Genomic DNA, 110,790 nt, shown 5'->3' with positions numbered 1-110,790 from the left:
GGGCCGCAACCCCAACTCCGACGGTGTCGAATACGGCCTCCTGCCCTACCGGCCGGGCCTGCTGACACTGCAGCGCTGACCGGTGTGACACCGATCCGGCTCAGACGTTCCTGACGTCCACCGCGAAGGCGTGTGCCGAACCGGGTGAGCGTGCGATCGGCAACAGATGGAGTTGGAGCGGGCGGGCTCGGCGCACGGCCGAGCCCGCCCGTGTCACGTGGAGAGCCCAGATCGTCCCGTCGCCCGAGCGAGAGGGGTCGCCTCGGCGATCGCGACGCGGTACGTCGCCGAGTGGGACGCGTCATCCACCGAAGGGATGCCTCCCGGCGACCCGGCTCCCGTGGCGAGACGTCAGGGAGTGATCCGGTAGATGTGATGGGAGTACTCGGCGGCGAAGGAGTCGGTGAACCTGCCCTGGGCGTCGACGGGGACCGTCCGGTTCTCGAAGAGGACCTCGGCGCGTACGGCCCGCATCCCGCGCGGCAGGGCGAACGTGCGCCTGCCGGGGGCCGCGCCCGCGGCGGGCATCGCGAAGACGTAGTACGAGCCCTGATGGTGTTTCAGCATGGTGTCGAGGCCGGGGCCGAAGCGGTGCGCGTACGACTGGGTGTTCAGCACAGGCGCCAGTTGCCCGATGCGCCGGTTGACCTCGGCCACCGCGGGTCTGACCTTCTTCCCGCACTCCTCGCGCAGGACGTGCTGGGAGTGGCACGGCCCGCCGAAGTTGTGGTTGAAGTAGATGATGCCCCGGGCCTCGTGGATCAGCGAGCTCATGACCGCGCCCGTCACCTGCTGCGGCTGGATGGCCCGAGTGTCGTTCTCGGCCGGCCAGCCGACCTCGACGAAACCGTAGATCGGCTGGCGACGGCCGTCCAGCGCGTCCAGCTCGCGCTGGCGGTCGAGGACGGCGCCGTAGTTGGCGGCCCTGCGGCACCGGGAGGCCGGCAGGGACAGGAAGTTCTTCCCGTCCAGGCAGACGCTCGCGCTGGTGTACCAGTAGACGTCGGACGAGACGACGTCGGTGAAGCGGTTGACGAACGTGGCGGCGTCCGCGTCCCGCTCCCACATCATCACGCCCTTGCCGTAGTTGGCGTAGTGCAGCCTGCCGTCGCCCTTCGGGACCCTTTCCTTTCGGGTGCGCATCACGGTGAAACCGCACCCCTTGTCCTCGGGGACGCACAGGGGGCCCTCGCCGGGGTGGTTTCCGGTCCATCCGGCGTCTCCGGCCTTCGCCCACATGTCGGCCTCGTCGTTGAGCAGCCAGCCCACCGTCTCCCCGCCGTGGCCGGGCAGCGGGACGCTCGTCAGCGCCGACATGCCGTTCTTCCGCACCAGCGCCATGTCGCTGGTCTCGGTCAGCTCCACGTAGGTGTTGATCCCGGCGGCCCGGTCCTTGTCCGCGTCGGACTGGGTGATCACCGACTCGAACCAGACGCCCACCGGGAAGAACGACGGGTTCGTCCAGCCCGCCGCCGCCGGCGCGGCGAACCGCCCGTAGTAGGCGGGGCCGCCCTCCCACGGCACCCGCGCGGCCGTCGCGGGAGGACCCGCGGCCGGCCACGCGCCGGCCGCCCCCGGGAGGGCGCCCGCCGACGCCCGGTCCCGGCTCTCGGGCGCGTCGATCCAGGAGAGCCCGAGCACCGCCACCGCCACCGAGACGGCTCCGCCCCCGACCAGCATCGGCAACGGCCGCCTGGTCCGGCGTCCTGTCGTCTGCCCCTGGTCCTCGGATCTCATGATCACGTCCTCCTCATCGCGGGCCCGGTGACAGCTCGGCGAGCGCCATCAGCTGCGCGGCACGCGACGACCAGGAGGCACCGAGCACGGATCCCCGAATGGTCTCGGCGGGCTGCAGACCTCCGTCGCGCAACGTCTCACGAACAGCGTCCAGGAAAAGGTCGCCGCCGGCGGCGATCCGCACGCGATCGGCATAGTTCGCGAGTTCCTGGAAATCGGTGCTGACCACCGGCAGGCCCAGCGCGAGATACTCCTTGAGCTTGATCGGATTCGAATGCCTGATCCACGGATTGTCCAGCCACGGCATGATCGCGACATCGAATCCCGATCCGTACGCGGGGATGTCCTCGTACGGCCTGAATCCGAGCCAGTGCACGTTCGGATGGCGGGTGAGCCGCTCCATCGGGACGGTCGCGTCGCCGATCAGGACCAGCGAGACGCCGGGCAGCTCGACGGCGATCCGTTCGAGAAGGTCGAAGTCGACGAGATAGTCGTCCAGCGCGCCGAAGAAACCCACCCTCGGGCCGGGGATCGCGCGGAGGTCGGCGGGCTGCTCGCTCTCCGGACGGCGCCGGAAGTGGTCGGTGTCCACACCGTGGTCGAGGAAGTGCGCCCGGTCCCCGGTCACGCCGCTCTCCTCGCCCATCAGTGCGGTGCTGACGTAGACCACGTGGTCGGAACGTTCGAGCAGGCCGCGTTCCAGTGCCTCGATGGTCGGCCGGTCGGACTCGGGGAACGACGAGTGCCGGTCGGAGCGGTTGAACACCAGCGCCCGCCTGCGCATCGGCCGCACCACGTCCCACGCCGTGGGGATGGTCACCATGATCACGGGATGGCGCAGTCCCAGTGCCCGCGAGACGGCCAGCACCTGGGCCCGGACCAGCAGCGCGTTCACCCGCCTGGCCAGCGGCGACCCGTAGAAGGGCAGCGGCAGCGGGGACATCACGTAGAAGCCGGGCAGCTCCCGCAGCGGCCTCCTGACGAGCATCGCGACGCTGCGCAGCTTGCGCCCGACGCGCCGAAGCACCTGCGTGGACCTTCCCGGCATCGGCATGCGCATCCCGATGCTGTTGACCACGAGGACCTTCCTGTGCGCGGCGACCGAGCGCATGAGCTGGAAGTCCGAGTGCGCCCGGTTGTGGTACCACCAGTCCTGCGCCGAGAAGCAGACGTAACCGGGAGAGGCCGCCGTCTCCCGGGCCCGGGAGTCCTCCGTGGTCCGGGAGACGGCGGCCTCCGTGGTCCGGGCCGGGGACGTTCCCTCCTCGCCGGGCAGGAGCGGCCACTCGCGCAGGGGGACCAGCTGGCGCAGGGCGGCCCGGTGCCGCCTCCCGCCCGCCCCGCCCCTGGCGACCGCGCGGACCAGCTCGTTGAGCCCGACGGCCAGCCGCATCAGCTGCCCGCGCGGGCGGCCGTACCGTTCCCGGTGCATCCGGACCCGGTTGGCCGACGACAGCGCCCACAGCCGGCTCGACGTGGACTGCTCGCCACCGAGGTGAACGGCCACGGCACGGGGCTCGTACCGGACGGCGAAGCCCGCCGCCCCCGCCCTGAGCATGTACTCGGTCTCCTCCGAGTACAGGAAGTAGCGCTCGTCGAGGGGGTCCAGGGCGTCCAGGCACGCGCGGGAGATCAACCAGGCCGCGCCGGCCACCCAGTCGACCGTCTGCGGCCTGTCGTAGGCGGCCGGGTCCACGACCAGCTCGCCGAGCGCCGGGATCCGTCCGGCTCTGTGCCCGCCCAGCAGCGCCTCCCCGAGCGCCCTCGTCACGGTGGGGCGCCTGCGCAGGGAGAGGTGGAGCGTCCCCGTCTCGCCGGTGAGGCGGGGTGCGGCAATCCCGGTTCCCGGCAGGGCGAGCGCCTGCCGGAGCAGGAGCACGGAGCCGGGTGCGAGCCGGATGTCGGGGTTCAGCACCAGCACGTCGCAGCCGTCCGCGGCGGCGATGCCCGCGTTCACCCCGGCGGCGAAGCCGGCGTTGCGCCCGTTCTGGATCACCTCGGCCTCGGGCGCGACCTCGCGCACCCGCTCGACGGTGTCGTCGGCCGAGGCGTTGTCCACCACGACGACCCGTGCCGGACCGGCACCGGCCAGTGCCGCGTCGAGCGAGCGCAGGCAGCCCTCGACGACCTTGCCGCTCGAATACGTGACGATCACTACGGCCAGCGGGGGCCGGTCTGGAACAGCCATGTCGGAGCCGTTTCTCGTGAGAGAGGACCGTGGCGGGAAGGTGGTCACGCCGGAGGACGGGGGATCGGCGGCCACCCGGAGCGCCTCGATCCCGGACTCGGGGTCGGCGGTCAGGTGGAGCGCGTCGGACTCGGACGCGGGATCGGCGGCCACGCCCGGTGGCTCGGATTCGGGGTCGGCGGTCACGTGCGGCGCCTCGATGTCAGGCGGGTGCGCAGGGCGCCCGCGAGGAGGGCGACCGCGAACGGCGCGTCGTCGCGCAGGTAGCGGCGGGCCAGGCGGCGCGGTTCCAGGGCGAGCCGGTACAGCCACTCGGCGCCCACCCGCTGGACCGGCCCCGGGGCGCGGCTGAACCGCCCGGCCGCCATGGGGATCCCGGCTCCGCAGCCGAGGTACCAGGCGTCGGGCAGTTTCTCCCTGAGAGCCTCGATGACCCTTTCCTGCTTGGGGAAGCCCAGCCCGACGAGGACGAGGTCGGGTGCGGCGGCGGCCACCCCCTCGACCACCTCGCGGACCCCGTCCGGCGTGCTCTCGAACCCGAAGGGAGGCGAGCAGGTGCCCGCCACGCGCAGCCCCGGGCAGCGTCCGGCGAGGACCCGCGCCGCGTCCTCCGGCACGCCGGGCTCCCCTCCGAGCAGGTAGATCGAGCGGTTCTCGCGCGCGGCCCGTCCGGTCAGGGAGTGCACGAGCGCGGCACCGGTGATCCTGCAGGGGACCGCCGGCCCGGCGAGCCTCGACGCCCAGACCACCGGCATACCGTCGGCGACCACGATCTCGGAGCGGGTGACGAGGTCCGCCAGGGCGGGATCGCGCGTGGCGGCGCGGACGATGTCGACGTTCGCGGTGACGATCGCGCCGCCGCGCCCCCTTCGCCACTCGGCCGCCACGTGGTCGAGAAGCTCCGCCTCGCTGACCGCCATGACCTCGACGGCCCCGACCCGGACGCGCGCGAACCTCGCCCCGGACCTCTCCGGCGGCACCGTACGCACCACCGGCGGGGACGGCCGGTCCGCGGAAGGGACGTCCTCCGGGGTACGCGGACCGGCACCGTTTCCCGCTTCTCCACGGCAGGGAGGCTCCGTACGCCGGCCGGCGCCGTTTCCCGTTTCCCCATGGCCGGGAGGTGCGGGAGTCGTAAAGATGGGCTCATGAGAGTCGAACGCGCCGAGATCGACGATGTCCTGCTCTTCGTCCCCACCCTGCACAGGGACGACCGCGGGCTGTTCACCCGCACCTTCGACGCGGCGCTCGCCGCCGCCCACGGGCTGCGGCCCGAGGCGTTCGTCCAGGACAGCCAGTCGCGGTCCCGGCTGGGGACGGTCAGGGCCCTGCACGGCCGGGGCGGACGGGGGGAGGCCAAGCTCGTCCGGTGCGCCCGCGGGGCCGTGCACGACGTGCTCGTCGACGCCCGGCCGGACTCGCCGACCTTCGGCCGCCAGATGTCGGTGATTCTGGACGATGAGACGTTCGTTCACCTCTACGTTCCTCCTGGCTTGTTGCACGGCTATCAGGCACTGACCGATCAGGCCGACGTCTGCTACCGGATCGACCGGGAGCACGATCCCGCCGAGGACCTCGCCGTCCGCTACGACGACCCCGATCTCGGCATCCGGTGGCCGCTGCCGGTCACCGCGATCAGCGAGCGGGATCTGGCCGCGGGCTCCTGGGCGGATCTGCGCGCCCGGCCGGCCGGGTGACCTTCCCAACGGCCTCGACGGCCTTCTCGCCGACCTCCTCATCGGTCTCCTTCCCGAACTCCCCGGGCTCCCGGGGAGCCCCGGGATCCCCGCCGGACCTCACCGGCGGCCGGATGGCCTGAGCCCTCGGCTGCCGGGTGGCGCGCAGCAGCGAGCCGGCGGCTCCGATGATCAGGAATGACAGGCCCGTCACGGTCGCGAACGAGCGCAGGTCGAACGTGGCCGCCCCGACCAGGGGGACGACCAGGCACGCGGCCAGGGTCAGCCCCAGGTCCCGTACGGCGGGGTCGGAGCTGAGGCGGCGGACGCGCAACGCCGCCCAGATACCGGTCAGGAAGATCCCGGAGAAGGCGGCCAGGCCGATGACCCCGGTCTCCACCAGCGACAGGATGTACTGGTTGTCGAAGATCAGATGCTTGGGCGCGTACCAGGTGCCCAGCCCCCTGCCGACCCAGAAGTGGTTCCCGATCTCGGTGGCCGCCACCGCGTAGTCGTGGGTCCTGTACTGGATGCTCGAATCGCTGGACAGGCTGGTGAACAGCCCGAGAAAGACGCTGATCAGGCCGGGTACGGCCACCTTCATCGCCACCAGGAAACCCACGCCGCCAAGCGCCGCCCACAGCCTCCTGCGCGCAGGCCACCCGGCGACCAGCACCACGCCGACGACGGCGAGCCCGAGGACCGCCGACCGCGACACGGAGAACATCAGCCCGGTGCCGATCAGCGCGCAGCACACCCACCACCGCAGGGAGGGCTCCCCCCGGTCGCGGGCGCCGAACGCGTAGTGCAGCGAGAGAGGAGTGATCATCGCGCAGACGACGCCGAGCTCGATGGGATGTCCCGTGGTGGCCGCGACCCGGCGCAGGGTGTTCCGTTCGAGGATCGCCGGCAGATCCGAGGTGAACCGGAAACCGGGAAAGGCCAGATACTTCGTCAGGTCGAATTCGAGCACGAACTGGAGCGCCGCGATGACCCCGACGGCCGCGCCGGAGATCACGAGACACCTCAGGACGAAGTCCAGCCGCTCCCGGCCCCGGATGCCGTCGCACGCCCCGAGACCGATGCCCACCGTCGCCACGACGAGGACGATGCTGTGGTCGGCCATGTCGAGCTCGTCGGGCGGGAGGTAGGCGGCGCTGGCGTACCCGTAGGTGGCCAGCATCGCCGCGGTGTACACGAACAGCGCGGTGCGTACGGGATTGGGGCCCTTGGCCGCGCCGAGCGTGGTCGTGAGCTGCGCGCAGAACCACCACAGCGCGGCGAAGAGGCCGACCGCGTCGGCGGGCGTGAGCGAGAAGGGCAGGCCGCGGAAGACCAGCCGCGCCGGAGACAGCATCAGGACCACCGCGAACGCGGCGGCGAGGGTGGCCCCGTCGGCACCGCGGAGACCGGGGCGGTCCAGGGAGGCGACGGACACGGGGGCCGGATCCCCGGTGGGGACCTCGGCGCGGACCGTGCCGGAGACCGTGGGTGCCGTACGGGTCACGAGGATTCTCACCGCCGCAGGAGGGAGGGTTCGGCGGGCAGCCCGGGCGCCGGCACGGGCCTCCCGCGTCTCCGCTTCCGGGCGTCCAGGAAGCTCTCCAGGGAGAACACCGCGGCGAGGCTGGCGAGTATCCCGAGAAGCAGTGCGGCGGCGGCCCCGCGCGTCTTCCCCCCGCGCTGGGGTTGCGGCTCCGTCGGCGGCACCATCTCGTCCATCGTGATGTAGGTGGCCAGGGGCGCGTTGAGCTGCCTCTGGCGACCGGCCAGCTCGATCCTCGCGCGGTCCCTGACCCGCGTCACGATGTCCCGCGCCCCGGCCGGCGACCTGCTCGTGCCCTCGATGTACACGAACGGCCCGCCGTCCAGCGCCTCCGGATTGGTGCTGCCGTTGGTGGCCGTGAAGGTGGTGTCACCCTCGGGCCGCACGCCGAGCGACTCCGCCGTCTCCGGCGCGCTGATCACCTGAATGAGGATCGAGGCGGACATGCTCAGGCCCCAGTCGAAGTTCAGCAGGGGGTTGGTCAGCCCGTTGGGACGCTCGGGGTCGCTCGGCAGGCTCCCCCCGGTCGGCGGGATGGTCAGCACGAGCACCGCGTTCGAGACGTAGAGCGTGGGGATCGACGAGTAGACGCCCAGCGCGGCGCCGATGGACAGCAGGAACGCCGGCAGGGCGACGTACCAGCGCCGTAACACGATGAGTACGGTCCCCCAGAAGTCCACGCGTTTCCTCTCGTCTGCCTGTCGCGGTCGCCTGCTCGTCGCCGTCTACTTGTCGTCGTCCACTTGTCGTCCTCGTCCAGGTGTCGCCGAGGGCGCCGGGGACATCGCCTCCACCGGGTACACGGTGATCGGCGGCTCGGTGGCGTCCCTGCCGTCACGGCCTCCACGCCCCCTGCCACCCGCGCGGCTCTTACCGCCCCCGCCGCCCTTACCGTCCTTGCCGGTCACGGGCTCCCCGCCTTCCTCGCCGTCCTCGCCGTCCTCGTGTCCCCGGCCTTTTTCCGGAAGGGCATCAGGATGCGCCTCGTCGGAACGGCCTGCCGAGGGCGTGGCCGTGTCCGTGGCCGTGTCCGTGGCCGCTTCCGTGTCCGGCCGGGGCTCGACGGGTCGCCCGCCACCGGACCTCCGCCGGAACACCCTCCGGCGCTCCACGGCGTACACCGCGCCGAGGCCGAGCAGGACGACGGCGAACGCCGCCCCGCCCGCGGCCTGCCACGTGCCGCTCCGGTCCATCGCGGGGTAGCCGGCGGGCACCACCTCGACGAACCCGATGAAGGTGGAGCGGGGGGCGCCGAGCACCTCCTGCCTGCGGACCAGCTCGGTCCTGAGGCGGAACTGGGTCCTGGCCATGACGGCACGGGTGACCTCGGCGGAGTCGCTCTCCACCTCCAGGTACACGAACGGGCCGTTCATGAGGATGCCCAGCATGCTGGGGTTGGTGCGCCCGTCGTTGATCGTGACCTCGACGGGGCCGTCCTTCACGATGCCCAGTTCCGTCGCGACCGCCTCGGTGTTCATGGACAGGATGAGGATGCCGGCCGTGGTCCTGAGGCCGTCGCTGAACTGCAGCAGCGGGTTGGTCCGCCCCGGCTTCTTGGCCGGGTCCGTCGTTCCTCCCGCGGGGGGCGTGGTCAGCACCATGGAGGCGCTCGACACGTAGCGCGGGGGCACCAGGGAGAAGACGACCACGGCGGCGAGGAGCGCCAGGCCGAACAGCGGAAACCCGACCCGCTTCCTTCTGGCGAGGTCGAGGATGGTCTTCCAGAACTCCACTACGTCGTCCCCGCTCCCCCGAGCGCGCCAGACGCCCAGGACACGATGCGTATTGGTCGCAGCACACGAACTCCTTGTCACTACGGACGTCACCGCAGGCGTCACCACGGACGTCACGGCGTCACGGCGTCACGGCGTCACCCGGTGTGGCGGTGGCCGGGTGCCCGCCGCTCACCCGGCCCCGGTCAGGGCCTCCGCCTCGTACTCCAGCGCCAGCTCCTCCGGCATCGGGTCGAGGTCGGAGGAGCGGACGAAGTCGCGCAGGGTGGTGCCGGTGCACTCCGCGTCCACGTTGCGGGCGCCGCGGCGGGTGCGCACGTCGTCGATGTGCACCGTGCGGAAGTCGATGCTGAAGCGGGTCCTGCCCGAGGTGTTGGGCACCGTGGAGTGCAGCTGGGCGCCGGAGAACACCATGACGCCCCCCGGCTCCGGCACCACCCGCACCTGCGGGTCGAGCACGACGGCCTCCTCGGGGCGGGGCTGGTCCCTGGTGTCGCCGCGCACGTGCTGGGCCGCGGTGAGCCGGCTGGTCCTGTTCCACTCCGCGTAGTCGTAGCGGGCGCTGCCGTTGCGCACCGGGCTGCCGAAGTACTGGGGATGGAAGGCCATCACGTTCTCCGGGACCACCTCGTAGACGGGGATCCACCAGTTGAGCTGGTTGAACGGGGCCGAGTACCAGCAGTCGCGATGCGGATGGAAGGCGTAGGAGATGCCGGAGGTGAGGTAGTCGTGGGAGGTGGAGGTGCGCAGCCGGGGCACGTCGAAGTAGGTGCGGTCCAGGTCGCAGCCCAGTTCCGCGAGCACCGCGGGCAGCAGCTCCTTGCACCGGGGATGATGGATGAACCGGGGCTTGAGCCGGGCGAGCAGGTCGGCGAACTCCTCGACCGGCATGTCGAACTGGGCGGTCTCCGGGTCGCGCTCGCCGAACGCCTCGGCGATCAGTTCCCTGGCGAAGGCGGCCAGCTGGGCGGAGGCGGGCGTCGCCGAGTAGACGAAGACCTGCCCCTGGTAGAGCTGCTCCCTGCGCGTGTCGTCGTCCACCACGCTGTTGGAGAAGACGGTGGTCACGGGGTTCTCCTTTCTGAAATCACTGGTCTTGGGTCGACGGACATCTCTCCCCGCCCACCGGGGACGAGCCCCGAGGCGATGAGCGCGAGCCTGCGGCCCCGGCGGGCCGCGGTGAGCCGCTGGCGGCGCGCGTACATGCCGAGGACGGCCGCGCGGGCACGGCGGCGCTGGTCGGCGGTGAGGTCGGCCTCCCGCAGCCAGCGGAACAGCTCCCCGCACTGCAGAACGCCGGCGCAGCGGGCCCGCCAGGGCGGCACGTCGAGGCGGCGGGCGATCGCCGGCAGGGTGTCGTGCTTCCAGTTGCGGTGGGCGAGGACCTCGGGGACGTGTCCCCACGGCCCGGCCAGCGCGAGCTTCGCCGCGAACACCTCGTCCTCGCGCAGCATGTTGCGCCGCGGGATCCTCGCCAGGGGGTCGCGCCGCAGCGTGCCGTACAGCGGGTCGATGAGCAGGTGGCTCTCGTTGAGCAGCCGCAGCATCTCGGCGAACCGCTCGACCGGGTCGTCCGAGGCCAGCCCGGAGCCGTCGAGGGGGGCGGTGGTGACGGTCCCGTCGGGTTCGGTGTAGGCGACCTGCGTGGTGACCAGGACGAGCCGGTCGTCCTCCGCGAACGCCTGGAGGGACCGGGAGACGCACGCGGGCTCCAGCCGGTCGTCGTCGCCGACCCAGCGGAAGAACGTGCCCGCGACCAGTTCGGTGCTACGGACGAAGTTGTCGAACAGGCCCACGTTCTCCGGGTGCCTGCGGTAGACGATCCGGTGGTCGGTCGCGGCCAGGTCGCGGCAGATCTCCTCGGTGCCGTCCGTGGACGCGTTGTCGGAGATCACCAGCTGGAGGCGCTCGTGATCCTGGCCGAGCACCGAGCGGATCGCGCCCTCGATCCGCCCGGCCCCGTTGCGTACGGGAAGCACGATGGACACCAGCGTGTCGGAGTTCTCCATCCGGTCTCTCCTCTCGCAGATCTCGTAGATCTCTTGAATCTCTTGAATCTCTTGAATCTCGTGGGTCTGACGGGTCTTGCGGGTTCTGTGGACGGTCAGCGGGCGCGGGCCGGGACCACCCGCGCGCCGAGCTGTCTGAGCCGCGCCGCGGGTACGGCGATCAGGAGGTACGCGAGCAGTCCCCCGCCACCGGCCACGCAGAGCTGGACGAGCGCGGAGCCCGCGGTCACCCCGCCCGGCGCGCCACCGACGATCGCCCCACCCGTCAGGCCGCTCGTCAGGCCGGCGAGCGTCACCGTGACGACCGTCGCGACCGCGGCCCCCAGCAGCGGGCGGACGAGGGCGGGCAGGACGGGTGCCAGGCGCACCCCCGCGCGGCTCAGCACCAGGGCCGCCACCGGCAGGGCGACCAGGACACCGGCCAGCGCGTGCCCGATCGCCGCGCCGCGGATGCCGTACCAGTGCGTGCCCGCCCACAGCGCGGGCACCAGCGCCACGGCCCAGCCGAGGTTCATCCACACGGTGGCCCTGGTGGCGCCCGCCGAGGTGAGGATGTCGAAGGCGAGGGAGGTGAGCATCCGCACGACCATCAGGACCGCCAGCAGCGCCAGGACCCCGGCGGCCGGGGCCCACTTCTCGCCGTAGAGGAACGCCACGATCGCCGGGGCCAGCGTGGCGGTCACCACGGCGACCGGCAGGACGAACGCGACCAGCAACGGCACCGAGCGCTGCACCCCCAGCGACAGCGCCTGGGGCCGCTGCTCGGCCAGCCGCGAGAAACTGGGCACGGTGACGTACCGCAGGGCGGTGCCGATCACGCTGGGCACCCAGCTGGAGACGTTGAACGCCAGCAGGTAGAAGCCGAGGGCAACGGGGCCGAGCACGGCGCCGACGATGACGTAGTCGGCGTTCATCAGCACCGCCTCGATGCCGAGCCCCAGGGCCAGCGGCGCCCCGAACCGCAGGAGCCTGACCGCCACCTCCCGGTCGAAGCCGAGGCGGAACGGCAGCCCGGCCCAGGCGAACACCAGCGCGCCGGTGACCGTGTTGGCCGCCACCTGCCCGACGGCGAAGCTGTAGGCGCCCGCGCCGTTCGCGGCGAGCGTGACGGCCACCCCCGCGTTGACCAGCGAACCCGCGATGTTGGCCTTGGTCAGCCTGTCGTGCCCGAACCCGCGCATCAGCGAGCCCGCCCGCACGGCGGTGACGCCGTCGATGAGGATGACCGCGGTGAGCAGCCGGACCACCGGGGTGGCCTCCGCGCTGCCCGCCAGCTCCGCGAAGTACGGGGCCACCACCCAGAAGATCCCGTACATCCCGGTGCTGAACGCCACGGCCATGACCGTCGCCGTCGGCGCCATGTCCTCGACCCTGCCCCGCCACTGCACGGTGGCGGCGATGATGCCGACGTCGTTGACGTGCATGACGAAGGTGGTCGCGGCGAGCGCGATGGCGTAGAGGCCGAAGTCCTCGGGCACGAGCAGCCGGGCGAGCACCAGTCCCATGACGAAGGTGGTCGCCTTCGTCCCCAGGTTGCCCAGAAGACTCCAGCGCAGCCCGCGACCGGCCTTCCTGCCGATCGTCCCGACCTGCTCACCGGCCGTGCCGGTCACACCGGTCGCACCGGCCGAACCGGTTCCGTCGCCCGTCTCGTGGGGCGGCCCGCTCAACGGGGCTCCTCGACGCGTTCGAGCCAGATCTCCCGCCAGAACGGGACGAACTCGCGCGGGCAGCTGACGTTGTACGCGCCCGCGCAGACGACGCCCTCCAGGACGATGCAGGGGTTCTTCATCCGCAGCATCCGGCCGGTCTTCTCGTCCAGGCACCTCTCGACGCGGGCGCTCACCCGCGCGACGTGGCCGCAGTAGCGCGACATCTCCTCCTCGAACCCCATGCCGCGGTTGAGCAGGCCGTCGTTGAGCGTCTTGAGGATCTCCTCCTTGGACTTGACCCTGACGAGCTCTCCCGGCCGCAGGTCCAGGGTGAGCGTCGGGGTGGTGGGCCCGGCCTCGCCCCTGACGAACCCCCAGCGCAGCCCGCCCCTGACCCACAGCCACCTGGGCAGGACGCGCCTGCTCGCCTGCTGGAAGCGGTTGAACAGCCCGACGAGGAACGAGCGCAGCATCCAGGTCACGCCCACGTTCCCGGTGCGCACGTCGGCGACGTACTGCCCGACGTCCTTGAACGGCAGGCAGGTCGGCGCGGCGCGCAGCAGCTCGGTCGCCTGGCAGGAGAAGCGTTCCTCCCCGTCGGGGCCCGGCTCCTTCCTGGTGGCGGCCTGCAGGATCGGCAGCAGGGGCCTGCCCGCGGCGAGACCGTTCTCCGCGGGGGGAGCGGCGGGAGAGGCCGGGTCCACCCGCTTGAGCCAGGACTCCTTCCAGTAGAACTGGCAGGCCGTCTGGCAGCCGCCGTGCGCCTGCCCGTCGCAGCGGGCCCCGGTCAGGTGGACGGCGCGCTCCATCCGCCGCATGCCGCTGCTGCTGATCGTGTCGCAGAGCTTGTGCGCCACCTTGTGCACCGTGAGCCGCCGCCCGCAGAAGGCCAGCATCTCCGGCATGAAGGGCAGCTCGTCCAGCTCCCCCCTCTCGTCCAGCGTGGCCATGATCTCGGCCTCGCCGAGCACCTCCACCGTCTCGCCGACCCGGAGGTTGAGCGCCCCGCCCGCCCTGGAGCCCGCCCGGGAGCCCGTCACGACCTGGAACCGCGTCACAGCGAACACTCCTTGAGAAGTCCCGAACCGCGAAGGGCCCGTGCCGCCTCCGCCACGGCACCGAAGGGAAGATCGGACCGTTCCGCGATGTCCAGGAGGCTGTGCCTCCCGTCGGAGAGGTTCAGCACCCACAACATCGCCATCTGGGCCTCCCTCGCGTCGCTGCGCCCGCCCAGCGACCCGTACAGGCCCCGCCTGCCCAGCTGCGGTTCCCCGTACGGGCTGAGGTTGAGGTAGGCGCGGTTGTCCTCCAGCACCCGGGTGACCTCCCAGCAGGTCTCCAGGGTGTCGGCCATCGCCTCGGGGGAGACGAAGTCCGGGTCGTCGGCGGAGGTGTGATACTCCGGGTAGCCCGCGTACGGGGTCCTGGTGAGCGAGCCGACGGGCAGGTCGAAGCCGGGCGAGCAGAACTGCCGCTCGTCGTAGCCGTACGGGGAGAAGTCCACGACCGTGTGGGGGCGCCCCGAGCTGCGCAGGACGTGCCGCACCGCCCTGTCGATCTCGGCGTCGCCCCGCCTGCTGCGCTTGTACGTCAGCGGGCCGCGGTCTCCCGCGCAGGCCAGCACCAGGCCGTGCCTGATCCGCCCGGCGCGCTCCCGGTTGCGCGCCAGCCAGGTGATCGCGCCGATGGTGCCCGGCGCGAACAGGAAGCGGTAGGTGTACCACGGGTCGGCCCCGGCCAGCCGCCGGGCGAGCCGGACCGCCACCGCGACGCCCGCCAGGTTGTCGTTGGCCAGCGAGGGGTGGCACACGTGGCAGGAGACGAGCACCTCCTCGGCGACCCTGCCGGGCACCACGTGCTCGCCGTAGGTCAGGTGCCCGTCGGCGAGCGTCGAGTCGATCATGACCTCGTACGGCCCGTCGGGGAGACCCTCCAGGGTGTCGTGGGCCAGGCAGAAGCCCCACGTCTCCGCGTAGTAGCTCGTGCGGTACGGGACCAGGGCGGGCTGCTCGGGAAGCGTGTGCAGGTGCCCGCGCAGCTCGTCCAGGGTCATGGTGGCCGACACCGGGACGCTGTAGCCGACCACGTGCAGGTTCGACGCGGCGAAGTCGACGACCCTGGCCCCCGAGGCGTCCTTGACGTACGCGTCGCGGATGTTCCACTCCCTGGGGACCGTCCAGTCGAGGACCTGGGTGCCCGTCGGCACCTCGCGGACCTGCAGGCGGAGGGACTCTCCGACGATCTCCAGGGTGCGGCGCACGCCGTCGCCGGTGATGCTCCTGCAGAGCGGGTAGAGCCGCTCCACGAGGTCCCGCATCTCGCGCGCCTCGTCACCGCTCCCCGCCCCCGGCGCCTCGCCGCCGTCTCCCGCTCCCGGTGCCTCACCGCCGTTCACCGTGCCCGGCGCCTCGTCACCGTTTCCCGCTTCCCGCGCCTCGCCGCCGGTGTCACCCGTCACCGCGCACCGCCCCGCGTGGCCGCAGCGCCCCGTCGACGGTTCCGGCCTCGCGACGGGCCGACAGCCACGCCAGCCTGGTGAAGTGGCGCCGGAAGCCGTCCTCGGTCAGGCCGAACCGCCCGTACGCCTCGGCCAGCTCGACCGCGCCCGCCTTCACCGTCCACAGCGCCCGGTAGCCGGGGAGCGCGTCCCGAATCCGGGAGAAGTCGACCCGGTAGGAGCGCGGGTCGGCCCCGGTCTCCCCGGTGATCACGACCCGGGAGCCGGGCACCGCCTCGGCGACCTCGGCGGCGATCTCCGCCACCGTCACGTTGTTCTCCTCGGTGCCGACGTTGAAGGCCCTGGCGTGGACGGCGTCGCGCGGGGCGGCCAGCGCCATGGCGAAGGCGTTCGCGATGTCGGCGGCGTGCACCAGCGGGCGCCACGGGGTGCCGTCGGACAGCACCCTGACCTCGCCGGACAGGAGCGCGTGGCCGACGAGGTTGTTCAGCACGATGTCCGCGCGCAGCCTGGGCGAGAACCCGAACGCGGTGGCGTTGCGCAGGAACACCGGGCTGAAGTCGTCGTCGGCCAGCTTGAGCAGGTCGTTCTCCACCCGGACCTTGGAGTCGGCGTACGGGGTGACCGGGCGCAGCGGCGCGTCCTCGTCGACCAGGTCCGAGCCGGAGGCGCCGTAGACCGAGCAGGTGGAGGCGTACAGGAACCGGCGCACGCCCGCGTCGCGGGCCAGCCGGGCCAGCCGCACCGAGGCGCGGTGGTTGATGTCGTAGGTCAGCTCGGGCGCCAGCGCGCCCAGCGGGTCGTTGGACAGGGCGGCGAGGTGCACCACCGCGTCCACCCCCGCCAGGACCTCGGGCGTGACGTCCCGCAGGTCGACGGCGTGTCCGGGCGGGTCGTCGGGCGCGGGGCCCAGGACGCATCCGGCGAAGAGCCCGGAGTCGAGCCCGGTCACCTCGTGGCCCGCGGCGGCGAGCACCGGGACCATCACACTCCCCAGGTAGCCCTGGTGCCCGGTCAGCAGCACGCGCATCCGGTTCAGCCTCCAGCCAGGTCGAAGATCAGCTTGTTGACGTGGAACGCCTCGGCGTAGCGGGCGTGGCACTCGATCCCGCGGATGCGGGCCAGCCCCAGGAACGCCTCGCGGTCGAACCAGGAGCGGTGACGCTGGGAGGGGTAGTGGCGGTGCAGCAGGCCCGCCTTCGCCTCGGCCACCTCGGGCGTGAGCGGCTGGTAGGCCGAGGGCCGCCCGAGGTCGCCGTCCCACTTGGCGATCTCGTAGCCGAGCACCTGGTGGTCGCGGAAGGCCGTGGGCACCAGCCTGGCCAGGCCCCGGTGGTCCTGGTGGGCGTCGGCGGGGTTCGGCGCGAGCAGCAGGTCGGGGTCGGTGCGCGCCCGCAGCTCCTCCACCGCCTCCTTCGCCTCCTCCCAGCGCGCGGGCAGCCGCCCGTCGGGCAGTTTGAGCACGGTGAGCCGCAGGTCGGCGCCGGGACAGAACGCGGCCAGCGCGGCACGTTCCTCGTCCTCCCGCTCGGTCCCGCCGCCGGAGAGCACCAGGGCGTCCACCTGGACGCCGGGGCGCGCGGAGCAGAGGGTGAGCAGGCTGCCGCCCGCCCCGATGGCGAGGTCGTCGCAGTGCGCGGCGAGCAGCGCGATCCGGCCCGTTCCGGCCGGCCGGAACCGGATCACGTGACCGTCACCGCCGCGGGCCCGTACCCGGGCGCCGCCTCGCGCTCCGGGACCGTCACGGATCCGGGTACGGGCACCGGCGCCCGCTCGCGCTCCCACAGCGCCCAGGGGCGGTCGCCGCGCGAGTAGGCCTCGTCGAGGGCCACCCGTTCCTTGACCGTGTCGGTCGGCCGCCAGTAGCCGCGGTGCGGGTAGGCGAGCAGCCTGCCGCGCTTGGCCAGCTCGGCGCAGCCGTCCGCGACCAGGTCGCCGCCCTCCGGGATGTGGTCGAAGATCTCCTGGCGGAGCACGAAGTATCCGCCGTTGACCCAGAGCGGCATCTCGCTGACCGGCGTGATCCCGCCGACCGTGCCGCGCTCCCCCAGCTCGATGCAGTGGAAGGTGTCGGCGGGCGGCACCACCATCATCGACGCGCCCGCGCCCGACCGGGTGAAGCGGTCGACGATCTCCGGCAGCGGCGCGTCGGTGAGCACGTCGGCGTAGTTGGCCAGGAAGATCTCCTCGCCGTCCAGGTGGTCGCGGACCCGGCGCAGCCGCTCGCCAATCGGCGACGCGATCCCGGTCTGCACGAACGAGATCGACCACTCGGAGATGTCGGTGGACAACAGCTCGATCCTGCCCCCGCGCAGGACGAAGTCGTTGGACGTCGTCTCCTGGTAGTTCAGGAAGAAGTCCTTGATGTGGTGCGCGCCGTACCCCAGGCAGAGGACGAACTCGGTGTGCCCGAAGTGCGCGTAGTAGCGCATCACATGCCAGATGAGCGGCCGGGGCCCCACGAGTTGCATGGGCTTGGGCACGTCACCGGGGGTGCCGGTGCGCATCCTGGTGCCGTATCCGCCGCAGAAGAGGACGACCTTCACGGGTTCACCTCGACGATCTCCAGGTCGGGGATGGGGAAGACCAGCCGGCCTCCCCAGGCGTGCACGAAGGACAGCTGGCCGACGAGTTCCTCGCGGAGGTTCCACGGCAGGACCAGCACGTAGTCGGGCCGCTCCTCGGCGAGCCGCTCGGGCGGCAGGATCGGCACGCGCGTGCCGGGGGTGAACCTGCCGTGCTTGTACGGGTTGCGGTCGACGGTGAAGGGGAGCAGGTCGGGCCGGATGCCGCAGTGGTTGAGCAGGGTGTTGCCCTTGCCCGGCGCCCCGTAGCCCGCGACGGTCCTGCCCTCGCGGGCGGCGTCGAGCAGGAAGCCCAGCAGGTCCCGCCGCACCCGCGCCACCCGCTCGCCGAACTCGGCGTACCCGGACAGCTCGTGCAGGCCGGCGGCCTTCTCCGCGGCGAGCAGCGCGGCCACCCGCTCGCCCGGCTCGCCGAGCTCGCCGACGATCTCCAGCGGCCTGGCCCACAGCCGGATCGAGCCCCCGTGCGTGGGCAGCGACTCGACGTCCACGAGGGCGAGCCCGCCGGCGGCCAGGGCGCGCCGGGCGGAGGCGACCGTGTAGTACTGGAAGTGCTCGTGGTAGATCGTGTCGTACTGGTTGTGCTCCATCAGGGTGAGCAGGTGCTGGACCTCGATGGAGACCCAGCCGTCGTCGGCCACCAGGGCGCGCAGCCCCCGGGTGAACCCGATGACGTCCGGGATGTGGGCGTAGACGTTGTTGGCCACCACCAGGTCGGCGGGCCCGTGCTCCGCGCGCACCGAGGCGCCGGTCTCCGGGCCGAGGAACGCGGTGAGGGTCGCCACCCCGGCGTCCCTGGCCGCCCGGCCGACGTTCTCCGACGGCTCGATCCCCAGGCACCGGATGCCCCGCTCGACGACGTGCCGCAGCAGGTACCCGTCGTTGCTGGCCACCTCGACCACGAACGACCCGGCCCCCAGCCCGAGCCGGTCGGCCGCCCCGCGCACGAACTCCCGCGCGTGCTCCACCCACGAGGTGGAGTACGAGGAGAAGTAGGCGTACTCGGTGAAGGTCTCCTCCGGCGTGATCATCGGTGGGATCTGCGCCAGCCAGCAGCCGGTGCAGACCCGCAGGTGCAGCGGGTAGGTGACCTCGGGCTCCTCCAGCTGCCGCTCGGTGAGGAACCGCTCGCAGGGCGGTGTCGCCCCGAGGTCGACGACGCTGGCGAGGCTCGTCGAGCCGCACAGCCTGCAGGTTGTCATGAATGCGCTCCCTCGCCGCGTGACGCGGTCCGACGGTTCTCCGACTGGGTCGTTCTCGTGCCGCTAACCCGCCACGAGCACACGGGACTCCCTCAGCGCCTCTCGCCAGTGCCGCATCGGCGGCAGCCCGGCCGCGCGCCGGCCGTCGTCCCCGAGCACGCTGTACGCGGGCCGGGACGCGAGGCGTGGGAAGTCCTTGGAGGAGACCTCGGTCACCCGGGCGGGATCGGCGCCGAGCAGCGCGAAGACCTCCCTGGCCAGGCCGTACCAGCTCGTGTGGCCCGAGTTGGTGGCGTGGTAGACGCCGGGTGGCGCCCCGCTCCCGGCCAGGCCGACGATCCTGGCGGCCAGGTCCCCGGCCCAGGTGGGCTGGCCGAACTGGTCGCCGACGACGTCGGGGGCCGCCCCCTCCCTCTCCAGGCGGGCCATCGTGCGGACGAAGTTGTGGCCGGTCGCCGCGTACAGCCAGGCGGTGCGCACCACGTAGCCGCCGCGCGGCAGCACCTCCAGCACGGCGCGCTCGCCCGCCAGCTTGGTCCTGCCGTACGCGTTGACCGGGCAGGGCCGCGCGTCCTCGGGGTAGGGGTCCGGCGCGGTGCCGTCGAAGACGTAGTCGCTGGAGGGCTGGATCATCCGCGCGCCGGCGCGCCCGCACGCCTCGGCGAGCGCGCGCACCCCGGTGCCGTTGACCGCGAGCGCCTCGTCCTCCCGCGTCTCCGCCTCGTCGACGGCGTTCCACGCGGCGCAGTTCACCACGACGTCGGGGCCGTGGGAGGTGACCAGGCGGCGTACGGCGGACGTGTCGCGAAGGTCCAGCTCCTGCCTGCCGAACGCGAGGACGGGCCGCCCCTCGGCGCGCAGGCGGGCCGTCAGTTCGGTCCCGAGCATGCCGGAGGCACCGATGATCATCCAGCGGGTCATCCGTTCTTCCCTCCCCGCCGCCCGCCCGCCGCACCGGCCGGGCCCCCCGCGTTCACCGCGCCCGCCGGACCGGACGGGCCGGCCGCACCGGGCGGGCCGTCATCCGTCTCCTCCACGGCGGCCTCCCACCAGCCGGGGTTGTCCTCGTACCAGCGGACCGTCTCCGCCAGGCCCTGCTCGAACGACACGGACGGCCGGTAGCCGAGCGCGCGGAGCCGGGAGTCGTCCAGGGAGTAACGGCGGTCGTGCCCCTTGCGGTCGGGGACGCGCTCGACCATGTCCCACCCGGCGCCGCAGGCCTCGAGGAGCCGGGCGGTGAGCTCGAGGTTGCTCAGCTCCGCCGTACCGCCGATGTGGTAGACCTCCCCGCACTCGCCGCGCTCGGCGACGAGGCGGATGCCCGCGCAGTGGTCGTCGACGTGGACCCAGTCGCGGACGTTGCCGCCGTCGCCGTAGAGCGGGACCCTGCGACCTCGCAGGAGGTGGGTGACGAAGCGCGGGATCAGCTTCTCCGGATGCTGGCGAGGACCGTAGTTGTTGCCGCAGCGCGTGATGGAGACCGGCAGTCCGTGGGTGACCGCGTACGCCTGGGCGACCATGTCGCCGCTCGCCTTGGCCGCGGAGTAGGGCGAGCGCGGGCTGAGCGGCGAGCTCTCGTCCCAGGAACCACTCTCGATCGACCCGTACACCTCGTCGGTCGAGACCTGCACCACCCGCGGGGTGCCCGCGTCCAGGCAGGCCTGCATCAGTGCCTGCGTGCCGAGGACGTTGGTCCGTACGAAGTCGGCGGCACCGTCGATCGACCGGTCGACGTGGGACTCGGCGGCGAAGTTGACGACGAGGTCGTGCCCGGGGACCAGGCCGGCCAGGAGCTCGCCGTCGCAGACGTCGCCGTACACGAAGTCGTGGGGTGTCCCCTCCAGGTTGGCCGGGTTTCCCGCGTAGGTGAGCTTGTCGAGGACCGTCACGGCGGTCCCGCTCGCGGCGAGCACACGGGCGAAGTGGGAGCCGATGAACCCGGCACCCCCGGTGACCAGGACCTTCGATGGGGTGGGGGTCGTCCCCCGGTCGGCTGCTGTCATGAGCTGATCTGGACCTTGCTGTGATCGCCCAGCACGAGACGGTGGGCTCTGGGGGTGGTGGGGGCGGGGGTGACCTCGACGTCGTGGCCGATGAGGGACGCCTCGATCCGCGAGACTCCGGCGATCGATGATCTGGGCAGGACGATCGAGTACTCGATCTCGCTGCCGCTGATCGCGCAGCCTGCCGCGATCGAGGTGAAGGGGCCGATGTAGCTGTCCCGGATCCGGGCGCCGGAGCCGATGATCGCGGGCCCGACGACGCGGGACCGCTCGATCGTGGCGCCCTTCTCGACGACCACCCGGCCGATCAGCTGGCTGGCGTCGTCGACCAGGCCGTCCACCCGGGGCTCCAGGGACTCCAGCACCAGCCGGTTGACCTCCAGCATGTCGGTGACGTTGCCGGTGTCCTTCCAGTAGCCGGAGATGACGGAGGACTCGACCCGCCGCCCGTCGGCGATCAGCCAGTGGACGGCGTCGGTGATCTCCAGCTCTCCGCGCCACGAGGGCTTGAGCTCGGCCACCGCCTCGTGGATCGCGGCGGTGAACAGGTAGACACCGACCAGGGCGAGGTCGCTCTTGGGGACGGGCGGCTTCTCCTCCAGCCCGATCACCCGGCCGGCGGCGTCGAGTTCGGCGACTCCGAACTGCCGGGGGTCCCCGACCCTGGTGAGCATGATGTGGGCGGCGGGCCGCTCGCGGGTGAAGCGTTCGACGACGTCGTCGATGCCGCCGACGATGAAGTTGTCGCCGAGATACATGACGAAGTCGTCGTCGCCGAGGTAGTCGCGGGCGACGAGCACCGCGTGGGCCAGGCCCAGCGGCGCCCGCTGGCGGATGTAGGTGACCTCCAGGCCGAACGCGCGGCCGTCGCCGACGGCCGCCTCGATCTCGGCGTGCGTGTCGCCCACGACGATCCCGATCTCTCGGACGCCCGCGGCGGCGATGTCCTCCAGCCCGTAGAAGAGGATGGGCTTGTTGGCGACGGGTACGAGTTGCTTGGCGGAGGTGTGGGTGATCGGCCGCAGCCGGGTGCCCAGCCCTCCGGCGAGCACGAGTGCTTTCACTAGTAGGCCCCTTCTCCGCCGGTCACGGCGCTCCAGGTCTTCCAGAGGATCTGCAGGTCCAGGAAGAGCGACCAGTTCTCGACGTATCGGAGATCCAGGCGGACCGACTCCTCCCAGGTCAGGTCCGAGCGCCCGCTGACCTGCCACAGGCCGGTCATGCCGGGTTTCACGACCAGGCGGCGGCGCACGTCCGCGCCGTACTGCCTGACCTCGTCGGGGAGGGGCGGTCGCGGGCCGACGAGGGACATCTCTCCGCGCAGCACGTTGAGCAGCTGGGGCAGCTCGTCGACGGAGTATCGGCGCAGGAAGGCGCCCACTCGGGTGATTCTTGGATCGTTCCTAATCTTGAACAGGACGCCGTCGAACTCGTTCTCCCGCTCCAGGTCGATCTTGAGGTGCTCCGCGCCGACCACCATCGTGCGAAATTTCACGACGTGGAACTCCACTCCCCCCTTACCTACCCTGACCTGGCGGAAGAGGGCGGGTCCCGGGCTCGTCGCGCGGATCAGCGCGGCGATCACCAGCATCGGCGCGCCCAGTGCCAGGAGGGCCAGGCCCGCCCCCGTCCGGTCGAACAGGCTCTTGGCCAGCCGCCGGGCGCCGCGGAAGTCGGGGTGCTCGACGTGCAGGAGCGGCATGCCGGCGACCGGGCTGATGCTGATGCGCGGGCCGGCCACGTCCATGAGGGCGGGCGCCACGAACAGGTCGGTGCGGGCGTCCTCCAGGCCCCAGGCGAGCCTGCGCAGCGCCGCGCCGTCCAGTTCCGGGCAGGCCAGAACGGCGACGGCGTCGGCGTTGACCTCGGCCACCACCGCGGGGACGTCGGAGAAGCCGCCGAGGACCGGAACCCCGTCGACCTCCACCAGGTCGGGGCCCGCGGGCAGGCACGCGGCGACGACGGTCATGCCGTGGTGCGGCTGCCTGCGCAGCTGCATCACCAGGTCGAGCACCGACTCCCGGTGGCCGACGGCGACCATGTGGCGCATGTAGTCGCCGCGCGAGCGCCTGCGGTGCAGCCGCTTGCGCATCCGGTAACGGAAGAAGAGGGTGAGGGCGAAAGCGAGCGGGAACATCGCCATGACAAAGCTGCGGGCGATCGGAGTTTGCGTGATGTACGCACCGATCGCGACCGCCGCCGTCAGGCCGGCGGCGCCATTGAAAACCGCTCTGAATTCATCCGTTCCCTCACCGTGCGTGCGCTTGCGATAGGCACCACCCGACGCCAGGGCCAGCGGCCAGATCAGGGCGAGGCCCAGCCCGAGCAGGGCCTCCGTCGTGGGGATGAAAGCGCCGAACCACAGCCGGATCCCCAGAACGGTCTCGCAGGCGACCACGGAACACGCGACGTCTCCGGCAAGCAGAATACGGACATAAGAGCGCGTCCAAATGCTTGGAGCAGTGCGTGCAGGACCTTTGAGAAGCCCGAGGACGAGCTCCTCGGTTTCCACTCTCATACCACCCCGTCCCACCCAAGATGCCCGAACGCGACCGGCTAAGGGGCCGCGCGTCTCATTCAATGGTTGACAGAATTCCCTTATGCATCAGGAGCGTGGATACCCAGGGAAATCCTAGTGATCACCAATGAGTAGGGGAATACCGGTTACTGTCCACTATTGGCCGAAGTACGGCAGAGACGGCATCTTGACGGAACGATCCAAACGTGTAAGTTTGACCGCTGCATTTGGAAATAATTAGAAATTAGTCGTATTCGAAATCCGGCAGGGCCGACGGCGGTTCGGGGCTGCGCCACACGACGACGTAATCGTCGCGCGCGGACTCCACCGCCGCACCGAGCCGGTCGAGATCGAAATCCGGGAGATACCGGAGACGGGCGAGGAAGGTCGCGTCGGTCGCCGAGTGGGGCACCACGCACCCCTGGCCCTGCCGATCGAGAAGGATGTACAGGATGTCCGAGTCCGTGTCGCCCACTACCCGCACCTCGACGACGTCCTCCCACGCGAGGGCGTCAACGCTGCCGTCCGCGTAGTGACGGGTCACGCCTTCTTCGGTGACATATACGTAGGAGTCCGGCACTGAGTTGCCGTGCATGGGCGCGATTGTGACGACTTCAGGGCTCCGCGTGCAATAGAGCCATGCAAGTCGGTGCCTAATGATCGCCCCAGCTGTGATCGAGGTGCGCGGCGACCGCCTCCCTGGCGGCCTCCCCGGGACCCCGGCCGATCGCGTCGAGCAGGTCCCGGTGCTCGGCGACCAGCACGTGCCGGTCGGAGTAGACCGCGCGCAGCCTGACCAGGCCGAGCCTGGTCTCGGCGGCCAGCATGCCGTAGAGCCGCTCCAGGCGGGGGCTGCCCACCGCGACGACCAGCGCCTGGTGCAGGGCCATGTGCTCGGCCACCATCTCCGACCAGGGGGCGTCGGCGGGCAGCGCGGCCATCCGCGCCAGCGCCGCGTCGGCCTCCCCGACCCGCCGCCCCGCCAGCGAGGTGGCCGTCAGTTCCTCCAGCGGGCGCCGGACGAACATCAGGTCGTCCAGGTCGGCCACGCTCACCTCGGCCACCTGGGCGCTGCGGTGGCGCTCGCGCCTGAGCAGGCCCTCGTGCACGAGCACGGCGAGCGCCTCGCGGACGGTCGGGCGGGCCACCCCGTACAGGGCCGAGAGCTCCTGCTCCGGCAGCGTGGTGCCCGGCGGGATCTCGCCGGACAACACCCGCCGGCGCAGGGCGTCGGCGAGCGCGCCGACGGCGGAGACGGGATGAAGCGGGAGGGTCACGCCGACGACCCTATTGCCCTCCGGTCCCGGCCTCCCCGATGGACGCGCTCGGGCAGGGAGACCGCGACCAGGCTGGCACCGAGCAGGACGAGCCCGGCGACCGAGGCGGGCGCGAGCCGCTCGCCGAGCACGACGACGCCGAGCAGGGCCGCCACCGCGGGCTCGGCCAGGGCGAGGGTGGCGGCGGTCGCGACCGGGGTCGTGCGCAGCCCCCTGCCGTACAGGAAGTAGGCCAGCGCGGTGGTGGCACAGCCCAGGTAGAGGGCGGTGAGCAGGCCGCGCGGCTCGGCCAGCCAGCCGGTGCCCGTCCACAGCAGGACGGGCGCCATGACGACGGCGGCCCCGCCGAACATCAGCCCCATCACCGCGTCGGAGGGCGCTCCCGCGCCGATCGCCCGCGCCGCGGTGACCGCGTAGAACGCGTACAGCAGGCCGCCGAGCAGCGCGAGCAGGACACCGTCGGCCCGCACCTCGCCTCCCCCGCCGGTGAGCACGGCACAGCCGGCGATCGCCACCGCGGTCGCCCCCGCCCAGCGGCGGCCGGGCCACGCGCGGTCGAGCAGCCAGGACAGCAGCCCGGTGAAGACGGGACCGCTGCCGATGGCGACCACGGTGCCGACGGCCACCCCGGTCCTGCCGACCGCGGCGAAGTAGCACAGCTGGTACGCGGCCACGGCCATCGCCGCCGCCGCGAGCGGGCCCAGACGCGTCCCGAGACCGCGCCCCCGTTCCCGTTCCCGCCCTCCGGGAGAGCCCGCGAGAGAGCCCTCGGGGGAGCCTGCGGAAGAGCTCCCGGGGGAGCCCGTGAGGGAGCCTCCGGGCAGGAGCAGGAGCCGCGCCGCGGGAGCGGTGACGGCCGCGAGGACCAGTCCGCCGATCACCAGGCGGGCGGAGGCCAGGGATACGGGATCGACCCCGCTGACGAGCAGGCCCGCGGTTCCCGCGGTCCCCCAGAGCACGGCGGCTCCGATCACAGCGATTTTCATGGGTCGATTGTAGGCGGATTGTATGACAACTAGACAATTAGGTAAGGAGTGTCCGGCCAGGGGAGAGCGACGAAGACACGCCCGGCACCCCGTTTTCACGGGTTGGCGCGCGGGTAGTTCGGCGAGGTGAGATGTCCGAGTGGCAGCGCGAACCAGCAGTTCAGGGGGCACGGCCGATGGTGATCCAGGATGTCGCCCGCGAGAACGACCGCACGGGCGCCCGCGGCGTGCCCACCGGCGGCGGCCGGAGGCGAGGATGACCACGGTCTCCAGGGGAACGTTCCGCGAGGAGGCGGCCCGCGAGGTCGAGTCCATGATCGGGTCCGCCACGCCGCACCGGCTGGACGGTGTGAAGATCACCACTTCGGCCGAGGCGATGGACGCGATCGCCGAGGCCCTCGACCTGCCCGACCGTTTCGGGCACAACCTCGACGCGCTCTACGACGTGCTGACCGACCTGTCGTGGTTGCCGCCGGGCGAGCACCTGCTGATCTGGTCGGAGCCGTCGGCGCTCCGGGCCGGGGACCGGCCGGCCTACGACGCGATCCGGACCGTTCTCGCCGAGGCGGTCGCCGACGGCGCGACCGGAGGGTCCTTTTTGTCCGTCCTGATCCTGACCGACTGAGCCGTCGCCACGCAGTGGGCGCAGAAGACGCCGTTCCTGCCCTCGGGGCAGCTGCAGTGCCAGTGGAGGGTCCCGTCGACGAGCCGGAACTCGACACACGCGGCGCCGTCGTCGACCTCGGCGGTCACCCGCGGCGGGCCGAACCGGACCAGCTGCACCGCCCCCGCCCTCGCCAGTTCGCCACCGCGAACCAGCGCCGCCTGGTCGGCGCGCTCAGCCTCGGTTCCGATCAGGTCCGCGATCTTCTGCATCGTCGACCCCCCTTCTCTCTAAGAGACGCACGCGAGGAGCCGACGGTTCCGAACGGACAGATCGCGATAAATAGTCTCAATGTGTATCACGTGCACGTCTGGTCCCACGTGACCCACATTGCTATGTTTGGCCATTGTTAACCACGCATCTCAAGGTGTGCGAGGTATTATGGCCAGCCGAAAATACTCAATCAGGGTAAAGATTTTTACCTTACTCCTGGTACCTATTATATCCCTTGTAGTGATTTGGGTATTTGCGGCCAACATCACGGTCCAAGATGGGCAGGAGCTACTCAAGATCCGTGGCGGTTACGAGCAGGTGGTCGTGCCCGCCAGAAAGGTGACCACGGCGCTCCAGCACGAGCGGATGCTGTCGCTGTCCGTCCTGGGAGACGTCGGCGTCTCACGGAGGGAGCTGGACGCCCAGCGCCTGCGGACGAACGGCGCCAGAGCCGAGCTGGAACGGCTGGCCACCGAGGCCCGCCCCGACATCGCCCCCGCCACCTGGGGACGCCTGAGCCGGCTCCTCGCCTCGCTGGACCGGCTCACCGAGATCCGCAGCGGGGTCGACACCCGTACCGAGACCCGGCTGCGGACCCTCGACGCCTACAGCGGGATCATCGCGGCCGCCTTCGACGCCTACGAGAAGATCCGGATATCCGCCGACGTCGAGCTGAGCGATCAGACGCGAGCCGTCGTCATGGTCGGGCGGAGCCGCGAGATGCTCAGCCAGCAGGCCGCGCTGATATCCGGAGCCGTCGTCGAGGGGGCGATGAGCCCCGCGGAGCGCGCGAGGTTCGGCCAGCTGGTCACCGGCCGCAGGCTCCTGTACTCCCTGGGCTTCGACCAGCTCGACACCGAGTTCCAGTCCCTTTACACCCCCCTGCGCGACTCCTCCGGCTACTCCTCGTTCGAGAGGATCGAGGACGCCGTCTCCGCCTCGGCCGTGCCCGAGCCCTCCTGGGCCGGGATCGCCACGCGGCTCTCCGACGACTTCGACAGACGCGCCGGGGACGTCAGCAGGCGCATCAGCGAGCGGTCCATGTCCCTCGCCGGCGACATCATGGTCCGGATCGGCCTGGCCGCGGGGCTCGGCCTGGTCGCGATCGGGCTGTCCGTCTTCGTCTCGGTACGGTTCGGCCGCAGGCTCGCCGGCGAGCTGGTCGGCCTCCAGCAGGCGGCCCTCGACCTCGCGGGCAGGCGGCTGCCGGACGTGGTCCGGCGGCTCCGCCGGGGCGAGGACGTCTGCTCGGAGGCCCCCGAGATCAAGGTCGGCAGCACCGTCGAGGTCGCCGGGGTCGCCGAGGCGTTCTCCTCCGTGCAGCGGACCGCGGTCGAGGCGGCCGTCGGCCAGGCCCGGATGCGCAAGGGCGTCAACAAGGTCTTCGTGAACCTGGCCAGGCGCAGCCAGTCCCTGCTGTACCGGCAACTGGCCATGCTGGAGGCCATGCAGAGGCGGGCCAGCGACCCGGCGACCCTTGAGGACCTCTTCGGCCTGGACCACCTGACCACCCGGATGCGCCGGCACTCCGAGGGCCTGATCATCCTGTCCGGCGCCGCTCCCGGCCGGGGGTGGCGGAACCCGGTCACGATCTACGACGTGGTCCGCGCCGCGGTCGAGGAGGTCGAGGACTACCCGCGCGTGACGATCGGCGTCCCGCACGGCCCGTCCGTGATCGGCGCGGTCGCCACCGACGTGATCCACCTGGTCGCCGAACTGGTCGAGAACGCCGCCATGTTCTCTCCCCCCCACACCTCCGTACGCGTCCACGGCGACCTGGTCGCCAAGGGCTACGCCATCGAGGTCGAGGACAGGGGGCTCGGCATCCCCGCCGAGGAGACGGCGCGGCTCAACGCGCTGCTGGCCGACCCGCCGGAGTTCGACCTGGCCGACAGCGACCGGCTCGGCCTGTTCGTCGTCGCGCAGCTCGCCGCCCGGCACGGCATCCGCGTCTCCCTGCGGCCCTCCCCCTTCGGCGGCACCACGGCGATCGTGATGCTCCCGGGCGAACTGGTGGTCGAACCGGTCGATCCCCGGTTCACCTACTCGGTCGAGGTCGAACGGTTGCCCCCGGACGGCGACCTGCCCAAGCGGGTGCGCCAGACCGTACCCGCCGAGCGGACCGCCGCCGGAGTCCCGGGCGCGGGGACCCGGGAGACCCGCGAGGGCGCCGTCCCGAGCGGCGCGTCCAGGACGCCCCGCGACGGACGGCGGCGCGCCGGGCAGGAGGGTGGACCGTGACAGCGGAGCGTTCGCCCGACCGGTCCGACCGGTTCGATCAGGAGGCCGGCCCGATCGTCCGCCCCTACACGGTGACCCGCGGCCGGACCAGGCCCACGGGAGACCATTTCGACCTGATGGCCGTGGTGGTGGCGGTCAGGGCCCCCCGCCGGGAGCTGCAGCCCGAGCACCTGTCGATCCTGGACGCCTGCCGCGCGCCGATCCCGGTCGTCGAGCTGGCCGCGCGGACCGGCCTGGCGGTCGGGGTGCTCCGGGTGCTCCTCGGCGACCTGCGCGGCAGCGGCCTGATCACCGTACGGCCCCCCGCGCCCCCGTCGGCGGTTCCCCGCGAGAGCCTGCTCCGCGACCTGCTCGCCGGGCTCAGAACCCTCTGATCCCCTACCGCTCAGTCGGTGGCCAGGCGGGCGTGCCGCTCCACGTCGTAGCGGACGCCCTGGTGGCTCAGCTTGGCCCGCTCGATTCCCTCGGACAGGAATCCGGCCCTGGTGGCCACCGCGCAGGAGGCCTCGTTGCCGACCCGATGCCCCAGCTCCAGGCGGAACAGCCCTCGTTCCCCGAACGCCCACCCGGCCATCATCCTGACGGCGGCCACGGCCACGCCCCGTCCCCTGGCGCGCGGGAGCGTCCAGTAGGAGACCCAGCCGGTGCCGTGCGCGTCGATGTTGCTCACCGCGACGTTGCCCACGACCTCGCCGTTGGACACCACGGCGAACGCCCGCGCGTCGTCGCGGAACCCCCAGACCCCCATCCACTCCAGCGCCGCCTGGGCGGTGTCGATGGGCCGGGCCGCCTGCTCCGCCATGTCCGGGGAGCTGAACGCGTCGAGCACGACCGACGTGTCGTCGGGCCGCCATCCGCGCAACTCCACTTCCGTCATCCGTGCAGGGTAACGCCCGGCGACCGGCCCGTGAAGTGCGCCGACGCCGGACCGCTCACCTTCCCCGGCCGGAGAACGGACCGGACAGCGCCGCCCACTGCAGCAGCATGATGGTCTTCGCGTCGGCGATCTCCCCCGAGGCGATCATGCCCAGGGCCTTCGCGAAGGGCAGTTCCACCACCTCGATGTCCTCACCGTCGTCGGCCAGCCCCCCGCCGTCGGAGGTCCGCCGGTCCGCGCTGTACGGGGCGGCGAAGAAGTGGACGCGCTCGGTCACCGAGCCGGGGCTCATGTAGACGTCGAAGACGTGCTCCACCTCCCCGATGTCGTAGCCGGTCTCCTCCGCGGCCTCCCTGCGGATCGCGGTCTCCGGGTCGTCGTCGTCGAGCAGACCCGCCGCCGTCTCCAGCAGGAGCCCGTCGGGGTGGCCGTTCACGTAGACCGGGTAGCGGAACTGCCTGGTCAGCAGCACGGTCGCCCGCTCGGCGTCGTAGAGGAGCACCGTCGCGCCGTTGCCGCGGTCGTAGGTCTCCCGCTGCTCGGTGCTCCAGCCGCCGTCCCTGCGCCGGTAGTCGAACGTCGTTTTGCGCAGCACGTACCAGCTGGACGAGAGCAGCCGCACCTCCCGCACCCGGACCCGGGGGTTGCCGGTCAGATCCAGCCCCTCCCTGTCCAGTCCCGTACGACCCCGCCCATCCGGGACATCCACCCCAGGCACCCCACCCGACACCGGCTCCCCACCCTTCTCTCGACACCGCGCCGGTACGGCCCGCGCGGCCGGGCCGCCGCCCCGGAGGGCGGCGGTCACCCGAGGGACAAGTCTGCACCAGTGGGTGAGAAGGACCGCGAACCGTCACGCGTACGGAAGGTGGAGCGGGAGGTGCGACGGACGCGACGGCGGACGGAGAGGAAAGGCCTCGCCTCACCCCGGGTCGGCGGGAGGCGACGCGTCCGGGGCGGACGGAGACACCGCCGGAGGCTTCGCGTCCGGAACGGAGGCGGCCACGGCCCGCAGCGACGCGGGGACATCGGGGTCGAGGGAGAACGCGCCCGCGAGGCCGGTGATCGTCAGGATCCGTTCCAGGACCCCGTGGACACCGGCCAGTCGCAGGCAGCCCCCCGCCGCGCCCGCGCGCCGCTGGAGTTCCAGCATGGTCCACAGGCCGGTGGAATCGCAGAATCTCAGGCGGGCGACATCGAGGACGAGGTGAAGCGCCCCGTCGTCCAGCTGCGTGACCATGACGTCACGCAGCCGAGGGCTGGACAGCCTGTCCAACTCACCGGCGAGCGCGATCACCGAGACGCCTTCGTGCCTGCGGACCGAGAGATCAAGCCGCGTCGTCATCCTCCACAATCCTTACGCCGGTTGCACCGAGGCTATTTTAAAGATCTTGGTGAGAAGGCGCTCTCCGACCAACCGCAACACGCCCGTAAGCGAATCGCGCCCTGGACATGGGAACCGCCCTGGATCCGGCTCGCGGCTCCCCGATGGGAAGGCTCTCACGTCGGGAAATCGTCCACATCGGATCGGAAGTCACAGATAGATCTAGAACCTGCGGGGCACTCAGCAGCTATGAGCGACGATTCGGAGAGCCGCGACTTCACCGTGAAGGGGTTCGGAGACGAACTTTCGGGACGGCCCAAGACAATGGGAGAGATAGCCGTGAATCTGGCGGTCAGCGAATCACTCGCCAATCACGGCCACCACGCGCTGGTCAACGCCCACGAGGCGGCGGCGAGCAGCCACCAGCTCATGGCCGAGGCGGGTGTGGGCGATGTGGACGAGCATCTGGATCTGGCGCGATGGCACCGCTGGTGCGCCATCGTCGAGGATCAGCTGGCCGACGAGGCGGACCAGCGAACCCCCGCCAGACGGAACAAGCACGACTGAACCCGGCGAGCACATCGGGAAACGGGGACGGGGCGTACCCCCGCACCCCGTATCGGCGGGAGGCGCGGTCACGGTGAGGGTGACCGCGCCTTCCGCCCGCGTGGGAACAGTCGCGGGGAACGTCCGGGAGACGTTCGCGGGAACGTCCGGGAGACGTTCGCGGGAACGTCCGGGAGACGTTCGCGGGAAGGACCGGGAGACGTTCGCGGGAAGGACCGGGGAGAGGCTCGCGGGAAGGCACGGCGGGGCGAAGTGCCGGGTGGGCCACCGGCACCGGGGCCGGGGCCGCGAAGATCGGCCGTCCTGGCTACGCGGCGTTCCGGTTCACGTCCCGCAGCCACCCGCCGTGGGAGGAGCAGACGCCCTGGAGCCCGCCCGACATGCTCACCTTGCCGTCGAAGCACATGACCAGGTGGCCCCTCCCGTTGGGGAAGTTCTCGATGCAGGTGAAAACCTGGCAGGCGCCGTCCGCGGGCGGGTACACCCTGCTCCCCGCGGGACAGAACGTGAATCCGTAGGCGTTGGAAGGCGCGTCGCAGAGCGGGCCGGTCGGGATCACGGAGGGTGACGGCGAAAGGGACGGCGGGGGAGGCGACGGGGGAACCCGCGTAAGTGTCGGCGTGGGCGTGGGCGTGGCGGTGACTGTGGCGGTCGCGGTGACGGTCGCCGTCGCGGTGGCCGTCACGGTCGCGGTGGTGGTCACGGTGGTGGTCACGGTCTCGGTCACCGTGATCGTGGTGGTCACGGCCGGGGTGGTGGGCCGCACGGTGACGGTCACCCGGGGTGCGGGGGTCGTCCGCGCCGGCACTGTCGTCACGGAAACGGAGGAGCTGCCGCTCTTCTTGTAGATGCCGGTACCGAGATACGTTTCGTGCCAGGCCGTCCGCCCGGCACTCACCGACAGGCCGGTGATCACCGTCCGGCACTTCTTCTTCACGCAGACACGTTGTTTCACGGAGAACCGCTTGGCGGTCCCGTATCCGTTCGTCACCTGCACCCTGAGGTAGGACTTGCCGCCGGCCCTCGTCACGGAGGTCCTGACCACCTGCTTGGCCGGCGTCGCGGGAGCGGCGTTCACCCCGCCGTTCACCAACGTGGAAGCGCCGCTCGCCCCCTTGCCCGCCTCCAGGAAGCCTCTGATCGCCTCCCTGCCCGCACTCGCGGTGGGACCTGTGGCGGAGCTCACGGCCGAGGCGGAGAAGGTGTCCCGGACGTCGATGGCCCCCAGCCAGCCGATGACGGCGATCAGGGTGCCAACGGCCGCCACGGACAATATAAAAACTCTCATACCACCACAAATGTCCCGTATGTCAGAATTACTGCAGATAAATAATTTATCAGCACTTATATCACTTCCCTCCGTTGATTTCAGGCGAACGAGATCGTCCCGACGGCACGCCTTTCATCGTGGGAAGGCGCCGGCCGGACACCCGCGAACGGCGCCCGGCGTACGGTCACCTTCGCGGGTGTGACCTGCCGGACGCCACGACGGGCCTCGCGTCAAGGAAGCAACAACCCCCAGTAGAGGGCCCACGGAACGAACATCGCCCCACCGGCGAGCAGGAGGCCGAGCCGTACCCCCTCCTCCCGCGGCACCGAGGCTCGGGCGCGACGCCAGGCCAGCCCGGTGAGGACCGCCGCGACCACGCAGACCACCGCGCAGGCCTGCAGCACCAGCCAGAGCACCGGGCGCCCCGCCAGCACGGGCCCGGGAGCGGCCAGCTTGCCGCCGGTCATCACCAGGTAGAACAGGTAGAGGAACGATCCGAGGACCGCCGCGAGCCCCGAGGCGCCGAGCAGCCGCGCGGCCCCGGTCACCGGAGGTCGCGACCGGCCGCGAAGGCGCCGCACCAGCGCGATCACCGGGTAGGCGGTGAAGGCGACCAGGATCAGCAGCAGGACCGCGAGCTGGACCGGCGCCGACTCCCACGGGGCGGGAGGATCCACCGGCACGGTCCGCGAGGCCTGCACGGGAGCGGGCCCGGACGTTCCCGCCGCCGGCGGCCTGCCCGCCGTGACGTCGCCGACCCAGGAGCCGACGAGGTCCGCGTAGCCGGGGGCGAGTTCGGGCGACCGGGTGACGCCGCCGTCGGGACTCTGGTGGGCGGCATGGTCCGCACCGGGGAGGAAGCGGAACGTGTAGTGCTCGTTGCCCCCCTTCTCCAGCGCCCTGGCGAAGATCGGCGGGCTCTCCTCGGGCGGGGTCAGCAGGTCGTGGGTGCCCCAGATGCCGAGCACCGGCTGGCGTACCGCGGCGATCGTCGGCTCGGGGTCGTAGTACGGCTCGGGGAACATGCCGCCGTCGGCGATCGTCCGGTACAGGTTGAACTCGGCCCGGTCGATCAGCGATCCCGAGACCCCCGCCTTGCGCAGCCCGGCCGCCACGGCCCAGGTCTGCTGCCGCAGCGGCGGCAGCCCGTTGGCGCCCACGAGCACGACGAAGGCGATGTCGCCCGACCGCGCCGCCGCGATGGGGACCACCCAGCCGCCCTCGCTGAGTCCCCACATGCCGACCTTCGCCGGGTCGACGCCCGGCTGGGAGCGGAGCACGGCCAGGGCGGCGAGCGCGTCGTCGGCGAGCAACGAGTAGGACCGTTCGAAGAGCGAGTAGCCCTCCGACCGCTTGTCGTAGATCAGCACGGACATTCCCTGACGGGCGAACGCGACGGCCTCGCCCATCAGCTTCTCGCGGGGCGTGCCGGTGCCCGCGCCGTGCACCAGGACCATGCCGGGACGCGCGGATCCCGCGCCGGTGGGCGAGACGACCGTGCCGCGCATGGGGAGGTTCCCGCCACCGCGGAAACCCACTTCCGTCGCCGCGAGGTCGGGCGGGACGACGGGGGGTGCGGCGCTCGTCGGGGCCGGGGTGGCGAAAGCCGCGGCCGCGGTGACGAGGGCCGGGGCGGTGGCGGGAGCCGCGGGTGTGGCGGCGGCGGCCGCCGGAACCGCGAGCAGGCAGAGGGCGGTGGTGGCGACCACGGCCCGGAGTCCCAAGGAGACCGGGGGGATTCTTCTCATGTACCGAACCTACTCTGCAGAGACTTCTCGGCAAAGCTTTGTCTGCAGATATCGTTCTGCAGGACTAGGCTGCTCCTCATGAAGGATGACGAGCCGTTCCTGCTCGACGACCCCGGGAAGCTCAAGGCCCTCGCCCACCCCATGCGGCGGCTCATGCTGCGCCATCTCAACGTGCACGGTCCCGCGACCTCCACCACGCTCGGTGAGCTGCTCGGCGCGAAGACCGGCACGACGAGCTACCACCTGCGCCAGCTGGAGAAGTACGGCTTCATCGAGGAGGTCCCTGAGCGCTCGACCGGCAGGGAGCGCTGGTGGCGCAAGGCCAGGGGGCCGCGTGACCTGCGGCTTCCCAGGCCCGAACAGCTCGCCCCCGAAGACCGTCCCGCGCTCGCCGAGTTCCACCGGGTCGGCATGGAAGAGGACCGCGAGCTGATCGAGCGGTTCCCCGAGGCCTACCTGCGCGATCCCGAGTGGGCCACCGGATCGCGCGGCCTGGGCCGGATGACCAAGGCCGAGTTCAAGGAGTTCTTCGAGGCCTACGTCGCGCTGCTGATGAAGTACAGCCCCCTGCCCGAGGACGCGTCCCCCGGTGCGCGCCCCATGCACATCCGGCTCTTCGCCATGCCCGCCGACGAGGACTGACGGCGTCCGCCCGGGCCCTGCCGCACAGGGTCCCGGGCCGGCCCCCGGCCCGCGCGCGGGCCCGCGGCCGGCGGGATCGCGGACCCTCCCGCAAATCGGCCGTCCATGACTTTCGACCCATTGACGCCATGTTTCTGACAAGTTAAATTAAGTATAGAAATAAGGCGTTGATTTACCGTTCCCCGTAAGTCGCCCTTCACCTGCAGTTAGCCCTTCCACCCCCCGGATCCGCAGTGGAGACATGCATGAGAGGTCTGTTCCGTCCTGCCGCCTTATGGACTGCCACGGCAGTCGCGGCAGCTCTGCTCGCAGTACCGTCGACCCCCGCCTTCGCCGACACGTTGCTGTCGCAGGGCAAGACCGCGACGGCCTCGTCGTCCGAGAACGCCGGCACCGCCCCGGCCGCCGCGGTCGACGGCAACGCCGGCACCCGCTGGTCCAGTGCCGCCACCGACGCCCAATGGCTCCAGGTGGACCTCGGCGCCTCGACCAGCGTCAACAAGGTCGTGCTGAACTGGGAGGCCGCGTACGCCAGCGGATACAAGATCCAGCTCTCCACGAACGGAACCACGTGGACGGACCTGAAGACCGTCACCGGCGGTGACGGCGGGATCGACACCTGGGACGTCACCGGCACCGGCCGGTACGTCCGGATGCAGGGGGTCACCCGGGCCACCGGCTACGGCTACTCCCTCTGGGAGTTCCAGGTCTTCGGCCCCGACGGCGGCCCCGACCCCGGCGGGCCCTGCGGGACCACCAACGCCGCGCTGAGCAAGACCTACAGCGCCTCCTCGACCGAGAACGCCGGAACCCCCGCGAGCGCCGCCTTCGACGGCAACAACGGGACCCGCTGGGCCAGCGCGGCCAGCGACCCGCAGTGGGTCCAGGTGGACCTCGGCTCGGCGCAGACCCTCTGCAAGATCGACCTGAGGTGGGAGGCCGCGTACGCGAGCGCCTTCAAGCTCCAGGGGTCGACCAACGGCACGACCTGGACCGACCTGAAGACCGTCACCGGCTCCACCGGCGGCGTTCAGTCGCATGACGTGACCGGCTCCGCCCGGTACGTCCGGATGCTGGGCAGTGCGCGAGGCACCGCCTACGGCTACTCACTGTGGGAGTTCGCCGTGTACACCACGTCGAGCGGTCCTGAGATCCCCGGTGGCGGGCCACTGGGCCCGAACGTCCACGTCTTCGATCCGTCGATGTCCAGCGCCACCATCCAGAGCCAGCTCGACGCGGTCTTCACCCAGCAGGAGTCGGCCCAGTTCGGCACCGGGCGCCACGCCTTCCTGTTCAAGCCGGGCACCTACAACGTGAACGCCAAGGTCGGCTTCTACACCTCGATCATCGGTCTGGGCCAGAACCCCGACGACGTCACCCTCAACGGCGTGACCGTCGACGCGGGCTGGTTCAACGGCAACGCGACCCAGAACTTCTGGCGCTCGACGGAGAACCTGTCGGTCCAGCCGCCCGGCGGCACCAACCAGTGGGCCGTCTCCCAGGCCGCGCCGTTCCGCCGCATGCACATCAAGGGCGCGCTGAACCTGGCCCCCACCGGCTACGGCTGGGCCAGCGGCGGCTACATCGCCGACAGCAAGATCGACGGTGCCGTCGGCCCGTACTCGCAGCAGCAGTGGTACACCCGTGACAGCTCCGTCGGCGGCTGGGTCAACGGCGTGTGGAACATGGTCTTCTCCGGGGTGCAGGGCGCCCCCGCGACCAACTTCCTCGACCAGTCCTACACCACGCTGGAGAACACCCCGATCAGCCGCGAGAAGCCGTACCTCTACGTCGACGGCGGCGGTGCCTACCGGGTGTTCGTCCCGGCCAAGCGGACCAACGCGCGCGGCGTGAGCTGGGCGAACGGTTCCACCCCCGGCACCTCGCTCCCGCTCGGCCAGTTCTTCGTCGCCAAGCCCGGCGACTCGGCCGCGACCATCAACGCCGCGCTCGGCCAGGGCCTGCACCTGCTGCTCACCCCCGGCATCTACAACCTGGACCAGCCGATCAACGTGACCCGCGCGAACACCGTCGTCCTCGGCCTCGGTCTCGCGACGATCATCCCGGGCGGCGGCTCCACCGCTGTCAAGGTGGCCGACGTGGACGGCGTGAAGCTCGCCGGCTTCCTCGTCGACGCGGGCCCGCAGAAGTCCGACGTGCTCATCGAGGTCGGCCCGCCGGGGTCGAGCGCGGACCACGCCGCCAACCCGACCACGCTGCAGGACGTCTTCGTCCGCATCGGCGGCGCCTTCGCCGGCAACGCCACCACCAGCGTCGTCGTCAACAGCGACGACGTGATCATTGACCACACGTGGCTGTGGCGCGGTGACCACGGCGAGGGCATCGGCTGGAACGTCAACACCGCCGAGACCGGCCTCATCGTCAACGGCGACGACGTCCTGGCCACCGGCCTGTTCGTCGAGCACTACCGCAAGTACGACGTCGAGTGGTACGGCGAGCGCGGCCGGACGATCTTCTTCCAGAACGAGAAGGCGTACGACCCGCCGAACCAGGCGGCCTACATGAACGGCACCACCAAGGGGTGGGCGGCCTACAAGGTCGGCCCCGCGGTCAACACCCACGAGGGCTGGGGACTCGGCAGCTACGTCTACTTCAACGTCGACCCGACGATCGAGGTGGAGAACGCGTTCGAGACTCCGGTGAAGCCGGGCGTGAAGTTCCACAGCCTGCTCACCGTCTCCCTCGGCGGCAACGGCCGGATCAACCACGTGATCAACGGTGTGGGCGGTCCCGCCTTCGGCACCGCGACGATCCCGTCCAAGCTCGTCTCCTACCCCTGAGGTCCTGAGCCCGCCTGATCAGCGGTGGTCATAGCGCTCTCCTCGCTGATCAGGCGTTCCACCCCACGCCGTGGGTCTCCGCCGCCGCGGAGGCCCACGGCCTCGCCGTTCTCAGGGGGCGGTGGCGCGGTAGCGCAGGCCGTCCATCAGCAGGTCGAGCAGGCGGTGGGCCTGGTCGCGCTGCGCGGGCTCTCCCGCGGCGAGGGACACACCGCCCATGCCCGTGAGCACGTCGACCGGATCGACGTCCGAGCGCACGGTCCCGGCGGCGGCACCCGCCCGGAGCAGCGTCGTCATCGCCTCGACCAGCCGGTCGCGACTCTGCGCGTACGGATTCCCGCCGGACGCGATGACCGCGTGCAACGCGTCGGCCATGCCGCGCTTGGTCGTCATGTAGTCGACGAAGCGATCCATCCAGGTGCGCGTCGCCTCGTCCGGCGGCATCGCCCCCAGCAGGTCCGGCACGACGTCGCACAGCCTGTTCAGCTCGCTGCGGTACGCCTCCTCGATGAGCGCCTCGCGGGTGGGGAAATGGCGGTAGAGCGTGCCGATGCCGACGCCCGCGGCCTTCGCGATCGCGTCGAGCGTCACGTCCGGCCCGTCGTGGGAGAACGCGCGCACGGCGACCTCCAGCAGCCGTTCGCGGTTGCGCCGCGCGTCGGCGCGCAACGGTCGGGGGCCGGTGGCCGACACGGTTTCTCCTCGTCAGTCCCTGCGGACGTGGTAGCCGGCGCGCTGGACGCCGGGGGGGCGACTTGCTAAGCGGAGGAAACTCCACTTACAGTGGTTCGTAGTGGAGGATCCTCCGTTTTCACATCGTACCGGCCGGGCCTCCCCTTCGCACAACCGAGCACATCGCCGAGCACATCGCCGACAGGACAGGCACGATCATGACTGAGACCGCACGTATCAGCACCCCGTTCACCGCCGCGTCCACCGCCGCCGAGGTCGTGGACGGCATCGACCTCACCGGCCGCCGCGCCGTCGTGACCGGCGGAGCGTCCGGCATCGGCATCGAGACGGCGCGGGCGCTCGCCGGGGCGGGCGCGGAGGTGACGCTGGCGGTACGCGACCTCGACGCCGGAGAGCGCACCGCGAACGACATCATCGCGACCACCGGCGGCAAGCAGGTCCTCGTCGCACCGCTGGACCTCGCCGACCAGGCGTCCGTGGCGGCGTTCACGGCCGCGTGGGACGGCCCGCTGCACATCCTCGTCAACAACGCCGGCGTCATGGCGTCGCCCGAGACGCGCACCCCGGAGGGCTGGGAGCTGCAGTTCGCCACCAACCACCTCGGCCACTTCGCGCTCGCCACCGGGCTGCACCGGGCACTCGCGGCGGCCGGCGGCGCCCGCGTCGTGTCGGTCAGTTCGAGCGCGCACCTGCGCTCGCCGGTCGTCTTCGAGGACATCCACTTCAGGGAGCGCGCGTACGAGCCGTGGTCCGCGTACGGGCAGTCCAAGACGGCCAACGTGCTGTTCGGGGTCGAGGCGACGAGGCGCTGGGAGAGCGACGGCATCACCGTCAACGCGCTCATGCCCGGCGGCATCCGGACCAACCTGCAGCGGCACGTCTCCCAGGAGGAGCTCGACCGGGCGATCGCGGCGGCCGCCGGCTCGGGCATCACGTGGAAGACGCCCGAGCAGGGTGCCGCCACGTCCGTGCTGGTCGCGACGTCGCCGCTGCTCGAAGGCGTCGGCGGGCGCTACTTCGAGGACTGCAACGAGGCCGGCTCGAACCTGCCGGGCACCCGCACCGGGGTCGCCGCGTACGCCCTCGACCCCGAGGCGGCCGCCCGTCTCTGGCAGGTGTCCGTCGAGACGCTCACCCCGTGATCCGCGCTTGACCGTCACGACATATCCATGTACCAATGGCAGCCGGCGCGGTTTCCCGTACCGGGGAATAAGAAAAGCAGCCATTAGAATTCACTTATCGTTTTCAGCATGATGTTTTATTGGACCGTCGTCGTGCACGCGTTGTAATTTCGCCACAACGCTTATATCCGAGCCTCACGTTTCGGAGTGAACAATGCACACGACCGACCGTTCGTCGCCCGCGCGCCCCAGGAGCGGGCTCGCCGTCGTCGCCATCTGCTTCTTCACGATCGTCTTCGACGGCTACGACCTGATCGTCTACGGGTCGGTGGTTCCCAGCCTGCTCGGCGACCAGGAGTGGGGTCTCACCCCGGCGCAGGCGGGGGCCATCGGGAGCTACGCCCTGATCGGGATGCTGATCGGCGCGGTCGTGGCGGGCATGATCACCGATGTCGTCGGGCGACGAAAGATCATCCTTGTCAGCATCGCGTGGTTCTCCGTGGCCATGGTGCTGTGCGCCACGGCGTCGTCACCCGAGACCCTCGGCCTGTTCCGCTTCGTCGCGGGTCTCGGCCTCGGAGGTGTCGTACCGACGACGATCGCACTGACCGTCGAATACGCCCCGAGGAACCGGCGCAACCTCTACAACGCGCTCATGTTCTGCGGTTATCCGGTGGGCGGCTGCCTGACCGCGCTGGTGGCCATGGCGCTTCTCGCCGAGCACGGCTGGCGGGTGATGTTCCTGGTCGGAGCCGCGCCCATCGTGCTGATCCTGCCGCTCGCGATCTGGCTGCTTCCCGAGTCGGCGAGCCATCTGCTGGCGCGGGGACGCCGGGCCGAGGCCGAGGCCGTGGCCGCCCGCTACGGGCTGGACCTCGGCGACGGTCGCGACGAGCCCGCCGGGCCGCGCGCGGGGAAGGGTTTCACGCTGCCGTTCCGGCGGGGCTACCTCGCCGCCACCCTTCTCTTCGGAGCGGCCAGTTTCTGCGGCCTGCTGCTGGTCTACGGACTCAACACCTGGCTGCCGCAGATCATGCGCGAGGCCGGCTATCCCCTCGGGCCCTCGCTGCGGTTCCTGCTCGTCCTGAACGTCGGGGCGATCGCCGGCACCATCGTGATGTCGGCCCTCGCCGACAGGATCGGGGCCAAGGCCATCACGGTCTGCGCCTTCCTGGCCGCCACCGTGTCCATCTACCTGATGAGCCTCGACCTGGGCACCGGCCTGCTGATGCTCTGCGTCGCCGTCGCGGGGCTGGGCAGCGTGGGAACCCAGATCCTGGTCAACGGCTACGTGGCGATCTTCTACCCGGCCTCCGGCAGGGGCTCCGCCCTCGGCTGGACGCTCGGCGTGGGCAGGGCCGGCGCGATCGCCGGCCCGCTCCTGGGCGGCTGGCTGCTGGGCTCCGGGCTCGGATTCGCATGGAACTTCTACGGGTTCGTCCTGCCCGCCCTGCTGGGCGCGCTGTTCGTCGCCGCGGTCCCGCGCGTCGCCCGCCACCGGCGGGCGCCGGCCGTCAGGGAGACGCCGGTCGGGGAGACGCCGGTGGAAGGTGACGCGCTCGGCACCATCCCGCCCCAGCGGCGGGCCCACCAGGACGTCATGAGGTGACGGGCCGGACGTCCGCCCGCCGTCAACCGCCGGCGCCGGGGCCCGCGGGAGAACCGGCGGCCCTCTCGGCCCGCCGGAAAGGATCATCCGGCGGGCCACCCCGGCCATCCAGGCGAACGTGAAGGCGATCACCGTCGGGTTCTTGGCGGAGACGAGGATCGACGTCACCAACACCATCGCGGTCCTCAAGACCCAGACCGCCCGCCTGGCGTCACCCGGCGACCGGTGACGCGGTGGGGCCGCCACGAACCGCCGGTGGAACGCGCCTCTCGTACTTTGGGCCGATCCGAAGTGGTGCGTGCTCTCGTACCATGAGGAGGTGCTCCCCCTTGTTCGCTCCGTGTGGGACGAGCCCCGCCCTCCCGACCCGCCGCCGCGGGCGTGGCGGGACTGGGTGCTCGTAGGGGTGCTCGTGCCGATCGCGCTGCTCGAAGGGGTGCTGCGGCCGGACCTTCCGTGGCGGGCCGTCTCGGTGGCGGTCACCGTCGGGCTGATCCCCACGTTGTTGTGGCGCCGGACCAGACCGCTGCCGGTGGTCATGATCGTCTTCGGCGTCACGAGCCTGGCCCCGCTGCTGACGGGCGGCGACTCCGCGGAGACGTACACGATGGCCTATCTGCTGCTCGTGGTGTACTCGCTGTTCCGGTGGGGGTCCGGACGCGAGGCGGTGATCGGGCTGACGATCATGCTCGTCGCGGTTCACCTCTCGATCGTCTTCGACCGCCTCGCCCCCGCCGACGTGGTCGCCGCGTTCGCCGTCATGTTCTCCGCCGTCGCCCTGGGCGGAGCGCTCCGGTACCGGGCGCGGGCGAGGATGCGCGAGCTCGACCAGGTCAAGATGCTCGAACGCGAGCAGCTGGCGCGCGACCTGCACGACATCGTCGCCCACCACGTCTCGGCGATGGCGATCCGCGCCCAGGCCGGCATCGCCACCTCGGCGTCGCGACCGAACGCCGCGACCGAGGCGCTCCACGTGATCGAGGCCGAGGCGTCGCGCGCCCTCGCCGAGATGCGCGCCATGGTCCGCGTCCTGCGCCGGACCCAACCTGCGGAGCTGGCACCCGGCCGGCGCGTCACCGACCTCCGGCAGCTCGCGGGCCGGGGCGGCTCCGGTCCGTCCGTCGACGTGGAGATCCCGGACGACCTCGGCGACCTCCCCCCTTCGGTCGAGGCCGCGATCTACCGCCTCGCCCAGGAGTCGGTCACCAACGCCCGGCGGCACGCCCGCCACGCCACCCGCGTCGAGGTCCGCGTCACCGCCGACGACACGTCGGTGCGCCTGCGCGTGAGCGACGACGGCGACACCGGTTCCGTACGCCCGCCCGCGCCGGGATACGGGCTCATCGGCATGATCGAACGCGCCGAGCTGCTCGGCGGCACCTGCGAGGCCGGCCCGAACCCCGAGCGGGGCTGGACCGTCACCGCCGTACTGCCCCGGGCAGGGGCGACGGCGTGAGCATCCGGGTGCTCGTCGCCGACGACCAGGAAATCGTCCGTACCGGGCTCGCGATGATCCTCGACGCCCAGCCGGACATCGAGGTCGTCGGCGAGGCCGCCGACGGGCGGCGAGCCGTCGAGCTCGCGCGGCGCCTGCGCCCCGACGTGTGCCTGTTCGACATCCGCATGCCCGGCCTCGACGGCATCCAGGCCACCCGCCTCCTCGCCGGGCCGGACGTCGACGATCCCCTCGCCGTCGTCGTCATCACCACGTTCGACCTCGACGAATACGTCTACGCCGCGCTGCGGGCCGGTGCCAGGGGTTTCCTGCTCAAGGACGCCGGCACCGTCATGCTCTCCCAGGCCGTCCACGCCGCCGCCGGCGGTGACGCGCTCATCGCCCCGAGCGTCACCGCGCGGCTGCTCGGCGCCTTCGCCGACGCCGGGCCCACCTCACCCTCGCTGCACCCCGTCGAGGCGCTCACGGACCGGGAGGAACAGATCCTCGTCACCGTGGCACGGGGGCGGACCAACGTCGAGATCGCCGACGAGTTCCACATCTCCCTCAGCACCGTCAAGTCCCACATCGCGAGCCTGATGGCCAAGCTCGGTGCCCGCAACCGCGTCGAGATCGCCATGTGGGCCTACGAGACCAGGCGCCTTCGGAGCTGATCCGGGCGGCGAGGGGAACGGCTCGGACGGTGGCGGCCCGCCGGTGGAACGGCCCGCCCGGAGCCCGCCGATCGTCCATCGATCGGGCGTACTTTCGGCTGATGAGTCCCTCGCGGAGGCCTTCTACCGTGATTCTCATGGCCCGAGACACCCTCGGCGCCACCTGGTCGGCGACGCCACCGATCCACCGGCACCGATCCGTGGGCGTGGCGCCCCGACAGACCCGTACCCACCCGCGATGGATGAGGAGAATGCGTTGAAAGCGTTCGTCCTGCGCTCGTACGGCTCCCCCGACGTCCTCGATCTGACGGAGATCGACACGCCCGTTCCCGGCGACGGCGAGGTGCTCGTCCGGGTGCGCGCCACCTCCGTCAACCCCTACGACTGGCACAACATGAGAGGCGAGCCGTACGTCGCGCGCCTGATGCCCGGCGCCCTGGGGTTTCGCGCCCCGAAGCTCGCCATCCTGGGCGCCGACGTGGCCGGGCAGGTCGAGGCGGTCGGCGCGAACGTGACGGCGTTCCGCCCCGGCGACGAGGTGTTCGCGCTGCTCGAGGAGGGCGGCTTCGCCGAGTACGTGTGCGTCAGGGAGGACAGGCTGGCGCCGAAACCGAAGAACCTGTCGTACGAGCAGGCGGCGGCGGTACCGATGGCGGCGTGCACCGCCCTGCTGGGCCTGCGCGACGACGGACGGATCCAGCCGGGGCACCGGGTCCTCGTCAACGGCGCCTCGGGAGGGGTGGGGACGTTCGCCGTGCAGATCGCCCGCGCGTTCGGCGCGGAGGTCACCGGCGTCTGCGGCACGGGGAACGTGGGCATGGTCCGGTCGATCGGCGCCGACAAGGTCATCGACTACACCAAGGAGGACTTCACCCGGGACGAGCGGCGCTACGACCTCCTGCTGGACGTCGCGGGGGGCCGCCCGGTGTCGGCCTGCCGCCGGACGTTGACTCCCAAAGGGGCCTACGTCATCGTCGGCGGGCCGGGCGGCCGATGGCTGCGACCCGTCGGTCACATGTTCTCGGCCCTCGCGACCGCGCCGTTCGTGTCCCAGCGGACGGCCAGGACGGACGTGGTCCATTACACGGAGAACAAGAGGAACCTGGTGACGCTGACCGAGCTCATCGAGGCCGGGAAGGTCACCCCGGTCATCGATCGGCTCTACCCGTTCGAGGAGATCCGGACGGCCGTCGAATACCAGGAGAAGGGGCACGTGCCGGGAAAGGTCGTCATCAAACTCTGAGACGACGGACCCGCCGCGCGTACGACGACCGTCTTGGGGCGCGGCCCGCAGGCGGCCCGCCTCCGCGGTTCGCGGGGTGGCGGCCCACCCGGCGGAGCTCGCCGCCGCCGGCGCATCCGGCACCCCGAAGTATGCTGGGCGCCCGTGCGGAACCGAGCACGGACGATCAACGATCATGGATGCGACCGTCACCACCTGCGGGACCACGGTCGCGAGCGGCATCGGCCGGACCATAAGGACGGCCGGAGCGAATCGGCCGGACCGTGGAGACGGCCGGAGCAAGAGGTGGACCGGCATGACGGCCAGCGGGATCTCGGACCCGGAACTCACCCTCGGCGCCCAGTCCGGGGACGTCGCGGCGCTGGGGCTGCTGCTGGAGCGCCACCGGGCGGGCATGCGCGCGGTGGCGCTGAGCCTGCTGGGGCACGGGCCGGACGCGGACGACGCCGTACAGGACGCGGCGCTGGTCGCGCTCCGGCGGATCGGCGACGTCCGGGACCCCGCCGCGGTGGGACCGTGGCTGCGGATGATCGTCCGCAACGCGTGCCGGACGCGTCTCCGGTCCGCCCACGACACCCGGTTCCTCGACGAGCTCGCGCTGCCCTCCCCGGACGCGACCCCCGAGCAGGCACTGGAGCGGCACGCGCTGCGCGACTGGGTCTGGCGGGCGATCGAGGAACTGCCCCCGCCCGTCCGGACGGCCGTCATGCTGCGGCACTTCAGCAGTCGCGTCACGTCCTACCAGGAGATAGCGGCGGCCTGCGCGGTACCGGTGGGCACGGTTCGCAGCCGGCTCAGTCAGGGGAGGGCCAAGCTGGCCGAGGCCCTGCGGGCGACCGCGGACTCGGCGCACGGCGACGCCGCCGAGCTGGCCGCGGCGAGCCGGCGGGAGGCCCTGGAGACCCTGGAGGCGGCCGCGCGGGGGAGGTTCGCCGAGGTCCTGGCCGAACGGTGGTCGCCGGAGGTCGCGCTGCTCGTCGGGGAGCGCCCGACGATCGGGCACGACTTCCTGCTCAGGGGAATGGAGGGCGATCTGGAGGCCGGGGTCCGCCAGCACCTCGCCCACGTGGTCGCCAGCCGTGACATCACCATCTGGGAGATGGACATCGTCAATCCGGTGGATAACCCGGAACACTGCCCGCCCGCCGTGACCTGGCTCATGTCCCTCGACAAGGGGCGGGTCCACCAGCTGCGGCTCTACCATCCGCGGCCCTCAGGAACGGCCCTTCACGATCCACGGCCCTCCGGACCGGCCTGAGCACGGAACGGCGGCTCCACCCGCGGCTGCGGCTGTGACCACGATCACAGGGACCGGATCGAACTTACCCGCCGCCCCCGCGTCCTGTCGGTGTCAGTGACGACACCACACGACCGGAGATCCCATGAACGCCCTCGACACGAACCCGCTGTCGCCCGGCACCCACGCCGTCGACCTGAACGGCATCGTCCAGCGCTACCACGTCCACGGCACCGGACCGGTGTGCCTGGCACACTCCGGTGGCCCCGGCGTGCTCTGGGAGTACATGAGGATGCCGGCGGTGGAGCGGCACCTGACCGTGGTGTACGTGGAGCCGATCGGCACGGGCGGATCGGGCCGCCTCGAGACGCACCCCCACGGCTACACGCGAGACCGCTACGCGGAGGCCCTCGACGACCTGATCGACCACCTCGCGCTTCCGAAGGTGTACCTCCTCGGCCACTCGCACGGCGGTTTCGTGGTGCAGCACTACGCCCTGCGCCACGCCGATCGGCTCGCCGGGATCGTCCTGTACGACAGCGCACCGGTCACCGGGGCCGAGCACTTCGCCGAGGCCATGCGCAACATGGAGGAGTTCACCCGGAGGAACGCGGGCAATCCCGAGCTCCAGGGAGTCCTCGACGCCTTCCGGTCGATCCCCGCCATCTCGAACGACGAGGAGTTCACCGCCACGATCCGCGGGCTGCTCCCGGCCTACTTCGCCGACTACTGGGGGCGCGCGGAGGAGTTCGCGCCCCTGCGGGCCACGGTGAGCGGATCACACATCTCGGGTCTCGACGAGCATCTGGCCCCCGACGTCATCGACGACCGGGAGCTGCTGGGGGCGATCACCACACCGACCCTGGTGATCACCGGCCGGTACGACGTCATCTGCGGGGTGCGCTGGGCACACGAACTCGACAAGCTGATCCCCGGCTCCGAACTGCTCATCCTGGAGAACAGCGGCCACTTCGGCCACCTCGAGGAGCCCGAGGACTTCGCCCGCGCGGTCGCCGGCTTCGCCGCGTCCACCGCGGCGTGACAGGCCGACGGGCCTGCTCATAACCGCGAAAAGACCCGCTCGAAGATGATGCGCGGGTCACGGAACGCGATCACCTACCACCGGCGCGGTGCGCGCAGAAAGCCACGGCCCTGCGCGATATCCGCCTCTTCTCGTACTCCCCTGATCGATCGGTCCTTCGGAACCCCGTTTCGAAGGACCGATCACGGACGTCACATCTCGTGCCGATGAGGAGTTTTGGACGCGGGGATTTCGACCCTGGCCCGAGCGGTCGGCCGCCGGCCTGTGCTGAGACTTCCCGCACGGTGGCGTCGACACCGGCCGTACGACATCGAAGGACGCACCAACCAACAGCATCTCTACCCGTCAGCACTGGTAGATGCCCTCCTGGGCTCTTTCATCGAATGGCGTCCACTCGTCATGTCGCGCCGTGCCGTCACATAAAGGAACTCGGCGAAGGCATGCGTCAACTCCATCCCGGTCAACCCTTCGAGAAAAAGGAATTGTCCTTGAGGATTTACTTCAAGCCAAACGGGCTCGCCGTCGCAAATCTTTAAATCGAATATTCCCATTCTAAGATTTAACAATTCGAGCACTCGGTGAAGGCGTTCAATCGTGACCGGATCGAGGGTTGTGGGCGTGAAGGGCACATCAAGGTTCGGACGCCAATCCAAATCTTGAGACTCGATCTCAACGGCGTATGTGTCGGAGCCGCAGCAGAGGACTCTGAGGTGCCGACTTCCAGGTACGTACTCTTGGAAGATGGTCGGACAAAGTCGCAGGGCATCCGAATGAAGCAGATGCTCACGCGTGACCTTCATTGTCAGCAGCTGTTCATGTCTGGATGCTCGAACCGGCTTCATGATGGCGTTTCCACTGACGGCCTCATAGAAACGCATGATCTCTTCAGGATCCTGCGAGACCAAGGTCCGAGGGACCTTGAAACCGGCCAAGCCGGCGGCGCGGAGCTGTACGAGCTTATTCTCGGCTCTGCGTGTGGCGTCAGGATCACTTACCCAAGTACCCGAGAATTCCACATCGAGGAGGCCATGCAGGGTTGCGGTACAGCTCTGATTGACGACGTCCACATATGCGTCAGCAGCGAGGTCGCTGATTCCGTTTTGCGGAAGATTTGCTCGTCGATACCAGATCACGTTTATATCCGCAACCGCAATACTTCCACCACCCCGCGTAGGAAGCACACACAGATCTCCGGGGGTGGTCGACCAAGTGAGGCCGGCTCGGTGACCGGAAAAAGAATCGATCTCGACCACATCACAGTCGACATTAAAGAACTCGCACATCCTGCGTTGAACTGCGAGCGCGTGCAAGTCATTTGTGCATGAAAGAATGACTGCCTTCGGTCTGCCGCTACGGGTGTTCAAGAAAGTCGCATTCGTCGATGCTGTTGTTACCGCACCATGAGTATGTTGCCGAACCTGTCGCTTTGAGCGTGAACGCGTCAGTGACGTTACCGATCCCGACGTTTTGCATCATGTAACTTTCCCACTCGGCCAAGCGGTCACCCGTAACCGTCTCGAACCGGGTCGGCTGGAACATGAAGACAACGGGAATGCGACCATCGGCCTGACTCTCTCCCGCACCACCGCTGAAGGCCATGTAAGCCCGCTCTCCTGCTGGTAGGAACTTGATTTCTGTTACCGGTTTCCGTTGGTCACCACGGAGCCCAGTCACAATCATCGGGCGCTTCCCCGCCCGGGCAGAAAGAAATCGTATGAGTGCCGGTCGCTTTGAGCGCGAACGTGTCAGTGACGTTACCCATCCCGACGTTTTGCATCATGTAACTTTCCCACTCGGCCAAGCGGTCACCCGTAACCGTCTCGAACCGGGTCGGCTGGAACATGAAGACAACAGGAATGCGACCATCGGCCTGACCTTCTACGGCAGCACTGTCCCCAGAGTCCACATCAACACCTTTCTTATGGAATTTTGAATGACAAATCAGGTGCGATGGGCTGGTGTACTACCCCGGGATCCAGTCGCAGTCGTCTGGATAAGGTTCGCTGCCCGGACAAAAGGAGGTCGTACGTGTTCCAGCGGCTTTGAGCGCGAACGCATCAGCGATGTTGCCAAGCCCGACGTTTTGCATCATGTGACTTTCCCACTCGGCCAAGCGGTCACCCGTAACCGTCTCGAACCGGGTCGGCTGGAACATGAAGACAACGGGAATGCGGACTTCAGCCCGATCTTCTCCCGTCGTACCACCGTCTGAAGTCACAGCAGACCTCCAGCGTGATCGAAGAGCGACACCGCGCTCACTGAGGGCAGCGTAACTCGGCTCTTCATGCACCGCCAGACCCACTTCCGGGAATTCCAGTCGCTGACCACTGAATTGGAGAGTAGGTATTTGTCCGTTATGTTCCCAACCAATAGGAATTCGTGGCTTTTCGTAACACCAACCCTCCAGACAAGGTCAACTGTCCCCGGACCGCATCGCATCACCACACCGACCCTGGTGATCACCGGCCGGTACGACGTCATCTGCGGGGTGCGCTGGGCACACGAACTCGACAAGCTGATCCCCGGCTCCGAACTGCTCATCCTGGAGAACAGCGGCCACTTCGGCCACCTCGAGGAGCCCGAGGACTTCGCCCGCGCGGTCGCCGGCTTCGCCGCGTCCACCGCGGCGTGACAGGCCGACGGGCCTGCCGTGCCGCGGCCTGAGCCACCGGGGCCGGGCGGGACGGGGTCCCGCCCGGCCCTCCGGTTCCTTGAGCACCGGGTTGAGGTCGGCCGGCTCGATGGCCGGTCGACGACCGGGCCTTGAGCTCGGCGAAAACGACCTCATCCTCGCCGGTCGCCCGCGAACCGCGAGCGTGCCCGGCCACCGTGCCCCCGCGTCCGTGGCCGGGCATCCCCTACTCGGCCGAGGGCGCCACCGGCTCGGAGTCGGTCCAGCCGGCCTCCAGCACCACCTCGGTGCCGTTGTTCCCGCCCGGCACGCCGGCGTTCAGGAAGGCCAGCACCATCGAGGTGTCCGGATCGATGATCAACCTGTTCGGGGTGGACCGGTCGTACAGGCCGGGGAACGCGATCGCGACGCCCGGTCTGCCTCGCGGGTCCCTGGTGGGGCCCTCCACCCGCACGAAGGGCAGCGCCGCCAGCGCCCGGTACGCGGCGCCCCGCACCTCCGGAGAGGCGGGCAGCTCGTACAGCAGCGACGCCAACGCCATCGGCAGGTGGTCCTCCGCGGAGCGCTCGACCCCGACACGGATGGCCTCCAGCGTCCGGTTCCTCAGAGCCTCGGGGTCGGCGGGCAGCGCTCCGATCTCTTCCAGAGTCAGCCGCTCGCCGCCGAACCGGAACTTCATCTTGTCCTTGTACGAGCCCAGATGCCCTTCGCCTGGCGAGGTGGAGAAGGCGCCGTACTCCATCTTCCCCTCGCCCGGCGAGATGGAGGAGTCACCGCGCTCCGCCTTCCATTCGGTCGGCGAGCCGTCGCGGCGCCACGCCTCCACGTCGAGGGGGCGCGTGGCCAGCTTCTTGTAGCCGGTCCAGGCCCGGCCCTCCGCGGAGATCCAGTTCTCGGTGATGGTGGAACTCTCCAGTTGGTAGGTGTCGCCCTTCTTGCCGTACGGCCTGGCCCACCGGATCGTGTTCAGCCGCTTGACGTGCCAGTAGGCGCCCTCGGGAGCGGCCTCGGCCTTGGCCGCGGCGGCCAGCAGGATCGAGGGGCCGGACAAGATGGTCGCGCCGATCCGGGGGGCGGGGGAAAGCGCGGGGGTGGAGGTGGCCAGGCCGGGCACGAAGATCACCGCCGCGGCCGCGGCCGCGGCGGCGAGGCCCGCGACACCGGCCTGCCATGGCAGGCGCCGCCTGGTCGCCGCGTGCACGCGTGCCCGCACCCTCTCCTTCACGAACGGGTCGTGGGCGGGCCGGCCGTACAGTTCACGGACCTCGGTGAGTTCATCCATGATCGTCCTTCATCGGGTCGGCGCCCAGAGCGGCGCGGATCTTGGTTCTGGCACGGCTCAGCCGCGAGCCGACCGTGCCGTAGGAGATACCGAGCGCGGCGGCGATCTCCTCGTGGCTCAGTCCCGCCAGGGCCGTCAGGAGCAGCACGTCGCGCTCGCCCCGCCCGAGACGGGCGATGGCCTCGGCGAGCGCGGGTCGCAGGCTCTCTGCGCTGACCTGGGCCGCCACCCGTTCCTCGTGGCCGGGTGAGTCGGCTGGGGGGCCGTACCTGTTCATGGCCCGCAGCGCGCGGATCTCGGCCCTGCGATGCTTACCGACGAGGTTGGTGGCGATGCCGTACAGCCAGGTTCTGACGCCGGCCCTGGCGGGGTCGTATCGCGCTCGCTTGCGGAACGCCGTCAGGAACGTCTCGGCCACCACGTCCTCGGCCTGTCCAGGGCCGAGTCGCTGGGTGACGTAGCCGTGAATCTCGCTGAAGTAGGCGTCGAAGACCGCGGAGAAGTCGTCGAGCGACTGGTCTGGCGGTCGTTCGACCGGCGTGGCTGTCATCGAGAGCCTCTCGGGAGCGAATGTCGGTCATGGGGTATCACCCGATGGGCCGATCTGCTTTCCCGATCGCCGGTAGGGGCAGAGCGCACTGGACGCCTTCGCCCCTCCGGGCTGGTCACCCGTCGGCGCCCTGTGCCAGGGTGGCCGGTATGTTCGCGATCACCGTACTGACAGAGGACGGTCACCGGCACGTCCGGGCGAGTGCCGGGAAACTCGCCGAACTGGTCGACCGGCTGGGCGGTCAGGGCGACAGGTTCCTGGTCGTCCAGCGGATTCCCGACCTGCCCGAGGTCTTCATTCAGGTATGGCACGAGAATGGGGGCGACTACGCGCTGGAACACCGGGGCGGGGCACCCGACCGGCACTTCCAGACCGTACTCGGCAAACCCGAGCCGGTGATCGCGGCCATGACCCGCTGGGCGCGCTCGGAGGACGAATGGGACTCCGGCTTGGACTGGACCCCGTCGGACCTGGACGTCCCCGAACCTCCGCCTCCTCTCGCACTCGACGAGGACGAGCGTAAGGCTCTCGACGCACGCATCCGTGAAGTGATCGTGGGCGGTTACGGGACGCGGGCGCAGCTGGCCGAGATCGCGGAGGACCATCTCGTGTCGGGGAACCGCCGACCGGTCTCTCCCGAACAGGCACGCCGGCTGGTGGACCGGATGTGGCTGGAACGGGTCGAGGAGCAGGCCTCCTGGCAGGGGGAGACGGACCCGGAACGGCTCAGCCGGGCCTTCACCGCCCTGGAGGCCACGGGCGTCACGGCGAGGGAGAACTTCACCTGCTGCCGCACCTGCGGTCAGGCGGAGATCCGGGGGGCGGGCTCACCGGACGCCCGAGGCTACGTCTACTTCCACAGCCAGTGCACGAACTCGGCCGCGGCCGGACACGGGCTGACACTCCTGTACGGCGTGTTCGACGGCTCACCGGACACGACGGCGTCCATCGGGCGAGAGATCGTGACCGCGCTCCAGGCGACCGGCCTTCCGGTGGAGTGGAACGGCGATCCCCGGCAGGCCGTCACCGTCGTCCCCCTCGACTGGCGCAAACGCCTCATCGGCTGAGCACGAACCCGGCCACACCTCGTTCGTCCGTCTCGGACGGGTCAGAGAGGTCGAGCCGGTCATGGGCGGTGACGGCAGGACCCTGACGAGAGAGCGGGCCGATCAGTCCGGCGCCTGCGCGTAGGAGCCGGATGTCAGGTCCTCCAGGACGCCGGGGCGGCGGGGTTCCAGCCGAAGAGCCTCCGGGCCCGCGACGAGTCCAGCGGTGACGAGCGGGTGAGCGTGGCGGCGAACGGTCCCAGCGCCTCGGCCGCCTGCTCAAGGGTGATCGACATGGCACGCGCACCCGTCAGCTCGGCGACGGCCTCGGCGATCCGCCGCATGGGGGTCCGTTCGAGCCCGACGGCGTTGACGACGACCCCGGGCGCGGGGCGCTCCAGCATGGCCAGGTACAGCTCGGCGAGATCGTCGACATGCACCGACTACCACTCGTTGGCGCCCTCCCCGACGTAGGTGACCACGCCCTGCTGCCGGGCGGAGGCCACCATGCCCTGCAACAGCCCGGACCCGCCCCGGCCGTAGACCAGCGAGGCCCGGATCACCATGCCCGCCACGTGGCCGGTGTCCAGGACCTGCCGCTCACCGAGGATCTTGTACGGCTGCGGCGAGGTCCGCGGGTCGACGGGGTGATCCTCGTCCACCGTGACGCCCTGGGTGTCCGGACAGACCAGGCCCGTACTGGTGTAGAGAAACGTCCCCCCTTCGCCCAGTCCGGCCAGCAGCGCCCGCAGGGCGTCGTGCTCGATCTCACCCATCTCCGGGTGGGCGTAATCCACGGCGGTGTGGACCACGGCCTCGGCGTCCGCGGCGCTGTTCGAGGACTTCTCCGCCCTGGCCGGGCAGGAGCGCAACATCATCCGGCGCTACTTCCTGCACCCGGACCCGGAGCATCGGCATTACGGCATGGGCGGCCCGGAGCGGTTCGTCGTCACGGCGGTCAGCTATCTTCGCCTGGCCGTCACCCGCTATCCCGACGATCCGGAGCTGAAGCTCCTGGTGGACGAGCTGGTGGCCGGAAGCGAGGAGTTCGCCCGCCTGTGGAACTCCCACCGGTTCCACATCGAGCGTCACCTGCACCAGACCGTACGGCATCCGCAGGTCGGGCCGATCGAGCTGGACTTCGACGTCCTGACCGTTCCCGACTAGGAGGAGCAGGTGGTCATCTTCACCGCCGATCCCGGGTCTTCCGCCTACCAGTCCCTCCAGCTCCTGAAGGTCGTCGGCACCCAGCGCATGACCGTCGCCGGCTGACCCGCGCGCACCGGCCCGAGGTCGCCGGAAGGAACCGCGAGGCCGGGCCGGCCCACGTCGGCTGACTTCGCCGGTGGTCGGGCCGGCGGCGTGGAAGACTCCGGCGCCGCCGGGACCACGGAAACGGCCGGCCTCGTACCCGGCCCACCAGGTGTCCCGGCATCCGTGGTCCGTGATCGGCGGCCGTCGGGAGCGCGCCCTCACAGGCCTTTGCCCCTGGCGCGGAAGGCCGCCGTCTTGACGCGGTTCTGGCAGGTGGTGCCGCAGAACCGGCGGGTACCGTTGCGGGAGACGTCCACGTAGACCCGGTCGCAGTGCGGCGCCGTGCACACGCCGAGACGGTCGTGGTACTCGCTTCCCAGCACGATCGCGAGACCGGTGGCACAGCTCGCCGCCCAGTCGCCCGCCATGGTGCCACCCGGGCCGTGGAAGTGCAGGTGCCACGGCTCTCCGTCGTGGCGTTCGAGCATCGGCCGTGCCCGGGTCTCCTCAAGGAGATCGTTGACCCGCAGGGCGGCGGCGTCGACGTCTCCCCTCGTGACGGCGTCGAAGACCACGCGCAGCCGCGCCGCGATCTCGACGAGCTCACCGGCCTCCGTCTCGGTGACCTCCCGGTGGTCCGGGTGGCCGGTGCGCAGGCCCTCCGTGGCGGCGGCGGCGAGATCTCGTGGCGGCGGGAAGTCGCGGCCTCGCCTCTCTCCCGGGGTCAGCTCGTTGACCAACCCCACGGCCACCCGAACGATCGCATCAGCGTGACTGTTGAAATCCACTTGACCAGTTACATCCTCGCGTTCTAGCTTGTAACTGTCATAAGGCTATACGACAGTCACAAGGAGACTATGGTGCTCACCCACGATGCCGCACTCGAGTGGATCGCACGCTGGGACCGCCAGCAGGAGGGCTACCTGCCCGACCGCGAGGAGCGCTTCACCGCGCTGATCGACGCCGTCGAGGCGACGGGCCGCCCCGACCCGCTGGTCATCGACCTCGGCTGCGGACCGGGCTCGCTGTCCGCCCGCCTCCTGGAACGGCTGCCCAGGGCGACAGTGATCTCGGTCGACGCGGACCCCCTGCTGCTCGGCCTCGGCCGGGCCGCCTACCCGCACCTCTCCTTCGTCTCCCTCGATCTGCGCACCCCCGGATGGACCGGGTCCCTGGGCCTGGACGGGCCGGCCGACGTCGCGGTGAGCACCACCGCGCTGCACTGGATCTCCGGACCGGACCTCCGGAAGATGTACGCCGAGCTGGCGACCGTGCTGCGTCCGGGCGGCCTCCTGCTCAACGGCGACCACATGGAGACCGACGACACCACTCCGGCCATCGCCCAACTCGAACGCACCGTGCACGACCGGGAGACCCTGCGCACGTTCGCCGGCGGCCACCCCGAGGACTGGCGCCAGTGGTGGGAGGCGGTCGCCGCGGATCCCGCCTTCGCCGAACTCCGCACCGCACGCACCACCGCGGGCGCCGACCATCACGGCTCGGAGTCCTCCCTGCTCTCCGAACACGTCGACGCCCTCCGCGATGCCGGATTCGCCGAGATCGGCACCCTCTGGCAGCGCGGCAACAACCGTCTCCTCTGCGCCGTCCGCGACTGATCCGGCCACCGGCACCCCCGCGGCCCGCCGCCGCCACTGCCCATGGACGAGACCTTCCCGTACCATCCCTGCATGTCCCCTCGCATAGCGGTCATCGTGCTGGCAACCGTGCTCGCCACAGGAGCCGCGCTTCCTCCCCGTTCCGTCCGCGGGGACGTCAACGGGGACGGCGGGGCCGACCTGGTGGTGGGCGGCGCCGGTCCGCTCACGATCCAGCCGCTGAAGGGCAGAGCGGCGGTCCGGGACCAGCGCGCGACCGCGCTGTCGACGGGCGACTTCGACGGTGACGGCCTCGCGGACGTGGCGGTCGGCGCCGGCGGCACGGTCACCGTCCTGTACGGCCGGCGCGCGGACGGCTATGTCGGCCGGACCGGCCGATTCACCCCCGGCCAGGGCGGTGTCCCCCGGCTCGGCACCGGCCACGGCTTCGGCAACGCGCTGACCACCTCCGACCTCAACCGGGACGGCTACACCGACCTCGCCGTGGGGGCGCCGGAGACCACGCTGGACGGCGCGGCGACGCACGGCGGCGCCGCCGTCGTCCTGTACGGCTCCCGCCGCGGTCTCACCTCCTCCGGGGCACTGCGCCTCAGCGAGAACACGCCGGGAGTGGTCGGCTTCAGCCAGCACAGCCGTCTCTTCGGCGCCGCGCTGGCGGCCGGAGACGTGACCGGAGACGGATACAACGACCTGGTGGTCACCGCGCCGTCCGGACGGCCGGGATACGACATCGGCGGGGCCGTCCACGTGTTCAAGGGGTCGGCCAGAGGCGTGACGACCGCCGGAGACACCATGGTGACCAGCGGAAACGTGGACGGCCGCGTCATGGACGCGCAGGCGTGCGCGGGTGGTCCCGACGGTGCCGACAACAAGGCGAACACCGCCAGGTGCACGCGCGAGCCGTTCGGCTGGTCGGTCCGGGTCGGCCGTTTCCACGGCGGCAAGCACGCCGACGTGATCGTCGGAATCGGCACCGGCAGGCTTCTCGTCCTGCGAGGCGGTCCCGCGGGCGTCGACAGGCGCCGGCTGAAGACGCTGGCCCTGCCCGGCATCACCGGGACGAGCGACCCGGCCAACGACCACGCCGGCTCGCTCGCCGCCGGCGACGTCGACAAGGACGGCTACACCGACCTCGTCGCGGGAGCTCGCGGCCGGGGCGAGGTCGCCGTCCTGTACGGCTCCGCCATTGGGCCGCGCCGGCCGGACTGGGTCGGGAAGGGCGGGGCCAACGTGGCGCTGCTCGACGTGGACGGCGACACCGTCCCGGAACTCGCCACCACCGACGGAGGCTCCACCCGGATTCTCTGGATCAAGAACGGCCGGGTCGCCAGGACCACCGCTCTTCCCCTGAAAGGCCGGCTGATCGCGCGCTGACCGGAGTCGACGCCCGAGCCGCGTCACCTGGTCACCCGGCACGCAGGCATCGCCGGCCCAGCACGCCGAACCACAGCATGATCGGCAGATGAAGGGCGTATCCCAGCTGCTCCATCGCGACCGACGGTCCCTGCACGCCGGTCGTCCACGGAAGCGCGACCGCGACCAGCCCCGGGAGCGCGACGAGCGCACCGGCCCGGCGAAGCCCCGCGGGCATCGGGACACCGGTCGCGGTGGCGACGGTGGCCGCGACCCACAACAGCCCGGCCAGGTTGACCATCCACTTGGCGGTGAGAAGTACCGCCGCGGCCACGGCGGCGGCCTCGGGAACGGCGGTCAGCCGGGTCACGGCGAGATTGCCGGCGTCGTGGAGCATGCCCGCCAGCCCGGCGGCCGCCAGCAGCCCGCCGGCGAGCACCACCAGATGCGGTCTGGGCGCCTCGGCCGAGCCGGCGGCCATCACCAGCCCCGCGGCGGTCAGCGCCAGCCAGCCCAGCACGTCGAGGGCGAGCTCGGCCAGGTGCAGCCCGGCGTGCTCGCCCACCGCGGCCAGCGCGGCGGCGGGATCGGACGGATTCAGGGTAAGCCCCGATGGCACCACGACGGCCGCACCGGCGACCATGGCGATGAGCGAGCACAGCAGCAGTACACCGGTGAGCCGGTTTCCAGGGGTCGAGTCGGTCATGGACGGTGACGCTAGAACCCTGACGCAGGGACAAGGTCAACACGAGAGGTCGAGATGTGGCGGATCGGACAACTGGCGCGCATGACCGGCGTCTCGGAGCGCACCCTGCGCCACTACCACCACATCGGGCTGCTCATGCCCGCCACGACGGACCGCGCCACCGGCTACCGCCGGTACGGCGTGGCCGAGCTGTCCCGGCTCGAACACATCCGTGCGCTACGACGTCTCGGCCTGTCGCTGCGTCAGATCCCCGACCTGCTGGACGCGCCCGAGGCACAGGTGCGGCAGGCCGTGGCCGAGGTCCTGACGAGCATCCGGCGTGACATCACCGCCCTGGCCACGACCGCGGCTCACGCGGAGGACCATCTCGCGACGCCGATGTCGATCCTGCCGCAACAGACCACGGTGGGCCCGCGCCACCTGCGCGTATGCCACCTTCGCCTCGATCACCCGGCCGAGCTGGCCACCGTCTGCCCGGCACCGCCCGTGACCCTGCTGACCTGGCTGCTCCGGCCCCCGACCGGTGGATTCGCCGCGGCGGTGACCACGGACCGGGGCGGGGAGCGGCTGGTCCTGCCCGCCCGCGCCGTCGTCCGCGCCGTCGTCCCGCCCGCCGGCGTGATCCAGGCCGGGCAGGACCTGTTCGGCTGGCTGGACCGCCACCACATGGACATCGCCGGCCCCAATGTGGAAGAGCACCTCACGGACGACGACGGTGCGCGGGTCACCGTCCTGGAGATCTCCGTACGTCCGCGCCCGCGCGACCCCGCCGGTTGACGGAGGACCGTCGCGTCAGCGTCGATCGTCGGCGAAGGCCGCACGCGGATCGAGGAGCCGACCTCGCGCGTACTCCTCGTCGAAGGCGTCCGGGCCGAGCGCCTCGACGGCGGCGGCGCGGACCTTGGCGAGGTCGGCCGCGTCGTCAGGATCCGGTACCTGGCCGAGCGACGCGAACGCGCTGTCCGCGACCCCGGCCAGCCGCGCCGCCCGCGCGTGATCGCCCTCGGCCGAGGCGTACGCGGCCCCCGCCACGCAGACGTACGGCACGAAGTCGGCCCAGCCGTTGCGGCACACCCGCTCACGGCCCTCGGCGAACAGCTTCCTCGCCACGTCGAGATTGCCCAGGCCCAGCTCGCAGAACGCGAGGTTGTGATATTCGGAGTTGACCGTCTCGGGCCGGCCGAGCGCCTCGTTGAGGGCGATGCTCTCCCGGTACAGATCCCGAGCACGGAGCAGGTCTCCGGACATGCGCGCCACGGCGGCCAGCACGTGCCTCGGCCGTTCCTCGAGGCCGCGGTCATCGGAGCGCAGCGCGACCGCGAGCGCCTCCCGGGCCCGCGCCTCTCCGCCCGGCAGGTCACCGCCGCGGATGGCGACCCGGGCCAGGCTGTACCGGGCCTCCACCTCGCCCGCCGCGTCACCGGCCGCCTGGGCCCGCTCGATCTCGGCCTCGCTCATACGCACCACGGCGTCGCTCTCACCGCGCCGGAAGGCCGAGCGCACGTTCTCACTGAAGTTCATGAATTCTCTTCCTCGATCGGGCTGTCTCGTCCGTCACCGTGCTTCGAACACGGTCCACTTCTCCACGGGGCGGAAACCCATCGACTCGTAGAGCGGCCGGCCCATCGCGCTGGTGTGCAGGTAGGCCGCGTCCGCTCCGGCCGCGACGCCGTCCAGCAGCACGGTCTCGGTGATCGCCCGGCCCAGGCCACGGCTCCGTGCGGCCGGGACGACGGCGATGTTGAACACGCCGACCACACCGGGGGCCCGGATCCCGAGCCCGGTGCCGGTGGGCCGTCCGGACTCCTCGGCCAGATAGCCGGTGATGGGGTCGGCGTCGAGCACGCCACCGCCCATCAGCGAGCCGAAGACGCCCTCGGGAGCTTCGAAGCCCTGGGTGAGAGCCTCGGTGTAGAGGTCGCTCTCGGCCGCACCGACCTGGCGTACCGGCTTTCGCTCCACCGCGCCGGTCCGGAACACGATGTCGCCCGCGGCACAGGCCAGCAGCCACAGATCACTGCGTTCGACCAGCCCGTGCCGGGCCGCGAGGCCGACGATCTCGTCGCCCGCCTCGCCCCGAACCATGATCGACCATGGCGCGCCCTGCCCGCCGACCTCGGTCGCCATCTCGTCGAGCGACTCGCGATCCGGTTCCGGCGCCGTGTCGTAGGCCGCGTTCAACGTCGCGACGCCCGCGCGGGTCACCGCCGCACGGGCGGTGCCCCGCTCGGCGTACCAGCCCATCGGCGTCACCTCGCAGAGCAACTCGATGGCGTCGAAGTACGCCGCCGCCATCCGATCGGCGGTGGTGTCCATGGCTGTCTCCCTCGTGTTCTCCATGGTCAGCGGCGAGCCGCGAGACTCGTGGCCCGGTAAGAGACGGTACCGGGCGCCGCTCAAGCGACCTGCCGGCGCATCCGGTCAAGGACGGGCTCGGAGACCTCGCACCGATCGCCGTCGAAGACGAGGGAGTGGCCGCGGCCGTCGAGGCCGGCCGCGACGACGCCGAGCCCAAGGCCGAGGCCGAGACCCTCGCCATGCTGCGGGACGCCCTCATGATCGGCTGCTTCCTCGGCGACCCCGATGTCACGCGCCGGATGGCCGACCTGCGCTGAGCGGAAGGCGGGCGTCGTCGCACCGCTCACGAGGTCCGAGCCCCTCCTCCACTAACCCTATACAAAAGGTAGGATTAGTAGGCATACTTGCGGCCGTTTGCCTCGTTCTTCAAGGAGCCCCTTATGCGCCGCGTCGTTGCCCTGTTTGGCGTACTCACCCTGATCGGCAGCCTCACCGCCTGCGGGGGAGGTGAGACGAAGGCCGAGAAGGAACAGCTGCGCGTCGGCTACCAGCGGTTCGGCGGGCAGAGCCTGCTCAAGGCCAGGGGACTCGCTCCGAACGCCTCCTGGTCGCTGTTCGAGAGCGGTCCCGCCCTGACCGAGGCGATCAAGGCCGGCGCCGTCGACATCGGCCAGACGGGCGAGGCCCCGCCGATCTTCGCCGCGGCCGGCGGCACCAAATTCAAGATCATCGCAACCTCCGAGCCGGTGCCGAAGGGCGAGGCCGTCCTGGTCAAGGAGAAGAACGGCTTCACCTCCTTCAAGGACCTCAAGGGCAGGAAGGTCGCGCTCAACAAGGGGTCGAACGTCAACTGGCTGCTGGTCAAGCTGCTCGAGGCCAACGACATGAAGATCACCGACATCGAGGTCCAGTACCTCAAACCGGCCGAGGCCCGTCCCGCGTTCGACAACGACCAGGTCGACGCCTGGATCATCTGGGACCCGTACTTCTCCCTCGCCGAGCAGCCGGGCGTGAAGGTCCTCGCCGACGCCACCGGCCTGGCCAACAACCGCGAGTACCTGCTGGTCTCGCCCGAAGCCCTGCGGAACAAGCCCGACCTGGTACGCGAGTATCTGAAGGTCTACCGCGAGGTCACGGACTGGGGCATCGCCAACTCGGAGGAGCGCGTCAAGCTGCTCGCCCCCGAGCTGAAGATCCCCGAGGACGTCGCCCGCCGCGCCCTGGAGCGCAGCGCCCAGCCACTCGCGCAGGTGGACGCCACGATCGGCGACGAGCTCCAGCAGATCGCGGACGGCTTCGCCGACCTCGCGCTCATTCCCGGCAGGGTCGACGTCAAGAGCCTCATCGACCCGAGCTTCTCGGACGTCCTGAAGTGAGGTTCAGGCCACGGCGGCTGATCACGCCGATCGTGCTCGTCGCCGGGTGGGAGGGTGCCGCGCAGGCCGGCGTCCTCTCGCCCGACAAGCTTCCCCCGCCGAGCGAGATCGCGGCGGCGGCCTGGCGGTTGTCCCTGGACGGATCCCTCGGCCTGCACCTGCTGGAATCCGTGGAGCGGGCCGCCCTCGGGCTGCTCATCGGAGGCTCGCTCGCCCTCGTCCTGGGCGCGCTCGCGGGGTTGCTCCGGATCGGGGACGACCTCGTGGACCCGCCGGTCCAGGCGGCCCGGATGCTGCCGCATCTCGGGCTCGTCCCGCTGCTCATCATCTGGGTGGGCATCGGGGAGTCGCTGAAGGTGTCCCTGGTGGCGCTGGGCGCGTTCTTCCCGGTCTATCTCAACACCTACGCCGGCATCCGCGACATCGACGAGAGGCTGGTCGAGGCCGCCCGGACCTGCGGCCTCACCCAGCTCGAGCGGATCCGGCACGTCGTGCTCCCGGGCGCGATGCCGTCCCTGTTCCTCGGCCTGCGACTGGCGTTCGCCGCGGGCTGGCTCAGCCTCGTCGTCGGGGAGCAGGTCAACGGGCAGAGCGGCCTGGGCTTCATGATGATGGAGGCCCGCGACTTCAGCCAGACGGAGATCGTCGTGCTGGGCCTGGTCGTGTACGCGGCCCTCGGCCTGCTGTCCGACCTGGCGTTGCGCACCGCGGAAAGGAGAACGCTGTCATGGCGGCGCGGCCTGCAAGCGTCATAGCCGCCACCGGGATACGCCGGGTGTTCGCCGGCACGACGGTCCTGGACGGCGTCGACCTGCGGATCGAGCGGGGCGAGGTCGTCGCCCTGCTCGGGGAGAGCGGATCGGGCAAGAGCACGCTCCTGCGGATCCTGGCGGGGCTCGACGAGGAGGCGACCGGCGACTTCACGGCCTCCGGGTCGAAGGCCGTCGTGTTCCAGGAGCACCGGCTGCTGCCGTGGAAACGGGTGGCCGACAACGTGGCGCTGGGCGTCCGCGGCCGGGACGCCCAGGAGCGCGCGACGACAGCGCTCGAGGAGGTGGGGCTGGCCGACCGGCGCGGCGCCTGGCCGTCGGAACTGTCCGGCGGGCAGTCCCAGCGTGTGGCGTTCGCCAGGGCACTGGTCCGCGAGCCGGACCTGCTCCTGCTCGACGAACCCTTCGGCGCGCTCGACGCGCTGACCAGGCTGAAGATGCAGGCTCTGTTCGGCAGGCTCCGCGCCAGGCACGGCTTCGCCGCCCTGCTCGTCACCCACGACGTGGAAGAGGCGCTCCTTCTCGCCGACCGGCTCCTCGTCCTGGACAGGGGCCGCATCGCCGAGGAGATCGAGGTCGATCTCGGCCACCCCCGTTCCGTCGACGTACCCGGCTTCAGCGACCTCCGCCGCCGTCTCCTGGCCCTCCTCCACGTCCCGGCCGACCCCGAGGAACCCAGGCGCGCAGCCCTGTCATGCGCGGGGGACGTCGTTCGGAGGCTAGGTGTACTGACCACAGAGGTTGAGTACGGAGGCGGACTGTGACGGCGGGTGGTGCGCCGCCGTGGGGTGTGACCGATGCCGCGCGGGCGCGGATCGACCCGTCACCCTGCCCGCCCAGCCGGTGCTGAGCGGGCGGTGGCCACGACCTCGGATCTCCGAACGGGATCTCGCGGAATCGACGGGCGTCAGGCCATCACCGACTCCCCACCGGGATAGGTGAAGGACGACCGGGGCGAGTAGAAGCCCCACACGACCTGCAGCGGCTCGGCGGGGCGGAGAGCGTAGACGGAGTGGCTCGGCTCCAGGAACTCCAGTGACACGACCTCGAACGGGTCGACCGGTTCCGCCACGAACGGATAGATCCCGCTGAGCCTCCGCCCGCCGACCTCCGTGATGTAACGCAACTGGCCACGGTTGACCGCCGTGCCGGTGTCGCCGACCCGCGCGGTCGCGCGGATCACCGGCACACCGTCCGACTCGGTCGTCGCGACCAGTTCCCCGTCCCCCACCTCGATCGTGGTACGGCCCGCGGTCGCGGGCACACCTCGGGCGGCCGCGTACTCGCGCACCACCGCACTGGAGTTGAAGTAGTGCGTCCACCAGCGGCCGGGGGTCACACCGTCGGGAGCGTAGGCGTCCTCCAGGTCCGGCCCGATATAGGTGAGCGAGTACGCGCCGAAGCCCGAAGTCTGCTCGGGCCGGTCGACGACGTACTGGTTCATGAAGACCTGGCGGTTGGCCATGGGCTTCAGACCGTCGGGCACCAGGGCCGCGACGGCTTCCGGATCAGCCGGCACCCAGCCGAAGTAGATCATCCGACTGTTGACGACAAGCTGGGGAGCCACGAGTTCGGGCACGGCTTCTCCCTTGTATCGGCGGTATCTATCCGGAACATATGTCACGTTCCAACGGAGGACAATGACCTTGATTTCCCGGAAACCCAGGGGGTTCGCACACTCGATACCGGCACCAACGACCACACCCGCGTCGGCGGAGGGCTCCATCGAGAACGCCTCCCCCGGTCAGTACCGCGCCACGTCACCCTCCGGTATCGCGAACCACACCTTGGCCGCCCGCCGGCCGTACCGGCCGAGGCTCGACGTGACCCCGGCCCACCACCGTGGCACCCAGCAGGCGGTCGTGAAGGAACAGCCCTGCTAGGACGGCCACTTCCCCGGGCCGCACTCTGTTCGGGGGCACGTGATCCCCGGCTCGCTCCAGGAGTCCGGCACCCATGCGGGGTGCGAAGCCGACGCCGATCAAGTATCCGGCCGTCCCCGCGACGGCGCTGAGGACCGTGGCGACGATCAGGTAATCGGCCAGGATCGCGATCGGCCTGCGCCACATCATCCCGGCCTGGGACGCGGCAGGCTCGTCCCCCGTGATGGGCCGCACCGCCCGGGACGCGGCGAACACCAGCGCCGCGGTCACCAGGAGGCACAGCTGGGTGATTCCCCAGGCGTCGGCCACCGCTCCGAACCAACCGGCGCTGAACAGCGGGATCGTCTCGCGGCACATGCCTCGCTCACTGTGCAGCGAGGCGAGAGGCCCGACGGCCGCGTTCAGGACGAGGAGTCCCGCCACCCGCCGGCCCACGGTCGCGGGATCCCCGCGGACGAGACACGCGAGAAATCCGAGGAGGACCACCAGAGCCGGAACCGCCCACCCCGTCGTGATCTCCATGACCGCTTCGAGGTCACCACGGAGCGGGGCGAGCGGTGACAGCGTCGATCCGCTGCTGAACTGGCACACGTACCCGTAGATCTGGGTGGTCTCCCCATGGAGCTGGGCGTACTCCTCAAGGCTGAGTCGCTCGCGCCACAGTTCCCACGTCGGGAAGGCCGTGACAGCTGCGGCCGCCACCCACGCCGACAGCGCTGACCGCGGCAAACGGGAAACCCGCGACACCATGATCCTTCCGCCCCGGGAGCGAAACCCCAGCGGTACTCCGGTGAAGCGCTCCAGATCCTGGCCACCACGGCGATGAGTCGCGAAGTCATCCGGTAGGCGGTGTCAACGCCCGCGATCTTCAGTCTTCGCCGGGACGGACGAACCCGCTCTCGTACGCGAAGGCGATGACCTGTGAGCGGTCGCGCAGCTCCAGCTTGTCCAGCACCCTGCCCAGACGCGTCTTCACGGTGGTCTCCCCGAGATGGAGCCTGGCGGCGATCTCCGAGTTCGACAACCCCCGGCCGACGAGGGCGAACACCTCGGCCTCCCGGCCGGTGAGCCGGTGCCGCTGGGACGCCGGCTTCTCGTGCGTCATCCGCTACGACTTCATGCGCTTCGCACCCACCGTGGAGGTGCGGCCCGCGGAGGTGCGACTCCGACCGATCGGCCGCCTGCGGATGGCCCATTCGGCCACGGCGAGGTTGATCACCCAGCCGGCGGCCACGAGCAGCGCCCTGGGGAACTCACCGGGTGTCCCGAGAATCAGGAACCAGGGCAGGTGGGTCAGCGCCTGCGTACCCGCGCCCAGGCCGATCGCATAACCACGAATCATCCAGGCGCGGTGCCGGGCGATGTCCCGCCGCCGGATCGCGGCGAAGGCGAGAACGATGGACAGGACCATGGCCGAGCCGAACACCAGCCGGATGCCGGCGAGGAGATCACCGTCACCCTCAGGTCGGGGGTAGAACAGGGTCATCCACAGGCCAGAAAGCGCCGCGACGACGCCGCAGAGGACCAGGACCCGCCCGGCGACGCGGTGCCAGCCCGGCCTCCGGCGACGGAAACGGGGAGCGAACTGGAAAGCTCCCAGGATGGTGTACACGCTGACACTGAGGATGTGCAGCACCACGGGCAGGGGTGCCGCGAAGAACCGTGCGTTTCCCGGCGTGATCTCCGTGCCGGCCGTCAGCTCGGTCAGGCGGGCGGCTCCGGCGATCATCGGAACGGCGCCGAGCAGGATCAGCGCGGCGGGCAGGAGCCAACCCGACCCGGCGGAGGGGGTCGTGGCGACTTCGGCACGGGCACGGACGGTGAAAGTCTCCGCTGTCTTCCGCTCATCCGCCGGCCGGCCGCTTCGCGGCGGCTGCGAGGACAGGAGGTGGCCTGTCGGGCTCTCATCGGTCATGGTCCGATCGTGACAACCGGGACGGCGGCGGTTCATCGGGAGAACGGCCTGACCCGAACCGGCCGATCGTCCACTGACAAGGCATACTTTCGGCCGGAGTCCCGCGAGGCCGTGGAGTGGCTCTCCTCAATCCCCACGTCAGCACCGCTGAAGGTGAATGGGAAGCCTGGTATCTCGCGCCACAGCTACCCGGCGCCAACCGTTACAGGTCCTTCTGGGACCTCGCGATGGACGAGCTGCAAAGGCGATACCCGAGTTGATGTCCCATTCGTCGTTGAGCTTCGCCGTCTCGGGCCCTTCGTGGCGGTGGTCATGCGCGTGGGCGGTCGCCGACCGCGACCGGCCGAAGAGCCGCGGCGCGGCCCGCTACCGCCCGACGCGCTGCAGACGGGCTGCAGATGGGCTGCTTTGCCCCTGTGGTGAAGGTCGTCGCCGAAAACGGCTCCGGCCCAAGACCGACACCGGACACACCGGGCGATCAAGGGCCAGGATCTAGCCGAATCCGCAGGTCTACGCCTCGCCGGAGGTCAGGCCGACCGGGCAGCTGACCCCGGTCCCCCCGATCCCGCAGTAACCGCCCGGGTTCTTGTACAAGTACTGCTGGTGATACTCCTCGGCGAAGTAGTACTCCCCCGCCGGGGCGATCTCGGTGGTGATGGGGTCGTAGCCCGACTCGGTGAGCACCTTCTGGTAGGCGTCACGCGAGGTGAGGGCCGACTTCTCCTGCTCGGGCGAGTGGAAGTAGATCGCCGAGCGGTACTGCGTGCCGACGTCGTTGCCCTGGCGCATGCCCTGGGTGGGGTTGTGGGCCTCCCAGAAGACGCGCAGCAGCTCCTCGTACGACACCTTGGCAGGGTCGAAGACGACGCGGACGAGCTCGGTGTGGCCGGTCTGGCCGGTGCAGACCTCCTCGTAGGTCGGGTTCTGGGTGTAGCCACCCGCGTAGCCGACCGAGGTGGTGATCACTCCCGGTGTCTGCCAGAAGATGCGCTCGGCGCCCCAGAAACAGCCGAGGCCGAAGTCGGCGATCTCGCTTCCCTCGGGGTAGGGCGGAGCGAGCGGGGCGTCGAGGACCGCGTGGCGGCCGGGTGCCGTGATCCGCGTGGGGCGGCCCGGGAGCGCGTTCTCCGGGGACACCATCGTCGTCTTGTCCTTGCCGAACAACCAGCCCATTGTGAACCTCCTCCTGACACGTTCTCACCAGGAGGCAACCACGCGCGACCTTCCCGTGTTCCCGTAAGCCCCGCTTAACAGAGCAGAAAGCACTACTAAATTGTATTAAACCTAGTAAGGAGCGAGGATAGGCGTCATGCCTGAAACGCGCCGTGGAGTCCTGTACGGCATCGCCGCCTACAGCATGTGGGGCCTGTTCCCGCTGTACTGGCCGCTCCTGAAGCCCTCGGCCGCCCTGGAGATCCTGGCGCACCGCATCGCGTGGTCCCTGGTCGCCGTCGTCGCCATCCTGGCGGTACGGCGCCACTGGTCCTGGTTCCGCGAGCTCCTGCGCACTCCAGGGAAGCTCGGCCTCCTCGTCCTGGCAGCGGTGATCATCACGGTCAACTGGGGCGTCTACATCTACGCCGTCAACAGCGGGCACGTGGTCGAGGGCGCGCTCGGTTACTTCATCAACCCGCTGGTCAGCGTGCTCTTCGGGGTGTTCCTGCTGAAGGAGCGGCTGCGGCGGTGGCAGTGGGTCGCGGTGGGGCTGGGCACGGCGGCGGTGGTCATCCTGACCGTCGACTACGGGCGTCCGCCGTGGATCGCGCTGGTGCTGGCCGTCAGCTTCGGCACGTACGGGCTGGTCAAGAAGACCGCGGGGGTGGGCGCGGCGGAGAGCATGACGGTCGAGACGCTGGTGCTGCTGCTGCCCGCGCTGGGCTACCTGGCGTACCTGGGACAGCAGGGGACGAGCACGTTCGGCAACGCGGGGGCGGGCCACGCGCTCCTGCTGGCCGGGGCGGGCGTGGTCACCGCCGTCCCGCTGCTCTGCTTCACCGCCTCCGCGATCCGGGTGCCACTCACCACGATCGGCCTGCTGCAGTACATCGCCCCGCTGCTGCAGTTCCTGTGCGGCGTGTTCGTCATAGGGGAGGTCATGCCGCCCAGTCGCTGGCTGGGGTTCGGTGTCATCTGGCTGGCGTTGTCGGTCTTCACCTGGGACAGCCTCCGGACGGCCGCTCAGGCCCGCCGGACGGCTCCCGACTCCGTTCCCGTACAAGAACCCGCGTAAGACCCCATAGCGCCACATGGTGGCGCCAGGGGCCGTGGAGGGCCGCGTCAAGGCGACCGGGTCGGTCAGGAGCCGCGGACGGCGAGGACCAGCGGGGTGAGGTCCGGGTCGACGCCGGCCTGCTCCAGGGCCGCGGCCAGCGAGCGCTCGTAGGTGGGCGTGGCCCCGGCCAGCCGGGCCCGGCCCTCGTCGGTGATCACCGAGTAGACGCCGCGGCGGTCGTCCGAGCAGAGGTCGCGCCGGGTCATCCCGGCCTCCTCGAGGCGGGCGACGAGGCGGGTCACCGAGCTCTGGTTGAGCCCCACGGCCTCGGCGAGTTCCTGCATGCGCATGCAGCCGGCGGGAGCGGTGGCGAGCCGTCCCAGCGCGCGGTACTCCGACAGCCCGAGGCCGTGTCCGCGCTGGAGGGCCTTGGTCAACTCCGCCTCCACGCGCGCGTGCAAGAGGGCGAAACGATCCCACGACATGGTGATTCCTCCTGGAGTGTTCTATCGGCAGGAGTCTACATGCACATACAATATTTGCTTTTACATGCAATAAACATCATGGAAGACATACGAAAAACCCGGTCAGACCGGGTGGGTGAGCCGGATGATCATGCCTGCGGTGGCCGGCCGGAACGCTTCACGACGTGGTCGCACGACTCCAGGCTAACGGGGCCGGCCGGACCACTGCACGAGGTGGTCGCACACCGCCTGGCGGGCGATGGCCGGCCGGACAACCCACGAATGATCACACGGCACCGAGAAGACGGTGCCGGGCAGGCGGTGGTCAGCCGGAACGCTCCACCACGTAGTCGCACAGTGCCAGATAGGCGGAGCGGGCCGGGATGTCGGGAAGGCTCATCAGATCCTGGCGGGCGCGGTCGGCCCAGGCGAGCAGCTCGGCGCGGGCACGTCCCATGGCGGGGTCGGCGCGGAGCAGACCCAAGGTCTCCTCGATGTCCTCCTCCGCCACCGGACCGGCCAGCAGCTCGCGCAGGCGGGCGCTCTCGGGGGCGTCCGAGGCGAGGACGTAGAGCACCGGCAGGGTCCGGACGCCCTCGCGCAGGTCGGTTCCGGGGGTCTTGCCCGACTCGATCGTCTCCGAGGCGACGTCCAGCAGGTCGTCGCCGAGCTGCCACGCCACCCCGATCGCCTCGCAGGCCCGGGTCAGCCGCTCGACCACCTCGGGCGAGGCGCCGCTGAGCATGGCGCCGAACCGGCCGGAGGTGGCGATCAGCGAACCGGTCTTGTCGGCCAGCACCCCGATGTAGTGGGCCACCGGATCGTCGCCGGGGCGGGGGCCGACGGTCTCGCGGATCTGGCCGCGCACCAGGCGGGAGAACGTCTGGGCCTGGATCCTGATGACGTCGGCACCGAGGTCCGCGAGGATCTCCGACGCCTGGGCGAACAGGTAGTCGCCGGTCAGGATGGCCACGGTGTTGTCCCAGCGGGCGTTCGCCGACGGGGAGCCCCGGCGGACCGGGGCCTCGTCCATCACGTCGTCGTGGTAGAGCGTCGCCAGGTGGGTCAGCTCGATCACCACGGCCCCGGGCACCACACCCGCGGCCTGCGGCGAGCCGAACTGGGCGGCGAGCAGGGCCAGCATGGCCCGGAACCTCTTGCCGCCGGCCTCGATGAGGTGCTTGGACGCCTCCGTGACGAAGGCGTCCTCGCTCTGCACCGAGGACCGCAGCAGCTTCTCGACCTCTGCCAGTCCGGTCGCGACGTCCTGCGCCAGCCGCTCGTCGACGAACGGAAGATCAACAACCGGTGGCGCAGCCATGAAACGTTACTCCTCTAGCGAATGAACAGCGCGGACGCAGCCTGATCCGCGAGATCGAGCACCGGCTGCGGGAAGACCCCGAGCACTACCGTAGCCGCTGCCGCGAGGGTGACCACAGCCGAGGTGCCCACCGTGGGTGCCGCGATGGACGGCCCGTCGGCGGCGGGCTCGCTGAAGAACATCAGCACGATGACGCGGACGTAGAAGAACGCCGCGATCGCCGAGCTGACCACACCCACGACGACGAGCGGCAGGGCGTCCCCGGCGACCGCCGCCGAGAAGACGGCGTACTTGCCGAAGAAGCCGCTCGTGAGCGGGATGCCGGCGAAGGCGAGCAGGAAGAAGGCGAAGATGCCCGCCAGGACCGGGGAACGCTTGCCCAGGCCGGCCCACCGGGACAGGTGCCCGGCCTCGCCACCCGCGTCGCGCACCATGGTGACGACCGCGAAGGCGCCGACCGTGGTGAAGCCGTACGCGGCCAGGTAGAACAGGATGGCCGACAGGGCCTGGGCGTTCTGCTCGGCGGCGCCGACCGCGACGATGCCGGTGAGCAGGAAGCCCGCGTGCGCGATCGAGGAGTAGGCGAGCATCCGCTTGATCTCGGTCTGGGTGATGGCCAGGACCGCGCCGACGATCATCGTCAGGATCGCGACGCCCCACATGACCGGCTTCCAGTTCCACTCAAGACCGCCCAGAGCCACCCAGAAGACCCTCATAACGGCTCCGAAGGCCGCGACGAGCACGGTGGAGGCCATCAGGGCGGTGACCGCGGTGGGCGCGCCCTGGTAGACGTCAGGCTTCCACGCCTGGAACGGCGCGGCTCCGATCTTGAAGAGCAGGCCGATGCCGAGCATCGCGGTGCCGATCAGCAGCAGGGTCTCCTGGCCGCTGACCGTGCTGAGCGAGTCGCTGATGGCCCGCAGGTCCACCGACCCGGCGTAGCCGTAGATCAGGGCCATCCCGTACAGGAAGAAGGCCGAGGAGAACGCGCCGAGCAGGAAGTACTTGACCGAGGCCTCCTGCGAGAGCAGGCGGCGACGGCGGGCCAGGCCACAGAGCAGGTACAGCGGCAGGGACATGACCTCGAGGCCGACGAACATGATCAGCAGGTCGTTGGCGGAGGCGAAGAGCAGCATGCCGCCGACGGAGAACAGCAGCAGCGGGTAGACCTCGGTCTGGGCGTACCCGCTGAGGATCGCCTCCTCCTCGTCGGGGCTTCCCGGCACCGCCGCCGCCTGCGCGACGAACTGCTCCTCGTCATTGATCAGGAGCGTGCTGACCAGGGCCAGCACGAGGATGATGCCCCAGATGAACAGGGAGGGACCGTCCACCGCGACCGAGCCCATCGCCGCCGGGGCGTCCGGCAGACCGTTGACGGCGTTGAGCACGGTCATCAGGAACGCGCCGACCAGGGCCAGCAGCGTGAGCGGCATGTGAATCGACTTGCGCAGGTAGCGGGGCGCGAACGCCTCGATCAGCACGCCGATGATGGCCGCGCCGAACACGAGCAGCATCGGCGACAGCAGCGCGTACTCGATCGTCGGGGGTTGGATGATGGCGTCGTTCACTGCCCGGCCCCCTTCTGGTCCGCCACGGCGGGTTTGGGCTGTTCGATGTTGATACTGCTGAGCGTCTTGTCCACCGCGGGGTTGATCACGTCAAGCACCGGCTTGGGATAGAAGCCCAGCACGAGGAGCACCGCGACCAGCGGGGCCACCACGAAGATCTCACGCAGGTTGAGGTCGGGCAGGCCGAGCACCGGCTTCTTCGGGGAGTCGGGCAGGGCCTGCGCCGCCTCCTCGGGGGAACCGGGCACGGCGTACGCCGGCTCCTTCGGGGCGCCGGTCATCATGCGCTGGTACATCCACAGGATGTAGACGGCCGCCAGGACGACACCGCTGGTCGCGATGATCGCCGGGACCGGGTAGCGCTGGTAGGTGCCGAGCAGGACCATGAACTCGCTGACGAACGTGGACAGACCCGGCAGGGAGAGCCCGGACAGGCCGGCGATCAGGAAGGTGCCCGCCAGCAGCGGGGCGACCTTCTGCACGCCTCCGTAGTCGGCGATCTGGCTGGAACCCCGGCGGTAGATCAGGAAGCCGGCGATCAGGAACAGCGCGCCGGTCGAGAAGCCGTGGTTGACCATGTAGAGGGTGGCGCCCGCGCCCGCGTTCGCGGTCATCGCGAAGACGCCCAGCGCGATGAAGCCGAAGTGCGAGATCGAGGTGTAGGCGATCAGGCGCTTCATGTCGGTCTGGCCGATGGCCACGATCGCGCCGTAGACGATGCCCACGACCGCCAGCACGATCACCAGCGGGGTGAAGAACTTCGACGCCTCGGGGAACAGCTCCAGGCAGAAGCGGAGCATCCCGTACGTGCCGACCTTGTCCAGCACGCCCACCAGCAGCACCGCGGCGCCGGCCGGGGCCTGCGCGGCGGCGTCGGGCAGCCAGGTGTGGAACGGCCACAGCGGCGCCTTGACCGCGAACGCGATGAAGAAGCCCGCGAAGAGCCACTTCTGCGTGGTCGGGTCCTGGACGGCCGCGATCAGCTCGGGGAACATGAAGGTGTTCTTCCCGGCGACCACGTAGAGCGCGATCACCGCGACCAGCATGAGCAGGCCGCCGAAGAGCGAGTACAGCAGGAACTTCACGGCCGCGTAGGACCGCTGCGCCCCGCCGTACGACCCGATCATGAAGTACATCGGGATGAGCATGGCTTCGAAGAAGACGTAGAACAGGAAGACGTCGGTCGCCGCGAAGACGCCGATCATCATCGCTTCCAGCACCAGCAGCAGCGCGAAGTAGGTCTTCACCGACCGCTTGGGCGGGGCCGCGGCCCCGGAGCCGTCGGCGTCGTGCCAGGAGGCGAGGATCACGATCGGCACGAGGATCGCCGACAGCGCGATCAGCACCAGGGCGATGCCGTCGACGCCGACGCCGTAGTGGACGCCGAAGCGCGGGATCCACTCGTAGACCTCGGCGAACTGGAAGCGCGTCCCGGAGGCCGGGTCGAACTGCGCCGCCAGGACGCCGGTCAACGCCAGCACGACCAGCGAGACCACCAGGGCCAGCTGCTTGGCGAGCTTGTCACTCTTGACAAGGGAGACACCCACCGCGCCCAGAACGGGCACGGCCATCAGGGTCGAGAGCCAGGGCATCACATGTTCCCTACGTAGAGCAGCGCGCCAACGACCACGGCGGCACCGAAGAGGATGGACAACGCGTAGGACCGCACGTAGCCGGTCTGGATGCGGCGCAGCCGCCCGGAGGTCCCGCCGATCCCCGCCGCCAGGCCGTTGACCAGGCCGTCGATGCCGCGGTTGTCGAAGAACACCGCGATGCGGGCCAGCCACTGGCCGGGGCGCATGAACAGCGCCTCGTTCAGCGCGTCGCCGTACAGGTCACGGCGGGCGAAGGTGGTGACGAACGAGCCGCGCGGGGCGACCCGGGGCACCTCGGCGGCACCGTAGCGGAACCAGGCGAAGACGACGCCGACGGCGACCAGCGCGAGCGTGGCCAGGCCGGGGACGCTGAAGGGGTGGAACTCGGGGAGCTTCGCGGGCGCGCCGACCGCCGGGGCGAGGAACCTCATGAGCCGGTTGTCCAGGACCATGAATGCGCCCAGGAAGATCGAGCCGATCGCCAGCAGGATCAGCGGCACGGTCATCACCGAGGGCGACTCGTGCGGGTGCGCGTCGTCGGCCCAGCGCTTCTTGCCGAAGAAGGTCATGAAGACCATCCGCGACATGTAGAAGCCGGTGATGCCCGCGCCCAGGACCGCGAGCCAGCCCAGGATCGCGTTGTGGTGCATGGCCGTCTCGATGATGCCGTCCTTGGTGAAGTAACCGGACAGCAGCGGGAAGCCGATGATCGCGAGGTAGCCGACGATGAAGGTGACCGCGGTGACCTTCATCACCGAGAACAGCCCGCCGTACTTGCGCATGTCGACCTCGTCGTTCATGGCGTGCATGACCGAGCCCGCCCCGAGGAACATGTTGGCCTTGAAGAAGCCGTGCCCGATGAGGTGCGCGATGGCGAACGCGTAGCCGACCGGGCCGAGGCCCGCGCCGAGCATCATGTAGCCGATCTGCGACATCGTCGAGCCCGCGAGGCCCTTCTTGATGTCGTCCTTGGCGCAACCGATGATCGCACCGGCGAGCAGCGTGGCCACACCGACGATCGTCACGACCAGCTGCGCGGTGGGGGCGGCCTCGAAGAACGCGCCCGAGCGGACGACCAGGTAGACGCCCGCGGTGACCATGGTCGCCGCGTGGATGAGGGCCGAGACCGGGGTCGGGCCCTCCATCGCGTCCAGCAGCCACGACTGCAGCGGCAGCTGGGCCGACTTGCCGCAGGCGCCCAGGAGCAGCAGCAGGCCGATCGCGGTGATCGTGCCCTGCGAGGCGCCGCCGGACTGGAGCGCCCCGTCGACGGTCGCGCCGGACAGCTCGCCGAAGGCGACCGTGCCGAACGTCGTGAAGATCGTGAAGATCGCGATCAGCAGGCCGAAGTCGCCGACGCGGTTGACGATGAAGGCCTTCTTCGCCGCGGCCGCCGCCGAGGGCTTGAACTGCCAGAACCCGATGAGCAGGTACGAGGCCAGGCCCACGCCCTCCCAGCCGATGAACAGGGCGACGTAGTTGTCGGCCAGCACCAGCAGGAGCATCGCCGCGACGAACAGGTTCAGGTAGGCGAAGAACCGGCGCCGGTCGACGTCGTGCGACATGTAGCCGATCGAGTAGATGTGGATCAGCGATCCCACACCGGTGATCAGCAGGGCGAAGCTGATCGACAGCGGGTCGATCAGCAGCCCCATGTCGGCGACGCCGGGGATGAACTGGTAGAGCGGGACACCCTGGCGGCGCTGGGCCTCGGGCAGGCCGAGAATCTCGACGAAGGCGGCGACCGCCACCACGAAGGCGCCCAGGGACATCGCGACGCCGAGGAGGTGACCCCAGCGGTCGGAGCGACGCCCGGCCAGCAGCAGGACCGCGGCGCCGAGCAGCGGGAGTGCGATCATGAGCCAGGAGACTCCGATCACGCCCCCGGAATGCTGGATGATCTCAGCGGGTTCCACGGCCACCTCTTAGTACTTCAGCAGGTTGGCGTCGTCCACCGACGCGGACCTGCGGGTTCGGAAGATCATCACGATGATGGCGAGGCCGATCACGACCTCGGCCGCGGCCACCACCATCACGAAGAACGCGATGATCTGGCCGTCCAGGTTGCCCTGCTGCCTGGCGAAGGTGACGAACGCGAGGTTGCAGGCGTTGAGCATGAGCTCCACGCACATGAACACCACGATCGCGTTGCGCCGCACCAGCACACCGACGGCGCCGATCGCGAACAGCAGCGCGGAGAGCACCAGGTAGTGAGTGGTCACTTGCCGTCCTCCTGCTGGAGTGCCGCGTCCCTCACATGGACGGGCTCGTCGTCCTGGTCGGAGTCACGGCCCTGCGCCGCCTCCTTCTCCAGGACCTGCTTGATGAGCGCCGCCTTCGCCGGGTCGGTCGGCGCGAAGCCGTCCTCGATCTCGTGCCGGGCGAGCACCCGGTTGATGGACTTCTCCGCGACCGTGCCGTCGGGCAGCAGGGCCGGCATGTCGATCGCGTTGTGCAGCGCGTAGGTGCCGGGCCCCGGCAGCGGCGAGGGCTGCGGGCCGGTGAAGCGGGCGCGGGCCAGGTCGCGCTGGGTGGCCTTGGGCCGGACGCGCTCGCGGTGCGCCAGCACCATCGCGCCGAGCGCGGCGGTGATCAGCAGCGCCGAGGTGACCTCGAAGGCGAAGACGTACCTGGTGAAGATGAGCTGCGCCAGCGAGGGCACGTTGCCGCCCGCCCCCTCCACGGCCGTGGCGAGGCCGGTGGGCGGGGCGTAGACGGCGTTGCCGACGCCCAGGGCGAGCAGCGCCGCGAAGGACATGCCCGCGACGAACGCCCACAGACGCTGTCCCCTGATCGTCTCGACCAGCGAGTCGGCGGAGTCGACGCCGACGAGCATCAGGACGAACAGGAAGAGCATCATGACCGCGCCGGTGTAGACGATGATCTGCACCGCGGCGAGGAAGGGGGCGTCCTGGACCGCGTACAGCACGGCCAGCGACAGCATGACGACGCCCAGCATCAGCGCCGAGTAGACCGCCTTGCGGCTGAAGACGAGCCCGAAGGCCGCCCCCACCGAGACGACCGCCAGAACCCAGAACGTGATGGTCTCACCCATTGTTGCGTCCCAGCCGGTAGTAGTCCTCTTCGGTCTCGCCGAGACGCATGGGGTGCGGCGGGACCTCCATGCCGGGGCCGAGCGGCGCGAGCAGCATCTCCTTGGTGTAGATGAGGCTCTCACGGCTGCTGTCGGCGAGGTCGTACTCGTTGGTCATCGTGAGCGCCCGTGTCGGGCAGGCCTCGATGCACAGGCCGCACAGGATGCACCGCAGATAGTTGATCTGGTAGGTGCGCCCGTAGCGCTCACCCGGCGAGAACCGCTCCTCGTCGGTGTTGTCCGCACCCTCGACGAAGATCGCGTCGGCCGGGCAGGCCCAGGCGCACAGCTCGCAGCCGACGCACTTCTCCAGGCCGTCGGGCCAGCGGTTGAGCTGGTGCCGGCCGTGGAAGCGCGGGGCCGTGGGCCGCTGTTCCTCGGGGTAGTTGACCGTCTCGACCTTCTTGAACATCGTGTGGAAGGTCACGCCGAATCCCTTGATGGGATTCAGCCAATCAGTTGCTCCCACTGGGAACCTCCTTGCGCGCTACACCGTGGTAGTGCGGCAGGTCGAGCGGCGGCACCGGGAAGCCACCGGCGGACGGCTCGGCTTGGAGTTGCTCGAACTCGGCCTGGACCTGGGCGGCCCTGGCCTCCTTGCGCCTCTGCAGCACGCTGTCGAAACGCCACCAGATCCCGAAGCAGCCGACCAGCACGGCCGCGAGCACGATGAACACGACCGACTGGTCGACGTTGTCCAGCCGCAGGGCCTTGACCGTGGCGACGAGCATGATCCAGGCCAGGTTGACCGGGATGAGGATCTTCCAGCCGAGGGCCATCAGCTGGTCGTACCTGACACGCGGCAGCGAGGCGCGGCACCAGACGAAGAAGGAGAAGACCAGCACCATCTTGAGGAAGAACCACAGCAGCGGCCACCAGCCGGTGTTGGCCCCGTCCCACATGGAGATCGGCCACGGGGCCCGCCAGCCGCCCATGAACAGGGTGATGGAGACCGCGGAGACCACGAAGACGTTGACGTACTCGGCGAGCATGATGACCGCGAACTTCAACGAGTTGGAGTATTCGGTCTGGAAGCCGCCGACCAGCTCGCCCTCGCCCTCGGGCAGGTCGAAGGGGACCCGGTTGGTCTCGCCCAGCATCGTGATGATGTAGATCAGGAAGGACGGGATCAGCAGGATCATGTACCAGGAGGGCAGCGGGATCTCCAGGCCGCCCAGCGTGAGCACCCCGCCGTTGGCCTGCGCCGCGACGATCTCCGAGGTGGAGAGGGTCCCGGCGAACAGGAAGACGCCGACGAACGACAGGCCCATCGCGATCTCGTACGAGACCACCTGGGCGCTGGCCCGCAGGCCGCCGAGCACCGAGTAGGGGGAGCGCGAGCCCCAGCCGGCCAGCACGATGCCGTACACGCCGATCGAGGCCATCGCGAGCACCAGCAGCACCGCGACCGGCAGGTCGGTGAGCTGCAGCGGCGTCTGCACCCCGAACATCGAGACCATCGGGCCCATCGGGATGACGGAGAAGGCGAGGAAGGCCGGGACCGCCAGGACGACCGGGGCGATGAAGTAGATCACCTTGTCGACGGTCCGGGGCATCAGGTCTTCCTTCAGCCCCATCTTGAGACCGTCGGCCACCGACTGGAGCAACCCGAACTTGCCCGCCCGGTTGGGGCCGTACCGGTTCTGCATGCGGGAGATGAGCTTGCGCTCGAACCACACACCGAACAGCACGCCCAGCATCAGGACGATGAAGATGACGGCGGCCTTGATGATGCTGATCCAGAGCGGGTCCTTGCCGAAGTCGGCGAGGCTCGGATCGGCCGCTAGAAGAGTCCGGGCGTTCATTACCGCTCCTCGTTGGCTTCGCCGGCGGCGCGTGCCTCGCCGGCCGTCGTGCCGGTGGCACGCTCGTCGGACCCGGTGTCAGTGGCCGCGCCGATGCCCGCGACGGTGCTCGCCGAACCCGGCGTGACCGGGCTCGCGGCTGCGGGCGCGACGGAGGCGCCCCCGTTGGACGCGGCGTTCCCGGAGGAGGCGCCGATCGCGACCACGTCACCGGCGACGGCGCGCAGGTCCCGGGTGACCGAGCGGCCCGCGGAGTTGGCCGGCAGCCACACCACCCGGTCGGGCAGGTCCGCGATCCGCACGGGCAGGCTCAGCGAGCCGCGCTCGCTGCTGACGACGATCTCGCCGCCGTCGACCAGGCCCGACTCGGCCGCGGTGGACTCCGACACCAGCGCCTCGGCCCGGCGGGCGGTGCCCGCCAGGTACGGCTCTCCGGCCTGCATGCGGCCGTCGTCGAGCAGCAGGTGCCAGCTGGCCAGCACGGCCTCCCCCGCCTTCGGCCCGGCGGCGGCCCGGCCGGCCGCGTCGGGGGCGGCGGCCCTGGGGCCGCGCCACGCGCCGATCGAGCTGAGCTCGCGGCGGGCGGCGGCGGGGTCGGGCAGGCCGAGGTGCACGTCCATCGCGTCGGCGATCGCGGAGACGACCCGCAGGTCGCTCATGATCCCCGGAACCGGGAGCGCCTCGGCGAAGGTGCGCCCGCGTCCCTCCCAGTCGACGAAGGTGCCCGACTTCTCGGCCACCACGGCGACGGGGAGCACCACGTCGGCGCGGTCGGTGACCGCGCTGGCGCGCTGCTCCAGGCTCACGATGAACGGGGTGTTCTCCAGAGCGAGCAGCGCGGCCTGCGGCGCCGGCAGGTCGTAGGGGTCGACACCGGCGATGACGAGGGCGTCGAGCTCGCCGTCGAGCGCCGCCGCCAGCATGGCGGTGGTGTCGCGGCCCTCGCCCTCGGGCAGGGAGGCGACGTCCCACGCCCTGGCCACCTCGGCGCGGGCGGTCTCGTCGCCGACCGGGCGGCCGATCGGCAGCAGGTTCGGCAGCGCCCCGGCCTCGACGGCCCCGCGCTCACCGGCGCGGCGCGGGATCCAGGCCAGGCGGGCGCCGGTGGAGCCGGCGAGCCGCAGCAGCGCCGACAGCGCGCCCGGCACGGTGGCGAGCCGCTCACCGGCCAGGATGATCGCGCCCGGCTGCCTGATCGCCTCGGCGGCGATCGCGTCCACGCCGGCCAGGTCCTCCAGGACGGCGGTCTCCGAGCCCGGCACCGCCGGGATCAGGGTGCCGCCCATCTTGGCGAGCCCGGGGCCGGCGAACGGCGCGACCGAGAAGACCTTCAGGCCCTTCTTGCGCGCCGCCTTGCGCAGGCGCAGGAAGACGATCGGCGACTCCTCGTCGGGCTCGAAGCCCGCCAGGAGCACCGCGGGCGCCTTCTCCAGGTCGGCGTAGCGGACCTCGATGCCCTTGCCGGCGACGGCGTGCGCCAGGAACCGCGCCTCCTCCTCGGAGTGCGGCCTGGCACGGAAGTCGATGTCGTTGGTGCCGAGAGCGATCCGGGCGAACTTCGCGTACCCGTACGCCTCCTCGACGGTGAGGCGACCGCCGACCAGCACGCCGGCGCGCCCGCGCGCGGCGGACAGGCCCTTGGCGGCCGCGGCGAACGCCTCGGGCCAGGAGGCCGGGACCAGGCGCCCCTCCTCGTCACGGACGAGGGGGGTCTTCAGCCGGTCGGGCTGGGTCGCGTAGGTGAAGGCCCAGCGACCCTTGTCGCAGTTCCACTCCTCGTTGACCTCGGGGTCGTCCCCGGCCAGGCGGCGGGTGACCTTGCCGCGCCGGTGGTCGGTGCGCAGGGAGCAGCCACTCGCGCAGTGCTCGCAGGCGCTGGGTGTGGAGACCAGGTCGAACGGGCGGGCCTGGAAGCGGTACGCGGCACCGGTGAGCGCGCCCACCGGGCAGATCTGCACGGTGTTGCCGGAGAAGTAGGACTCGAACGGGCGGCCGTCGGCGGTGGCGACCTGCTCCTTGGCCCCGCGCTCGAAGAAGTCGATGAGCGGGTCGCCGGCGATCTCGTCGGAGAAGCGGATGCAGCGCGCGCACTGGACGCAGCGCTCGCGGTCGAGCAGCACCTCGGAGGAGAGCGCGACCGGCTTGTCGAAGGTCCGCTTCTTCTCCACGAAGCGGCTCTCGCCCTGGCCGTTGGACATGGCCTGGTTCTGCAGCGGGCACTCGCCGCCCTTGTCGCAGACCGGGCAGTCGAGCGGGTGGTTCAGGAGCAGCAGCTCCATCACGCCGCGCTGCGCCTTCTCGGCGACCGGGGAGGTGAGCTGGGTCTGGACGACCATGCCCTCGGCGACCTCGATCGCGCAGGAGGGCTGCGGCTTGGGGAAGCCGCGGCCGTTGCCGGCGTCGGGGATGTCCACCAGGCACTGGCGGCAGTTGGCGGCCGGTTCCAGCAGCGGGTGGTCGCAGAACCGGGGGATCTGGATGCCGAGCAGCTCGGCCGCCCGGATGATCAGGGTGCCCTTCGGGACGCTCACCTGGAAGCCGTCGATGGTGACGGTGACCAGGTTCACCGGCACCTGCTGCGCCGGGGTGGTGGCTTCGACGGTCATGGCGTCTCCTCCGTCGGCCTCATGACCGAGACGGTGCTGTGCTTGCCGGTTGCCGGGGTCCGCGCGCTCACTGGGCACCCCACACCGTGGACGGGGCGTGATCGAACGGGCAGCCGCCGATCTCGAAGTGCTTGAGGTATTCGTCGCGGAAGTATTTCACCGACGAGTGGATGGGGCTGGTGGCCCCGTCGCCCAGGGCGCAGAAGGAGCGCCCCAGGATGTTGTCGGCGATGTCGGTGATCGTGGTCAGGTCCTCTTCGGTGCCCTGACCCTTCTCCAGCCGCTTGAGCACCTGCTTGAGCCAGTAGGTGCCCTCCCGGCAGGGGGTGCACTTGCCGCACGACTCGTGCGCGTAGAACTCGGTCCAGCGGAGCACGGCGCGCACCACGCAGGTGGTCTCGTCGAAGATCTGCAGGGCCCGGGTGCCGAGCATCGAGCCCTTCGCGCCGACGGACTCGAAGTCCAGCGGGACGTCGAGGTGCTCGTCGGTGAAGATCGGGGTGCTCGACCCGCCGGGGGTCCAGAACTTGAGCCGGTGGCCCTCGCGGATGCCGCCGGACATCTCCAGCAGCTCGCGCAGCGTGATGCCGAGCGGAGCCTCGTACTGACCGGGCGTGGTCACGTGGCCGCTCAGCGAGAAGATGCCGAAGCCCTTGGACTTCTCCGTGCCCATCCCGGCGAACCAGTCGGCGCCGTTGGCGATGATGGAGGGAACACTCGCGACCGACTCGACGTTGTTCACCACTGTCGGCGAGGCGTACAGGCCCGCCACGGCGGGGAAGGGGGGCTTGAGCCGAGGTTGGCCGCGATAGCCCTCCAGCGAGTCGAGCAGCGCCGTCTCCTCGCCACAGATGTAGGCGCCCGCCCCGCTGTGCACGACCAGCTCGAGGTCGAAACCGGAGCCGAACAGGTCGGTGCCGAGATAGCCCTTGGCGTACGCCTCGGCCACGGCCGCCTGCAGGCGGCGCACGACGTGCACGACCTCGCCGCGCACGTAGATGAAGGCGTGGTTGGCCCGGATCGCGTACGCGGTGATGATGACGCCCTCGACCAGCGAGTGCGGGTTGGCCATCATCAGCGGGATGTCCTTGCACGTGCCGGGCTCGGACTCGTCGGCGTTGACCACCAGGTAGTGCGGCTTGCCGTCACCCTGGGGGATGAAGCCCCACTTCATGCCGGTGGGGAAGCCCGCGCCGCCTCGGCCGCGCAGTCCGGAGTCCTTGACGGCCTGGATGACGGCGTCGGGGTCCATGCCCAGCGCCTTCTCGGCCGCCGAGTAGTCGCCGTAGCCCTCCAGGGTGAAGGAGTTGGGCTGGTCCCAGTTCGCGGTCAGAACCGGGGTGAGAGTGGTCACTTCGTCTCCTCGCCTGGCAGCCCGTCGCTCCGTGACGAGGCCGCTCCGTGCCTGCCGGCACGCTCGTTGCGCCCGCACGCGCCGGTCTGACCGGCACGCCCGCTCCTGGTGGCTCCTCGCCGTGGCACGCTCACGCCTCCGGAGCCTTCCATCCCTTGGCCTTGGCGATCTTCAGACCCTCCAGGGAGGGACCGTTCGCCGAGGGGCCGTCGCCGGCCAGGCCGTCGGGCAGGCCCGCGAGCACCCGCGAGGCCTCCTTGAACGTGCAGAGCTTCTTCGGCCCCCGGGTCGGGGAGATCTCCTTGCCGTCCCTGAGGTCGTCGACGAGCTGCTTGGCCGAGGCCGGGGTCTGGTTGTCGAAGAACTCCCAGTTGACCATCATCACCGGGGCGAAGTCGCAGGCGGCGTTGCACTCCAGCCGCTCCAGCGAGACCTTGCCGTCGGGGGTCGTCTCGTCGTGACCGACGCCCGCGTGCTCGGACAGCTCTTCCCAGATCTGGTCGCCGCCCATGACCGCGCAGAGCGTGTTGATGCACACGCCCACGTGGTACTGGCCCATCGGCCTGCGCTTGTACATCGTGTAGAAGGTGGAGACGCCCACGACCTCGGCCTTGCTCAGGCCGAGCATCTCGGCGCAGAACTCGTGGCCGTCGTCGGAGACGTAGCCGTCCTCCGACTGCACCAGGTGCAGCAGGGGCAGCAGGGCCGACCGCGGCTTCGGGTAGCGGCCGATGATCTCCTTGGCGTCGCGCTCCAGGCGCTCCCGCACCTCCGGCGCGTACCCCTTGCTCACGGTCGCGCTCACCTCCTCGCCACCCGCGCGGGCGGCCTCGTTCGAGGGCTCGCCGCCCAGGGCGGTGCTCGTCCCGAGGGCGCTCTCGCCCGTCAGGCCGGTGCCCGTGCTCGCGTCGAGCCTCTCGTCCGCCGCGTTCGCCGACTGGCCGGCCGGGCCCTTGCTGGAGCTCATCGGTCGACACCTCCCATCACCGGGTCGATCGAGGCCACCGCCGAGATGACGTCGGCGACCATGCCGCCCTCACACGTCGCGGGCATGGCCTGCAGGTTCGTGAAGGACGGATCGCGGAAGTGTACGCGGTAGGGGCGGGTTCCGCCGTCGCTGACCACGTGGGCGCCGAGCTCGCCGCGGGGCGACTCGACCGAGGCGTACGCCTGCCCGGCCGGGACCCGGAAACCCTCGGTCACCAGCTTGAAGTGGTGGATCAGCGCCTCCATGGAGCCGCTCATGATGTGCGCGATGTGGTCGGGCGAGTTGCCCAGGCCGTCGGGGCCGAGCGCGAGCTGCGCGGGCCAGCCGATCTTCTTGTCGTCGATCATCACCCGGTCGTTCTTGAGCGGCCCGGAGAGGCGGTCGAGCGCCTGCTCGATGATCTTGAGCGACTCCTCCATCTCGGCCACCCGCACCAGGTAGCGGCCGTAGACGTCGGCGGTCTTCTCCGTCGGGACGTCGAACTCGTAGGTCTCGTAGCCGCAGTAGGGCTGCGACTTGCGCAGGTCCCACGGCAGGCCGGCGGCCCGCAGCATCGGGCCGGTGACGCCCAGCGCCATGCAGCCGGTGAGGTCGAGGTAGGCGACGTCCTTGGTACGGGCCAGGTACACCGGGTTCGCGTCGAGCATCTTGCGCATGTCCTTGATGCGCCCCGGCATGACCTTGAGCAGCTCGCCGACCTTGTCGACGGCGCCGGCGGGCAGGTCGACCGAGACGCCTCCGGGCCGGACGTAGGCCATGTTCATCCGCAGGCCGGTGATGTACTCCATCACGTCGAGCACCATCTCGCGCTCGCGGGACCCGAAGAGGAACGGCGTGGTCGCGCCCAGCTCCATGCCGAAGGTGCCGATGGCCACCATGTGCGAGGAGATCCGGGTGAGCTCCATCATCATCACGCGGATGGCCTGGGCCCGCTCGGGGATCCGGTCGGTGATGCCCAGCAGCCGCTCGACGCCCATGCAGTAGGCGGTCTCGTTGAAGATCGGCGCCAGGTAGTCCATCCGGGTGACGAACGTCGTGCCCTGGGTCCACGTCCGGTATTCGAGGTTCTTCTCGATGCCGGTGTGCAGGTAGCCGATGACCGTGCGGGCCTCGGTGACCGTCTCGCCGTCCAGGTTCAGGACCAGGCGGAGCACGCCGTGCGTGGACGGGTGCTGGGGGCCCATGTTGATGACGAGCTGCTGGTCCTGCTGGCCGGAGAGGGTCTCGACCAGTTCCGTCCAGTCGTTGCCCGAGACGGTGTAGACCTTGCCCTCGGTGGCCTCGTCGTACGCGTCGTACGGGCCGCCGATGGTCTCCTTCGTCTCCTGGTAGGGGACGCTCATGTGTAGGACCTCCTCTGGTCCGGCGCGGGGATCTCGGCGCCGCGGTACTCGACCGGGATGCCGCCGAGCGGGTAGTCCTTGCGCTGGGGGTGACCGTCCCAGTCGTCGGGCATCATGATGCGGGTCAGCGCCGGGTGCCCGTCGAAGACGATGCCGAAGAAGTCCCAGGTCTCGCGCTCGTGCCAGTCGTGGGTCGGGTACACCGAGACCGTGGAGGGGATGTGCCGGTCGTCGTCGGGGCAGGAGACCTCGACGCGCAGGCGGCGGTTGTGCGTGATCGAGCACAGGTGGATCACCGCGTGCAGCTCCTGGCCCACCAGGTGGGGGTAGTGCACGCCGGAGACGCCGAGCGAGAGCTCGAAGCGCAGGGCGGGGTCGTCGCGCAGGACCTTGACGACGTCGAGCAGGCGCTCGCGCCTGACGTGGAAGGTCAGCTCGCCGCGGTCGACCACCACGCGCTCGACGGCGTCGCCGAGATCGCCGCCGAGGGCGCGCTCCAGCTCGTCGGCGACGGTGTCGAAGTAGCCGCCGTACGGGCGGGCGCTGGACAGCTCGGGCTTGCGCCGCACGACGAGGCGGCCGTAGCCGGAGGTGTCGCCGGTGCCCGAGGCGCCGAACATGCCCAGGTGGGCGATCGGCTCCTCCGGAACCTCGGGGAGGTTGTCAGCGGGTTCGCTCGTCATTTGGCGGTCCCCTGGTCGATCAGCGGCAGCGTCCGCAGGGCCTGCAGTTCGAGCTCGTCGATCTGCTTGGCGCGGTGCGCGCCGAACTTCGTGTTCTGGATCTTGTCGTGCAACTTGACGATTGCGTCGATGAGCATCTCGGGCCGCGGCGGGCAGCCGGGCAGGTAGATGTCGACGGGGACGACGTGGTCGACGCCCTGCACGATCGCGTAGTTGTTGAACATGCCGCCGCTGGAGGCGCAGACGCCCATCGCGATGACCCACTTGGGCTCGGCCATCTGGTCGTAGATCTGGCGCAGCACCGGGGCCATCTTCTGCGACAGCCGTCCCGCGACGATCATCAGGTCGGCCTGGCGCGGAGACGCCGAGGCGCGCTCCATGCCGAAGCGCGCCAGGTCGTGCTTGGGACCGCCGGTGGACATCAGCTCGATGGCACAGCAGGCGAGACCGAACGTCGCCGGCCAGACGGAGTTCTTGCGCGCCCAGCCGGCGACCTGCTCGACCGTGCTGAGCATGAACCCGCTCGGAAGTTTCTCTTCAAGACCCATATCTAGTCCCAGTCCAGACCCTTGCGGCGCCACACGTACGCGTAGGCCACGAGCACGGTGACGATGAACAGCAGCATCTCGACCAACCCGAACAGCCCGAGCTGGTCGAACGCGACCGCCCACGGGTAGAGGAAGATGATCTCGATGTCGAACACGATGAACAGCATCGCGGTGACCATGTACTTCAGCGGGAAGCGGCCTCCGCCCACGGGCTGGGGCGTCGGCTCGATGCCGCATTCGTAGGCGTCGAGTTTCGCGCGGTTCCAGCGCTTGGGACCGGTGAAGGGGGCGATCGTCACCGAGAAGATCGCAAATCCCGCCGCGAGAACGGCGAGCACCAGGATGGGTGCGTACAACTCCATCGCTACGCCTCCTCTCCCATCTCCACGCGCGCCGGCGCGTAGCTCTGCGTTGTGGTGTATTTCGAAAGTCTAGGCAGGGCGATCATCGCCCCCGGTTCCAGGTGTCCGGCCCTCGTCGCTCTCATGCCGGTGGCGCCACCTTCGACAGGGCGTTGATGATGCGGTCGGACGCGTCACCCCGCCGGTCGGTGAGATTAGCAAGGAGCTTGAGCGCGAACCGCATCAGGTGGGGGTGCGGCAGCGCGTGACGCGTCGCGAAGTTCATCACACCGCGGTGCCCGATCAGCTCCACGAATCCCCTGCCGAGGGTGAAGTAACCACCGTATGCGTCTTTCAACGTCCGAGGGTAGGCGCGCAGCACGCGCTCCCGCTGCGCGGGGGTGACCCTGCCGAGCGCCTGGACGATCGTCTCGGCGGCGATGTGGCCGGTCTCCATCGCGTACGCGATGCCCTCGCCGTTGAACGGGTTGATCATCCCGCCGGCGTCGCCGACCAGCACCAGGCCCCGCGTGTAGTGCGGCTGGCGGTTGAAGGCCATCGGCAGCGCGGCGCCCCTGATGGGGGTCGTCATGTTCTCCTCGACGTAGCCCCACTCTGGGGGCATGCCCTTCACCCAGCGCTTGAGCAGGTCGCGGTAGTCCATGCCCTTGAAGGACTCGCTGGTGTTCAGCAGCCCCAGGCCCACGTTGGAGGTGCCGTCGCCGACACCGAAGATCCAGCCGTAGCCGGGCAGCAGGGTGTCGCCGTCCCACAGCTCCAGCCAGGTCTCCAGGTAGTCGTCGTCGTGGCGGGGGCTCTCGAAGTACGTCCGCACCGCGACGCCCATCGGGCGGTCCTCGCGCTTGTGCAGCCCCATCGCCAGGGAGATGCGGGTGGAGTTGCCGTCGGCGGCGACCACCAGCCGGGAGCGGTAGGTGACCTCCTCGCCGTCCCGCTTGGCGACCACGCCGACGATGTGCCCGCTGCGGTCGTCGAGGACCGGGGCGGTGACGTTCACCCCCTGCAGCAGGCGGACGCCCGCCTTGACCGCGTTGGCGGCCAGGATCTCGTCGAAGTCCTGGCGGGTGCGCACCAGGCCGAAGTCGGGGAAGCTCGACAGCTCCGGCCAGTCGAGCTCGAAGCGCATCCCGCCGCCGACCACGCGCAGGCCCTTGTTGCGGACCCAGCCGGGGGCGTCGATGTCGATCCCCATCGCGATGAGCTGCTTGACCGCTCGGGGCGTCAGCCCGTCGCCGCAGACCTTCTCGCGGGGGAAGGTGGTCTTCTCGAGCAGCAGGACGTCGAGCCCGGCCTGCGCGAGGTGGAATGCGGTTGTCGAACCGGCGGGCCCGGCGCCGACGACGATGACGTCGGCGTCAGCCTCAGCGACTTTCCGCTGTGTGGCGGCTGGCACGGTCACGGGACCTGTCCTGTCCTACACGCTGTGGGGGCCTCGGAGTGAGGGGCCTTTCGTTCCTTTGTGAAGAGCTTCACAAACTTGTCGGGCCGAAGTCTAACGCCTTTGCGGGGCAAAGTGTCAGGCGGGTGTTGCCCTCGTCGCCAATCTTCCACGCGAGGCGCTACGCGGGCTTGTACGCGCGGTGCAGGGCCACGATTCCCAGGCTCAGGTTGCGCCAGGCGACCCGCTCCCAGCCCGCTCCCTGAATGATCCTCGCCAACCCCGCCTGGTCCGGCCAGGCCCTGATCGACTCCGCCAGATACTCGTAGGAGTCGTCGTTGGAACCGAAGAGCTTCGCGGCCCGCGGCATCAGCTTCATCAGGTACTGCGAGTATACGAGGTCGAACGACCTGGGCGTCGGGTGCGAGAACTCCAGGATCACCAGCCGCGCGCCCGGCCTGGCCACCCGGTACATCTCGCGCAGCGCCCGGCCGGTGTCGTGCACGTTGCGCAGGGCCGTGGAGATCGTCACCGCGTCGAAGACGCCGTCGGCGAAGGGCAGCCGCAACGCGTCGCCCGCGACGAAGCTGACGCCCCGCACCCCGCCCCCGGAGATGCCCGAGCCGCCCCTGCGCCTCACCCCGGTGCTCAGCATGCCGAGCGAGAAGTCGGAGGCGATGGCGCGGGCGCCCAGCGCGGTGAACGCGTCGGTCGACGTACCGGTGCCCGCGCCGAGGTCGAGGACCAGCTCACCGGGGCCCGCGTCGACGGCCGCGGCGGTGGCCTTGCGCCACAGCCGGACCTGGCCCAGGGAGATAACGTCGTTGACGAAGTCGTACCGCCTGGCCGTGCGATCGAACATCGCGGCGACCTCGTGCGGCTGCTTGTCCAGAGAAGCGCGCGTCATGACTCCCACCCTAGGCCCGCCCCGATAGTCCACGGAAAGTAGTCATTCCATCACCCAGAGCATGCTAAAAATTGTCGAATGTTTGCCAGAGCCACTTACCTGCTGGTCGCGGTCCTAACTCTGGTCCCCCCCGGGATCGCCGCCGCCGGCACCACGAAGCACAGCGGGATCGTCTCGGCCGATCCGGCGAACACCACTCCCCACGTGCTCGACGGGATCGTCAACGCCATCGCGCTGGTGGGCGGCACCGTGGTGGTCGGCGGCTCGTTCGGCGAGGTGCGCGAGGCCGGCAGCGCGGGGGCGGCGAGAGTGCTGCCGCGCGCCAACCTCTTCGCCTACGACCTGGCCACCGGCCGGATCCTGCCCGGCTTCGCGCCGCGCCTCGACCGCCCGGTCCAGGCCCTGGCGGCGGGGGTCCGCGGCACCGTCTACGCGGGCGGGCGGTTCACGAGGACCGGCGGCGCGCAGACGCGGGGCCTGGCCCTGCTCCGGCTCTCCGACGGCTCCCCGGTGTCCCGTTTCGGCGCCCAGGTCCGCGGCGGCACGGTCACCGGTCTGGCCAGGCTCGGCCGGCACCTCTACGCGGGCGGCGACTTCACCCACGTCGGCCCCGTCGCCCGTACGGCACTGGCCAGGATCGACGCCGTCACCGGCGAGGCCGACCCGTCCTTCACCATCGAGCCGGGCGCGCCCCGGGGAGGCAGGACCAGGGTCCACGCGATCTCCCTCAGCCACGGCAGGCTCGCGGTCGGCGGCGACTTCACCACGCTCGGCGGCCTGCCGCGGGCCCAGCTCGGCCTGATCACCGTCACCCCCCCGGCCGTCACCGCGCCGAACGCCACCGCGCCGGACGCCCCGTCGCCGGGTCTCGTCGCCTCACCCGCCGCGGTGGCGCCGTGGCGGACCGACGCCTACCGGGGCCGATGCAGGGCCGACTTCCCCGGCTACGTGCGGGGCCTGGACTTCGCTCCCGACGGGAGCCATCTCGCCGTCGTCACGACCGGCGGGCCCGGGGGGCGGGACAGGATGTGCGACACCGCCGCCCGGTTCGAGACCGGCGTCCCGTTCGAGACCGGCGTGGTGCGCCCGACGTGGGTGAACCACACCGGGGGTGACTCGCTGTACGCGGTGGCGGCGACGGGGGCGGCCGTCTACGTCGGCGGGCACCAGCGCTGGCTGAACAATCCGGACGGCCGCGACTCGGCGGGCCCCGGGGCGGTGGCGCGGCCGGGGATCGGCGCCATCCACCCGCGCACCGGCAGGGCCCTGGCATGGAACCCGACGCGGGACCGCGGAATCGGGATCAAGGCATTCCTCGCGCATCCCGGCGGATTACTGGTTGGTAGTGACACAACTCGCCTTGGTCACGAGTACCATGCCCGAGTCGGCATGTTCCCGTTGCCGATCACTCCCGATTCTTAGTGATTCGCTCGCTCATCGCGTCTCTCTGCTTCGAGAGCAGGACGTAACTGGCCACACCGCTGATCAGGAATGCGGCGATCAGCAGGCCCAGGGGCTCGCGCAGGCCGAGGATATAGAGCACTCCCAGAGTCACGGCCAGCAGACCGGCCCGGGACGCGGTGTAAACGATGACGGGGCGCACGGTGTCAAGGCTACGTCACCTCGCCCGCGCGGCCTCGATCGCGGTGGCCGCACGGGTAACTCTTCGCATCTACTGCGAGCGCTGCTAGTCTTCCCAAGAGATCTGTTTCGTAAAGAAACACCCACGAGAGTCCCAAAAAGGCTCTATCATATAACAATCGGGCAGGCAGTAGATAACAACCCGTGATCTTTGTTGAAAACCACGGATAAATCAGGCTTCGCTCGGCACACTGGTTACCTGTCCGCCCGCTGGCAGGAAGCGGGATGCGAGGGGGAGAGATTGTGGAGAGTAGCAGCGAGCGTCTGCTGACGCCCGGAGAGGTTGCCGCCCTCTTCCGGGTCGACCCAAAGACGGTTACACGCTGGGCCGCGGCAGGCCGTATCAGCAGCATCCGTACCCCCGGAGGGCACCGGCGTTTCCGCGAGTCGGAAGTGCACGCCCTTCTGCGTGGAGAGGACGTCTTGACGGCCGAACGGCCGGCAGGCGAGTCCCCGCGCGTCTGACGACTTAGGACGTCACACCATCGGTGATCCTGCGCGCCTTACCCGGAAGCCGCAGGGTCACCGTGGAGTCGTGTGAGGTACGACACGACACGGACGGTGACCTCCCCCGTCACCGGGCCACCCGCGCCGCCGGGCCCGCCGCGTTCCGCGTCCGGAACCACCCGGCGCGCCCCGGCCCCGATCCCCCGGTACCGGCTCTCCCGCCCGGCCCAAGCCCCCGGCCTCGAAGCCGGCCCAGGCCCCCGCCGCGGCCTCGAAGCCCTTCAGGTCTCCTGCTCGGCCTTGAAGGCCAGGAACTCCCGCTCCAGCTCGTCGTTCTCCTCCAGCCACCGCCGCCGCCGCTCGGCCCACTCCTCCTCGGTGAGCGACTCGGCCAGCCAGCGGTCGTAGTCGGGATCCCCCGGAGAGACCTCCACGTAGGCATTGCCGATCAGACGCCCGTCATCGCTGGCCAGGGTCTGCGGCACGCGCAGGGTCCCGTCAGCGAGTCTGACGACGTACATCCAGATCACCTAGATTCCGTAGCGCCGGTTGAAGAACAACATGACGTTGAGCGCCATTCGCGTGTCGCCGCCCAGCATGTCGACCAGTGCGGGGCGCTGCCGGGAGACGATCGCGGCGAAGGCGTCGGCGAAGAACTCCTTGCGGCCCAGGTCGCCCGACTGGAGATGGAACCCCGAGGCCAGCGCGGGGACGCACTGGGCGTAGAGGGCGGCGAACTCCGGGGAGTCGGAGACCCAGTCGCCGTGGGGGGCGTCCACGTCGTCCAGGGCGTGCCCGACCTCGTGCATCATCACGTCGGGGGTGGGCGAGGGCCGGTCTCCCACCACGATCTTGCGGTCGCCGTACGCCCCCGCGCACACGTCCCACGTCGCCCGGCCCGAGGGAAGCGGCGCGCCGCGCAGGTATCCCATGTCGTCCAGGTCGGGCACCCCGCCCGCGCCGACGTAGATGCCGTCGAGACCGTCGGCCAGCTTGTCCTTCAGCCCGTCGGGCAGCCTCGCCAGGCTCTCCACAGCCCGTACGACCTCGGGGGGCGGTGTCTCCCTCCGAGAGTCCCACTGGCGGTGCAGGATGCGCTCCAGGCGCCCGCAGTGGCGCAGGCCGTCGCCCAGGTCCGGGGTGTCGGGGGAGTTGGGCTGGGCCCGGGGGCTCTCATCGTCGAGCTCGAAGTCCTTCCAGGTGTACTGCGGCCGGTCGGCCACCGGGGCCGTGACCGTCCCGACCCGGCGCTCGGCCTCGCGGGGGACCTCACGCGGAGCCTCCCTGAGGGCACTCTCCGCACGCGTGGTCGGACCTCGCTGCCACCACCGCCGTCGATGGCGGCCCTTGTCGCCCGAATGTGCCATCACACCCCCTGGGGAAGTGGCAACGGGTCCACGGTACGGGGTCGGACCCTTGCCAGTCATCCGTAACGCGGAGCCGGACCGCAGCAGGCCTCACGATGGCTTACAGTTCGGGCATGCCCCTGCTTGTCGGTCTGGCGATACTCGCCTTCTGGCTTTACTGCCTGTTCGACGTCATCACCACGCCGGACGAGGAGTCCAGGAACCTGCCCAAACTTCTCTGGGTGCTCATCGTGGTGCTGATGCCGATCGCCGGGGGAGCCTTCTGGCTGCTACTCGGTCGGCCGACCGGCCCCAGAGCGCCACGATCGCTCCTGTCCGAGGAAAGGCCGCCGCGCGCCGAGGCCCCGAAAGGCCCCGACGACGACCCCGACTTCCTCAAGGACCTCGACCGCCGCCTGCGCGACGACGACTGAGACGGCGATCGACCGGCCGGTGTGGCCGGTACGGCCGATCGACCGGGAATTCCGGCGCGGAAACCCTCCGGGAATCCGGCGGGAAATCAGCGTGAACTCCGGCGCGGGAATTCGACGGAAAATTCCAGCGTGAAAATTCGGCCCGAGGAAATCTCGGCGTCGAGAATCAGCTCGGTGCCGGGAATCAGCCGGGAACCTCGGCGTAGGAGTGCAGTCCCCCGAGGAAAATGTTCACCCCGACCAGGTTGAACAGCAGGCAGGCGAAGGCGACGAGCTGCACGATCATGGCCGCCTTTCCCTTCCAGCCCGCGGTGGCCCTGGCGTGCAGGTACGCGGCGTAGGCGATCCAGGTGATGAACGCCCAGATCTCCTTGGGGTCCCAGCCCCAGTAACGACCCCACGCCTTGTCCGCCCAGAGCGCCCCGGCGATGACGGCGAAGGTCCAGATCGGGAAGCCGATCACGATGGCCCGGTGCGCGACCCGCTCCAGGTCCCGCCGGGACGGCAGCCGGACCGCGGTGTCCTTCCTGACCAGGTAGAGGATGCCGGAGACTCCGGCCACGATGAACAGCCCGCTGGCGACGATGGCTGCGGACACGTGGATCGCGACCCAGTACGAGTTCAGCGCGGGCACCACGGGGCCGGCCTGCACGTGCAGGTACCGTACGGCGAAACCGAGCCCCAGCGCGGCGGCGACCGTGACGAACGCGCCCAGGAAGCGGACCGGGTAGCGGAGCTGCATGAACAGGAACGCGCTCACCGCCGCGAAGCACATCGCGACCACGAACTCGTACATGTTGCCCCACGGCCACCGGTCCACGGCCAGGCCGCGGGTGAGGAGGGAGGCGAGGTTGGCGGCCCAGCCGAGCCAGCTCAGCCCGACGGCCACCGGTCCCGCCCACACCGCCCAGGCGGGCGGCGCCTTCTCCGCGGGACCGCCCTCGGCGGCGGAGCCGGTGCCGTCCGGGGCGGCGCCCCCGCCGACGGTGGCCAGAACGGGCCGGTCCGCACGGGCCGACGCCCCCGCCGACCGGCCGAAGGCCAGGTCGAGGGCGTAGGCGATCATTGCGGAGACGTAGAGCAGCACCGTCGCCAGGATGAGCTGGTCGCTCAACGTGGCGAGGCCGGCGTCGACCTCAGCGGACATCCTTCACTCCTGAATCGGGAACTCCTGGGTTCAAAGCGGAGACGATCTCGGTGAACTCCTCGCTGAAATCGTCACCCTCGGTGCGCGTGAGGCCACCCACCTCGACCTCGCGGCCCTCGTTGATCCGCACCCACACCCTGCGGCGGCGGACGGTCAGGGTCAGTACGAGACCGACGACGGCGAGGACCGAGGCCACGAGCGCGGGCATCCGGCCCGGGTCGTGGGTGATCTGCAGGGCGATCCACTCCCTGACGCCGGTGAACTCGATCGAGCCCGCGCCGTTCGGGAGGGTGAGCTTCTTGCCGACCGCCAGCGGGTCGGCCTTCATGACCAGCGGCTTCATCTTCTTCAGACTCGCCTGATCGAGCTCGTAGACCGACTGCGGCCGGCCGTCCTTCAGGCCCAGGTCACCGGCGAAGGCGCCGTACACCTGGGCGGTGGGGTTGGCGGCGCCAGGGAAGACCGACACCCACTCGGCGCCCATCGGGACGGTCGTCGGCAGGAAGCCGACGAGGATGCCGAGCTGCTCGGGCTGCGCGTCCGGAACCTTGATCACGCATTCTGAGGTGAAGGTGGCGGGCTGGACGACCAGGCAGGGCACCGGCCCGTCGAAGGCGACCTGGCCCTTGCCGTCGGTGATCCTGAAGGTCGGCGCGTAGCCGTGGTCGATCAGGTAACTCAGCGTGCCGTTGACGTCCAGCGGCTCGTTGACCTTCAGGACGTAGTCGCGCGGGGCGGCGCCCGGGGCGTCCTCGACCTTGAGCCTGGCCTCGTAGTCGAGGGCCTGCCCCGCCTTCTCGCCCTTGGCGATGTAGGTCGCCTGGAAATCGTCGACGGTGAAGGAGAACGGCTCCAGCGACTCGGCGTTCACCTGCTGGCCGGGCATGTAGCGGTCGTAGGCCGCGACCGTGTTGGCGAAGCCCTCGCCCTCCACGACCAGCACGTTGCCCCGGTAGCCGTACAGCGCCCCGGCCCCGACCGCGACCAGCAGGCCGAGCAGGGCCACGTGGAACAGCAGGTTGCCGGTCTCGCGCAGGTAGCCCTTCTCCCCGGCGACCCAGCCGGGACCGGTGGTCACCCGGAACCGCCTGGCGCGCAGCCTCTTGACGGCCTCCTCCACGGTGAGGCCGGCCTCGAAGGAGGCGTGCTGCGGCAGCCTGCTCAGGTTGCGCGGCGCGGCGGGCGGCTTCCTGCGCAGCTCCCGCAGGTGGGTCGCGGTGCGGGGGAGCACGCAGCCGATCAGGGACACGAACAGCAGAAGGTAGATCGCGGCGAACCAGGGCGCCCGGAACACGTCGAACAGCCAGAACCTGTCCAGCCACTCGGCGAGCCGGGGACTGTCGTCGAAGTACTGGGCGACCTTGGCGTCGGAGACGCCGCGCTGCGGCCAGATCGAGCCGGGGATGGAGCCCAGGGCGAACAGGAACAGCAGGATCAGCGCGGTCCGCATCGAGGTGAGCGTCCGCCAGAACCAGCGCGCCCACCCCACGACCCCGAAGCCCGTGGGCCGCCGCGTCTCGCTCACCGCTCGCTCTCCCGTCCTCGGGCCGACGGACACCATCAGATCACCGGCTCGAATCCGCCGACCCAGCCCTGCGTCATCGCGACGAGCTGCTCCCAGAGCCCGGTGACGAGCAGCACGCCGACGACGACCAGCATGACGCCGCCCGCCCGCGTGATCAGCTGCGAGTGCCGGCGCACCGCCTTGAACGTCCTCAGCGCCCTGCTGTACGCCAGCCCGGCCGCCACGAACGGCAGGCCGAGGCCGAGCGCGTACGCGAAGGCGAGTATCGCGCCGCGACCGGCGCTGCCCTCGTTCAGTCCGAGGGTGAGCACGACCCCGAGGGTGGGGCCGATACAGGGGGTCCAGCCCAGGCCGAACACCAGGCCGAGCAGGGGTGCCCCGGCCAGGCCGGCGGCCGGGAGCCGGTGGATGCGGAAGTCGCGCTGCAGACCCGGGACGACCCCCATGAAGGCCAGGCCGAGCACGATCGTGAGGGCGCCCAGCACCCGCGTGATGATCGCGGCGTTGCCGAACAGGGCCGCGCCGAGGCCGCCGAAGAGCGCTCCCCCGGCCACGAACACGGTCGCGAAGCCCAGGACGAACAGCACGACGCCCGCGACCATGCGTCCCCGCCTGGGGTCGGCGCTCATGCCGGTCACGTACGACAGGTAGCCGGGGACCAGCGGCAGCACGCACGGCGACAGGAACGACACCAGCCCGGCCGCGACCGCGATCGGCAGCGCCAGCGCCAGCGAGCCGCTCGCGACGGTGCCCACGAGGTCGGCGTTCATCGCGGGCCCGGCCGTCGCCCGGAGCCGTTATCCCTCATCGCGGACCTTGGTCACGGCGGCGAGGAGGTCGCTGTACTTGACCGCGCCCAGGGCCCTGGCGGCGATCCGGCCCTGGCGGTCGATGATCAGGGTGGAGGGGATGGCGGCGGGCGGGACCGTGCCCTGGAAGGAGAGCGCGACCTTGCCCGGCTGGTCGAAGATGCTCGGGTAACCGGACTGGTGGCTGCGCTCGAACGCGAGCGCGTCGGCCTTGCGGTCCTTGAAGTCGATGCCGAGGAACTCCACGCCGTCGGCCTTCGTCTTGGCGGAGATGTCCTTGAGCACCGGCGCCTCGGCCCGGCAGGGCGCGCACCAGGAGGCCCAGAAGTTGAGCACCACGATCTTGCCCTTGTGGGCCGCGAGGGTCGCGGTGCCCCCGTCGAGGGTCTCCCCCTCCACCTTCGGGGCGACCTTGCGGTCCGCGGCCTGGAACAGGGTGATCTTGCCGTCACCGGCCACGAAGCGGGTGTCGCCGGTCTGCGGCTGCGATCCCTGGGTTCCGGCGCATCCGGCCACGGCGACGAGCAGCGCGGCGGCGGCGAAGGATTGTGCGCGCATGGGTGACGGAGGCTCCCTGTACTACAACCGGTAGAGCAATCACTGTACCGGCGAGGTCAGGCGCCCGGCACAGTGGGGCGTTTGACGAGCGCCGCCGCGGGCTCGCTGTATCCGACGCCGATCAGACGGTTTCCCTCGAAGGAGAAGCTCGTGAGGCTGGCGAGGCCGCACTGCCTGCGGCGCGGATCGTGCGGCAGGCGCCTGCCCTCGGCGGCGAGCCTGACGGTCCAGATCGGGAGCTGGTGGCTGACCATGATCGCCTCATGACCGCGCGCCGCGTCGCGGGCGGTCTCGATCGCGGCCCTCATCCGGCTGACCATGTGGGTGTAGCGCTCCCCCCAGGAGGGGCGGAGCGGGTTCCACAGGTAACGGTAGAAGCGCGGGTTGCGGAAGAGACTGTCACCCTTGCCGAGGGAGAGCCCCTCGAAGATGTTCTCGGCCTCGATGAGCCGCTCGTCGACCGTGACGTCCAGGCCGAAGGTCGCGACGAGCGGCGCCGCCGTCTCCTGGGCCCGCTCCAGCGGCGAGGAGAACAGCGCGGTGACATCTCGTCCGGCGACCGTCTTGGCCACCGTCTCTGCCATCTGCCGGCCGTTGTCGGAGAGGTGGTAGTCGGGAAGCCTGCCGTACAGGACATTGGCGGGATTGTGCACCTCACCGTGGCGCAGGAGGTGAACGACGGTGGTCTCAGGCATAGTGTCGCCAGCCTACCGACAAGTACGGGTTGGTGGTCGGGCAGGTGGGCGACCCGGGTCGGATGGGGCGGGATAGGGTCACCGCGTGAGCCCCCTCGCGCTCGCCCTCGTCCTCTCCTCCGCCGTCGCCCACGCCTGCTGGAACCTGATGAGCAAGCAGGCGGCCGAGGCCGACGGCGTCGTCTTCGTCTGGATGGTGGCCGCCGCCTCCACCCTGGTCTGGACGCCGGTCGCGGTGGGCTACCTCCTCCTCGGCGGTACCGGCCCCTCCTGGACCGGCCTCGGGGTGATCGCCGCGAGCACCACACTGCACCTGGGCTACTTCATGCTGCTGCAGCGCGGCTACCGGCACGGCGACCTGTCGATGGTCTACCCGATCGCCCGCGGTACCGGACCGCTGCTGGCCAGCCTGGTCGCCATCCTGTTCCTGGGCGAGCGGCCGGGCCCCGTCGGCATCGCCGGGATCCTGCTGGTCGGGGTGGGCGTGTTCCTGCTCGGCGCGGCGCGCGGGCCCGGCCGCCGGGACCTGAGCGGGATCGGGTTCGGGCTGGCCACCGGGCTGTTCATCGCGGCGTACACCGTCTGGGACAAGCAGGTCGTCAGCGCCTTCGCGGTCGCGCCGATCCTGCTCAACTACGGCGGCGACCTCGGCCGCGCCCTGGTCCTGACCTCGCCGGTGCTCGGCTCCCGCCGCAGGGGCCTGGTCCTGCCCGTCTGGCACGAGCACCGGGCGCGGGTGCTGGGCGCGGCGGTGCTGATGCCGCTCTCCTACCTCCTGGCGCTGACCGCGTACACGTTCTCGCCGATCAGCGCGGTGGCCCCGGTACGGGAGGTCAGCGTGCTCGTGGCGGTGGTGCTCGGCGGCCGGCTGCTGGCCGAGGGCGACCTGACCCGGCGGCTGCTGGCGGCCTGCGTCATCGTCGGCGGCGTGGTGACGATCGCCCTCGGCTAGCGGCACCGAACCCTAGAAGCCGCCGGAGCCGTCACCCGCAACCATCGAGGTCGCCGGGGAGGCCGTCGCCGGGACCGCCACCGGCCCGGCGGGCTCGGAGACGGGGCCGCGGAAGTCGGCGGAGACGGCCTTCAGCGCCTCGACCGCGGCCCGGATGGCCGGGCGGCGGGCGGCGTCGCTCCGCCAGAGCGCGTAGATCCTGCGCGTCGGGCGCGACCGGATCGGGACGACCCGCACCCCCGGCGGGACGAAGTCGCGGCCCAGCCGGGGAATGATGGCGCATCCCTGCCCCGCCGCGACGAGGGCCATCTGGGTCGGATACTCGTCCGCCATGCAGGTGATGTCCGGCTCCAGCTCGGCCGAGCGCAGCGTGTAGACCAGCCAGTCGTGGCAGACCGTGCCGGGCGAGGAGCTGATCCACTGCTCCCCGGACAGCTCGGCGAGCTCGATCTCGGGACGATCCGCCAGCGGGTGGGACGCGGGCAGGATCACGTCGGCGATGTCGTCGAAGAGCGTGGCCCGGGACAACCCCTCGGGGATCGCCACCGGGCGGTTCATCCAGTCCTGGATCACCGCGAGGTCGAGCTCGCCCCTGGCCACCTCGCGGACCTGCCGCTCCGGCTCGCGCTCCATGAGCTGGAGGCGAAGGTCGGGGTGGCGCGTGCGCAGCAGGGCGAGCGCGGCGGGCATCAGGCCCCGGGCCGCCGTGGGGAAGGCGCCGATGCTCAGCCGCCCCACGACCTCGCCGCGCAGCGCCTCGAAGTCGGCCTCCGCCGTCTCGACCAGCGCGAGGATGCGCTCGGCGTGGTCGGCGAGCAACCCGGCCGCGTCGGTCAGCCGCACGCCGCGCCCGTTGCGCTCCAGCAGGGTCGCGCCGGTCTCCCGCTCCAGCTTGGCCAGCTGCTGGGAGACCGCGGAGGGGGTCACCATGAGCGCCTCGGCCGCCGCACCCACGGAGCCGTAGACGGATACCGCGTGCAGGGCCTTGAGCCGGTTGAGATCCAACATGTAAGCAACCCTAAACGACATGAGCAAGAAAGTCTCACTTGTGCTGAAATATCGTTGGAAACGACGATTAGGGGATGCGTACCCGGCACTTCCTCCTCGCCGTCGCCCTCACCGCCCTCTGGGGCTTCAACTTCGTGGTCATGGAAGTGGGACTCCGGCACTTTCCCCCGCTGCTCTACGTGGCGCTGCGCTTTCTCCTCGCCGCCTTCCCCGCCGTACTGCTCGTCGGCGGCCCCGGGGTGCCCTGGCGCAAGGTGTTCGTGGCCGGGGCGACCCTCGGCATCGGCCAGTACGCCCTGCTGCTGACGGGCATGCGGGCGGGCATGCCCGCCGGGCTGACCTCCCTCGTCGTCCAGGTCCAGGCCGTCTTCACCGCCGTCCTGGCGGTCGCCCTGCTGGGGGAACGGCTCACCCGGCGGCGGATCACCGGCATGGCGGTCGCGTTCGCCGGTCTGGCACTGATCGCCGCCGACCTGGGCACCGGCGGCCCCATCGGCGCGTTCCTGCTGATCGTCGGCGCGGCGTTCTTCTGGAGCGCGGGCAACATCGCGGTCAGGAACGCCGCGCCGCCCGACTCGTTCCGCTTCATGGTCTGGGTCTGCGGGGTCGCGGCCATCCCCATGACGGCCCTGTCCCTGCTGGTCGAAGGGGTTCCCCGGCTGGAGTTCTCGGTGGAGGGCGGCCTGTCGGTGCTCTACGTGTCACTGGTCGCCACCCTCGGCGGCTTCGGCATCTGGGGCTTCCTGCTCCAGCGCTACGACGCCTCGGTGGTCGCCCCGTCCGCCCTGCTCGTCCCGGTCTTCGGCATGTCCTCGGCCGCCCTGTTCACCGGGGAGCCGATCTCCCCCGCCAAACTCGCCGCCGCCGCCCTGATCATCTCCGGAGTCCTCTACGCGAGCACCCGCGCCCGGTCTCTTCCCTCCTCGGTGTCCACTCCTTCCGTTCAGGCCGAAACGGGAGAGAATAGAACGAGGGCAACGGAGATGATATGAGTGAACACATCGAGTGACGGAGACGATGTTACGGTGACCGACGTGAGCGCCGCACTCGACTACTGGCCCGCCCCGCCCCCGTGGGGATGGACCGCCGACGATCTCGACAACCTCCCGGCGGAGGGACCGAACGGCGAACCCGACTTCTTCAAGCACGTCGAACTCATCGATGGAGCTCTCGTCTTCGTGTCCCCCCAGAAACGCTTCCACGAGCGCGTGCTGTTCGGCCTTCGCGTCGTCCTGAACGCCCAGGCTCCTGAGCACGTCGCGGCCGTGATCCAGATGGACGTCAAGCTCGGCCACCGGATGCGCCCCTGCCCTGACGTCGTCGTCGTCGACGCGAAGGCCGCCGATGACGACGCCCGGACGTTCTACACCCCCGGCGAGGTGCACCTCGCCGTCGAGGTGGTCTCTTCCGAGTCCGAGGACCGCGACCGCAAGACCAAGCCCTCCCGCTACGCCGAGGCGGGCATCGCGCACTTCTGGCGGGTGGAGAACAGCGGCGGCTCCCCCGTGGTCTACGTCTACGAACTCGATCCCGCCACCCACGCGTACGCCCTCACCGGCATCCACCACGACCGGCTGACCGTCCCGGTGCCCTTCCCGATCACCATCGACCTCGGCGACCTGCCCAGGTAGGCGCCCGGATCAGCCCATGCCGTCACGGCGCGTTCCCCGTACATCCCGTGAGCACCCACGACGAGCGAGCCCCGGCGAGCGCCCCCTGCGCTCCTTTCCGCACCGGCGCTTCAGCTACGGCGAACAACCCCGAAAACGGCCCCGTACGGATCGCTTCAGCGTCCCAGAGCCCGATGGGCGGCCCGAAAGGAAGCGACTACGGTCCGCAGGACATACGGCGAGACGGGTCGTGTGCGGAGGTGGGTGGGTGCTCCGGGCGGCTTATAAGAATCCGTGACCAGCGCGCCCGCCAGGCCGGAGGCCTGACGCACCGGAGCCGCCACCGACGACGGCCGCCCGGAGCACCCACCCACCGGAGCGCGCATCTACCAAAGCCCCCACCGGAGCCCGAGCCCATCCAAGCCTCTTTAAACGAACACTCGCACCGCTAACCAGAAACAGAAGCGGCGGCCTTCGCGGCGACCGGAAGAGCCTCGGCGATGCGGGAGAGGGCCTCGTCGTCGTGGGCGGAGGACAGGAACCACGCCTCGTACGCCGACGGCGGCAGGTAGACGCCCTGGTCGAGCATGGCGTGGAAGAACGCCCGGTAGGCGGCGGTGTCCTGCTTCTGGGCGGTGGCGAAGTCGGTGACCCGCTCGTCGGTGAAGAAGATCGAGAACAGGCTCCCGGCACGCTGCAGGCGGTGCGGCACCCCGGCCGCGGACAGGGCGTCGGCGGCGGCGCGGCCGATGACCAGCGCCGCGGCGTCGACCCGGTCGTAGACCCCCTCGTCGCAGGCGCGCAGGGTGGCCAGACCGGCCGCGCAGGCCAGCGGATTCCCCGACAGGGTGCCCGCCTGGTAGACCGGCCCCTCCGGCGCGAGGTGGGCCATCACGTCGGCGCGCCCGCCGAACGCGGCGGCGGGCAGTCCGCCGCCCATGACCTTCCCGAAGGTCATGAGGTCGGCGTCGACCGGGTCGAGCCCGTACCAGCCGGACTCCGACACCCGGAAACCGGTGAGCACCTCGTCGACGATCAGCAGCGCGCCGTGCGCGGTGCACAGCTCCCGCAGCGTGGCGTTGAACCCGTCGAGCGGCGGGACGACGCCCATGTTGGCCGGGCACGCCTCGGTGATCACGCACGCGATGTCGGCGCCGAAGGTCCGGAACGCCTCCGTGACCGCCTCGACCGAGTTGTACGGCAGCACCACGGTGTCGGCGGCCGAGGCGCCGGTCACGCCGGGGGTGTCGGGCAGGCCGAAGGTCACCACACCGGAACCGGCCGAGGCGAGGAGGGCGTCGACGTGGCCGTGGTAGCAGCCCGCGAACTTCACGATCTTGGATCGGCCGGTGAACCCGCGAGCCAGCCGCACGGCGGACATGGTGGCCTCGGTACCGGAGCTGACCAGGCGGACCTTCTCCACCGGCTCCACCCGGGCGACGATCTCCTCGGCGAGCTCGACCTCACCGGGGGTCGCCGTACCGAACGAGGTGCCGTCGCGCAGCGCCTCCTGCAGGGCCTCGATGACGGCGGGGTGCCGGTGGCCGAGGATCATCGGCCCCCACGAGCAGACCAGGTCGACGTAGCGGTTGCCGTCGACGTCGGTGATGTAGGGGCCCTGCCCCGAGGTCATGAAGCGCGGCGTCCCGCCGACGGCGCCGAAGGCTCGGACCGGGGAGTTGACGCCCCCGGGGACGATCTCGCGTGCGCGGGCGAACAGGGCCTCGGAGTTATCAGTACGGCTCACGCCCTACAGGGTAGTCACCGCGGGACGAGCCTCCGCCCGTCCCGTACGGCCGCACCCGGCAGGGGACGGCTCACTCGCAGGTGTCGGCGAGCCAGTCGAGGACGCGCAGCGGATCGGGCAGCGGGCGCCCGTCGGGCGGGCGCAGCCACGAGCCGGACCCGCCGGTCGGCAGCAGCGAGGGCGGGGCGAGGACGTAGCTGTCGCGGCAGTGCCAGCGCAGGCCGGGCATCTCGTCGATGGTGGACGGGCCGAAGTCGAGGGCGCAGGTCCACCACTCGTCCTCGTCGTCGGAGGCGTTCCTGGTGGCCACAAAGAACAGGGCCCGGTCGCCGTTGACGGCGACCGGGCCCGAGGTGGCTCCCGCGGAGTCCATGTTCGCGAGGGTGGTGCGCCCCGCGGCGAGCGGTACGTCGAAGACGTCGAACACCCGCCCCGTGGGAAGGACCACGTTCGCCTCGGGCTCGTACCGCCACCAGTTGGTGAGCAGGGTGGGGTCGGTGGTGGCCTGCATCTGCCAGGCCCGCGAGAGCGGGTGGGCTCCCGGGTCGGGACAGCCGACCCGGTCGCACGAACAGGAGCGCGAACCGCCCTTCAGCGGCCTCGCGCCGGGACAGCTCGCCCAGCCCAGAGCGGCGTACTCCAGCACAGAATTGATCATCTGCTTCGGATGAGCATGCCGTCTACTTCGACGAACCATCGGTACCCCGACCATTGTGTCCTCCGTCGTCCGCGCATCCCGCGTGTCATCCGGATGCGATCGACCTGTCCACACTCTGGTCAGTGAAGAACGTCAAATACCCAGGGTCTACGCCACCTGGGACACATCCGCACCGGTTATCGCACTCTAACGCACGCGCTTCTCCACCAAGCGACGAACCTCCAGTTCTCGGCACGTGCCGTCGGTCTCATCTCAGTTTCGCGGCCACCTCGGTCGCCCAGTAGGTGAGGATCATGTCGGCCCCCGCCCTGCGGATCGCGACCAGCGACTCCATGATCGCCCGGTCCCGGTCGATCCAGCCGTTCGCCGCCGCGGCCTCGACCATGGCGTACTCACCGCTGACCTGGTACGCCGCCACCGGGACGTCCACGGCGTCACGCATCTGGCGCAGGATGTCGAGGTAGGCCAGCGCGGGCTTGACCATGACGGCGTCGGCGCCCTCGTCGAGGTCCAGCCGCACCTCGCGCAGCGCCTCGCCGACCGGTCCCGCCGCGTCCTGCTGGTAGGCGTTGCGGTCGCCGAACTGGGGAGCGCACTCGGCCGCCTCGCGGAACGGACCGTAGAACGCCGAGGCGTACTTGACCGAGTACGCCAGGATCGGGATCTGCTCGAAGCCGTCGCCGTCCAGGGCCGCCCTGATCGCCGCGACCTGGCCGTCCATCATGCCGCTCGGCGCGATGACCTGCGACCCGGCCCGTGCCTGGGCCACCGCCGAGGCCGCGTAGCGCTCCAGGGTGGCGTCGTTGTCGACCTCCCCGTCCGGGGTGAGGATGCCGCAGTGCCCGTGGTCGGTGAACTCGTCCAGGCAGGTGTCGGTCATCACCACCAGCGTGTCGCCCACGTCGGCGACCAGGTCGGCGACGGCGCGCTGGACGATTCCCTCGGGGTCGTCGGCGGCCGACCCCCGGCCGTCCTTCACCGCGGGGACGCCGAACAGGATCAGCCCGCCGACCCCGGCCTCGGCGGCCTCGTGGGCGGCCTTGCGCAGCGAGTCGCGGGTGTGCTGGAACACTCCGGGCATCGAGCCGATCGGGTTCGGCTCGGAGATGCCCTCCTTCACGAACATCGGCAGCACCAGCTCCGCCGGGTGCAGCCGGGTTCCGGCCACCATCCTGCGCATCGGTGCCGTACGGCGGAGCCTGCGCGGGCGCGCGACAGGGAACTGGGCCGTCATGCTGTCTCCCCCTCTCCCCGGCCGGTAGGGGAACTGCGGGCCGGAGGAGCTCGGTGTGTGTTCCTGGCTCGCCGCTCGACGCGGCGCGGTGCCGGCCGCGGCATCGATCGACGTGACACGGTGCCGACCGCGACGCCGATCGACGTGACACGGTGCCGACCAGCGTGAAGCGGTGCCGGCCGCGACACCGATCCTCGCGGCGGCGATCACGCCCCGCGGCGCTCGCCGGGGGCGTCGAACGCGGCCTGCCCGCCCATCGTGCGCGGGCGGGCGCCACTCTCAAGGTTACTTGGCGCGGCGCCGGGCTCCCCGCCGGGTCTGCGAGGGCCTGCGAGGGGTGTCCCCCGCCACGACGGCGGCCTGCCGCTGCTTGGCACCATACTCCGCCAGCGCCGCCGCGAGGGCGGAAGCCGAGGGCTTGTCGGCCATCACGTCGACGCGGAGCCCGAACTCCTCGGCGGTCTTGGCGGTCTGCGGGCCGATCACGGCGATGACCGTGACGTTGTGCGGCTTGCCCGCGATGCCCACCAGATTGCGGACGGTGCTCGACGAGGTGAACAGCACCGCGTCGAACCCGCCGCCCTTGATGGCCTCGCGGGTCGGGGCGGGCGGCGGCGCGGCGCGGACGGTCCGGTAGGCGGTCACGTCGTCGCACTCCCAGCCCAGCTCGGTCAGCCCGGCCACGAGCGTCTCGGTCGCGATGTCGGCGCGCGGCAGCAGCACCCGGTTGATCGGGTCGAGCATCGAGTCGTACGGGGGCCACTCGGCCAGCAGGCCCTCCGACGACTGCTCGCCGGACGGCATCAGGTCGGGCTTGACGCCGAAGCTCACCAGCGCCCGCGCGGTGCTGTCGCCCACGGCCGCGACCTTGAGCCCGGCGAACGCGCGGGCGTCCAGGCCGTACTCCTCGAACTTCTCGCGCACGGCCTTGACCGCGTTCGCGCTGGTGAAGGCGACCCACTCGTAGCGTCCGGTGACCAGGCCCTTGATCGCGCGGTCCATCTGCTGCGGGGTGCGCGGCGGCTCGACGGAGATCGTGGGGACCTCCTCGGGCACCGCGCCGTACGAGCGCAGCTGCTCGACCAGGCTGGCCGACTGCTCCTTGGTCCTGGGCACGAGCACCCGCCAGCCGAACAGCGGCTTGGTCTCGAACCACGACAGCCGGTCGCGCATGCCGACGGCCTCGCCGACCACGATCAGCGCGGGCTCGGTCATCCCCGCGTGCTTGAGATCGGGCGCGAGCCGGCCCAGCGTGGTCACCACGGTGTGCTGCTCGGTGGTGGTGCCCGCGCTGCTGACCGCCACGGGCGTCGAGTCGGGACGGCCCGCCGCGATCAGCGCCTTGCCGATCGGGACGGCCTCGGCGACGCCGTTGTAGATCACCAGGGTGCCCGTCCCGGTGGCGTACGCGGACCAGTCGTCGATCTGGGTCGCGTCCACGACCCGGAACTCGGGCACCGACACCGCGGCGGGGATGCCTGCGTAGGTGAGCACCGCCGTCGCCGGCGGCACGCCGGGCACGATCTCGAAGTCCACCTCCGCCTTGGCACAGGCCGCGACCTCCTCGGTGATCGAGGAGAAGAACATCGGGTCGCCCGCGCACAACCGCACGACGCCGCTGCCGCCCTTGGCGGTCTTGACGACCTTCAGCGAGACGGCGCCGTCCTCGGCCACGTCGACGATCTCGACGTCCTCGCGGCAGTGGCGCAGCAGCGGGCCGTACGCCTCCCGGTCGAGGATGACGACGTCCGCCTTGGAAAGCAGGTCGGCGCCACGCAGCGTGAGCAGGCCCTCATCACCGGGACCCGCGCCGACGAAGGCGACGAACCCGGACGGGCGCTCGAAGGTGGTACTTCCGGAGCTCAATGTGCTCGCTCCCCTATCAACGTGCCGGCCCCTTCCGCGATCATCTCGGCCGCGAGGTCGCGGCCGAGATCCATGGGCGCGGAAGAGCTTCCGGCGGTGGACTTGCGCACCGCGCGCCTGCCGTCGACGGCGACGACAGCGGCGGTAAGGATCAGATCGGGCCCGTTCTCGGCCGAGTACGCGCCCACCGGGGCGGCGCACCCCGCCTCCAGGGCGTTGAGCACCGCGCGCTCGGCGGTGACCGCGGCCCGGGTGCGGGCGTCGTCGAGCACGCTCAGCAGCTCGACCAGGTCGGAGCGGTCGGAGCGGCACTCCACGGCCAGCGCCCCCTGGCCCGGGGCGGGCAGCATCTCCTCGACCTCGAAGATCTGGGAGATCTCGGCGTCGCGGCCCAGCCTGCCGAGCCCGGCGGCGGCGAGCACGACGCCCTGCAACTGGCCGGAGGCCACCTTGCCGATGCGGGTGTCGGCGTTGCCGCGGATCGGCACGTAGTCGAGATCAGGACGGATCATCCGGAGCTGGGCGATCCGGCGCGGGGAACCGGTGCCGATCTTCGCGCCGGGCGGCAGGTCGGCCAGCTTGGCGACGCTCACCAGGGCGTCCCTGGGGTCGTCGCGCGGCGGGATCGCCGCGATGACCACGCGCGGGTCGGGCGTGGTGGGCAGGTCCTTCAGCGAGTGCACCGCGAAGTCGATCGCGCCCTCGATCAGCTTGTCGCGCAGCGCGCTGACGAAGACCCCCGTACCGCCGAGCTGCGTGAGGTCGGCCTTGGTCACGTCGCCGAAGGTGGTGACGCCGACCAGTTCGACGGCCACGCCGGTCAGCTCGGTGAGGCGAGCGGCGACCAGGCCCGACTGCGTCGTCGCCATGACGCTCCGCCTGGTCCCCAGCCGGAGCGAAGAAGAAACACCGTTCACAGGCCTGCCTCCTTCTTGCTCGGCTCGGTGTTCCTACCCGGCTCGGCGTCGATCGTCTCGATGCGCCTCACCGCTTCGGGCACCTTCGGGTCAAGATTGAACAGCTCGCGCAGCGCTTCGGCGTAATGATCGCCCGCGGGGGACTCCGCCAGCTGCTTGACGCGCACGGTGGGCTCGTGGAGCAGCTTGTCGACCACGCGCCTGACGGTCTGGCTGACCTCGTCCCTGACGCGTCCCTCAAGATCGGGGACCCGCGCGACGAGCCGTCCGAGCTCCGCCTCGACCACCTGGGCCGCCTTGCTCCGCAGTGCCACCACGGTCGGCGTGACGCGCGCGGCGCGCTCGGCCGACAGGTAGGCGGTGACCTCCTCGGCGACGATGCCGCGCACGGCGGTGACCGCCTCGGCGCGACCGCCGTCGTCGGTGCCGGCGTCGGCCTCGCCCTCCTGCATGGACTCCAGGTCGACCAGCGTCACACCGGGCAGCCGCCGCACGGCGGGGTCGATGTCGTGCGGCAGGGCCAGGTCCAGCAGGAACGTCTCACGGGGGGTCACCATGTCGGCCGTGATGACCACGTCGGTGGCGCCGGTGCAGGAGATGACCAGGTCGGCCTCCGCCAGCTCGGCCGCCAGGTCGCCGAATCCGGCGGCCCTGCCGCCGACCGTCTGCGCCAGCCGCACGGCGCGCTCGTGGGTCCGGTTGACCACCACGATGTCGGTGACGCCCGCCCGCTGCAGGGTCGCGGCCGACAGGGCGCTCATCGAGCCCGCGCCCACCACCAGGGCCCGCTTCCCCTGGAGGGGGCCGAGGGCGCGCTCGGCGAGGGTGAGCCCCACGCCGACGAGGGAGGCACCCGCCCGGTCGATGCCGGTCTCGGTGTGCGAGCGCTTGCCCACCCGCAGTGACTGCTGGACGAGCTCGTTGAGCGTCGGGCCGAGGGTGCCCTCCTCCTGGGCGAGCCTGAGCGCCGAACGCACCTGGCCGAGGATCTGCCCCTCTCCCACGACCATCGAGTCGAGGCCGGAACCAACCGAGAACAGGTGCTCGACGGCACGGTCCTCGTAGTGCACGTAGAGGTGGGAGGCCAGCTGCTCCATGGAAACGCCGGAGTGGGCGCTGAGCAGCCGGGAGAGCGAGGTCACCGCGGCGTGGAACCGGTCGACCTCGGCGTAGATCTCGACCCGGTTGCACGTCGAGACGACCATGCTCTCGGCGACGTGGACGTCCTGCTGGATGTCCTGGAGCAGCTTCACCAGCGAGTCACCGGAGACGGAGACCCGTTCCAGCAGGGCCACCGGTGCCGTCCGGTGGCTCAGGCCGACGACGAGAACGCTCATCGGCCCTCTCCCGCCTTCCGGTCGCCCCGGAAGGAGCCGCGATTTCGAGAGGCTCCCGAGTCCCGGGAGGCCAGGGAGCCACGAGAGGCTCCGGAACCGCGAGAGGAGAGGTGGCCGCCCGGGGCCTGGGCCGCGGCGCTCGCCGCACTACTGGTCACCCTGCTCATGCTCGCCGTACTCGTGCTCGCCGTCTCCGTATTCCTCCTCATACACGCCATCGTCATGGTGATCGTCATGCTCGTCGTGATCTTCCGGGACGTCACGGTCGTCCGGGAAAGCGTCATGGTCGTCCGGGAAGGCCGGGAGATGCCGTGCCCGTCAGCGTGCCCGCCGGCTCGTGCACCGTGCCTGTTCACAAGTCCACCGCCTCGGGCCACTCCTCGGCCATCGCGGGCCCCCCACTCATCCGATCCGCCTTGCGTTGCTCGTGGAACGCCAAGATCTGCAATTCAATCGACAGGTCGACCTTACGGATATCGACGCCTTCCGGCACGGAAAGGACGACGGGGGCGAAGTTCAGGATGCTGGTGACCCCTACGGCGACGACCCGGTCGGCCACCTGCTGGGCCGCCACGGCCGGTGTCGCGAGCACCACGATCGACACTCCCCGCCGCCTTATCACGGCTTCCAGCTCGTCGATGTGCTCCACATTCAATCCCGCGATGTGGTCGCCCACCACTTCGGGGTCCGCGTCGAGCAGCGCCGCGACCCTGAAACCGCGGGAGACGAACCCGCCGTAGTTGGCGAGCGCACGCCCGAGGTTACCCACTCCGACGATGGCGACGGCCCAGTCCTGGGTGAGACCCAGCTCACGGGAGATCTGGTAGATGAGATATTCGACGTCGTAGCCGACCCCCCGGGTGCCGTACGACCCCAGGTGGGAGAGGTCCTTGCGGAGCTTGGCCGAGTTGACGCCCGCCGCGACGGCGAGATCCTCCGAGCTCACGGTCGCCAGGCCACGCTCGGCCATGCCGTTCAGCGCTCGCAGATAGAGCGGCAGCCGGGCGACGGTCGCCTCGGGAATGCCGCGTTCGCGGGCTTGGGACAGACGGCGGATCACGTGCCGGAACTCCAGGGGGACAGGCGGCCGGCGCGGCCCGGACGCGACGGATGACGAGGTGAAACCACTGTCATTCAGGTTAGTCCTTTTGTGAACCGATGCACAAAGTGAGTGTTCACAATCTTGGCCGCGCCCCCCTCCGGTCCGTCGTCCGCCCCCTCACCAGGCCCTGGACCTGCGCGTACGGCGGGCGCGAGCCCCGTCGCCACCGGGCCTTTCCGGCCGCCGGAGTCGATCTTCGCCCCTCGCCGCGAGGACCGGCGCGTCGCCGCGGTTCGGCTACCGTGGCGGTCATGTCACCGCGAGACCATCGCATCACCCTGCTCGGCAAACCCGGTTGCCACCTGTGCGACGACGCGCGGGCGGTGATCGAGCGGGTCGCCGCGGACCTCGGCGTCCCGTGGGAGGAGCGCGACATCACGGCCTCCGAGGAGGACCAGGCCCGCTACTGGGAGATGATCCCGGTCACCCTCGTCGACGGGGTGCAGCACGACTTCTGGCGCGTCGACGAGAACCGCCTGCGCGCCGCCCTCGACGCCTAGCCACCGTCGGCGTCCTCGCCGCCCCGACGCCATCGACGCCCGCGATGCCCTGATGCCCTGATGCCCTCGATGTCCGAAGGACGCTCCCCGCCCGTTGGCGCCGCGGGTGACCACCTGAAACAGGCCACCCGCGCCGCGCTCGCTATCTGAAGGCGGTCGGGAGCGGCATCACCTTCGCGGCGTTCACGGTGAGTTCGATCACATTGGTGGCGAGCACCATCGTCTGGCGCTCGGTGACGAAGCGCTGCGTGTGGGGCTGGCGCTGGTGGTCGCCGTAGGCGACCTCGTCCCGGTAGAGCTCGTAGACGATGCGCTGGAGAGGCGCCGACTTCACCGAGTGGCAGGTGTAGACGAGCGTGTCCGGCTCGGAGCGGCGCACCGCCTCGACGGTCTCCTCCGCGAGCCGGTCGAATCTCTCGCCGGTGCCGTCGAGCAGGGTGAAGACCGTCAGCAGACCGAAGATGCTCGGCGAGGGCCGGTTCGAGCCACCCGGCAGGTCACCGGCCCCACCCGGCGTGCCCGGCCCGCCCGGATACATGGCACCGGTCGAGGGGGTGACGCCGAACGCCTGGTCGTAGCCCTGCGAGCCCCCCCGGTCGTAGCCTCGGGAGCCTCCGCGCCCCTGCTCGGAGCCCGGGGAGGGCGCGCCGCCGAAGGCCTGGTCGGCGGGCATCGGCTGGAGGCTTCCCGACCTGCCGGGACCGGGCACGCCCGGCATGCCGAACTCGCCGGTGCCCGGCCCCGCGGGCCTGCCGAACTCACCGGTCCCCCCGGGCCTGCCGAACTCACCCGTGCCTGTGGGCCTGCCGAACTCGCCGGTGCCCGGGCCTGACGGCCTGCCGGAACCGGGGGCGCCGTGCCTGCCGAACTCGTGAGCCGGGATGTTGTACTCACCGGTCGCCGGGCCGGGCACGCCCGGCATGCCGAACTGGCCGGTGACCGGCGGCGGCTGCCTGCCGGGATCACCGCCGCGCCTGCCGGGGTCACCGCCGGACGGCTGGTCGGCGGGCGGCATGCCGTACTCACCCGCCATGAACATCCCCGTGGCGGGGCCACCGAACCTGTCGTCGGGTGAGGAGGGTTGCTGCTGCCGCATGCGCGCAGCGTAGTCGACGTCCTGCTCACCCGCCCGGTACTCGGCCACGAGGTCACCGAGGCCTGAGCGGCGGGGCGCCTCCTCGGCCAGGGCGCGGGCGGGGGGGCTCTCCGGGGTCACGCGACGGCCGGCGACCTGCACGTCGCGGGGCTCGTACTCGGGGCGGCGCGGCCGCGGGGGGCGGTCCTCCCACTCGTCGTCCGCGTCGTCCGCGTCCTCGTCGTCGTCCTCGTAGGGCGCGAGCGGGCGGAGCATGACGTACCAGACCGCGGCGGCGGTGA

112 protein-coding genes (1 of these 112 running past the window's edge) are annotated in these 110,790 nt (G+C 70.6%); 32 read left to right on the top strand and 80 right to left on the bottom strand.

The features are described from left to right. Window positions 1-351 precede the first annotated feature (351 nt). Genes ACVCAG_RS13925 through ACVCAG_RS13915 form a run of 3 tightly spaced genes read right to left on the bottom strand, consistent with a single transcriptional unit; the run spans window position 352 to window position 4,905 of the window. Entirely contained in the window at window positions 352-1,737 is a 1,386-nt protein-coding gene (locus ACVCAG_RS13925) for a hypothetical protein (RefSeq protein ID WP_440083979.1), read from the bottom strand. A 13-nt stretch (window positions 1,738-1,750) separates the two neighbouring features. Continuing rightward, window positions 1,751-4,111: a glycosyltransferase gene (locus ACVCAG_RS13920; protein WP_447189907.1), complete on the bottom strand. Its 2,361-nt coding sequence runs from the start codon at window positions 4,109-4,111 to the stop codon at window positions 1,751-1,753. After that, entirely contained in the window at window positions 4,108-4,905 is a 798-nt protein-coding gene (locus ACVCAG_RS13915; RefSeq protein ID WP_440083977.1) for a WecB/TagA/CpsF family glycosyltransferase, read from the bottom strand. The genes ACVCAG_RS13920 and ACVCAG_RS13915 overlap by 4 nt, the downstream gene beginning before the upstream one ends. A gap of 168 nt (window positions 4,906-5,073) precedes the next feature. On the opposite strand from ACVCAG_RS13915, the gene ACVCAG_RS13910 reads away from it, so the two are divergent. Further along, the gene (locus ACVCAG_RS13910) at window positions 5,074-5,622 is read left to right on the top strand and encodes a dTDP-4-dehydrorhamnose 3,5-epimerase family protein (protein WP_440083976.1); all 549 of its coding nucleotides are present in this window, start codon (window positions 5,074-5,076) and stop codon (window positions 5,620-5,622) included. Here the strand turns inward: ACVCAG_RS13910 and ACVCAG_RS13905 are convergent. The 19 genes from ACVCAG_RS13905 to ACVCAG_RS13815 form a co-directional block, all read right to left on the bottom strand. After that, the gene (locus tag ACVCAG_RS13905) at window positions 5,561-7,120 is read right to left on the bottom strand and encodes an O-antigen ligase family protein (protein WP_447189906.1); all 1,560 of its coding nucleotides are present in this window, start codon (window positions 7,118-7,120) and stop codon (window positions 5,561-5,563) included. The two genes, ACVCAG_RS13910 and ACVCAG_RS13905, sit on opposite strands and share 62 nt — an antisense overlap. Beyond that, a complete protein-coding gene (locus tag ACVCAG_RS13900; RefSeq protein WP_447189905.1) occupies window positions 7,117-7,827 on the bottom strand; it encodes a hypothetical protein in 711 nt (236 codons plus the stop codon). The genes ACVCAG_RS13905 and ACVCAG_RS13900 overlap by 4 nt, the downstream gene beginning before the upstream one ends. A gap of 45 nt (window positions 7,828-7,872) precedes the next feature. Further along, the gene (locus ACVCAG_RS13895) at window positions 7,873-8,880 is read right to left on the bottom strand and encodes a hypothetical protein (protein WP_447189904.1); all 1,008 of its coding nucleotides are present in this window, start codon (window positions 8,878-8,880) and stop codon (window positions 7,873-7,875) included. A 171-nt stretch (window positions 8,881-9,051) separates the two neighbouring features. Continuing rightward, window positions 9,052-9,948: a hypothetical protein gene (locus ACVCAG_RS13890; protein ID WP_440083972.1), complete on the bottom strand. Its 897-nt coding sequence runs from the start codon at window positions 9,946-9,948 to the stop codon at window positions 9,052-9,054. Then, window positions 9,945-10,889 carry a glycosyltransferase gene (locus tag ACVCAG_RS13885; protein WP_440083971.1) on the bottom strand — a complete coding sequence of 315 codons (945 nt, stop codon included), beginning with the start codon at window positions 10,887-10,889 and terminating at the stop codon, window positions 9,945-9,947. The genes ACVCAG_RS13890 and ACVCAG_RS13885 overlap by 4 nt, the downstream gene beginning before the upstream one ends. A gap of 95 nt (window positions 10,890-10,984) precedes the next feature. Continuing rightward, window positions 10,985-12,559, bottom strand: a complete 1,575-nt coding sequence (locus ACVCAG_RS13880) for a lipopolysaccharide biosynthesis protein (protein ID WP_447189903.1) — start codon at window positions 12,557-12,559, stop codon at window positions 10,985-10,987. Beyond that, window positions 12,556-13,599 carry a hypothetical protein gene (locus ACVCAG_RS13875; protein WP_447189902.1) on the bottom strand — a complete coding sequence of 348 codons (1,044 nt, stop codon included), beginning with the start codon at window positions 13,597-13,599 and terminating at the stop codon, window positions 12,556-12,558. Before ACVCAG_RS13875 ends, ACVCAG_RS13880 begins: the two co-directional genes overlap by 4 nt. Further along, complete coding sequence (locus ACVCAG_RS13870; protein ID WP_440083968.1) at window positions 13,596-14,999, bottom strand: DUF4910 domain-containing protein; 1,404 nt, start codon at window positions 14,997-14,999, stop codon at window positions 13,596-13,598. Before ACVCAG_RS13870 ends, ACVCAG_RS13875 begins: the two co-directional genes overlap by 4 nt. Continuing rightward, window positions 14,989-16,029, bottom strand: a complete 1,041-nt coding sequence (locus ACVCAG_RS13865) for an NAD-dependent epimerase/dehydratase family protein (protein ID WP_447189901.1) — start codon at window positions 16,027-16,029, stop codon at window positions 14,989-14,991. The genes ACVCAG_RS13870 and ACVCAG_RS13865 overlap by 11 nt, the downstream gene beginning before the upstream one ends. Window positions 16,030-16,034: 5 nt before the next feature. Next, complete coding sequence (locus ACVCAG_RS13860) at window positions 16,035-16,685, bottom strand: PIG-L family deacetylase (RefSeq protein WP_440083966.1); 651 nt, start codon at window positions 16,683-16,685, stop codon at window positions 16,035-16,037. Then, window positions 16,682-17,545 (bottom strand): sugar phosphate nucleotidyltransferase, encoded by an 864-nt coding sequence (locus ACVCAG_RS13855; protein ID WP_447189900.1) that lies wholly within the window; start codon window positions 17,543-17,545, stop codon window positions 16,682-16,684. Before ACVCAG_RS13855 ends, ACVCAG_RS13860 begins: the two co-directional genes overlap by 4 nt. Next, a complete protein-coding gene (locus ACVCAG_RS13850; protein WP_447189899.1) occupies window positions 17,542-18,786 on the bottom strand; it encodes a class I SAM-dependent methyltransferase in 1,245 nt (414 codons plus the stop codon). The genes ACVCAG_RS13855 and ACVCAG_RS13850 overlap by 4 nt, the downstream gene beginning before the upstream one ends. 63 nt (window positions 18,787-18,849) lie before the next feature. Further along, window positions 18,850-19,707: a dTDP-4-dehydrorhamnose reductase gene (gene rfbD / locus ACVCAG_RS13845; protein WP_447189898.1), complete on the bottom strand. Its 858-nt coding sequence runs from the start codon at window positions 19,705-19,707 to the stop codon at window positions 18,850-18,852. Next, complete coding sequence (rfbB, locus tag ACVCAG_RS13840; protein WP_440083962.1) at window positions 19,704-20,789, bottom strand: dTDP-glucose 4,6-dehydratase; 1,086 nt, start codon at window positions 20,787-20,789, stop codon at window positions 19,704-19,706. Before rfbB ends, rfbD begins: the two co-directional genes overlap by 4 nt. Further along, window positions 20,786-21,853: a glucose-1-phosphate thymidylyltransferase gene (locus ACVCAG_RS13835; protein WP_440083961.1), complete on the bottom strand. Its 1,068-nt coding sequence runs from the start codon at window positions 21,851-21,853 to the stop codon at window positions 20,786-20,788. Before ACVCAG_RS13835 ends, rfbB begins: the two co-directional genes overlap by 4 nt. Then, a complete protein-coding gene (locus tag ACVCAG_RS13830; RefSeq protein WP_440083960.1) occupies window positions 21,853-23,307 on the bottom strand; it encodes an exopolysaccharide biosynthesis polyprenyl glycosylphosphotransferase in 1,455 nt (484 codons plus the stop codon). Before ACVCAG_RS13830 ends, ACVCAG_RS13835 begins: the two co-directional genes overlap by 1 nt. Before the next feature lie 244 nt (window positions 23,308-23,551). Then, entirely contained in the window at window positions 23,552-23,902 is a 351-nt protein-coding gene (locus tag ACVCAG_RS13825; RefSeq protein ID WP_440083959.1) for a hypothetical protein, read from the bottom strand. A 58-nt stretch (window positions 23,903-23,960) separates the two neighbouring features. Then, the gene (locus ACVCAG_RS13820; RefSeq protein ID WP_440083958.1) at window positions 23,961-24,584 is read right to left on the bottom strand and encodes a GntR family transcriptional regulator; all 624 of its coding nucleotides are present in this window, start codon (window positions 24,582-24,584) and stop codon (window positions 23,961-23,963) included. Then, entirely contained in the window at window positions 24,581-25,570 is a 990-nt protein-coding gene (locus ACVCAG_RS13815; RefSeq protein WP_440083957.1) for an EamA family transporter, read from the bottom strand. The genes ACVCAG_RS13820 and ACVCAG_RS13815 overlap by 4 nt, the downstream gene beginning before the upstream one ends. Window positions 25,571-25,826: 256 nt before the next feature. Between ACVCAG_RS13815 and ACVCAG_RS13810 the strand changes: the two genes are divergently transcribed. Next, complete coding sequence (locus ACVCAG_RS13810) at window positions 25,827-26,195, top strand: barstar family protein (protein ID WP_440083956.1); 369 nt, start codon at window positions 25,827-25,829, stop codon at window positions 26,193-26,195. On the opposite strand, the gene ACVCAG_RS13805 is transcribed toward ACVCAG_RS13810, so the two are convergent. Then, the gene (locus tag ACVCAG_RS13805) at window positions 26,105-26,446 is read right to left on the bottom strand and encodes an SWIM zinc finger family protein (RefSeq protein WP_440083955.1); all 342 of its coding nucleotides are present in this window, start codon (window positions 26,444-26,446) and stop codon (window positions 26,105-26,107) included. The genes ACVCAG_RS13810 and ACVCAG_RS13805 overlap by 91 nt on opposite strands. A gap of 241 nt (window positions 26,447-26,687) precedes the next feature. On the opposite strand from ACVCAG_RS13805, the gene ACVCAG_RS13800 reads away from it, so the two are divergent. Together ACVCAG_RS13800 and ACVCAG_RS13795 are read left to right on the top strand one after the other, a co-directional pair. Beyond that, a complete protein-coding gene (locus ACVCAG_RS13800; protein WP_440083954.1) occupies window positions 26,688-28,688 on the top strand; it encodes a nitrate- and nitrite sensing domain-containing protein in 2,001 nt (666 codons plus the stop codon). After that, window positions 28,685-29,062: a DUF742 domain-containing protein gene (locus ACVCAG_RS13795; RefSeq protein ID WP_440083953.1), complete on the top strand. Its 378-nt coding sequence runs from the start codon at window positions 28,685-28,687 to the stop codon at window positions 29,060-29,062. Before ACVCAG_RS13800 ends, ACVCAG_RS13795 begins: the two co-directional genes overlap by 4 nt. Before the next feature lie 11 nt (window positions 29,063-29,073). On the opposite strand, the gene ACVCAG_RS13790 is transcribed toward ACVCAG_RS13795, so the two are convergent. From ACVCAG_RS13790 to ACVCAG_RS13780, 3 genes are all read right to left on the bottom strand, one after another. Beyond that, the gene (locus ACVCAG_RS13790) at window positions 29,074-29,565 is read right to left on the bottom strand and encodes a GNAT family N-acetyltransferase (protein WP_440083952.1); all 492 of its coding nucleotides are present in this window, start codon (window positions 29,563-29,565) and stop codon (window positions 29,074-29,076) included. Window positions 29,566-29,620: 55 nt separating this feature from the next. Continuing rightward, on the bottom strand, window positions 29,621-30,274 hold the full coding sequence (locus tag ACVCAG_RS13785) for an NUDIX domain-containing protein (protein WP_440083951.1): 654 nt from the start codon (window positions 30,272-30,274) through the stop codon (window positions 29,621-29,623). 213 nt (window positions 30,275-30,487) lie between these two features. Further along, complete coding sequence (locus ACVCAG_RS13780; protein ID WP_440083950.1) at window positions 30,488-30,910, bottom strand: anti-sigma factor antagonist; 423 nt, start codon at window positions 30,908-30,910, stop codon at window positions 30,488-30,490. A gap of 228 nt (window positions 30,911-31,138) precedes the next feature. On the opposite strand from ACVCAG_RS13780, the gene ACVCAG_RS13775 reads away from it, so the two are divergent. Beyond that, on the top strand, window positions 31,139-31,456 hold the full coding sequence (locus tag ACVCAG_RS13775; protein ID WP_362690354.1) for a hypothetical protein: 318 nt from the start codon (window positions 31,139-31,141) through the stop codon (window positions 31,454-31,456). A gap of 307 nt (window positions 31,457-31,763) precedes the next feature. Here ACVCAG_RS13775 and ACVCAG_RS13770 read toward each other — a convergent pair whose 3' ends face one another. After that, window positions 31,764-32,723, bottom strand: a complete 960-nt coding sequence (locus tag ACVCAG_RS13770; protein WP_440083949.1) for a hypothetical protein — start codon at window positions 32,721-32,723, stop codon at window positions 31,764-31,766. A gap of 233 nt (window positions 32,724-32,956) precedes the next feature. Then, complete coding sequence (locus ACVCAG_RS13765) at window positions 32,957-34,474, bottom strand: prolyl oligopeptidase family serine peptidase (RefSeq protein WP_440083948.1); 1,518 nt, start codon at window positions 34,472-34,474, stop codon at window positions 32,957-32,959. 78 nt (window positions 34,475-34,552) lie between these two features. Between ACVCAG_RS13765 and ACVCAG_RS13760 the strand changes: the two genes are divergently transcribed. Further along, the gene (locus tag ACVCAG_RS13760) at window positions 34,553-35,116 is read left to right on the top strand and encodes an ArsR/SmtB family transcription factor (RefSeq protein ID WP_440068031.1); all 564 of its coding nucleotides are present in this window, start codon (window positions 34,553-34,555) and stop codon (window positions 35,114-35,116) included. A 245-nt stretch (window positions 35,117-35,361) separates the two neighbouring features. Continuing rightward, window positions 35,362-37,917, top strand: coding sequence for a discoidin domain-containing protein (locus ACVCAG_RS13755; RefSeq protein WP_447189897.1), 2,556 nt, complete (start codon window positions 35,362-35,364; stop codon window positions 37,915-37,917). Window positions 37,918-38,028: 111 nt separating this feature from the next. Here the strand turns inward: ACVCAG_RS13755 and ACVCAG_RS13750 are convergent, their stop codons facing one another. Continuing rightward, window positions 38,029-38,610 carry a TetR/AcrR family transcriptional regulator gene (locus ACVCAG_RS13750; protein ID WP_447189896.1) on the bottom strand — a complete coding sequence of 194 codons (582 nt, stop codon included), beginning with the start codon at window positions 38,608-38,610 and terminating at the stop codon, window positions 38,029-38,031. Window positions 38,611-38,807: 197 nt separating this feature from the next. Here ACVCAG_RS13750 and ACVCAG_RS13745 point away from each other — a divergent pair, with 197 nt between their 5' ends. From ACVCAG_RS13745 to ACVCAG_RS13715, 7 genes are all read left to right on the top strand, one after another. Beyond that, window positions 38,808-39,752, top strand: a complete 945-nt coding sequence (locus ACVCAG_RS13745; protein ID WP_447189895.1) for an SDR family NAD(P)-dependent oxidoreductase — start codon at window positions 38,808-38,810, stop codon at window positions 39,750-39,752. 193 nt (window positions 39,753-39,945) lie between these two features. Continuing rightward, window positions 39,946-41,340: an MFS transporter gene (locus tag ACVCAG_RS13740; protein ID WP_447189894.1), complete on the top strand. Its 1,395-nt coding sequence runs from the start codon at window positions 39,946-39,948 to the stop codon at window positions 41,338-41,340. Window positions 41,341-41,659: 319 nt separating this feature from the next. Next, a complete protein-coding gene (locus ACVCAG_RS13735; RefSeq protein WP_447189893.1) occupies window positions 41,660-42,796 on the top strand; it encodes a sensor histidine kinase in 1,137 nt (378 codons plus the stop codon). Continuing rightward, entirely contained in the window at window positions 42,793-43,449 is a 657-nt protein-coding gene (locus ACVCAG_RS13730) for a response regulator (protein WP_440083942.1), read from the top strand. The genes ACVCAG_RS13735 and ACVCAG_RS13730 overlap by 4 nt, the downstream gene beginning before the upstream one ends. Before the next feature lie 256 nt (window positions 43,450-43,705). Next, complete coding sequence (locus ACVCAG_RS13725) at window positions 43,706-44,692, top strand: zinc-binding dehydrogenase (protein ID WP_440083941.1); 987 nt, start codon at window positions 43,706-43,708, stop codon at window positions 44,690-44,692. 295 nt (window positions 44,693-44,987) lie between these two features. Continuing rightward, window positions 44,988-45,950, top strand: coding sequence for an RNA polymerase sigma factor (locus ACVCAG_RS13720; RefSeq protein WP_447189892.1), 963 nt, complete (start codon window positions 44,988-44,990; stop codon window positions 45,948-45,950). Window positions 45,951-46,074: 124 nt separating this feature from the next. Next, complete coding sequence (locus tag ACVCAG_RS13715) at window positions 46,075-46,971, top strand: alpha/beta fold hydrolase (protein ID WP_440083939.1); 897 nt, start codon at window positions 46,075-46,077, stop codon at window positions 46,969-46,971. 338 nt (window positions 46,972-47,309) lie between these two features. Here ACVCAG_RS13715 and ACVCAG_RS13710 read toward each other — a convergent pair whose 3' ends face one another. From ACVCAG_RS13710 to ACVCAG_RS13700, 3 genes are all read right to left on the bottom strand, one after another. Beyond that, window positions 47,310-48,104, bottom strand: a complete 795-nt coding sequence (locus ACVCAG_RS13710) for an ATP-grasp domain-containing protein (RefSeq protein WP_440083938.1) — start codon at window positions 48,102-48,104, stop codon at window positions 47,310-47,312. 217 nt (window positions 48,105-48,321) lie between these two features. After that, entirely contained in the window at window positions 48,322-48,570 is a 249-nt protein-coding gene (locus ACVCAG_RS13705) for a hypothetical protein (RefSeq protein WP_440083937.1), read from the bottom strand. Between the two features lie 55 nt (window positions 48,571-48,625). Continuing rightward, entirely contained in the window at window positions 48,626-48,877 is a 252-nt protein-coding gene (locus ACVCAG_RS13700) for a hypothetical protein (protein WP_440083936.1), read from the bottom strand. A gap of 378 nt (window positions 48,878-49,255) precedes the next feature. On the opposite strand from ACVCAG_RS13700, the gene ACVCAG_RS13695 reads away from it, so the two are divergent. Then, window positions 49,256-49,603: an alpha/beta fold hydrolase gene (locus ACVCAG_RS13695; protein ID WP_440083935.1), complete on the top strand. Its 348-nt coding sequence runs from the start codon at window positions 49,256-49,258 to the stop codon at window positions 49,601-49,603. A 226-nt stretch (window positions 49,604-49,829) separates the two neighbouring features. Here the strand turns inward: ACVCAG_RS13695 and ACVCAG_RS13690 are convergent, their stop codons facing one another. After that, window positions 49,830-50,885 (bottom strand): CU044_5270 family protein, encoded by a 1,056-nt coding sequence (locus ACVCAG_RS13690; RefSeq protein ID WP_440083934.1) that lies wholly within the window; start codon window positions 50,883-50,885, stop codon window positions 49,830-49,832. Next, window positions 50,878-51,435, bottom strand: a complete 558-nt coding sequence (locus tag ACVCAG_RS13685; RefSeq protein ID WP_440083933.1) for a sigma-70 family RNA polymerase sigma factor — start codon at window positions 51,433-51,435, stop codon at window positions 50,878-50,880. Before ACVCAG_RS13685 ends, ACVCAG_RS13690 begins: the two co-directional genes overlap by 8 nt. A 149-nt stretch (window positions 51,436-51,584) precedes the next feature. Between ACVCAG_RS13685 and ACVCAG_RS13680 the strand changes: the two genes are divergently transcribed. After that, window positions 51,585-52,502, top strand: a complete 918-nt coding sequence (locus ACVCAG_RS13680) for a DUF6891 domain-containing protein (RefSeq protein ID WP_440083932.1) — start codon at window positions 51,585-51,587, stop codon at window positions 52,500-52,502. Between the two features lie 134 nt (window positions 52,503-52,636). On the opposite strand, the gene ACVCAG_RS13675 is transcribed toward ACVCAG_RS13680, so the two are convergent. Both ACVCAG_RS13675 and ACVCAG_RS13670 read right to left on the bottom strand, forming a co-directional pair. After that, window positions 52,637-52,921: a hypothetical protein gene (locus ACVCAG_RS13675; RefSeq protein ID WP_447189891.1), complete on the bottom strand. Its 285-nt coding sequence runs from the start codon at window positions 52,919-52,921 to the stop codon at window positions 52,637-52,639. Window positions 52,922-52,924: 3 nt separating this feature from the next. Next, the gene (locus tag ACVCAG_RS13670; protein WP_440083930.1) at window positions 52,925-53,293 is read right to left on the bottom strand and encodes a hypothetical protein; all 369 of its coding nucleotides are present in this window, start codon (window positions 53,291-53,293) and stop codon (window positions 52,925-52,927) included. Between ACVCAG_RS13670 and ACVCAG_RS13665 the strand changes: the two genes are divergently transcribed. Further along, window positions 53,283-53,648, top strand: coding sequence for an MmyB family transcriptional regulator (locus ACVCAG_RS13665; RefSeq protein ID WP_440083929.1), 366 nt, complete (start codon window positions 53,283-53,285; stop codon window positions 53,646-53,648). The two genes, ACVCAG_RS13670 and ACVCAG_RS13665, sit on opposite strands and share 11 nt — an antisense overlap. A 305-nt stretch (window positions 53,649-53,953) precedes the next feature. Here ACVCAG_RS13665 and ACVCAG_RS13660 read toward each other — a convergent pair whose 3' ends face one another. Further along, window positions 53,954-54,487, bottom strand: coding sequence for a CGNR zinc finger domain-containing protein (locus tag ACVCAG_RS13660; protein WP_440083928.1), 534 nt, complete (start codon window positions 54,485-54,487; stop codon window positions 53,954-53,956). Window positions 54,488-54,595: 108 nt separating this feature from the next. On the opposite strand from ACVCAG_RS13660, the gene ACVCAG_RS13655 reads away from it, so the two are divergent. Together ACVCAG_RS13655 and ACVCAG_RS13650 are read left to right on the top strand one after the other, a co-directional pair. After that, window positions 54,596-55,351, top strand: a complete 756-nt coding sequence (locus ACVCAG_RS13655) for a methyltransferase domain-containing protein (protein ID WP_440083927.1) — start codon at window positions 54,596-54,598, stop codon at window positions 55,349-55,351. Window positions 55,352-55,423: 72 nt separating this feature from the next. Further along, the gene (locus ACVCAG_RS13650) at window positions 55,424-56,725 is read left to right on the top strand and encodes an FG-GAP-like repeat-containing protein (protein WP_440083926.1); all 1,302 of its coding nucleotides are present in this window, start codon (window positions 55,424-55,426) and stop codon (window positions 56,723-56,725) included. 31 nt (window positions 56,726-56,756) lie between these two features. On the opposite strand, the gene ACVCAG_RS13645 is transcribed toward ACVCAG_RS13650, so the two are convergent. Continuing rightward, complete coding sequence (locus ACVCAG_RS13645) at window positions 56,757-57,410, bottom strand: hypothetical protein (RefSeq protein WP_440083925.1); 654 nt, start codon at window positions 57,408-57,410, stop codon at window positions 56,757-56,759. 54 nt (window positions 57,411-57,464) lie between these two features. On the opposite strand from ACVCAG_RS13645, the gene ACVCAG_RS13640 reads away from it, so the two are divergent. Beyond that, window positions 57,465-58,187, top strand: coding sequence for a MerR family transcriptional regulator (locus ACVCAG_RS13640; protein WP_440083924.1), 723 nt, complete (start codon window positions 57,465-57,467; stop codon window positions 58,185-58,187). 15 nt (window positions 58,188-58,202) lie between these two features. Here ACVCAG_RS13640 and ACVCAG_RS13635 read toward each other — a convergent pair whose 3' ends face one another. Together ACVCAG_RS13635 and ACVCAG_RS13630 are read right to left on the bottom strand one after the other, a co-directional pair. Next, window positions 58,203-58,931, bottom strand: coding sequence for a hypothetical protein (locus tag ACVCAG_RS13635; RefSeq protein WP_440083923.1), 729 nt, complete (start codon window positions 58,929-58,931; stop codon window positions 58,203-58,205). Window positions 58,932-58,964: 33 nt separating this feature from the next. Further along, the gene (locus ACVCAG_RS13630) at window positions 58,965-59,726 is read right to left on the bottom strand and encodes a GNAT family N-acetyltransferase (RefSeq protein WP_440083922.1); all 762 of its coding nucleotides are present in this window, start codon (window positions 59,724-59,726) and stop codon (window positions 58,965-58,967) included. A gap of 155 nt (window positions 59,727-59,881) precedes the next feature. Between ACVCAG_RS13630 and ACVCAG_RS13625 the strand changes: the two genes are divergently transcribed. From ACVCAG_RS13625 to ACVCAG_RS13610, 4 genes are all read left to right on the top strand, one after another. Continuing rightward, window positions 59,882-60,025 (top strand): hypothetical protein, encoded by a 144-nt coding sequence (locus ACVCAG_RS13625; RefSeq protein ID WP_440083921.1) that lies wholly within the window; start codon window positions 59,882-59,884, stop codon window positions 60,023-60,025. A 123-nt stretch (window positions 60,026-60,148) separates the two neighbouring features. Continuing rightward, window positions 60,149-61,084 (top strand): aliphatic sulfonate ABC transporter substrate-binding protein, encoded by a 936-nt coding sequence (locus ACVCAG_RS13620; RefSeq protein ID WP_440083920.1) that lies wholly within the window; start codon window positions 60,149-60,151, stop codon window positions 61,082-61,084. Further along, the gene (locus tag ACVCAG_RS13615) at window positions 61,081-61,839 is read left to right on the top strand and encodes an ABC transporter permease subunit (protein ID WP_440083919.1); all 759 of its coding nucleotides are present in this window, start codon (window positions 61,081-61,083) and stop codon (window positions 61,837-61,839) included. The genes ACVCAG_RS13620 and ACVCAG_RS13615 overlap by 4 nt, the downstream gene beginning before the upstream one ends. Further along, the gene (locus ACVCAG_RS13610; RefSeq protein WP_440083918.1) at window positions 61,812-62,618 is read left to right on the top strand and encodes an ATP-binding cassette domain-containing protein; all 807 of its coding nucleotides are present in this window, start codon (window positions 61,812-61,814) and stop codon (window positions 62,616-62,618) included. Before ACVCAG_RS13615 ends, ACVCAG_RS13610 begins: the two co-directional genes overlap by 28 nt. Before the next feature lie 143 nt (window positions 62,619-62,761). On the opposite strand, the gene ACVCAG_RS13605 is transcribed toward ACVCAG_RS13610, so the two are convergent. From ACVCAG_RS13605 to msrA, 5 genes are all read right to left on the bottom strand, one after another. After that, window positions 62,762-63,433, bottom strand: coding sequence for a hypothetical protein (locus ACVCAG_RS13605; protein WP_440083917.1), 672 nt, complete (start codon window positions 63,431-63,433; stop codon window positions 62,762-62,764). A 181-nt stretch (window positions 63,434-63,614) separates the two neighbouring features. Next, window positions 63,615-64,466 carry a hypothetical protein gene (locus ACVCAG_RS13600; RefSeq protein ID WP_440083916.1) on the bottom strand — a complete coding sequence of 284 codons (852 nt, stop codon included), beginning with the start codon at window positions 64,464-64,466 and terminating at the stop codon, window positions 63,615-63,617. A gap of 139 nt (window positions 64,467-64,605) precedes the next feature. Next, complete coding sequence (locus ACVCAG_RS13595; RefSeq protein WP_440083915.1) at window positions 64,606-64,842, bottom strand: LuxR C-terminal-related transcriptional regulator; 237 nt, start codon at window positions 64,840-64,842, stop codon at window positions 64,606-64,608. A 3-nt stretch (window positions 64,843-64,845) separates the two neighbouring features. Further along, complete coding sequence (locus tag ACVCAG_RS13590; RefSeq protein ID WP_440083914.1) at window positions 64,846-65,652, bottom strand: DUF2306 domain-containing protein; 807 nt, start codon at window positions 65,650-65,652, stop codon at window positions 64,846-64,848. A gap of 510 nt (window positions 65,653-66,162) precedes the next feature. Beyond that, entirely contained in the window at window positions 66,163-66,825 is a 663-nt protein-coding gene (gene msrA / locus ACVCAG_RS13585; protein WP_440083913.1) for a peptide-methionine (S)-S-oxide reductase MsrA, read from the bottom strand. Between the two features lie 136 nt (window positions 66,826-66,961). Between msrA and rarD the strand changes: the two genes are divergently transcribed. Beyond that, window positions 66,962-67,882 (top strand): EamA family transporter RarD, encoded by a 921-nt coding sequence (gene rarD, locus ACVCAG_RS13580; protein ID WP_440083912.1) that lies wholly within the window; start codon window positions 66,962-66,964, stop codon window positions 67,880-67,882. 65 nt (window positions 67,883-67,947) lie between these two features. Here the strand turns inward: rarD and ACVCAG_RS13575 are convergent, their stop codons facing one another. From ACVCAG_RS13575 to ACVCAG_RS13490, 18 genes are all read right to left on the bottom strand, one after another. Continuing rightward, window positions 67,948-68,349, bottom strand: a complete 402-nt coding sequence (locus ACVCAG_RS13575; RefSeq protein WP_440083911.1) for a MarR family transcriptional regulator — start codon at window positions 68,347-68,349, stop codon at window positions 67,948-67,950. 304 nt (window positions 68,350-68,653) lie between these two features. Next, window positions 68,654-69,649, bottom strand: coding sequence for a polyprenyl synthetase family protein (locus ACVCAG_RS13570; RefSeq protein WP_440083910.1), 996 nt, complete (start codon window positions 69,647-69,649; stop codon window positions 68,654-68,656). Between the two features lie 14 nt (window positions 69,650-69,663). Continuing rightward, the gene (nuoN, locus tag ACVCAG_RS13565; RefSeq protein WP_440083909.1) at window positions 69,664-71,217 is read right to left on the bottom strand and encodes an NADH-quinone oxidoreductase subunit NuoN; all 1,554 of its coding nucleotides are present in this window, start codon (window positions 71,215-71,217) and stop codon (window positions 69,664-69,666) included. Then, window positions 71,214-72,809 carry an NADH-quinone oxidoreductase subunit M gene (locus ACVCAG_RS13560; RefSeq protein ID WP_440083908.1) on the bottom strand — a complete coding sequence of 532 codons (1,596 nt, stop codon included), beginning with the start codon at window positions 72,807-72,809 and terminating at the stop codon, window positions 71,214-71,216. Before ACVCAG_RS13560 ends, nuoN begins: the two co-directional genes overlap by 4 nt. Continuing rightward, a complete protein-coding gene (gene nuoL, locus ACVCAG_RS13555; RefSeq protein ID WP_440083992.1) occupies window positions 72,809-74,671 on the bottom strand; it encodes an NADH-quinone oxidoreductase subunit L in 1,863 nt (620 codons plus the stop codon). Before nuoL ends, ACVCAG_RS13560 begins: the two co-directional genes overlap by 1 nt. Before the next feature lie 66 nt (window positions 74,672-74,737). Beyond that, the gene (gene nuoK / locus ACVCAG_RS13550) at window positions 74,738-75,034 is read right to left on the bottom strand and encodes an NADH-quinone oxidoreductase subunit NuoK (protein ID WP_329089089.1); all 297 of its coding nucleotides are present in this window, start codon (window positions 75,032-75,034) and stop codon (window positions 74,738-74,740) included. Further along, window positions 75,031-75,867: an NADH-quinone oxidoreductase subunit J gene (locus ACVCAG_RS13545; protein WP_440083907.1), complete on the bottom strand. Its 837-nt coding sequence runs from the start codon at window positions 75,865-75,867 to the stop codon at window positions 75,031-75,033. The genes nuoK and ACVCAG_RS13545 overlap by 4 nt, the downstream gene beginning before the upstream one ends. Continuing rightward, window positions 75,860-76,375 (bottom strand): NADH-quinone oxidoreductase subunit NuoI, encoded by a 516-nt coding sequence (nuoI, locus tag ACVCAG_RS13540; protein WP_344747308.1) that lies wholly within the window; start codon window positions 76,373-76,375, stop codon window positions 75,860-75,862. The genes ACVCAG_RS13545 and nuoI overlap by 8 nt, the downstream gene beginning before the upstream one ends. Further along, complete coding sequence (gene nuoH, locus ACVCAG_RS13535; RefSeq protein ID WP_440083906.1) at window positions 76,362-77,711, bottom strand: NADH-quinone oxidoreductase subunit NuoH; 1,350 nt, start codon at window positions 77,709-77,711, stop codon at window positions 76,362-76,364. Before nuoH ends, nuoI begins: the two co-directional genes overlap by 14 nt. Next, window positions 77,711-80,317: an NADH-quinone oxidoreductase subunit G gene (locus ACVCAG_RS13530; RefSeq protein ID WP_440083905.1), complete on the bottom strand. Its 2,607-nt coding sequence runs from the start codon at window positions 80,315-80,317 to the stop codon at window positions 77,711-77,713. Before ACVCAG_RS13530 ends, nuoH begins: the two co-directional genes overlap by 1 nt. A 67-nt stretch (window positions 80,318-80,384) precedes the next feature. Then, window positions 80,385-81,671, bottom strand: coding sequence for an NADH-quinone oxidoreductase subunit NuoF (nuoF, locus tag ACVCAG_RS13525; RefSeq protein ID WP_440083904.1), 1,287 nt, complete (start codon window positions 81,669-81,671; stop codon window positions 80,385-80,387). Between the two features lie 130 nt (window positions 81,672-81,801). After that, window positions 81,802-82,476 carry an NADH-quinone oxidoreductase subunit NuoE gene (gene nuoE / locus ACVCAG_RS13520; RefSeq protein WP_440083991.1) on the bottom strand — a complete coding sequence of 225 codons (675 nt, stop codon included), beginning with the start codon at window positions 82,474-82,476 and terminating at the stop codon, window positions 81,802-81,804. 158 nt (window positions 82,477-82,634) lie between these two features. Continuing rightward, window positions 82,635-84,002, bottom strand: coding sequence for an NADH-quinone oxidoreductase subunit D (locus tag ACVCAG_RS13515; protein ID WP_440083903.1), 1,368 nt, complete (start codon window positions 84,000-84,002; stop codon window positions 82,635-82,637). Then, on the bottom strand, window positions 83,999-84,685 hold the full coding sequence (locus tag ACVCAG_RS13510) for an NADH-quinone oxidoreductase subunit C (protein ID WP_440083902.1): 687 nt from the start codon (window positions 84,683-84,685) through the stop codon (window positions 83,999-84,001). The genes ACVCAG_RS13515 and ACVCAG_RS13510 overlap by 4 nt, the downstream gene beginning before the upstream one ends. Continuing rightward, complete coding sequence (locus ACVCAG_RS13505) at window positions 84,682-85,233, bottom strand: NuoB/complex I 20 kDa subunit family protein (RefSeq protein ID WP_030916695.1); 552 nt, start codon at window positions 85,231-85,233, stop codon at window positions 84,682-84,684. Before ACVCAG_RS13505 ends, ACVCAG_RS13510 begins: the two co-directional genes overlap by 4 nt. 2 nt (window positions 85,234-85,235) lie before the next feature. After that, window positions 85,236-85,595, bottom strand: a complete 360-nt coding sequence (locus ACVCAG_RS13500; RefSeq protein ID WP_440067972.1) for an NADH-quinone oxidoreductase subunit A — start codon at window positions 85,593-85,595, stop codon at window positions 85,236-85,238. Between the two features lie 121 nt (window positions 85,596-85,716). Continuing rightward, window positions 85,717-86,994 carry a geranylgeranyl reductase family protein gene (locus ACVCAG_RS13495; protein WP_440083901.1) on the bottom strand — a complete coding sequence of 426 codons (1,278 nt, stop codon included), beginning with the start codon at window positions 86,992-86,994 and terminating at the stop codon, window positions 85,717-85,719. Between the two features lie 160 nt (window positions 86,995-87,154). Next, the gene (locus tag ACVCAG_RS13490; protein WP_440083900.1) at window positions 87,155-87,880 is read right to left on the bottom strand and encodes a demethylmenaquinone methyltransferase; all 726 of its coding nucleotides are present in this window, start codon (window positions 87,878-87,880) and stop codon (window positions 87,155-87,157) included. A gap of 78 nt (window positions 87,881-87,958) precedes the next feature. Here ACVCAG_RS13490 and ACVCAG_RS13485 point away from each other — a divergent pair, with 78 nt between their 5' ends. Then, window positions 87,959-89,302 (top strand): hypothetical protein, encoded by a 1,344-nt coding sequence (locus ACVCAG_RS13485; RefSeq protein ID WP_440083899.1) that lies wholly within the window; start codon window positions 87,959-87,961, stop codon window positions 89,300-89,302. On the opposite strand, the gene ACVCAG_RS13480 is transcribed toward ACVCAG_RS13485, so the two are convergent. Further along, the gene (locus ACVCAG_RS13480; protein ID WP_362834612.1) at window positions 89,286-89,483 is read right to left on the bottom strand and encodes a DUF4229 domain-containing protein; all 198 of its coding nucleotides are present in this window, start codon (window positions 89,481-89,483) and stop codon (window positions 89,286-89,288) included. The two genes, ACVCAG_RS13485 and ACVCAG_RS13480, sit on opposite strands and share 17 nt — an antisense overlap. A gap of 263 nt (window positions 89,484-89,746) precedes the next feature. Between ACVCAG_RS13480 and ACVCAG_RS13475 the strand changes: the two genes are divergently transcribed. After that, window positions 89,747-89,986 carry a BldC family transcriptional regulator gene (locus ACVCAG_RS13475; protein WP_012887349.1) on the top strand — a complete coding sequence of 80 codons (240 nt, stop codon included), beginning with the start codon at window positions 89,747-89,749 and terminating at the stop codon, window positions 89,984-89,986. 263 nt (window positions 89,987-90,249) lie between these two features. Here ACVCAG_RS13475 and ACVCAG_RS13470 read toward each other — a convergent pair whose 3' ends face one another. Both ACVCAG_RS13470 and ACVCAG_RS13465 read right to left on the bottom strand, forming a co-directional pair. Beyond that, the gene (locus ACVCAG_RS13470) at window positions 90,250-90,489 is read right to left on the bottom strand and encodes a hypothetical protein (RefSeq protein WP_440067964.1); all 240 of its coding nucleotides are present in this window, start codon (window positions 90,487-90,489) and stop codon (window positions 90,250-90,252) included. Between the two features lie 9 nt (window positions 90,490-90,498). Continuing rightward, complete coding sequence (locus tag ACVCAG_RS13465; protein WP_440083898.1) at window positions 90,499-91,335, bottom strand: hypothetical protein; 837 nt, start codon at window positions 91,333-91,335, stop codon at window positions 90,499-90,501. A 113-nt stretch (window positions 91,336-91,448) separates the two neighbouring features. Between ACVCAG_RS13465 and ACVCAG_RS13460 the strand changes: the two genes are divergently transcribed. Further along, entirely contained in the window at window positions 91,449-91,748 is a 300-nt protein-coding gene (locus ACVCAG_RS13460; RefSeq protein ID WP_440083897.1) for a PLD nuclease N-terminal domain-containing protein, read from the top strand. 184 nt (window positions 91,749-91,932) lie between these two features. Here the strand turns inward: ACVCAG_RS13460 and ccsA are convergent, their stop codons facing one another. The 5 genes from ccsA to ACVCAG_RS13435 are packed head-to-tail and all read right to left on the bottom strand — an operon-like array spanning window position 91,933 to window position 96,482. Beyond that, the gene (gene ccsA / locus ACVCAG_RS13455) at window positions 91,933-92,895 is read right to left on the bottom strand and encodes a cytochrome c biogenesis protein CcsA (protein ID WP_440083896.1); all 963 of its coding nucleotides are present in this window, start codon (window positions 92,893-92,895) and stop codon (window positions 91,933-91,935) included. Continuing rightward, window positions 92,885-94,456 (bottom strand): cytochrome c biogenesis protein ResB, encoded by a 1,572-nt coding sequence (resB, locus tag ACVCAG_RS13450; protein WP_440083895.1) that lies wholly within the window; start codon window positions 94,454-94,456, stop codon window positions 92,885-92,887. Before resB ends, ccsA begins: the two co-directional genes overlap by 11 nt. Further along, complete coding sequence (locus tag ACVCAG_RS13445; protein ID WP_440083894.1) at window positions 94,456-95,190, bottom strand: cytochrome c biogenesis protein CcdA; 735 nt, start codon at window positions 95,188-95,190, stop codon at window positions 94,456-94,458. Before ACVCAG_RS13445 ends, resB begins: the two co-directional genes overlap by 1 nt. A gap of 27 nt (window positions 95,191-95,217) precedes the next feature. Further along, a complete protein-coding gene (locus ACVCAG_RS13440; protein WP_440083893.1) occupies window positions 95,218-95,787 on the bottom strand; it encodes a redoxin domain-containing protein in 570 nt (189 codons plus the stop codon). A 56-nt stretch (window positions 95,788-95,843) separates the two neighbouring features. Continuing rightward, window positions 95,844-96,482 (bottom strand): histidine phosphatase family protein, encoded by a 639-nt coding sequence (locus ACVCAG_RS13435; protein ID WP_440083892.1) that lies wholly within the window; start codon window positions 96,480-96,482, stop codon window positions 95,844-95,846. An 85-nt stretch (window positions 96,483-96,567) separates the two neighbouring features. On the opposite strand from ACVCAG_RS13435, the gene ACVCAG_RS13430 reads away from it, so the two are divergent. Beyond that, the gene (locus ACVCAG_RS13430) at window positions 96,568-97,434 is read left to right on the top strand and encodes an EamA family transporter (protein WP_440083891.1); all 867 of its coding nucleotides are present in this window, start codon (window positions 96,568-96,570) and stop codon (window positions 97,432-97,434) included. A gap of 12 nt (window positions 97,435-97,446) precedes the next feature. Here ACVCAG_RS13430 and ACVCAG_RS13425 read toward each other — a convergent pair whose 3' ends face one another. Further along, complete coding sequence (locus tag ACVCAG_RS13425) at window positions 97,447-98,442, bottom strand: LysR substrate-binding domain-containing protein (RefSeq protein ID WP_440083890.1); 996 nt, start codon at window positions 98,440-98,442, stop codon at window positions 97,447-97,449. A gap of 74 nt (window positions 98,443-98,516) precedes the next feature. On the opposite strand from ACVCAG_RS13425, the gene ACVCAG_RS13420 reads away from it, so the two are divergent. Continuing rightward, window positions 98,517-99,434, top strand: a complete 918-nt coding sequence (locus ACVCAG_RS13420) for an EamA family transporter (RefSeq protein WP_447189890.1) — start codon at window positions 98,517-98,519, stop codon at window positions 99,432-99,434. Window positions 99,435-99,476: 42 nt separating this feature from the next. Further along, window positions 99,477-100,073: a Uma2 family endonuclease gene (locus ACVCAG_RS13415; RefSeq protein ID WP_440083888.1), complete on the top strand. Its 597-nt coding sequence runs from the start codon at window positions 99,477-99,479 to the stop codon at window positions 100,071-100,073. Window positions 100,074-100,500: 427 nt separating this feature from the next. Here the strand turns inward: ACVCAG_RS13415 and hemL are convergent, their stop codons facing one another. The 7 genes from hemL to ACVCAG_RS13380 form a co-directional block, all read right to left on the bottom strand. Further along, entirely contained in the window at window positions 100,501-101,799 is a 1,299-nt protein-coding gene (gene hemL / locus ACVCAG_RS13410; protein ID WP_440083887.1) for a glutamate-1-semialdehyde 2,1-aminomutase, read from the bottom strand. Between the two features lie 70 nt (window positions 101,800-101,869). After that, window positions 101,870-102,511, bottom strand: a complete 642-nt coding sequence (locus tag ACVCAG_RS13405) for a bifunctional DNA primase/polymerase (RefSeq protein WP_440083886.1) — start codon at window positions 102,509-102,511, stop codon at window positions 101,870-101,872. A 193-nt stretch (window positions 102,512-102,704) separates the two neighbouring features. Beyond that, complete coding sequence (hemB, locus tag ACVCAG_RS13400; protein ID WP_440083885.1) at window positions 102,705-103,691, bottom strand: porphobilinogen synthase; 987 nt, start codon at window positions 103,689-103,691, stop codon at window positions 102,705-102,707. Window positions 103,692-103,976: 285 nt separating this feature from the next. Then, entirely contained in the window at window positions 103,977-105,557 is a 1,581-nt protein-coding gene (locus ACVCAG_RS13395; RefSeq protein ID WP_440083884.1) for a uroporphyrinogen-III synthase, read from the bottom strand. Next, on the bottom strand, window positions 105,554-106,426 hold the full coding sequence (gene hemC, locus ACVCAG_RS13390; RefSeq protein ID WP_440083883.1) for a hydroxymethylbilane synthase: 873 nt from the start codon (window positions 106,424-106,426) through the stop codon (window positions 105,554-105,556). Before hemC ends, ACVCAG_RS13395 begins: the two co-directional genes overlap by 4 nt. Window positions 106,427-106,470: 44 nt before the next feature. Continuing rightward, window positions 106,471-107,811: a glutamyl-tRNA reductase gene (locus ACVCAG_RS13385; RefSeq protein ID WP_447189889.1), complete on the bottom strand. Its 1,341-nt coding sequence runs from the start codon at window positions 107,809-107,811 to the stop codon at window positions 106,471-106,473. 352 nt (window positions 107,812-108,163) lie between these two features. Then, window positions 108,164-108,871: a redox-sensing transcriptional repressor Rex gene (locus ACVCAG_RS13380; RefSeq protein ID WP_362690118.1), complete on the bottom strand. Its 708-nt coding sequence runs from the start codon at window positions 108,869-108,871 to the stop codon at window positions 108,164-108,166. Window positions 108,872-109,164: 293 nt separating this feature from the next. Here ACVCAG_RS13380 and ACVCAG_RS13375 point away from each other — a divergent pair, with 293 nt between their 5' ends. Then, window positions 109,165-109,413, top strand: a complete 249-nt coding sequence (locus ACVCAG_RS13375; protein ID WP_362690115.1) for a glutaredoxin family protein — start codon at window positions 109,165-109,167, stop codon at window positions 109,411-109,413. Window positions 109,414-109,555: 142 nt separating this feature from the next. On the opposite strand, the gene ACVCAG_RS13370 is transcribed toward ACVCAG_RS13375, so the two are convergent. Further along, a protein-coding gene (locus ACVCAG_RS13370; protein WP_447189888.1) for an antibiotic biosynthesis monooxygenase crosses the window boundary here: on the bottom strand, window positions 109,556-110,790 show its 3' portion. It continues 361 nt past the right edge of the window; the window shows 1,235 of its 1,596 coding nt (coding positions 362-1,596); its start codon lies off the right edge, out of view; the stop codon is at window positions 109,556-109,558.

The organism is Streptosporangium sp. G12, from assembly GCF_052983175.1.
The sequence above is the reverse complement of the archived record's forward strand: the minus strand, read 5'-3'. Positions and strand labels throughout refer to the sequence as shown.

Bases quoted from the DNA above. Each gene is read 5' to 3' on its own strand.
- ACVCAG_RS13925 (WP_440083979.1), bottom strand. From the start codon at position 1,737: ATGAGATCCGAGGACCAGGGGCAGACGACAGGACGCCGGACCAGGCGG.
- ACVCAG_RS13910 (WP_440083976.1), top strand. From the start codon at position 5,074: ATGAGAGTCGAACGCGCCGAGATCGACGATGTCCTGCTCTTCGTCCCC.
- ACVCAG_RS13885 (WP_440083971.1), bottom strand. From the start codon at position 10,889: ATGGAGAACTCCGACACGCTGGTGTCCATCGTGCTTCCCGTACGCAAC.
- ACVCAG_RS13865 (WP_447189901.1), bottom strand. From the start codon at position 16,029: ATGCGCGTGCTGCTGACCGGGCACCAGGGCTACCTGGGGAGTGTGATG.
- ACVCAG_RS13850 (WP_447189899.1), bottom strand. From the start codon at position 18,786: ATGACAACCTGCAGGCTGTGCGGCTCGACGAGCCTCGCCAGCGTCGTC.
- rfbD (WP_447189898.1), bottom strand. From the start codon at position 19,707: ATGACCCGCTGGATGATCATCGGTGCCTCCGGCATGCTCGGGACCGAA.
- rfbB (WP_440083962.1), bottom strand. From the start codon at position 20,789: ATGACAGCAGCCGACCGGGGGACGACCCCCACCCCATCGAAGGTCCTG.
- ACVCAG_RS13830 (WP_440083960.1), bottom strand. From the start codon at position 23,307: ATGAGAGTGGAAACCGAGGAGCTCGTCCTCGGGCTTCTCAAAGGTCCT.
- ACVCAG_RS13825 (WP_440083959.1), bottom strand. From the start codon at position 23,902: ATGCACGGCAACTCAGTGCCGGACTCCTACGTATATGTCACCGAAGAA.
- ACVCAG_RS13815 (WP_440083957.1), bottom strand. From the start codon at position 25,570: ATGAAAATCGCTGTGATCGGAGCCGCCGTGCTCTGGGGGACCGCGGGA.
- ACVCAG_RS13810 (WP_440083956.1), top strand. From the start codon at position 25,827: ATGACCACGGTCTCCAGGGGAACGTTCCGCGAGGAGGCGGCCCGCGAG.
- ACVCAG_RS13805 (WP_440083955.1), bottom strand. From the start codon at position 26,446: ATGCAGAAGATCGCGGACCTGATCGGAACCGAGGCTGAGCGCGCCGAC.
- ACVCAG_RS13790 (WP_440083952.1), bottom strand. From the start codon at position 29,565: ATGACGGAAGTGGAGTTGCGCGGATGGCGGCCCGACGACACGTCGGTC.
- ACVCAG_RS13780 (WP_440083950.1), bottom strand. From the start codon at position 30,910: ATGACGACGCGGCTTGATCTCTCGGTCCGCAGGCACGAAGGCGTCTCG.
- ACVCAG_RS13775 (WP_362690354.1), top strand. From the start codon at position 31,139: ATGAGCGACGATTCGGAGAGCCGCGACTTCACCGTGAAGGGGTTCGGA.
- ACVCAG_RS13765 (WP_440083948.1), bottom strand. From the start codon at position 34,474: ATGAGAAGAATCCCCCCGGTCTCCTTGGGACTCCGGGCCGTGGTCGCC.
- ACVCAG_RS13760 (WP_440068031.1), top strand. From the start codon at position 34,553: ATGAAGGATGACGAGCCGTTCCTGCTCGACGACCCCGGGAAGCTCAAG.
- ACVCAG_RS13755 (WP_447189897.1), top strand. From the start codon at position 35,362: ATGAGAGGTCTGTTCCGTCCTGCCGCCTTATGGACTGCCACGGCAGTC.
- ACVCAG_RS13745 (WP_447189895.1), top strand. From the start codon at position 38,808: ATGACTGAGACCGCACGTATCAGCACCCCGTTCACCGCCGCGTCCACC.
- ACVCAG_RS13740 (WP_447189894.1), top strand. From the start codon at position 39,946: ATGCACACGACCGACCGTTCGTCGCCCGCGCGCCCCAGGAGCGGGCTC.
- ACVCAG_RS13720 (WP_447189892.1), top strand. From the start codon at position 44,988: ATGACGGCCAGCGGGATCTCGGACCCGGAACTCACCCTCGGCGCCCAG.
- ACVCAG_RS13715 (WP_440083939.1), top strand. From the start codon at position 46,075: ATGAACGCCCTCGACACGAACCCGCTGTCGCCCGGCACCCACGCCGTC.
- ACVCAG_RS13705 (WP_440083937.1), bottom strand. From the start codon at position 48,570: ATGGCCTTCAGCGGTGGTGCGGGAGAGAGTCAGGCCGATGGTCGCATT.
- ACVCAG_RS13695 (WP_440083935.1), top strand. From the start codon at position 49,256: ATGCACCGCCAGACCCACTTCCGGGAATTCCAGTCGCTGACCACTGAA.
- ACVCAG_RS13690 (WP_440083934.1), bottom strand. From the start codon at position 50,885: ATGGATGAACTCACCGAGGTCCGTGAACTGTACGGCCGGCCCGCCCAC.
- ACVCAG_RS13685 (WP_440083933.1), bottom strand. From the start codon at position 51,435: ATGACAGCCACGCCGGTCGAACGACCGCCAGACCAGTCGCTCGACGAC.
- ACVCAG_RS13680 (WP_440083932.1), top strand. From the start codon at position 51,585: ATGTTCGCGATCACCGTACTGACAGAGGACGGTCACCGGCACGTCCGG.
- ACVCAG_RS13650 (WP_440083926.1), top strand. From the start codon at position 55,424: ATGTCCCCTCGCATAGCGGTCATCGTGCTGGCAACCGTGCTCGCCACA.
- ACVCAG_RS13645 (WP_440083925.1), bottom strand. From the start codon at position 57,410: ATGACCGACTCGACCCCTGGAAACCGGCTCACCGGTGTACTGCTGCTG.
- ACVCAG_RS13640 (WP_440083924.1), top strand. From the start codon at position 57,465: ATGTGGCGGATCGGACAACTGGCGCGCATGACCGGCGTCTCGGAGCGC.
- ACVCAG_RS13635 (WP_440083923.1), bottom strand. From the start codon at position 58,931: ATGAACTTCAGTGAGAACGTGCGCTCGGCCTTCCGGCGCGGTGAGAGC.
- ACVCAG_RS13630 (WP_440083922.1), bottom strand. From the start codon at position 59,726: ATGGACACCACCGCCGATCGGATGGCGGCGGCGTACTTCGACGCCATC.
- ACVCAG_RS13620 (WP_440083920.1), top strand. From the start codon at position 60,149: ATGCGCCGCGTCGTTGCCCTGTTTGGCGTACTCACCCTGATCGGCAGC.
- ACVCAG_RS13610 (WP_440083918.1), top strand. From the start codon at position 61,812: ATGGCGGCGCGGCCTGCAAGCGTCATAGCCGCCACCGGGATACGCCGG.
- ACVCAG_RS13595 (WP_440083915.1), bottom strand. From the start codon at position 64,842: ATGACGCACGAGAAGCCGGCGTCCCAGCGGCACCGGCTCACCGGCCGG.
- ACVCAG_RS13590 (WP_440083914.1), bottom strand. From the start codon at position 65,652: ATGACCGATGAGAGCCCGACAGGCCACCTCCTGTCCTCGCAGCCGCCG.
- msrA (WP_440083913.1), bottom strand. From the start codon at position 66,825: ATGGGCTGGTTGTTCGGCAAGGACAAGACGACGATGGTGTCCCCGGAG.
- rarD (WP_440083912.1), top strand. From the start codon at position 66,962: ATGCCTGAAACGCGCCGTGGAGTCCTGTACGGCATCGCCGCCTACAGC.
- ACVCAG_RS13575 (WP_440083911.1), bottom strand. From the start codon at position 68,349: ATGTCGTGGGATCGTTTCGCCCTCTTGCACGCGCGCGTGGAGGCGGAG.
- ACVCAG_RS13570 (WP_440083910.1), bottom strand. From the start codon at position 69,649: ATGGCTGCGCCACCGGTTGTTGATCTTCCGTTCGTCGACGAGCGGCTG.
- ACVCAG_RS13560 (WP_440083908.1), bottom strand. From the start codon at position 72,809: ATGCCCTGGCTCTCGACCCTGATGGCCGTGCCCGTTCTGGGCGCGGTG.
- nuoL (WP_440083992.1), bottom strand. From the start codon at position 74,671: ATGATCGCACTCCCGCTGCTCGGCGCCGCGGTCCTGCTGCTGGCCGGG.
- ACVCAG_RS13545 (WP_440083907.1), bottom strand. From the start codon at position 75,867: ATGGGTGAGACCATCACGTTCTGGGTTCTGGCGGTCGTCTCGGTGGGG.
- nuoH (WP_440083906.1), bottom strand. From the start codon at position 77,711: ATGAACGCCCGGACTCTTCTAGCGGCCGATCCGAGCCTCGCCGACTTC.
- ACVCAG_RS13530 (WP_440083905.1), bottom strand. From the start codon at position 80,317: ATGACCGTCGAAGCCACCACCCCGGCGCAGCAGGTGCCGGTGAACCTG.
- ACVCAG_RS13515 (WP_440083903.1), bottom strand. From the start codon at position 84,002: ATGAGCGTCCCCTACCAGGAGACGAAGGAGACCATCGGCGGCCCGTAC.
- ACVCAG_RS13510 (WP_440083902.1), bottom strand. From the start codon at position 84,685: ATGACGAGCGAACCCGCTGACAACCTCCCCGAGGTTCCGGAGGAGCCG.
- ACVCAG_RS13505 (WP_030916695.1), bottom strand. From the start codon at position 85,233: ATGGGTCTTGAAGAGAAACTTCCGAGCGGGTTCATGCTCAGCACGGTC.
- ACVCAG_RS13500 (WP_440067972.1), bottom strand. From the start codon at position 85,595: ATGGAGTTGTACGCACCCATCCTGGTGCTCGCCGTTCTCGCGGCGGGA.
- ACVCAG_RS13490 (WP_440083900.1), bottom strand. From the start codon at position 87,880: ATGACGCGCGCTTCTCTGGACAAGCAGCCGCACGAGGTCGCCGCGATG.
- ACVCAG_RS13485 (WP_440083899.1), top strand. From the start codon at position 87,959: ATGTTTGCCAGAGCCACTTACCTGCTGGTCGCGGTCCTAACTCTGGTC.
- ACVCAG_RS13475 (WP_012887349.1), top strand. From the start codon at position 89,747: ATGCGAGGGGGAGAGATTGTGGAGAGTAGCAGCGAGCGTCTGCTGACG.
- ACVCAG_RS13470 (WP_440067964.1), bottom strand. From the start codon at position 90,489: ATGTACGTCGTCAGACTCGCTGACGGGACCCTGCGCGTGCCGCAGACC.
- ACVCAG_RS13465 (WP_440083898.1), bottom strand. From the start codon at position 91,335: ATGGCACATTCGGGCGACAAGGGCCGCCATCGACGGCGGTGGTGGCAG.
- ACVCAG_RS13460 (WP_440083897.1), top strand. From the start codon at position 91,449: ATGCCCCTGCTTGTCGGTCTGGCGATACTCGCCTTCTGGCTTTACTGC.
- ccsA (WP_440083896.1), bottom strand. From the start codon at position 92,895: ATGTCCGCTGAGGTCGACGCCGGCCTCGCCACGTTGAGCGACCAGCTC.
- resB (WP_440083895.1), bottom strand. From the start codon at position 94,456: ATGGTGTCCGTCGGCCCGAGGACGGGAGAGCGAGCGGTGAGCGAGACG.
- ACVCAG_RS13445 (WP_440083894.1), bottom strand. From the start codon at position 95,190: ATGAACGCCGACCTCGTGGGCACCGTCGCGAGCGGCTCGCTGGCGCTG.
- ACVCAG_RS13440 (WP_440083893.1), bottom strand. From the start codon at position 95,787: ATGCGCGCACAATCCTTCGCCGCCGCCGCGCTGCTCGTCGCCGTGGCC.
- ACVCAG_RS13435 (WP_440083892.1), bottom strand. From the start codon at position 96,482: ATGCCTGAGACCACCGTCGTTCACCTCCTGCGCCACGGTGAGGTGCAC.
- ACVCAG_RS13425 (WP_440083890.1), bottom strand. From the start codon at position 98,442: ATGTTGGATCTCAACCGGCTCAAGGCCCTGCACGCGGTATCCGTCTAC.
- ACVCAG_RS13420 (WP_447189890.1), top strand. From the start codon at position 98,517: ATGCGTACCCGGCACTTCCTCCTCGCCGTCGCCCTCACCGCCCTCTGG.
- ACVCAG_RS13405 (WP_440083886.1), bottom strand. From the start codon at position 102,511: ATGGTCGGGGTACCGATGGTTCGTCGAAGTAGACGGCATGCTCATCCG.
- hemB (WP_440083885.1), bottom strand. From the start codon at position 103,691: ATGACGGCCCAGTTCCCTGTCGCGCGCCCGCGCAGGCTCCGCCGTACG.
- hemC (WP_440083883.1), bottom strand. From the start codon at position 106,426: ATGGCGACGACGCAGTCGGGCCTGGTCGCCGCTCGCCTCACCGAGCTG.
- ACVCAG_RS13385 (WP_447189889.1), bottom strand. From the start codon at position 107,811: ATGAGCGTTCTCGTCGTCGGCCTGAGCCACCGGACGGCACCGGTGGCC.
- ACVCAG_RS13375 (WP_362690115.1), top strand. From the start codon at position 109,165: ATGTCACCGCGAGACCATCGCATCACCCTGCTCGGCAAACCCGGTTGC.